Annotated in this window: 77 protein-coding genes and 1 pseudogene (1 of these 78 running past the window's edge); 37 read left to right on the top strand and 41 right to left on the bottom strand. The window is 58.9% G+C overall.

Going from position 1 to position 81,786, the window contains the following annotated elements:
• Positions 1-163: 163 nt before the first annotated feature.
• Complete coding sequence (locus tag BT119_RS10350) at positions 164-790, bottom strand: glutathione S-transferase family protein (protein WP_003339874.1); 627 nt, start codon at positions 788-790, stop codon at positions 164-166.
• Positions 791-886: 96 nt separating this feature from the next.
• The gene (locus BT119_RS10345; RefSeq protein ID WP_072365588.1) at positions 887-1,303 is read right to left on the bottom strand and encodes an ester cyclase; all 417 of its coding nucleotides are present in this window, start codon (positions 1,301-1,303) and stop codon (positions 887-889) included.
• Between the two features lie 379 nt (positions 1,304-1,682).
• On the opposite strand from BT119_RS10345, the gene BT119_RS10340 reads away from it, so the two are divergent.
• The 12 genes from BT119_RS10340 to BT119_RS10285 all read left to right on the top strand — a co-directional run bounded on the left by BT119_RS10340 (position 1,683) and on the right by BT119_RS10285 (position 13,732).
• Complete coding sequence (locus tag BT119_RS10340) at positions 1,683-3,104, top strand: sugar porter family MFS transporter (protein WP_032609497.1); 1,422 nt, start codon at positions 1,683-1,685, stop codon at positions 3,102-3,104.
• A 39-nt stretch (positions 3,105-3,143) separates the two neighbouring features.
• Positions 3,144-3,524 (top strand): glyoxalase superfamily protein, encoded by a 381-nt coding sequence (locus BT119_RS10335; RefSeq protein WP_054080705.1) that lies wholly within the window; start codon positions 3,144-3,146, stop codon positions 3,522-3,524.
• A gap of 222 nt (positions 3,525-3,746) precedes the next feature.
• Entirely contained in the window at positions 3,747-5,552 is a 1,806-nt protein-coding gene (atzF, locus tag BT119_RS10330) for an allophanate hydrolase (RefSeq protein ID WP_175550571.1), read from the top strand.
• Positions 5,553-5,567: 15 nt separating this feature from the next.
• On the top strand, positions 5,568-6,677 hold the full coding sequence (locus BT119_RS10325; protein WP_072365584.1) for a BMP family ABC transporter substrate-binding protein: 1,110 nt from the start codon (positions 5,568-5,570) through the stop codon (positions 6,675-6,677).
• Positions 6,678-6,686: 9 nt separating this feature from the next.
• Complete coding sequence (locus BT119_RS10320) at positions 6,687-7,796, top strand: ABC transporter permease (RefSeq protein ID WP_003433510.1); 1,110 nt, start codon at positions 6,687-6,689, stop codon at positions 7,794-7,796.
• Entirely contained in the window at positions 7,789-8,709 is a 921-nt protein-coding gene (locus tag BT119_RS10315; RefSeq protein ID WP_046719875.1) for an ABC transporter permease, read from the top strand. The genes BT119_RS10320 and BT119_RS10315 overlap by 8 nt, the downstream gene beginning before the upstream one ends.
• Before the next feature lie 25 nt (positions 8,710-8,734).
• Positions 8,735-9,751 (top strand): formamidase, encoded by a 1,017-nt coding sequence (locus tag BT119_RS10310; RefSeq protein ID WP_058397440.1) that lies wholly within the window; start codon positions 8,735-8,737, stop codon positions 9,749-9,751.
• A 4-nt stretch (positions 9,752-9,755) separates the two neighbouring features.
• Positions 9,756-10,442: a biuret amidohydrolase gene (locus BT119_RS10305; RefSeq protein WP_003365215.1), complete on the top strand. Its 687-nt coding sequence runs from the start codon at positions 9,756-9,758 to the stop codon at positions 10,440-10,442.
• Positions 10,439-11,980, top strand: coding sequence for an ABC transporter ATP-binding protein (locus BT119_RS10300; RefSeq protein WP_175550568.1), 1,542 nt, complete (start codon positions 10,439-10,441; stop codon positions 11,978-11,980). Before BT119_RS10305 ends, BT119_RS10300 begins: the two co-directional genes overlap by 4 nt.
• On the top strand, positions 11,977-12,654 hold the full coding sequence (locus tag BT119_RS10295; protein WP_003349923.1) for a cysteine hydrolase family protein: 678 nt from the start codon (positions 11,977-11,979) through the stop codon (positions 12,652-12,654). The genes BT119_RS10300 and BT119_RS10295 overlap by 4 nt, the downstream gene beginning before the upstream one ends.
• On the top strand, positions 12,654-13,049 hold the full coding sequence (gene hpxZ, locus BT119_RS10290) for an oxalurate catabolism protein HpxZ (RefSeq protein WP_054080701.1): 396 nt from the start codon (positions 12,654-12,656) through the stop codon (positions 13,047-13,049). The genes BT119_RS10295 and hpxZ overlap by 1 nt, the downstream gene beginning before the upstream one ends.
• Positions 13,046-13,732, top strand: coding sequence for a GntR family transcriptional regulator (locus BT119_RS10285; RefSeq protein WP_003365220.1), 687 nt, complete (start codon positions 13,046-13,048; stop codon positions 13,730-13,732). Before hpxZ ends, BT119_RS10285 begins: the two co-directional genes overlap by 4 nt.
• A 57-nt stretch (positions 13,733-13,789) precedes the next feature.
• On the opposite strand, the gene BT119_RS10280 is transcribed toward BT119_RS10285, so the two are convergent.
• Both BT119_RS10280 and BT119_RS27480 read right to left on the bottom strand, forming a co-directional pair.
• Complete coding sequence (locus tag BT119_RS10280; RefSeq protein WP_072365580.1) at positions 13,790-14,536, bottom strand: ATPase; 747 nt, start codon at positions 14,534-14,536, stop codon at positions 13,790-13,792.
• Positions 14,523-14,792 (bottom strand): hypothetical protein, encoded by a 270-nt coding sequence (locus BT119_RS27480; protein WP_024959552.1) that lies wholly within the window; start codon positions 14,790-14,792, stop codon positions 14,523-14,525. The genes BT119_RS10280 and BT119_RS27480 overlap by 14 nt, the downstream gene beginning before the upstream one ends.
• Before the next feature lie 527 nt (positions 14,793-15,319).
• Between BT119_RS27480 and BT119_RS10270 the strand changes: the two genes are divergently transcribed.
• A complete protein-coding gene (locus tag BT119_RS10270; RefSeq protein WP_058416409.1) occupies positions 15,320-17,566 on the top strand; it encodes a putative bifunctional diguanylate cyclase/phosphodiesterase in 2,247 nt (748 codons plus the stop codon).
• Between the two features lie 51 nt (positions 17,567-17,617).
• On the opposite strand, the gene BT119_RS10265 is transcribed toward BT119_RS10270, so the two are convergent.
• Positions 17,618-18,988 carry a GntT/GntP/DsdX family permease gene (locus BT119_RS10265; RefSeq protein WP_072365578.1) on the bottom strand — a complete coding sequence of 457 codons (1,371 nt, stop codon included), beginning with the start codon at positions 18,986-18,988 and terminating at the stop codon, positions 17,618-17,620.
• Between the two features lie 318 nt (positions 18,989-19,306).
• Between BT119_RS10265 and BT119_RS10260 the strand changes: the two genes are divergently transcribed.
• Positions 19,307-20,563 (top strand): sensor domain-containing diguanylate cyclase, encoded by a 1,257-nt coding sequence (locus tag BT119_RS10260; RefSeq protein ID WP_058416407.1) that lies wholly within the window; start codon positions 19,307-19,309, stop codon positions 20,561-20,563.
• Positions 20,564-20,668: 105 nt separating this feature from the next.
• Here the strand turns inward: BT119_RS10260 and BT119_RS10255 are convergent, their stop codons facing one another.
• Positions 20,669-22,408 (bottom strand): dipeptidase, encoded by a 1,740-nt coding sequence (locus BT119_RS10255; protein ID WP_072365577.1) that lies wholly within the window; start codon positions 22,406-22,408, stop codon positions 20,669-20,671.
• A gap of 131 nt (positions 22,409-22,539) precedes the next feature.
• On the opposite strand from BT119_RS10255, the gene BT119_RS10250 reads away from it, so the two are divergent.
• Complete coding sequence (locus BT119_RS10250) at positions 22,540-23,145, top strand: DUF6508 domain-containing protein (protein WP_054080697.1); 606 nt, start codon at positions 22,540-22,542, stop codon at positions 23,143-23,145.
• 55 nt (positions 23,146-23,200) lie between these two features.
• On the opposite strand, the pseudogene BT119_RS27810 reads toward BT119_RS10250, so the two are convergent.
• A pseudogene (locus BT119_RS27810) lies at positions 23,201-23,638 on the bottom strand (GNAT family N-acetyltransferase).
• 158 nt (positions 23,639-23,796) lie between these two features.
• Here BT119_RS27810 and BT119_RS10240 point away from each other — a divergent pair.
• Positions 23,797-24,006, top strand: coding sequence for a hypervirulence associated TUDOR domain-containing protein (locus tag BT119_RS10240; protein WP_003433541.1), 210 nt, complete (start codon positions 23,797-23,799; stop codon positions 24,004-24,006).
• A gap of 109 nt (positions 24,007-24,115) precedes the next feature.
• On the opposite strand, the gene sodC is transcribed toward BT119_RS10240, so the two are convergent.
• From sodC to BT119_RS10225, 3 genes are all read right to left on the bottom strand, one after another.
• Positions 24,116-24,634: a superoxide dismutase family protein gene (gene sodC, locus BT119_RS10235; RefSeq protein WP_072365573.1), complete on the bottom strand. Its 519-nt coding sequence runs from the start codon at positions 24,632-24,634 to the stop codon at positions 24,116-24,118.
• Positions 24,635-24,877: 243 nt separating this feature from the next.
• Positions 24,878-25,888 (bottom strand): zinc-dependent alcohol dehydrogenase family protein, encoded by a 1,011-nt coding sequence (locus tag BT119_RS10230; RefSeq protein WP_003365244.1) that lies wholly within the window; start codon positions 25,886-25,888, stop codon positions 24,878-24,880.
• 63 nt (positions 25,889-25,951) lie between these two features.
• Positions 25,952-26,260 carry an ArsR/SmtB family transcription factor gene (locus BT119_RS10225; RefSeq protein ID WP_083515795.1) on the bottom strand — a complete coding sequence of 103 codons (309 nt, stop codon included), beginning with the start codon at positions 26,258-26,260 and terminating at the stop codon, positions 25,952-25,954.
• 145 nt (positions 26,261-26,405) lie between these two features.
• On the opposite strand from BT119_RS10225, the gene BT119_RS10220 reads away from it, so the two are divergent.
• Both BT119_RS10220 and BT119_RS10215 read left to right on the top strand, forming a co-directional pair.
• The gene (locus BT119_RS10220; protein ID WP_003433545.1) at positions 26,406-27,194 is read left to right on the top strand and encodes a transporter substrate-binding domain-containing protein; all 789 of its coding nucleotides are present in this window, start codon (positions 26,406-26,408) and stop codon (positions 27,192-27,194) included.
• A 117-nt stretch (positions 27,195-27,311) separates the two neighbouring features.
• Entirely contained in the window at positions 27,312-28,310 is a 999-nt protein-coding gene (locus BT119_RS10215; protein WP_058416404.1) for a hypothetical protein, read from the top strand.
• Between the two features lie 56 nt (positions 28,311-28,366).
• On the opposite strand, the gene BT119_RS10210 is transcribed toward BT119_RS10215, so the two are convergent.
• From BT119_RS10210 to BT119_RS10165, 10 genes are all read right to left on the bottom strand, one after another.
• Complete coding sequence (locus tag BT119_RS10210) at positions 28,367-29,386, bottom strand: branched-chain amino acid aminotransferase (RefSeq protein ID WP_058416403.1); 1,020 nt, start codon at positions 29,384-29,386, stop codon at positions 28,367-28,369.
• A 148-nt stretch (positions 29,387-29,534) separates the two neighbouring features.
• A complete protein-coding gene (locus BT119_RS10205) occupies positions 29,535-30,176 on the bottom strand; it encodes a CatB-related O-acetyltransferase (protein WP_058416402.1) in 642 nt (213 codons plus the stop codon).
• Positions 30,177-30,213: 37 nt separating this feature from the next.
• The gene (locus BT119_RS10200; protein ID WP_058416401.1) at positions 30,214-31,098 is read right to left on the bottom strand and encodes a glycosyltransferase family 2 protein; all 885 of its coding nucleotides are present in this window, start codon (positions 31,096-31,098) and stop codon (positions 30,214-30,216) included.
• A gap of 255 nt (positions 31,099-31,353) precedes the next feature.
• Complete coding sequence (cyoE, locus tag BT119_RS10195; protein ID WP_003314082.1) at positions 31,354-32,241, bottom strand: heme o synthase; 888 nt, start codon at positions 32,239-32,241, stop codon at positions 31,354-31,356.
• Between the two features lie 10 nt (positions 32,242-32,251).
• Complete coding sequence (cyoD, locus tag BT119_RS10190) at positions 32,252-32,584, bottom strand: cytochrome o ubiquinol oxidase subunit IV (RefSeq protein WP_003409003.1); 333 nt, start codon at positions 32,582-32,584, stop codon at positions 32,252-32,254.
• A complete protein-coding gene (locus BT119_RS10185; RefSeq protein WP_042930342.1) occupies positions 32,584-33,216 on the bottom strand; it encodes a cytochrome o ubiquinol oxidase subunit III in 633 nt (210 codons plus the stop codon). Before BT119_RS10185 ends, cyoD begins: the two co-directional genes overlap by 1 nt.
• Before the next feature lie 3 nt (positions 33,217-33,219).
• Complete coding sequence (gene cyoB, locus BT119_RS10180; protein WP_003433558.1) at positions 33,220-35,232, bottom strand: cytochrome o ubiquinol oxidase subunit I; 2,013 nt, start codon at positions 35,230-35,232, stop codon at positions 33,220-33,222.
• A gap of 3 nt (positions 35,233-35,235) precedes the next feature.
• Positions 35,236-36,177 carry a ubiquinol oxidase subunit II gene (gene cyoA, locus BT119_RS10175; RefSeq protein WP_003433560.1) on the bottom strand — a complete coding sequence of 314 codons (942 nt, stop codon included), beginning with the start codon at positions 36,175-36,177 and terminating at the stop codon, positions 35,236-35,238.
• 10 nt (positions 36,178-36,187) lie between these two features.
• Positions 36,188-36,388: a hypothetical protein gene (locus BT119_RS27175; RefSeq protein WP_003314077.1), complete on the bottom strand. Its 201-nt coding sequence runs from the start codon at positions 36,386-36,388 to the stop codon at positions 36,188-36,190.
• Between the two features lie 252 nt (positions 36,389-36,640).
• Complete coding sequence (locus tag BT119_RS10165; protein WP_003365269.1) at positions 36,641-37,150, bottom strand: disulfide bond formation protein B; 510 nt, start codon at positions 37,148-37,150, stop codon at positions 36,641-36,643.
• A gap of 611 nt (positions 37,151-37,761) precedes the next feature.
• Here BT119_RS10165 and BT119_RS10160 point away from each other — a divergent pair.
• From BT119_RS10160 to BT119_RS10150, 3 genes are all read left to right on the top strand, one after another.
• Positions 37,762-38,658, top strand: coding sequence for a chemotaxis protein (locus BT119_RS10160; RefSeq protein WP_003365270.1), 897 nt, complete (start codon positions 37,762-37,764; stop codon positions 38,656-38,658).
• A 65-nt stretch (positions 38,659-38,723) separates the two neighbouring features.
• Complete coding sequence (locus tag BT119_RS10155; RefSeq protein WP_044309171.1) at positions 38,724-39,185, top strand: GNAT family N-acetyltransferase; 462 nt, start codon at positions 38,724-38,726, stop codon at positions 39,183-39,185.
• A gap of 117 nt (positions 39,186-39,302) precedes the next feature.
• Positions 39,303-40,058 (top strand): YkgJ family cysteine cluster protein, encoded by a 756-nt coding sequence (locus tag BT119_RS10150; protein WP_003433568.1) that lies wholly within the window; start codon positions 39,303-39,305, stop codon positions 40,056-40,058.
• A 17-nt stretch (positions 40,059-40,075) separates the two neighbouring features.
• Here BT119_RS10150 and BT119_RS10145 read toward each other — a convergent pair whose 3' ends face one another.
• The 7 genes from BT119_RS10145 to BT119_RS10115 all read right to left on the bottom strand — a co-directional run bounded on the left by BT119_RS10145 (position 40,076) and on the right by BT119_RS10115 (position 46,965).
• A complete protein-coding gene (locus BT119_RS10145; protein ID WP_003365273.1) occupies positions 40,076-40,300 on the bottom strand; it encodes a hypothetical protein in 225 nt (74 codons plus the stop codon).
• Between the two features lie 93 nt (positions 40,301-40,393).
• Entirely contained in the window at positions 40,394-41,392 is a 999-nt protein-coding gene (locus BT119_RS10140; RefSeq protein WP_072365571.1) for a fimbrial protein, read from the bottom strand.
• 1 nt (position 41,393) lies between these two features.
• Complete coding sequence (locus tag BT119_RS10135) at positions 41,394-42,179, bottom strand: fimbrial biogenesis chaperone (protein ID WP_060708969.1); 786 nt, start codon at positions 42,177-42,179, stop codon at positions 41,394-41,396.
• The gene (locus BT119_RS10130) at positions 42,176-44,710 is read right to left on the bottom strand and encodes a fimbria/pilus outer membrane usher protein (protein ID WP_072365570.1); all 2,535 of its coding nucleotides are present in this window, start codon (positions 44,708-44,710) and stop codon (positions 42,176-42,178) included. Before BT119_RS10130 ends, BT119_RS10135 begins: the two co-directional genes overlap by 4 nt.
• A 131-nt stretch (positions 44,711-44,841) precedes the next feature.
• On the bottom strand, positions 44,842-45,594 hold the full coding sequence (locus tag BT119_RS10125) for a fimbrial biogenesis chaperone (RefSeq protein ID WP_072365786.1): 753 nt from the start codon (positions 45,592-45,594) through the stop codon (positions 44,842-44,844).
• A gap of 63 nt (positions 45,595-45,657) precedes the next feature.
• A complete protein-coding gene (locus BT119_RS10120; RefSeq protein ID WP_003365284.1) occupies positions 45,658-46,242 on the bottom strand; it encodes a fimbrial protein in 585 nt (194 codons plus the stop codon).
• Positions 46,243-46,572: 330 nt separating this feature from the next.
• Positions 46,573-46,965 (bottom strand): hypothetical protein, encoded by a 393-nt coding sequence (locus BT119_RS10115; protein ID WP_175550567.1) that lies wholly within the window; start codon positions 46,963-46,965, stop codon positions 46,573-46,575.
• A gap of 280 nt (positions 46,966-47,245) precedes the next feature.
• Here BT119_RS10115 and BT119_RS10110 point away from each other — a divergent pair, with 280 nt between their 5' ends.
• The 5 genes from BT119_RS10110 (at position 47,246) to BT119_RS10090 (ending at position 55,291) form a co-directional block, all read left to right on the top strand.
• Positions 47,246-48,412, top strand: a complete 1,167-nt coding sequence (locus BT119_RS10110) for an efflux RND transporter periplasmic adaptor subunit (protein WP_003433580.1) — start codon at positions 47,246-47,248, stop codon at positions 48,410-48,412.
• Entirely contained in the window at positions 48,409-51,513 is a 3,105-nt protein-coding gene (locus BT119_RS10105) for a multidrug efflux RND transporter permease subunit (RefSeq protein WP_072365568.1), read from the top strand. The genes BT119_RS10110 and BT119_RS10105 overlap by 4 nt, the downstream gene beginning before the upstream one ends.
• A 10-nt stretch (positions 51,514-51,523) precedes the next feature.
• Positions 51,524-52,201: a heavy metal response regulator transcription factor gene (locus BT119_RS10100; protein WP_003314062.1), complete on the top strand. Its 678-nt coding sequence runs from the start codon at positions 51,524-51,526 to the stop codon at positions 52,199-52,201.
• The gene (locus BT119_RS10095) at positions 52,191-53,555 is read left to right on the top strand and encodes a heavy metal sensor histidine kinase (RefSeq protein ID WP_072365566.1); all 1,365 of its coding nucleotides are present in this window, start codon (positions 52,191-52,193) and stop codon (positions 53,553-53,555) included. Before BT119_RS10100 ends, BT119_RS10095 begins: the two co-directional genes overlap by 11 nt.
• A 206-nt stretch (positions 53,556-53,761) precedes the next feature.
• Positions 53,762-55,291: a sensor domain-containing diguanylate cyclase gene (locus tag BT119_RS10090; protein WP_003365292.1), complete on the top strand. Its 1,530-nt coding sequence runs from the start codon at positions 53,762-53,764 to the stop codon at positions 55,289-55,291.
• 70 nt (positions 55,292-55,361) lie between these two features.
• Here BT119_RS10090 and BT119_RS10085 read toward each other — a convergent pair whose 3' ends face one another.
• Positions 55,362-55,841 carry a PA2169 family four-helix-bundle protein gene (locus BT119_RS10085; protein ID WP_002552329.1) on the bottom strand — a complete coding sequence of 160 codons (480 nt, stop codon included), beginning with the start codon at positions 55,839-55,841 and terminating at the stop codon, positions 55,362-55,364.
• Positions 55,842-56,059: 218 nt separating this feature from the next.
• On the opposite strand from BT119_RS10085, the gene BT119_RS10080 reads away from it, so the two are divergent.
• A complete protein-coding gene (locus tag BT119_RS10080; protein ID WP_003341842.1) occupies positions 56,060-56,299 on the top strand; it encodes a DUF3820 family protein in 240 nt (79 codons plus the stop codon).
• A 124-nt stretch (positions 56,300-56,423) separates the two neighbouring features.
• Here BT119_RS10080 and BT119_RS10075 read toward each other — a convergent pair whose 3' ends face one another.
• From BT119_RS10075 to zwf, 3 genes are read right to left on the bottom strand one after another with little or no spacing between them, the layout of a single operon-like run.
• Complete coding sequence (locus tag BT119_RS10075) at positions 56,424-57,098, bottom strand: bifunctional 4-hydroxy-2-oxoglutarate aldolase/2-dehydro-3-deoxy-phosphogluconate aldolase (RefSeq protein WP_003433587.1); 675 nt, start codon at positions 57,096-57,098, stop codon at positions 56,424-56,426.
• A 36-nt stretch (positions 57,099-57,134) separates the two neighbouring features.
• The gene (pgl, locus tag BT119_RS10070; protein WP_003365295.1) at positions 57,135-57,848 is read right to left on the bottom strand and encodes a 6-phosphogluconolactonase; all 714 of its coding nucleotides are present in this window, start codon (positions 57,846-57,848) and stop codon (positions 57,135-57,137) included.
• Positions 57,835-59,304 (bottom strand): glucose-6-phosphate dehydrogenase, encoded by a 1,470-nt coding sequence (gene zwf / locus BT119_RS10065; protein ID WP_003408964.1) that lies wholly within the window; start codon positions 59,302-59,304, stop codon positions 57,835-57,837. The genes pgl and zwf overlap by 14 nt, the downstream gene beginning before the upstream one ends.
• Positions 59,305-59,522: 218 nt before the next feature.
• On the opposite strand from zwf, the gene BT119_RS10060 reads away from it, so the two are divergent.
• A complete protein-coding gene (locus BT119_RS10060) occupies positions 59,523-60,389 on the top strand; it encodes a MurR/RpiR family transcriptional regulator (RefSeq protein WP_002552324.1) in 867 nt (288 codons plus the stop codon).
• A 125-nt stretch (positions 60,390-60,514) separates the two neighbouring features.
• Here the strand turns inward: BT119_RS10060 and BT119_RS10055 are convergent, their stop codons facing one another.
• The 10 genes from BT119_RS10055 to edd form a co-directional block, all read right to left on the bottom strand.
• Entirely contained in the window at positions 60,515-61,390 is an 876-nt protein-coding gene (locus BT119_RS10055; RefSeq protein WP_003433591.1) for a D-hexose-6-phosphate mutarotase, read from the bottom strand.
• Positions 61,391-61,498: 108 nt separating this feature from the next.
• Positions 61,499-62,860, bottom strand: a complete 1,362-nt coding sequence (locus tag BT119_RS10050) for a carbohydrate porin (RefSeq protein ID WP_003408960.1) — start codon at positions 62,858-62,860, stop codon at positions 61,499-61,501.
• Between the two features lie 125 nt (positions 62,861-62,985).
• Complete coding sequence (locus tag BT119_RS10045; protein WP_058397458.1) at positions 62,986-64,155, bottom strand: ABC transporter ATP-binding protein; 1,170 nt, start codon at positions 64,153-64,155, stop codon at positions 62,986-62,988.
• Positions 64,156-64,157: 2 nt separating this feature from the next.
• On the bottom strand, positions 64,158-65,003 hold the full coding sequence (locus tag BT119_RS10040; RefSeq protein WP_003433593.1) for a carbohydrate ABC transporter permease: 846 nt from the start codon (positions 65,001-65,003) through the stop codon (positions 64,158-64,160).
• Positions 64,996-65,904: a carbohydrate ABC transporter permease gene (locus tag BT119_RS10035; RefSeq protein ID WP_003314048.1), complete on the bottom strand. Its 909-nt coding sequence runs from the start codon at positions 65,902-65,904 to the stop codon at positions 64,996-64,998. Before BT119_RS10035 ends, BT119_RS10040 begins: the two co-directional genes overlap by 8 nt.
• A gap of 104 nt (positions 65,905-66,008) precedes the next feature.
• Entirely contained in the window at positions 66,009-67,295 is a 1,287-nt protein-coding gene (locus tag BT119_RS10030) for an ABC transporter substrate-binding protein (protein ID WP_003365304.1), read from the bottom strand.
• 169 nt (positions 67,296-67,464) lie between these two features.
• On the bottom strand, positions 67,465-68,871 hold the full coding sequence (locus BT119_RS10025; protein ID WP_072365782.1) for an ATP-binding protein: 1,407 nt from the start codon (positions 68,869-68,871) through the stop codon (positions 67,465-67,467).
• Between the two features lie 61 nt (positions 68,872-68,932).
• On the bottom strand, positions 68,933-69,670 hold the full coding sequence (locus BT119_RS10020; RefSeq protein WP_003365308.1) for a response regulator: 738 nt from the start codon (positions 69,668-69,670) through the stop codon (positions 68,933-68,935).
• A 50-nt stretch (positions 69,671-69,720) separates the two neighbouring features.
• Entirely contained in the window at positions 69,721-70,686 is a 966-nt protein-coding gene (locus tag BT119_RS10015) for a glucokinase (RefSeq protein WP_010431705.1), read from the bottom strand.
• The gene (gene edd / locus BT119_RS10010) at positions 70,683-72,509 is read right to left on the bottom strand and encodes a phosphogluconate dehydratase (RefSeq protein ID WP_003365314.1); all 1,827 of its coding nucleotides are present in this window, start codon (positions 72,507-72,509) and stop codon (positions 70,683-70,685) included. Before edd ends, BT119_RS10015 begins: the two co-directional genes overlap by 4 nt.
• A gap of 219 nt (positions 72,510-72,728) precedes the next feature.
• Between edd and gap the strand changes: the two genes are divergently transcribed.
• The 9 genes from gap to gcvP all read left to right on the top strand — a co-directional run.
• Positions 72,729-73,730: a type I glyceraldehyde-3-phosphate dehydrogenase gene (gap, locus tag BT119_RS10005; protein WP_003433596.1), complete on the top strand. Its 1,002-nt coding sequence runs from the start codon at positions 72,729-72,731 to the stop codon at positions 73,728-73,730.
• A gap of 173 nt (positions 73,731-73,903) precedes the next feature.
• Positions 73,904-74,302 (top strand): YbaN family protein, encoded by a 399-nt coding sequence (locus BT119_RS10000; RefSeq protein WP_050557974.1) that lies wholly within the window; start codon positions 73,904-73,906, stop codon positions 74,300-74,302.
• 98 nt (positions 74,303-74,400) lie between these two features.
• Entirely contained in the window at positions 74,401-74,757 is a 357-nt protein-coding gene (locus BT119_RS09995) for a DUF5064 family protein (RefSeq protein WP_003433598.1), read from the top strand.
• A 189-nt stretch (positions 74,758-74,946) separates the two neighbouring features.
• Positions 74,947-76,455 carry a sigma-54-dependent transcriptional regulator gene (locus BT119_RS09990; RefSeq protein WP_003433599.1) on the top strand — a complete coding sequence of 503 codons (1,509 nt, stop codon included), beginning with the start codon at positions 74,947-74,949 and terminating at the stop codon, positions 76,453-76,455.
• A gap of 170 nt (positions 76,456-76,625) precedes the next feature.
• Positions 76,626-78,356: a PAS domain-containing sensor histidine kinase gene (locus BT119_RS09985; protein ID WP_003433600.1), complete on the top strand. Its 1,731-nt coding sequence runs from the start codon at positions 76,626-76,628 to the stop codon at positions 78,354-78,356.
• The gene (locus BT119_RS09980) at positions 78,341-78,730 is read left to right on the top strand and encodes a response regulator (protein ID WP_003365327.1); all 390 of its coding nucleotides are present in this window, start codon (positions 78,341-78,343) and stop codon (positions 78,728-78,730) included. Before BT119_RS09985 ends, BT119_RS09980 begins: the two co-directional genes overlap by 16 nt.
• 9 nt (positions 78,731-78,739) lie before the next feature.
• Positions 78,740-80,869, top strand: coding sequence for a putative bifunctional diguanylate cyclase/phosphodiesterase (locus BT119_RS09975; RefSeq protein ID WP_003433601.1), 2,130 nt, complete (start codon positions 78,740-78,742; stop codon positions 80,867-80,869).
• Positions 80,870-81,197: 328 nt separating this feature from the next.
• Complete coding sequence (gcvH, locus tag BT119_RS09970; RefSeq protein WP_003365331.1) at positions 81,198-81,581, top strand: glycine cleavage system protein GcvH; 384 nt, start codon at positions 81,198-81,200, stop codon at positions 81,579-81,581.
• Between the two features lie 10 nt (positions 81,582-81,591).
• Positions 81,592-81,786, top strand: the beginning of a protein-coding gene (gene gcvP / locus BT119_RS09965) for an aminomethyl-transferring glycine dehydrogenase (protein ID WP_072365564.1). 2,670 nt of this gene lie beyond the right edge of the window; 195 of the gene's 2,865 nt are visible here — the first part of the coding sequence; it begins with the start codon at positions 81,592-81,594; its stop codon lies beyond the right edge, outside the window.

The raw sequence follows: 81,786 nt of genomic DNA, 5'->3' as shown, positions 1-81,786 counted from the left end.
GGAACGATCATCGCAACTATCGTGCGACGCTCTGCGTCGTATGCCTTTCTGGACGCTCCGCGTCCTCTTGCGACGCAGAGCGTCGAGAACTGCATCTACAGGCTGAAGCGTGAGGAACGATCAGCCCGAGTATCGTGCGGTGCAAGCGCTTCAGGCACGGCGATTACTTGGCAAAGGAATATTCCCCGCCCTGCTCCAAAGCCTTGCGGTACGCAGGTCTGCCCTGCAGCCTTTCAACCCACGCGGTCACGTTCGGGTACGGCTGCAGCATTCCCTGAGCCTTGGCAAACTCGCCGATAAAGCTCATCTGAATGTCCGCACCACTCAGCTCATCGCCAAGCAGATACGGCGTCAGACCCAGGGCTTCGTTCAGATAGCCCAGGTAGTTGGCCAGCTCCGACTGGATACGCGGATGCAATGGCGCACCCGCGTCACCCAGGCGCCCGACGTACAGGTTGAGCATCAGCGGCAGAATCGCCGAGCCTTCAGCGAAGTGCAGCCATTGCACGTACTCGTCGTAGGTAGCGCTGGCCGGGTCCGGCTGCAGACGACCGTCGCCATGACGGCGAATCAGGTAGTCGACAATGGCACCGGACTCGATGACGACATGCGGGCCATCTTCGATGACAGGTGATTTGCCCAGCGGATGTACGGCCTTGAGCTCGGGTGGCGCAAGGTTGGTTTTCGGGTCGCGCTGATAACGTTTGATTTCGTAGGGCAGGTCGAGCTCTTCGAGCAGCCACAGAATACGCTGCGAACGTGAGTTGTTCAGGTGATGGACAGTGATCATGTGAGGCTCCGCCGGGTGAGAGTGTCTAAAAAAGACTGCGCTACTACCCCGTAGTGCCCTGAAATGATTTTACTTCGATGAACGTAACGAATTCATTCAGGTGCTTCTGTCACTCGAGGCGCCCGCCGCTTCGCCACGAAGCTCGCGCTCCACTGCCGCTTTATCAATGACCGACCAGACGCCGATGATCTTGCCGTCAACAAAGGTATAGAACACGTTTTCGCTGAAGGTAATGCGTTGGCCACGCGCCTCCAGCCCGAGAAAACGCCCTTGCGGCGAGCAGTTGAAGAGCAGACGGGCGGCAATCTGTGGCGCTTCGACCACCAGCAGGTCGATATTGAAACGCAGGTCGGGAATGATCCTGACGTCGTTTTCCAGCATCGCCCGGTAACCGGCCAGACTGATCCGCTCGCCGTTGTAGTGCACACCGTCGTAGACGAAATTGTCCAGGTCCTGCCAGCGACGCTCGTTGAGACAGGCGATGTAGGCACGGTACTGCTCGGCCAGGTTCATGTTGCGCCCTCTTTTTCAAAAGATACCGACGCAGCCTCGTTGAAAAGGCCGCACACCTCTGCTGTCTTACTGTAGCGCTTATGCGCGGCGCAGAGAGTGAGTAATGACAGCAGCGCATGTGCCAGATAAAAACTGCTTTGAAATCAATGAAAAGCATTTTTTACCAGTCAAAGAAACTGAATTTCATTGACAGCGAAAGGGGAAACAGGGGCGTTTATGACAAGGAAAAGTTAATCGTTTCAGCAGCCTCAAGCTCAAGGCTTTCGCCAGGAAAACAATCCTGAGCAGGTTTGTAGGGAACTAGCACGGCCGACACCGCCCTAAGCGTGACATCCATGTACTGGCGCAACGCTGGTTTCAAGCCAAGGACTTCAGATTCATGTCTTCAAGTAGCACCTCAGCAGCGGCGGGCCAGCAAGGCCGGCAACGCGCTTCATCGAATCGACTCATCTTTATCTCTGTGCTTGTGGCGACCATGGGCGCACTGGCGTTCGGGTATGACACTGGCATCATCGCTGGTGCCCTGCCGTTCATGACACTGCCCGCCGATCAGGGCGGGCTGGGTCTGGATGCTTACAGCGAAGGGATGGTCACCGCGTCACTGATTGTCGGCGCCGCGTTCGGCTCGCTTGCCAGTGGTTATATCTCCGACCGCTTCGGACGCCGCCTCACCTTACGCCTGCTGTCAGTGCTCTTTATTGCGGGCGCACTGGGCACTGCTATTGCGCCGTCCATTCCGTTCATGATCGCAGCGCGCTTCCTGCTGGGTATCGCAGTGGGCGGCGGCTCTGCAACAGTGCCGGTGTTCATCGCCGAGATCGCAGGTCCGTCACGGCGTGCGCGGCTGGTCAGCCGTAACGAACTGATGATCGTCAGCGGCCAGCTGCTCGCCTATGTGCTGAGTGCGGTCATGGCGGCCTTGCTGCATACGCCGGGGATCTGGCGTTACATGTTGGCCGTCGCCATGGTGCCAGGGGTGTTGCTGCTGGTTGGTACGTTCTTCGTACCTGCGTCGCCGCGCTGGCTGGCCTCCAAAGGCCGTTTCGACGAAGCGCAGGACGTGCTGGAGCAACTGCGCCCCAGCAAACAGGACGCGCAGCGTGAAGTCGACGAGATGAAGGCGCAGGACGAAGAAGCTCGCCATCGCCCGAAAGCAAGAGAATTGCTGCGTCAGCGCTGGGTCATCAAGTTGTTGCTGATCGGTGTAGGGCTGGGCTTCACCGCGCAGTTCACGGGGGTGAACGCGTTTATGTACTACACGCCGATCATTCTCAAGAACACCGGGATGGGCACTAACGCTGCGTTGACCGCGACGATCGGCAACGGTGTGGTATCAGTCATCGCGACCTTGCTGGGCATCTGGGCCATCGGCCGCTACGGGCGCCGGCATTTGCTGATGACCGGTCTGGTCATCGTCATTCTGATGCAGGCAGCGCTCGGTTGCGTGTTGCAGTTCATGCCGCAGAACATGACCCAGAGCTACACCGCCCTCGCCTGCATTCTGGTGTTTCTGCTGTTCATGCAGATGTGCATCTCGCCGGTTTACTGGCTGCTGATGTCAGAACTGTTCCCCATGCAGGTACGCGGCTTGCTGACCGGCACGGCGGTATCGATGCAGTGGCTGTTCAACGCATCGGTAGCGTTCACATTCCCGATTGCGGTCGATACCATCGGCAACCCGACGTTCTTCATCTTCGCCGCCATCAACATTGGCTCGTTGATTTTCGTGTTCCTGTGCCTGCCGGAAACCAAGGGCAAGTCACTGGAGCAAATCGAAAAACATTTGAAGAAAGAGCTGTAATGGGCGCCTGTCCACTGAACCTCAACTAAAGGAATAGCGATGCCCACGACCGAGCCAGCCACCGTGACCTTCACCAGTGCCATCCCGATCCTGCGGATATTCGATGAACGCAAGGCGCGTGAGTTTTACATCGACTTTCTCGGTTTCAGCATTGAATTCGAGCACCGCTTCGAAGCGGATCTGCCGTTGTATCTGGGCATCAGCCGTAATGGGCTGAACCTGCACCTTTCCGAACATCACGGTGATGCCTGTCCAGGTGCGGCGGTGTTCATCCCGACGCAGAACATCGAGCAATTGCGCGATGAACTGATCGGCAAGCAGTATGGCTACGCCCGCCCGGACATCGTCCAGCAAGGCTGGGGAAAGACGCTGGAAGTCTGCGACCCGTTCGGTAACCGGCTCAGGTTCTGCGAGAGCTGAGAAACCTGCATTGATGTCAGCCGCGCGGCGCTACATTCGCCCTGCGGCTGACATGACCTATCTTTGTGCACGCAGACACATTCAAGCGCAAACATGACGCATGAGTGCAGCGCAACGCCCCGCCAATAGCCAGTGACCCTACCGTAAATCGCCCTCCGGCTGACCTTGGCCCGTAACGTGCAAACGCGTCAGTTCATCTTGTATACATGAATGAACACCACTATGACCGCACTCGATATCCCTGAACTTCAGTCGGCGCTCCGCTCGGGCGAAACCACGCTGACGACACTGGTGCAGAACCTGACCGCGCACCTTGATGCGGATGACCGGGCAGAGGTCTGGATTCATCGCGTCCCGCTGGCACAGCTTGTCGAGCGGGCACAGGCGCTGGAGAGTATCGCCGAACAACTGGGCGATGCGCTGTATGACCGGTTGCCGCTGTTCGGCGTGCCCTTTGCGGTCAAGGACAATTTCGACGTAGCGCAGATGCCGACCACGGCTGCCTGCCCGGCGTACGCCTACGTGCCCGAGGACAGTGCTCACGTTGTGCAACTGCTGCTCGACAGCGGCGCGATCCTGATGGGCAAGACCAATCTTGATCAATTCGCCACTGGCCTGGTGGGCGTCCGTTCACCCTACGGCGCAGTGCGCAATGCGCATGATCCGGCCTACGTCAGCGGCGGTTCGAGTTCCGGCTCGGCAGTGGCGGTAGCGCGTGGCTACGTCAGTTTTGCACTGGGCACGGACACCGCAGGTTCAGGCCGCGTGCCAGCCGGCTTCAACGGCATCGTCGGCCTCAAGCCCAGCCTTGGTCTGTTCAGCAGCCGCGGGGTCGTACCTGCCTGCCGCACGCTGGACTGCCCATCCATCTTTGCCAACGATGTGATGCAAGCCTGGCAGGTGGCGCAGGTCATTGCAGCTTACGACCCGCTGGATGCGTCCAGTGCGGCCGTGCAGGCATTGCCGGTACAGCGCAGGGGTCGGCGTGTCGCCGTCGCGCGGCACTGCGAGTTTTTCGGTGACGAGCAGGCAAAGGCGGCTTACCTCAAAACGCTGGAAGCCCTGCAAAACGACCCGCTGGTGACGGTCAGCGCTATCGAGTTCGACGTGTTCGCCGAGGCGGCTGCCCTGCTGTACCAGGGCCCGTGGGTGGCGGAACGCCGCGCTGCCATCGGCGAATTCTTCGCCAGCAACGCGGCCGACATTCATCCCGTGGTGCGCGGCATTGTGCAGAGCGCGGATTCATTCGACGCCGTGGACACGTTCAACGCCCGCTATCGCCTGGCAGAACTGACCCGCGCTGCGCAGCAGTTGCTGACCGACATCGACGTGCTGGTGGTGCCGACCGCGCCGTGCATGCCGACCATCGAAGCGGTGCTCGGCAATCCGGTCGAGCTCAACTCGCAGCTTGGCTATTACACCAACTTCGTCAACCTGATGAACATGTGCGCCATCGCCATCCCGGCAGATCGTCGCGCGGACGGACTGCCTGCGGGCATCACGCTGATTGGCCCGGCCGGTGCCGATCAGCGCCTGGCGGAGATTGCCGCTGCCTGGCAGCCGCTGTTCGGCCAGGCTGACCAGCGTGACGCCGTGGCGATGGCTCCCCTGCCCTATAACAGCCCGACCGTGCAGGTTGCAGTGGTCGGTGCACACCTCGTTGGCCAGCCACTCAACTGGCAATTGCTCGAAGGTGGCGCGCGCCTGCTGCGCACCACAACCACCAGCGCGGATTACCGCCTGTATGCGCTGGCAGCAACGACACCGCCGAAACCGGGACTGGTGCGCGTCGCTGAACAGGGCGCGAGCATCGAGATAGAAGTCTGGGAAATGCCGCTGAGCCAGTTCGGCGCCTTCGTCGCGGCCATTCCCGCACCACTGGGCATCGGCTCGCTGCAATTGGCCGACGGCCAGTGGGTCAAGGGTTTCATCTGTGAGCCTGGCGGCCTTGAAGGCGCGTTGGACATCACCGATTACAAAGGCTGGCGCGCCTACCGCGCCGCGCACACATCTTCCATCGCTCAATGACCCGAGGTAGCACACATGTCGAATGTTGATCGTCGCAGTTTCATCAAGTTGGCGGGCATTATCGGCCTGAGCGCAGCGCTGCCTTTCGGTCGCGCCTACTCAGCCGATGCGCCGCTGGTAGTGGGTTTTATCTACGTCGGCGCTCGCGACGACTTTGGTTACAACCAGGCCCACGCTCAGGCAGCGGCCATCATCAAGATGCTGCCCAACGTCAAAGTGATCGAGGAAGAAAACGTTCCGGAAACCGTGGCCGTACAGAAGACCATGGAAGCCATGATCCGTCAGGACGGCGCCACATTGATTTTCCCGACCTCGTTCGGCTATTTCGAACCGCACGTGGTCAAGGTCGCCAAAAAGTACCCGGACGTCCGTTTCGCGCACTGCGGCGGTCTCTGGCAGAAAGGTCGCGACCCGATGAACGCGGGTAGCTTTTTCGGGTACATCGACGAAGCGCAATACCTCAACGGCGTGATCGCCGGGCACATGAGCAAGAGCAAAAAGCTCGGTTTCGTCGCCGCCAAACCTGTGCCGCAAGTGCTGCGCAACCTGAACGCGTTCGCCATGGGAGCCCGCTCGGTCGACCCGAGCATCGTCACCACGGTGATCTTCACCGGTGACTGGTCGCTGCCGGTCAAGGAAGCAGAAGCTGCCAACGGCCTGATCGACCAGGGTTGTGACGTGCTGACCTGCCATGTCGACGGGCCCAAGGTGATTGTCGAGACAGCTGAAAAACGCGGTGTGATGACCTGTGGCTATCACGCCAGCCAGGCTGCGCTGGCGCCCAAGGGCTACCTGACCGGTGCCGAATGGAACTGGGAGACGCCTTATCGTGCTCACGTCGCGGCAGCCCAGAGCGGCGCGCCGATGATCAACTTCCTGCGCGGCGGGCTGAAGGAAGGCTTCGTCAAAACGTCCGCCTACGGGCCTGCGGTAACAGCCGACGCCAAACAGAAAGCGGATGCCATCAAGGCGCAGATGATGGCCGGTCAGTTCGTGATTTTCAAAGGCCCGCTCAAGGATAACAAGGGCAACGTGGTGATTGCCGATGGTGTTGCACAAGGCCAGACCGACATTGCGCTGGAGAGCATGAATTACCTGGTCGAAGGCGTGCTTGGCCAGATCTGAGGAACGTTCATGAGTTCATCGATAAGTCTGCGCCGTCTGGCCAGCGCGCTGTTGCCAGGGTTGCCTACAGTGCTGGCGGTGTTTTCCTCGTGCGTGCTGTTCGGGCTGTTTCTGGCGGTTCAGGGCAAGCCTGCCTGGCAGGCGCTGCACTTGGTCGGCGAAGGCGCGTTCGGCTCGTGGTTCGCCCTGGAAAACACCTTGCAACGCGCCGCGCCGCTAATGCTGACCGCGCTGTGCGTCGCCCTGCCCGCGCGAGCCGGGCTGATCATCATCGGCGGTGAAGGTGCGCTGGTACTGGGCGGCCTGGCTGCCGCCGTGACACCCTTGTGGCTCAGCCATCTGCCAGCCGGTTTGATGCTTGCCTGCATGGCCGTCGCGGCAATGACCGTGGGCGCACTGTGGATCGGTCTGAGTGGCTGGATGCGCCAGCGTCGCGGGGTCAATGAAACGATCAGCAGCCTGCTGCTTTCGTACATCGCCCTGGCACTGTTCCGGCAGTTGGTGGAAGGCCCGCTGCGCGACCCGGCAAGCCTGAACAAGCCTTCGACGCCGCCGCTGGACGATGCCTACATGATCGGCACGATCAGCGACAGTTTCGAGGTGCACTGGGGACTGGTGGCGGGCGTCGTCGCCTGCCTGCTGGCGTATGTGCTGGTGCGCCACAGCGTCAAGGGGTTTGCCCTCGCCGTGGTCGGCGGCAACGTGCGTACCGCGCTGATGATCGGCTTGCCCGTGGACCGGCTGATCATGCTCAGTTGCCTGCTGGGCGGTGCGGCGGCGGGTCTGGCCGGCATGTTCGAGGTCACCGCAGTGCAAGGCAGCGCCAACGCCGCGCTGATCGCAGGCTATGGCACCAGCGGCATCCTCGTGGCTTTCGCCGCTCGCCATCATCCGCTGGCAATTATCGTCTGCGCCATCCTGCTTGGCGGGCTGGAGGCCAGTGGCGGACTGCTGCAACGACGACTCGGTCTGCCAGACGCCACCACGCTGATTCTTGAAGGTCTGCTGTTCACCAATCTGCTGCTCTGGGAAGCCCTGGGTGGGCGTATCGCCGCCTGGAAGATCAGGCTGACGGCGTCACCCGCGTCACTCGACAAGGGAGCACTGCAACATGGCTGATATCGACCTGACTACCTTTCTCCTCGCCCTGCTGGCCGGCGCTATCCGCGTCGGCACACCTTTTCTGTTCGTCAGCCTGGGCGAATGCCTGACCGAGAAGAGCGGCCGGATCAACCTGGGACTGGAGGGCATTCTGGTGGCTGGCGCCATGTCCGGATATGCCATCGCGTGCCTGAGCGGATCGGCATGGCTGGGGGTGGGCGCGGCTGCAGGGGTCGGCATTCTGCTGGGCCTGCTGCATGGGCTGGCGTGCTCGTTGCCAAGGGTCAACGACATCGCGTTCGGCATCGCGCTGATTCTGCTCGGCACCGGCCTGGCGTTCTTTCTCGGCAAAGCCTTTATCCAGCCACAGGCGCCCATGCTGCCTTCACTGGCGCTGGGAGCCTGGAGCAGCGAAGAACGCGTGCGCTCGGCGCTGAACATCAATGTGCTGTTCTTCGTCGGTGCAGCCCTGGCGTTCGTTCTGCACTGGGGGCTGCGCACCACGCGCTGGGGGCTGATGCTGCGTCTGGTCGGCGACCACGCTGAAACCGCTCAGGCGCTGGGCTATCGACCGCTCAAGGTACGCATTGTGGCCACTGCGGTGGGTGGTGGGCTGGCCGGTATCGGCGGTGCCTATCTGTCGCTCTACTACCCCGGCAGCTGGAACGAAGGGCTGTCCAGCGGTCAGGGACTGATGGCCGTGGCGCTGGTGATCTTTGCCCGCTGGCGCCCGTTGGCGTGTCTGTGGGCGTCGTTGCTGTTCGGCGCTGCCGGTGCCATCGGCCCGGCCCTGCAAGCGGTCGGTATCAGCACCGGCTACTACCTGTTTGCCGCAGCACCTTATGCGCTGACGCTGGTGGTGATGTACGCCACCTGCCGCCGTGGTCGCACTCTGAATGGCGCGCCGGGCGAACTCAGCCTGACGCGATGAACTGATCTTTTCGAGGAGACATTGCATGGCCAGTGGTCTTGGTGGTTTGAACAAGTCGCCCAAGGGCGTGGTGATCGGCCTGGCGCAACTGGCGCTGCCTGATCCGCATACGCGCGAGGCGCTGTGGGCGCAGACGCAGAAAGTGGTCGGCATGGTTGCCAAGGCGCGGCGCAGCAACCCGGGCATGGACCTGATCGTATTTCCCGAATACTCGCTGCACGGCCTGTCGATGAGCACGGCGCCGGAGATCATGTGCAGGCTCGACGGCCCGGAAGTCCTTGCGCTGCGCGAGGCGTGCAAGACGCACCGGATATGGGGCTGCTTCTCGATCATGGAAGCCAACCCGCACGGCAACCCGTTCAACAGCGGCCTGATCGTCGATGACCTCGGGGACATCCGCCTGTACTACCGCAAACTGCACCCGTGGGTGCCGGTCGAACCGTGGGAGCCGGGCGATCTGGGTATTCCGGTCTGCGACGGACCGCGCGGCAGCAAGCTAGCGCTGATCATCTGCCATGACGGCATGTTCCCGGAAATGGCCCGCGAGTGCGCCTACAAGGGCGCCGACATCATGTTGCGCACCGCGGGCTACACCGCACCGATCCGCCACTCGTGGAAGATCACCAATCAGAGCAACGCCTTCACCAACCTGATGCAGACCGCAAGCGTCTGCATGTGCGGCTCCGACGGCACGTTCGACTCCATGGGCGAAGCGATGTTTGTCGACTTCGACGGTACGATCATGGCTGAAGGGGGTGGCCGGGCCGACGAAATCGTCTGCTGCGAACTGCGCCCCGACCTGGTCCGCGAAGCCCGTGTGCACTGGGGCGTGGAGAACAACATCTATCAATTCGGGCATCGCGGCTATGTGGCGGTCAAGGGCGGCGCACGCGACTGCCCCTACACCTACATGCACGACCTGAGCGCAGGCCAGTACCGTCTGCCGTGGGAAAACGATGTCGTGCATACCGATGGCAGCTCGTGCGGGTTCGCGGCCCCCGAGCGCGACTTCAAACCTACCCCCAGCAGTTGGGAGGAGTAATGCCATGAGCGAACGTCATATTGCATCGGCGCCCTACCCATGGCCCTGGAACGGCCAATTGCATGCGCACAACACAGCCTTGATCGTGATCGACATGCAGACCGATTTCTGCGGCGTCGGCGGCTACGTGGACAGCATGGGCTACGACCTGGCCCTGACCCGAGCGCCCATCGAGCCGATCAAGGCGCTGCTCGCGGCGATGCGCCCGCTGGGCTTCACCATCATCCATACCCGCGAAGGCCATCGCCCGGACCTCAGCGACTTGCCCGCCAACAAACGCTGGCGCTCGCAGCGCATCGGTGCGGGAATCGGCGACCCAGGCCCCTGCGGCAAGATTCTGGTACGTGGCGAGCCGGGCTGGGAAATCATCGACGAGCTGGCACCGCTGCCCGGCGAAATCGTGCTCGACAAGCCCGGCAAAGGCTCCTTTTGCGCCACCGATCTGGAACTGATTCTGCGCACTCGTGGCATCGACAATCTGATCCTGACCGGCATCACCACCGACGTCTGCGTGCACACCACCATGCGCGAAGCCAATGACCGTGGCTTCGAGTGCCTGCTGCTGGAAGACTGCTGCGGGGCGACCGACCCTGGCAATCATGCGGCGGCCCTGAGCATGGTCAAAATGCAGGGTGGCGTGTTCGGCGCAGTCGGCCATTCCTCAATGCTTCGCGACCTGTTGGGAGCATGAACATGCGCGCCCCGAGCCTTGAGACGATTGGTGCCAGCAAGCATTTCGGAGCGTTTCGCGCACTCGACGAGGTGTCCTTCAAGGTCCGCGCCGGCACCGTCCACGCCCTGCTCGGCGAGAACGGCGCCGGCAAGAGTACGCTGGTCAAAGGCATCATCGGCTACAGCCCGCTGCAGTCGGGCAGCATTCTCATCGACAACCGCGAACACGAGATTCGCACCCCGCGCGACTCTCATCAGTTGCAGATCGGCATGGTGTATCAGCACTTCACCGTCGCGCCGGGCCTGAGCGTGGCGGAAAACCTGGTGCTGTCGCGTGGCGATCTGCCGTGGCGTATCGACTGGGCCAGCGAGCACCAGCGTCTGGAAGCGTTCATGGCAAAAATGCCTTTTCGGCTGGACATCCATCGTCCGGTCAGCAGCCTGGCGGCCGGCGAAAAGCAGAAACTGGAAATCCTCAAACAGCTGTATCTGGAGCGTCGACTGGTCATTCTCGACGAACCCACCTCGGTGCTCACGCCGCAGGAAGCCGACGAAGTGCTGGGGCTGATGCAGGCGATGGCGCATCGTGGCGAACTGACCGTCTTGATGATCACGCACAAATTTCGCGAAGTCAGCACCTACGCCGATGACGTCACCGTTTTGCGCAAAGGCCGCTGGGTGGGCAGTGCAGCAGTGGCTGACACCACCACACAACAGATGGCAGCGTGGATGATGGGCAACGCACAGGTGCGCGGAGTGAGCACCGAGCGCCCGGTGATGGCGGCTCGTCCGCCGCAGTTGCAGGTGACAGGCCTGGATGTGCCTGGCGACAAAGGCACGCTGGCGGTGAAAAACCTGTCTCTGGCCGTTCACCCGGGTGAGATCGTCGGAGTTGCAGGCATCTCCGGCAACGGTCAGCGCGAACTGACCGAAGCGCTGCTCGGCCAGCGAGCCTTCAGCGCCGGGCAGATAGCGGTCGACGGTCAGCCTTACCACGCGCGGCGTGAACAGATGCAACGCCTGCGCGTGTTCAGCCTGCCCGAAGAGCCCCTGCGCAACGCCTGCATCGGCACGTTCAGCGTGGCTGACAACCTGGCCCTGCGCAATTTCGACCAGCCGCCGCTCTGCCGTCAGGGCTGGCGCCTGGATCGTCGCGCCGCAGGTGTGCAAGCACGCAGCCTGATTGAGCAGTTTCAGGTATCGCCCAACAATCCGAACCGGCCCATCGGCACTTTGTCAGGGGGCAACGTGCAGCGCGCTGTACTGGCCCGAGAGCTGACCCACGACGTCGCGGTACTGATCGTCGCCAACCCGGTATTCGGTCTGGACTTCGCCAGTGTCGCGCTCATTCACCAGCGCCTGATCGACGCTCGCAACAGCAGCACAGCGGTCCTTCTGCTCAGTGAGGACCTCGACGAACTGCTGAGCCTGGCAGACCGCATCGTGGTTATCCACGACGGCGAGCTGGTGTTTGAAACCAGTGCAGCGGACGCTGACCGTACCGAGCTGGGCCGACACATGGCCGGTGCCGAGCATCTCGCGGGGCAACCGGCATGATCAAGGTCAATGCGCGCCCTGACAGCTTCGCCTTCGACACGTCCCGGACCGCTGTGGTGATCATCGACATGCAGCGCGATTTTCTCGAACCCGGCGGCTTTGGTGCCGCACTGGGCAACGACGTCGCACCGTTGCAAGCCATCGTACCGTCCGTGCAACGCCTGCTGACGCTGGCCCGCGATGAAGGCATTGCGGTGATCCATACCCGCGAATCACACCGCCCGGACCTTGCCGATTGCCCGCAAGCCAAACGTGACCATGGCTCGCCGGGCCTGCGCATCGGCGATCCTGGTCCGATGGGACGCATCCTGATTCGCGGCGAACCCGGCAATCAGATTATCGACACCCTGGCGCCGCTCGCTGGCGAGTGGGTCATCGACAAACCCGGCAAAGGTATGTTCTTCGCCACGGATCTGCAGCCGCGGCTGACCGACGCCGGGATCACCCATTTGATCTTTGCAGGCGTCACCACCGAAGTCTGCGTGCAGACCAGCATGCGTGAAGCCAATGACCGGGGTTATCGCTGCCTGCTGATCGAGGAAGCGACCGAAAGCTACTTCCCCGCATTCAAGCGGGCCACGCTGGAGATGATCACCGCACAAGGCGGGATTGTTGGTCGCGTCGCCTCACTGACGGACCTGGAGCAGGCGCTGCAGACAAGGAGTACACATTGATGGACATCAACCTCCCCCACGTGGTCGCTGAAGTGACCCACGCCTTTCACGACTACGAACGCGCCCTGCTGGCCAATGAACTGACCACGCTGGATGCATATTTCTGGGATTCCGAACAGACCGTCCGCTACGGCGTCGCGGAGAACCTGCATGGCGCCGACACGATTGCGCGCTATCGGCGCCAGTGCCAGCCGGTCGGACCGGGCCGCATGCTGCTGCGTACCGTGGTGAGCACCTTCGGTGAAGACTTCGCCACGGTCAGTACCGAGTTTCACGATGGCGTCACCCAGCGCCTCGGTCGGCAGATGCAGACCTGGGCGCGACTGGAGGGCGGCTGGAAAGTCGTTGCTGCACATGTCAGCATTGACCTGAGCAGCCTGGAGCCACGCCCTTGAATTCCCCGAACACCACCAACGCACTGGCAGAAGACGTCTATCGGCGGCTCAAGCAGGAGATTTTCGACTTCTATCTGCTGCCTTATGACCGGTTCACCGAAACCCAGCTGGCCGACCGTTATCAGGTCTCGCGAACACCGGTGCGTGACGCACTCTACCGCCTCCAGCGCGAAGGCTACCTGGACGTCGAGTTCCGACGTGGCTGGTCAGTCAAGCCTCTGGATTTCAACCAGATCGACCAACTCTACGATCTGCGCATCGTGCTGGAGTGCGCGGCGGTCGAGCGCATTTGTGCATCCGCCGAGGTGCATCCGGAACTCACTATTCTGCGCCAGCACTGGTTGGTCGATCGCGACCGCTGGCAGATAGACATGCAAGTGGTCGCCGACCTCGATGAGCAGTTTCACACCCAACTGGTGGCGGCGTCAGGCAACCTGGAAATGGCCCGCATCCATCAGGAAGTGACCGAGCGCATCCGTATTGTGCGCCGCCTGGACTTCTTCAAAAGCGCCCGTATCGAACATACCTACCTCGAACACGCCGCGATCCTCAATGCCCTTCAGGCGCGCAAACGCGACGAAGCATTATTGCTGCTGCGCTCCCATGTAGAGATCAGCAAACTGGAAGTACGCAAACTGACGATTTCCATGCTCAGTGATGCACGACGGCGGTATGAGGCGTGAGCGTCTGTTCGCTTTGCGATCGGTAGCCAGGAGCTCATACTCAAATAAAAAGCACTTCTAGGGTTCCGGATAGATAAGCCGTTCAAGCTCTTCAATAGAGACTTTGCACCACTCCGGGACTTCGTCAACTTTGTATTCGACAATAGAAGCGTCTGTGATTTCTGCTTCGAGCTCTGCAGTATCTCCGGAGTTATCAAACAAGTATGCTCGGTTCGTCGCCTGGATGGCCTCCGGCAGTAACGCCAGGCATCTGTGATAACGAGTACGCACTTTCTCCGGGGTGACATTATGCCCGCCCTCGCCAACACGAATCGCGATCCGGTTGATATTGATACTCGGGTTTTCGGTAGCGACAAAATATAAATAGGTCCGGTATCCCATTGCCTTGGCTTTTTTGATGAACTCCACTTTGGAACGATCTGACATGACCGTCTCAAACGTGAAGCTGGCGGACTGATCAAGCAATTGATGCCTGATGAAGTCAGCAACCACCGAAGCGTGGTAGGACGTGAAGGTGATGCCTTCAATCAATAGCGATTGGGCGGTGATGACGAAATGCTCAGCCTGGCAAGCCAACTGTTCTCTTTCAATGAGGGGGTGGGACGAAAAAAACGTCCGGAAAGCCTGCTGGTCAGCGTCAATCGAAAAGGGAGAAAGATCCAGAAACCCGTTGTCACCCACCTCACGCTCAAGGTCGTCGGCATTGACGTAGATGTAAATCAGGTCAGGATGAAGTATGCGTTTGATGGTGCTTTTGCCTGAACCGTTGGGGCCGGCAAAGACACGTAGCCTAGGTACGGGCACTGGTAGCGGACCCTGGGCCGATCCTGAAAGAGCCCGTCGTTACCTTGCGTCTCGGCTTCGAGGCACAAACGACTTTCTCCGTGCCGTCCGCACATTCGGCGACGATAAATCCTCCTTTGGACAACAACACTGTCTGCCCGGAGGATTTTGCCTTCTCATAAGCCATTCTGGTTGCAATGGACGCTTTAGCCGGGATCTGGGCTTCCAGCTCCTGAATAGCTTCTTCAGACAGTATATTTTCTGGAGATCTGGGCATGAATCCTCCTCGTCAGCATGTTCAGTGCGAACCTCAATGGCCAGATCATAGCCCGAAAGCGCTTTTTTCGACACCGACGGATACTCATCAGTGTTACCAATCATGGCGCGGGCGAACTGACATATACAAAGCCGTAAGTCAGAACAAAGTGAATTGGGGCGCATCAACCAGCCCACCCGGACATCGACTCTCCCATGCAACCTTTTGAAACCCGCCCTGTCGTAACCATTAGTGCGTAATAGCACTTAGGCATCAGCAAGAACTCACTGTATTAAACATGAGCCGTAACAGCAGGTGCGATCCGCAGCTGACTGAGGGGCACGTTATCCAGTAGGTCACTCGTCGCTTCGACCAAACGTCTTTTAGCAACATCAAGTCTGTACGTGGTGCTGGCTGAAAAAAATCAGCTGAACCCGTCAGACGATCTCTTAGCGCAACTGGAAGAGGTCCACGGAACGCGTCCACGGCTTATGCGCTGCCGAACAGGATCCGGACTATACATGCATGCCATTCAGGAATAGCGATCGATGAACCCTCAGGGCTATGAGCACGACCACGTCATACCAAAGAATATTGAAGATGTTGCCAAGGTATTGCAGGCCGCTGCTCATTCCGCCTCGTGCAACGCCGCTCTGCTGATGGTATCCAGCGCTACAGGCTGGGAGCAGTTGGTCAGCGTTGGTCAAAGCCAGACCAAGGCGGACGAAGCATGGTTAAGGATGATCTCATCGTATGGAGACGTGGTGCTGGTCGGTCATGACAGCCCGGCGAAGGCAATCGAAGCGAATGGCTCAGGGCCTACCCTGATCTACGTCGCGATTCGTGGCTTCAGGCATGAGTTGCTGGGCGCGATGTTGTTGAGCAACAGCGACGACGCAACAGTGCTGAGCGCAGCGCAACGTTATGCGCTGCAGGCCCAGGCTGTTCATATTCGTACTTACCTGCAACCGGGACGTGATCCCGAAGCCAATAACCCGCTGGTCACCTCGTTCGAACGCCTGCGCTTGCTTGAATCGGTTGTCATCAACGCCAATGACGCGATTCTTATCACCGAAGCGGAACCCATCGATCTGCCCGGCCCGCGTATCGTCTATTGCAACCCTGCGTTTCTGGCAATAACCGGTTTCACGGAAGACGAAGTCATAGGTCGCACGCCACGGATTCTGCAGTGTGAGGACACCAGTCGGGCAACGCTGGACGTTATTCGCGAGGCACTCAGTCACTGGCGACCGGTTGAAGTCGAACTGCTCAACACCCGCAAGGATGGCAGCCAGTTCTGGGTCGAGCTGAGCATTGTGCCGGTGGCCAACGAAAAAGGCTGGTTCACTCATTGGGTATCTGTGCAGCGCGATATCACCGAGCGCAAGGAGTCCCAGCAACTGGCTCAGCGAGCTCGGCTGGAGTGGGAGGAAAAGCTTGCGTTACAGAGCCGGCTGGAGGAACGCGAGCGTATTTCCGAAGAGCTGACCTATATCGCTTTTCACGATGAGCTGACCTCACTGTTCAACCGCGCTTACCTGATGAACGAATTGACCACGGCCTTTGTAACCCGTGACTCTCGTTACGAACGGGCAACGGTACTCTTTCTGGACCTGGACGGCTTCAAGGTGGTCAACGACAGCATGGGGCACCTGGCCGGTGACAAGTTGCTCAAGGCGGTCGCGAACCGATTGCAGACCTGCGTTCGCTCGAATGACGTTTTGGCGCGAATCGGCGGCGACGAATTTGCAATCCTGCTGATGGGCAAGGATCAGCCGGAGACTGCCGTAAAAATGGCTGAACGTATCGTCAGTCAATTGCACACGGCAATACAGATCGAAGGCCAGGACATTTTCATCTCGTGCAGCATCGGCATTGTCACCGCAGGTGAAAGCCATACCAAGCCCGAAGAGTTGCTGCGTGACGCCGATGTCGCCATGTATTCCGCAAAAAAACAGGGCAGAGGACGCTGGAACATTTTCAACGCCTCGATGCGCGAGGCGGCCATCGACACGCTGGTGATTCAGAATGCATTGCGCCAGGCACTGGAAAACAAGGATTTCCTGGTTTTTTATCAGCCGATCTACAGCGGCGACTGTGAGCATCTGGTGGGAGCCGAAGCCCTGGTCAGATGGAACCACGCCACCATGGGCATCATTTCCCCCGATGCGTTTATCCCGATTGCCGAAGACCTCGGGATCATTCATGAGTTGGGGGCCTGGGTGATGCATCAGGCCTGTAGCGAAGTGCAGGCCTGGCGCAAGCAGTTCCCTCACCTGGACCTGAGGCTCAATGTCAATGTGTCCGGAAAAGAGTTGAGCCATCCCGGGTTCGTCGATCAGGTGACACGGATCATCGCCTCCACCGGCCTGCCTGCGGGCCAGCTGCAGATCGAGGTCACCGAATCGGTGTTTCTCTATCAGCCTGACGCGATCGCGGAGATTCTCCGACAGATCAGGCAGCTCGGCGTGAGAGTAGCGCTGGATGACTTCGGTACGGGTTACAGCTCGCTCGGCTACATCGACCGTTACCCGATCGATGCCGTGAAGATCGATCGCTCCTTCGTGTCCCGAATGATGACGTATGAGCGCAGCGAAGCCATTGTCAGCAGCATCCTGTCGCTGGGCCGAGCACTGGACCTGGATATCACGGCGGAAGGTGTGGAGACAGCGGAACAATACAACCTGCTACGCAAAATGGGCTGCCCTTACTTTCAGGGTTATCTGTTGAACAGGCCGATGCGTTCAGAGGCACTGTTGCATATCATCAAGTCCGCAGCCGAATGCACTGCCTGATTTACGCCGACGTTGATGGGCCGGAATGATTCCCGGCCCTCCCGCAGGGCTTCACGTCAGCCAGTGCCACAGCAGCAATGTCCCGATCAGCCCGACCACCGAAACGATGGTCTGCAACACCGACCAGACCCAAATGGTTTGCTTGAGTTGCAGGCCGAAGTATTCGCGGACCATCCAGAAGCCTGCATCGTTGACGTGGCAGAAGAACACCGAGCCGGCACCGATCACCAGCGCCACCAGTGAGGCCTGCACCGGCGCAAGCCCGGCCATCATCGGCGCGAGTATGCCTGCGGTCGTGGTGGTCGCCACGGTCGCGGAACCAGTGGCCTGACGCAGTGCCACGGCAATCAGCCAGGCGAGCAGCAGATAAGGCATGTGCGCACCTTCCGCCACTTTGCTGATGGTCTGGCTGACTCCCGCATCCAGCAACGTCTGCTTGAGGCCGCCACCCGCGCCGATGGTCAGCAACAGTACCGCGATGGGCGCGAGGCTTTTGCGCAATGTACCGCCGACGTGTTCACGGGAAAGCCCGTTGGCCCAGCCCAGACAAACAGTTGCCGCCAGCACCGCGATACCCAGCGCTACCAGCGGCTCACCGAGAAACTTCAAGGTCAGCGCGATGTTGCTTTCAGGCTCCAGGGCGATCTTGGCAAAGGTGCTGCCGAGCATGAGGATCACCGGCAAAAGGATGATCAGCAGCGAGATGCCGAACCCTGGCTGGCGACTGGTTTCAGGCTTGGCACTGAACAATTCACCGAGCTCGGCTGGCTCTGCAACGTGCATGCGTCCGGACAGCCAGTTGCCGTACAAGGGACCAGCGAGAATCACCGCCGGCACGGCAATGCACAACCCCAACAGCATGGTCAGCCCCAGATCGGCATGCAACGCGCTGACCGCAATCAACGGGCCGGGATGCGGGGGCATCAAAGCGTGCAAGGTGGTCATACCCGCCAGTGCCGGAATCGCGATTTTCAGCAGCGGCTGACCGGACTGACGCGCCATGACGAAGATGATCGGCACCATCAGCACCAGACCGACTTCAAAGAACAGCGGCAAGCCGATGACCATCGCCACCAGCGCCATTATCCAGGGCAACATGCGGCCCTTGCCCAGCCTGAGCAAGGTGGAGGCAATACGATCCGCCGCCCCCGACTCGGCCATCAACGCGCCAAGCATTGCCCCCAGCGCGATGATGATTCCGGCCTCGCCAAGAATGCTGCCCGCGCCTTTACTAAAGGCTTTTGCAACAGCCTCGGCTGGCAAACCCGCGCCGATACCGGCGATGAACGTGCCGACGAGGATGGAGAGAAAAGGTGGCAACCGGGTAGCGCTGATCAGCAAGATGATCGTGGCAATGGCAATCAGGCAGCAGATAATCAGACGGGTGTCGTGAAACACCCAGGCAGCAGACAACAAATCCAACGCAGACCTCCTGGCATTCGTTTTTTCAGGACGCATTTCAGCGCGCACCCCGAGAGAGTCAGAAACAATTAGTTTCAATTGACCGAACGATACCGGAATGCGACATCACGTCGCAGTTAATATTTGCCAAACCGCTCAGATACTTGGGCGCTGCACGGGGAGTCATGCGCGCGTTTTTTCCTGGAGGTATAGTGCCCGTGCAACCAGTGCTCGGTGCCTGCGGTCCAACTCACTGCACCCATTGTCCAACCGGCATTGCGTCACACATTATCTGATCAGAGCCGCGATCAATTAACGGATCACTCGACAGGAAATCAGATGACCTCATCCAGTCAGCGTCTTGCCTTGCTTGAAGCAGTTGTCGAACAGTCATTCAATGCCGTATTGATCACCGACGCCAATCTGGCCAATGGCGGCCCCTTCATTGTGTACGTCAATCCGGCATTCTGCTCCATGACCGGCTACACGGCCGAGGCATTGATCGGTGCCTCGCCACGGATCCTGCAAGGCCCGGACACCGATCCTCAAGTGATCGAGCGGATGCGCGAATGCCTGAGTGAAAGCCTTTTTTTCGAAGGGTCGACAGTCAATTACCGCGCGGACGGAAGTCCTTACATCGTCGAATGGAAAATTTCTCCCGTGCGCGACGATGCAGGTTCGGTGTGCAACTTTGTCTCTGTGCAGCAGAACATCAGCCCGCGCATCCGGGCCGAGCGTGAGCAACACCTGCTGGCGCAGGCACTGAACGCTGCGCTTGATCCGATTATCATCACCGACTGCAATTCCACCATCGTGTTTGCCAATGAGGCTTTTCAGCAGATCACTGGCTACAGCAGCAGCGAAATCCTCGGCGAAAACCCGCGGATACTGAGCTCTGGAAAACACGATGAGGCGTTCTATGCGCAATTCAAGGAAGCGCTGAAGAGTGGCGCCCCGCTTCGCACGACCTTCATCAACAAGCGCAAGGATGGCTCGCTGTTCTATGCGGAACACAGCATTTCTCCGCTGTGTAACCTGGAGGGCGCAATCACCCACTACGTCAGCATCAGCCAGGATGTGACCACACGCCTGGGCCGTGAGCAAAAGTTGCTGGAGATTGCTCACAGCGATCCGCTGACCGGGCTGGATAACCGTCGCTCAGCCGAGCATACGCTTGAGCGACAGATACCTGCGGTGAGTATGTCGGGCAAGCCGTTCAGTCTGATCATCTGCGATATCGATCATTTCAAGGCGGTCAATGACCGGTACGGCCATCCTGCCGGCGACAGCGTAATCACCAGCGTTGCGGCCATCCTCAAACAGCGTATCCGCCTGTTGGACGTCGCCGCCCGATGGGGAGGAGAAGAGTTTCTGATCCTGGTGCCCGACAGCTCGTTGAAACAGGCGGCCGAACTCGCGGAGCGCATTCGCAAGAGCGTTGAAAGCCTGGTGATTCCGGAAACAGGGTCGGTGACCATTTCTCTGGGCGTTGCAGAACTGAGCACCGGGGAAACGGCCGCCAGCCTCATTCAGCGCGCAGACCAGGCGCTCTATCAGGCCAAGCGCCTGGGCCGCAACCGTGTGGAATGCGCTTAGGCAAGGACCCGGCTTTCTTCGTCATCCGCGTCGTTCGCCCACGCATCGGAGTGAACACCGCTCATCGAAACCGGGCCTGTCATTACAACAGGCCCGGACATCGTGTCAGAGCTTCGGCAACTGTCCGATACGCCCCATCATCTCGGTGACGATCTGCAGATCCAGCAAGAACTGTCCGGTGGTCTTGAACTCGTTATCCGTATGGCCGGTGTATTTGACTTCGGGTCTTGCCAGACCGAACTGCACACCGTTGGGTAATGAATGGACCGACGTAGCGCCAGCCGACGTGCCAAAGGTGTGCTCCATGCCGAGATTTTCACTGGCAACAGCCAGCAGCGCCTTGACCCACTCACCCTCGGGATTGCGATACATCGGCTCGGCGATGGAATAGTCAAACACTGGCTTGATAGAAGTTTTTGTACTCCAGGCCGCAAGCTTTTCAGCGATTTCGGATTTAAGGACCTGCGGGGACTTGCCCTTCGGCACACGCAGATTGACCGCCAGTTTGAACGCCTTTTCATCCATTGCTACGTAAGTCAGGGATGCGGTCAGAGGCCCCATGAAGTCGTCGGAGAACCCGACGCCCAACTTGCTGCCCAGATAATCGAGCCCCCAGTTGTCAGCGGCATAGCGGGCAGCGTCGGTGATCTGGTTCTGTTTGAGCGCAACCTTGCCCCGCAGACTGTTGATGAAGTCCAGCATCCTCGCGACCGGATTGACGCCGGACTGGGGTGCCGACGAGTGTGCGGATACACCGGTGACCGTCAGCTTGACGTCTTTGCCGTCGACGCGGGCATCGACCTCGAAGTCGCCGCCATTACTTTTCACGTACTCGGCACCGGCCTGTTGCAGGCTGGCAGCCAGCTCGGCAGGCTTGTCGGTCACCAGAGTGGCCACCGACTTCGATGGAATCTGATTGGTGGCCATGCCCCCGGTCATTGAAACGATCTCGGCGCCCTCGCCCTCGGCCTGGCGTCGAGCAAAGCTGGCCATGACCGTGCCGTAGCCTTTTTCTGCGATCACGACGGGATAACCGCCATCCAGCGCCAGGTTGTAGGCGGGCGTCGGGTTACGCTCAAAATAGTACGGGATGGCGTCGCCGGCCGTTTCTTCCGTGGTATCGATCAGCAACTTGAAGTTTCTGGCCAGCGGCAGCTTTTCTTCCTTGATGACTTTCATGGCATAAAGCGCCACCACGATACCGTTCTTATCGTCCTCGGTGCCGCGTCCATACATGCGATCACCGATCAACGTCACCTTGAACGGGTCCAGACGAGTGCCGTCAGGCAAGACCCAGTTGTCCAGCGTGACCGGCACAACATCGGCATGCACATGAATGCCCACCACTTCGTCACCGGCCCCGTCGAGCGACACTTCATACACACGGTTATCGACGTTACGGAACTTCAGATTGAAGCCCTCGGCCAGGCGCTTGATCGTGTCGGCGATCTTTATGAACGCCGGGTTTTCATGCTGGGCAACGCCGTCGACACGAACAGTGGGAATCGCCACCAGCTCGCGCAGGGTTTCAGTAGCCGCGCTGCCATACTTCATGCGGGTATACAGACCAAGCAGACGATGAATATCGTTCTGTTGCGATGCGGAAAGTTGCTTGTTGTCGAGAAAGGCGCTGATGGCCGGGCCAAAATCGGCAGTTTTCACCACATCAGCGCTGGCGAGATTGTTCAGAAACTGCCTGAAATCCTTTACCGATGTCTCACTGAATGTCTGGAGAATGACAGCGCTCTGTTGTGCAGTGACAGTGGCATTTGCCAGACTGGCGAACGACGAGAGACTGGCCAGTATCAAGGTGGAGGCAGCCAGTTTTTTGAGTAACAGGTTCATTATTGAAGGCATTCCTTGGCAGGCAACGTGCGGATTTTCTGATCGTTTGATCAGGAAGCGTTTCAACTTACACCAAGAGCAGTGATGCGAGAATCCCCTTCTAAAACGAAGCGATGCACTGGAGTGCTCATATGATCAAGCTGCTGATGCGCCTGAAAGCGCGCTTCGACCGAAAGTCCAAGGGGCAGCAACCTGATCGGTTACCGCCTGCGCAGCCTGCCGATCAGCAGGAATCCATGTCACGCGTGCGGGAAAATCTGGCTTGGCTGCCAGTCTATAAAGAGCCGGAACCACTGCGTTTTACGCCAAGACAGGTCAGGACATTTCTGCCACATCCCTCAAGCGAGACACGTTTGCCTGATGAACCTTCGCCGGGGCCCGACGATATTGACCAGCTGCTCTCCTACCTGCCACTGCTGTACCCAGACGGCGTGGCGATCAAGACTTATATCGTCAAGGAAAACACCTATTGGCCAGACTACTTTCCGGTAGTTGAAGCGTTTTATCACGCGGTGGCCAAAGACTGCTGGTGTGATATTGATTACCTTAATCATGGCGCGGCGGACATGCTCAATGACGACAGCTATATGGCCCAGGCAAACCTCGCTGATATACAAACCTTGCTGACCTACTGCATCAGAGGCGAGCGTTTTTGCGATGGCCACAATGGTGCGATGATCGAAAAAGGCTACGTGCTGAAGATCTTACGCAGGCTGGCAGTGTTGCGCGAGGATTGAAGTTCGTGACAATCAGTCAGAGTGTCGGGCCATAACAGTGCATACCTGACGTCTTTCACATGCGCTCCTGTGCACCGAACGATTTCAATAGCGTATGTCGGCTCCAGGGGCCACAGTAGCGTGGAAGACATGCGATCGGCACGTAACCGCAACGCGCGTACCATCTGGCGACATCGTCATCCAGCGTTTCGATCAGAGCGTCAGTACAGCCCCGCTCGATGGCCAACGCTTCAAGCCTGTTCAGGGTCTGCGCCCCGAGCCCTTTTCCGCGCGACCCGGCATCGATTCAGAGGTAACTCACAAACAGCCGCTGGAACTCGGTTCGGCCTGTGGCGCCGCCAATCAATAGATCGTTCTCCATGATCATGCAGGCGATCGGATCAGCCACTCCCCCTTTCGCTTCGGACAATGCGCGGCCATGTTGCAAGACGCCGTCAACAACAGCGCGGGTTTGATCATTGTCAATCTGTGAGCCTGTAAGCCACTTCCTCATGTAATCAATTCCCTCATAACGGATCGCAGGTACATGAGCATGAGCAAGATAAAGGCCAGGCACACGATCAACCGCAGTGAATTCTTCCCGCGCCGGACACTCCGAACAATACCGAGCGAATGCTGCAGATCATTCGCTCCCCACTTGAGGAAGTCTGAATGACCACCGCATTCAAAGTTGGCGACGCCGTACACTGGAACTCCGAGGCGGGCCAGGTGCATGGCAAAGTCACTAAAGTACATGTGAAGGACGTTGAGTTCATGGGCAAACATCGGCCTGCTTCAAAGGACGATCCGCAGTACGAAGTGAAGAGCGACAAGACCGGCCATTCGGCGATGCATCATGGGGATGCGCTCAAGCACGCGTGATTGCTCCGCGCCGCGTTGTGGAGAGAACGGTGTAGCGCACGTCTCACTTACGCGAGAAAGCTTTACCGATTGGCGCGCCTGCACCCGAAACGGATGCAGGCACGGTCCGTCAGATCACGCCACAGGCAGCACGATCACCGCCACCGCCCAGAGGTGCGGGGTGGTCGGAATGGTTGTCGCCGCCGGCGTGAACCATCAGCGCGTGGCCTTTGACTTCCGAGAGTTTCTTCAGGCGTGGGGCAAGCACCGGGTAAGTCGCAGTGCCGTCAGCAGCCACGTACAGCGCAGGCAGATCGCCTAGATGGCCACCGGCGTAAGGACCCAGATGCTTGCCGGTCTTGGCCGGGTCGAAGTGACCGCCAGCCGCGAGGGCTGCGACCTTCTTGCCGTCCTTGGTGCCCGCTTCGCAACTGCCGTTTTCATGCACATGAAAACCGTGGATGCCCGCAGGCAGCTCTTTCAGATTCGGAGTGAACAGCAAGCCGTATTGCGTTTCGCTCACCGTAACGCTGCCGACAGGTTTGGGGGCGCCATCAGCGCTGACCAGATTGATCGGAACGTCCAGCGATGCAGCCTGAACACCAAAGGAGAAAACGCCAAGCAGACCTAGCAAAAGATGAGGTTTCATAATTTCAATGCGTCCCTGATCTGATAATCGAATTGAACGTGGCGCCAGACAGCACTGATGCTGCACAGCACGAACGTCTTTCATGCCACAGAGGTGTGACCACAGACCGGCGAACTTGATGCGAGGAAATGAGCGGGGAGTACTTGGGAAAGTAATGCAAAACATCACAACTGGCCTGCCGACACCAGGGTCGGCAGGCCAGCGCTGTTCACCTGTGCTCAGTTAACAGCACAGTGTTGCGGATCAGATATCCAGGCAGATCTTGCCGAAATGCTGATTGGTTTCCTGGTAACGGAACGCTTCGACGATGTCGGTCATCGGGAAGGAACGGTCCATGACTGGACGCATGCCATTGGCATCGATGGCCCGGATCATGTCCTGTTGCTGGGTGCGACTGCCGACCAGAACGCCCTGCATGCGCAGCTGTTTGACCAGCGCCGGGACGAACTCCAGTTGGCCGGCAACACCGCTCAGAATACCGATGACCGAGATATGGCCAGCGACCCGGGCCGCGTTCATGGAGTGCTGCAGTGTCGAGGGGCCGCCCACGTCGATGATGTGATCCACGCCACGGCCGCCGGTCAGCTTGCGCGCCGTCTCGCCCCAATTGCTGTCCTTGCGGTAGTTGATCAGGTGATCGGCGCCCATGGCTTGCAGACGCTCCAGCTTTTCATCACTCGACGACGTGGCGATAACGGTCGCACCGACCATCTTGGCGAACTGCAACGCGAAAATCGATACACCACCAGTGCCCTGCACCAGAACGGTATCGCCGGCTTTCAGCGCGTCATCGACCATCAGCGCACGCCATGCGGTCAGACCGGCGGTGGTCAGCGTGGACGCTTCAGCATGGCTGTAGCCCTTTGGCGCAAGGGTGAACGAGGTGGCACGGGCAGTCACCTGCTCGCGGGCATAACCGTCGACGCCATCACCCGGCACCGTGACAAAACCTTCGACCAGCGGCTCGCCGCTGATCCATTCCGGGAAGAACGTGCTGACCACTGAGTCGCCAACCGCGAACTCGCTGACGCCCTCGCCCACTGCAGTGACTACACCTGCACCATCGGCCATGGGAATGCGTTTTTCCGTCGGTGCCCACATGCCGGTAACGACCGCGAAGTCGTGATAGTTGAGCGAGTTGGCATGCAGACGCACAGTGATCTCACCGGCTTTCGGTGCCAGTACTTCGCTTTCGCCCACGCTGACCTGATCGTAGCCGCCGCCAGCCTGCACGTAGATGGTTGTATTGCTCATGGTCAATCTCCTATCAATTCAACATTACGCAAAATGACGAAATGTATAAATAACGCTCAAAGCCTAGAGTTCTTTCTTGAGCCTGTCGGCAAACCGGTCTATGGCCTGCTCGTCACGGCGAAAATAAGTCCACTTGCCGATCCTCGTTGCCTGAACCAGCCCGGCACGTTGCAGGATGGCCAGATGCGCAGACGCGGTAGAAGCCGACAGGTTGGCCTTGGCCTGAATGTGCGACACACATACGCCTATCGCCGGATCACCGTGGTCCTGGGGAGGGAAATGGGCTTGCGGGTTTTTCAGCCACTCCATGATCAACATGCGAGTGTCATTGCCGACCGCTTTGATTTGCTCAAGAATCATGGAGCACAACATTACGCTTTTTTACGAAATGTTCAACCCCTGATTTCCCTCCCCCGGCCAACGGCATGTTTTGATTACAGCTTCACAGCGGCCTGACAAATGAAGCAATCTGTCGGCTCCAATAAAACCGACTGCACCGCTGAGAGCATCCAGACTCATGATGAATCTTAAATACAGCGCACTGACCGCCCTGCTGCTGGGCATCACAGGCATGGCTCAGGCTCAGGACTACACCTCGCATCTGGACAAGGTGCTGCAAGCTGGCCAGTTGGCTGTCTGCACCACTGGCGACTACAAGCCCTACACCCTGCTGCGCGAAGACGGTGAGTACGAAGGCATCGATATCACCATGGCCCGTTCACTGGCCAAGAGCCTGGGGGTGAAGGTGCAGTGGGTGCCCACGACCTGGAAAAATCTGATGCCGGACATGGTGGCCGGTAAATGCGACATCGGTATGGGTGGCATCTCTGTGAGTCTGGAACGCCAGAAAAAAGCGTTTTTCAGCAACACACTGGACGTCGATGGCAAAATCCCGCTGGTACGCTGTGCCGATCAGGCGCTGTATCAGACGGTCGAGCAGATCAACCAGCCCTCTGTGCGTTTGATCGAACCCGCCGGTGGCACCAATGAAGCCTTCGCTCGCGCTCATCTGCCAAAGGCGTCCTTGGCATTTCACGACAACAAGACCATCTTCCAGGAGCTGCTGGACAAGAAAGCTGACGTGATGATCACCGATGCTTCCGAAGCGCTCTACCAGCAGAAACGCATGCCCGGCCTGTGCGCGGTCAATCCGACCCGCTACATGCAATACGGCGAAAAGGCCTACCTGTTGCCACGTGACGATGTCACCTGGAAAGGCTACGTGGATCAGTGGCTGCATCTGAGCAAGGCCACCGGCGAGTATCAGCAGGCGCTGGGAGAATGGCTGGCAGTGCCCGCCGAGTGAGTGTGAAGTGGTTTTGCCGGGCACTGCCTTCGACGTCCTGCTGTGCAATGGTTGCAAGGCGTGTCCGGGTGAAATAGCGTGTTACGGCAACTCTCACTGGAAGGCAGCCAAACGAGCATGAAGCCCAGCAAACCCATCACCCGTGCGTACTGTGTGGAACTGCAGCAGGAGCTGTCGATCGCCGCGGCGCGACGCGAATACTTCTCTCAGGAACCGCCACGCGCACGGTTCGAGTTTCTCTGCTCGACCGAGGCGTGCAGGGCAATGGGCGCGAAGGTCACCGGGGTTCGCTATGACGTGAAACCACAGGACAACCCGACCTTCGTCGCCGCGCACTTTCGCGCCAACCCGCATTACGACCATCACCCGGGCTGCGAATGGGTGGATGAGCGCGCAGAGGCAGAGGAAGAACCGAACGAGCCGGTCGAAGAAACCGATGTACAGACACGCCTGCGCAAGGCCAAACGCAAGCTGGACGATTACATCGATATCTTCGACCCGGTCATCAAGGTGCCGACCAAGGAAACGTCCGGCCCGGAAAAGCCCGATGCTGGCGCTCAGCGCCCTGCTGCAACGCTTCCAGTCACAGAAGCTGCCAAGGCACCGATTGCTCGCTACAGCGAAACGCGCACCAACAATCTGGAGCGGCTGGTGGACAGCTATCGGCAGGCCAAGGCCGAGCTGTCACTGGAAGACTTCAAGCTATTGAAGCTGAAAATTCCGGGCCAGGGCGAAGTGTCGCTGCGCTCATATTTTCGCCATATCAAATACGCGCAATCAGGCGATAACGGCCGGGTGCTGTTCGGCGGCGGCCTGATCGAGCAGCGGTACGGGCTGGGCTTCAAGTTCAGGTTCTTCGACCGTCTTGACGGCAAACTGGTGACGCTCTACGTGTCGCCCGCGCAGATGCAGGCCTATCGCTCCAGCCGTTACATCAGTGAGCTGCTGAGCCACGCGGATGACGTGAAGTTTTTCACGGTGTATGCGCTGGGAACGGTCACTCAGAGCCCTTCGGGCAAAAGCTATGGCCTGGAGGTCGACGACTTGCGACATTTGGCGATTGTGCTGGGGCCGGCTAAAGAACCGGTTGAGCAAGGAAAAACACCTGAAGCCTGAACGTGTGGTCGGTGGTCGTTCCAGCGTTCGACGCTGGAACGATCCGGGTCAGCTCATCAGACCTTGACGATCCAGCCGGCTGGCGCCTCGATGTCACCGGACTGAACGCCGGTCAGCTCCTTGTACAGACGCTGAGTGACAGGGCCGACTTCGGTCTGGCTGTAGAACACGTGCAGGTTGTCCTTGTAGGAAATCCCACCGATCGGAGTAATGACCGCAGCCGTACCGCATGCGCCTGCTTCCTTGAACTCGCCGATCTGATCGATGAACACATCGCCCTCTTCGACCGTCAGGCCCAAACGGGATTTCGCCAGTTCGATCAACGAAAGTCGGGTGATACCCGGCAACACTGATGGCGACTTGGGCGTCAGGAACACATCGTCCTTGGTGATGGCAAAGAAGTTGGCTGAACCTACTTCCTCGATCTTGGAGTGGGTCTGTGGATCGAGATAGATGCAATCTGCAAAGCTGTGCTTCTTGGCTTCGGAACCGGGCATCAGGCTGGCAGCGTAGTTACCGCCGACCTTGGCCGCACCTGTGCCGTTGGGCGCAGCACGGTCGTAGCCGGAGATGACGAAATTGTTCGGCTTCAGGCCGCCCTTGAAATAGGCGCCCACCGGAATGCAGAAGATCGAGAAGATGAACTCAGGCGCCGTACGCACGCCGATGTTGTCACCCACACCGATGACGAACGGGCGCAGGTACAACGCGCCGCCGGAACCGTAAGGCGGGATGAAGCGTTCGTTGGCCTTGACCACCTGTTTGCAGGCGTCGATGAATACATCGGTCGGGATGTGGGGCATCAACAGACGGGAGCAGCTGCGCTGCATGCGCTGGGCGTTCTGATCGGGACGGAACAGATTGATCGAGCCATCCTTGCAGCGGTAGGCCTTGAGGCCTTCGAAGCACTGCTGACCATAATGCAGCGCGGTCGACCCTTCGCTGATATGCAGCGTGTTGTCCTCGGTCAGTGAGCCCTGATCCCAGGCACCGTCGCGCCAATGAGAAAGGTAGCGCTTGTCAGTCTTGATGTAATCAAAACCCAGAGTGTCCCAGTTGATGCTTTCTTGACTCATAACGCCCTCTATCATTTTAGCGACTGCCTGGTCGAGTCAGGCCAATGCCTTATTCTGCCAGATCATTCGGGCCATGAGGCTCGAAATAAATGCAAACCGACATGGCATTTCTGAAGCAGCTCCGAACGCACAGGCGCTTTTCGTCCAGTCAGTTGCCCACTGGCCGTGATGTGGCCTGGCGCCGGCGAACATATGAGAGAAAGGCTTCCATATCACCGCTGCACAAGGTCCGTGCCACAGATTTGACCTCCTCCATGGGCCAGTCCCACCAGGCCGTTTGCAGCAGCAGTTGACGAACATCCTCTTCAAAGCGCCAACGGATGAATTTGCACGGATTGCCACCGACAACCGAATAGGGGGCCACATCGCGCACAACCATCGCGCCGGCACCGACGACTGCACCGTGACCTATCGTGACGCCCGATACGATGAGCGCGTTGGCGCAGATCCAGCAGTCACTGCCAATGGTGACATCACCCTTGCTGGGGGAGTAATCCTTGATATCTGCCAATTGCTCGACCATGGCGGGAAATGGATAGGTCGTGATCCAGTCTGTGCGGTGCTCACCCCCCAGCAGAATCCTCACTCCTTTGGCAATCGAAGTGTAGGACCCTACACGCAGCACGGAATCATCACCAAACTCGACGATATCCGGCGTGCCATATGTGCCTACACCCACTTCAGCTCGCGGGTATTGCAGTCTGATCTTCTCCGCAAGCCTCTCCAGTTTGTCAAGTTTGCGTAGCTGCTTGCGTATTTTTCTATTTTTTAACAGCTCGATGATTTTCATATCTTCAATCACATATGTTTTGACCAGCAGGCAGCGCCTACCGATAGCTCAACAACAAACGCTTGCAGCGCCGCAAGGTCGTTCTGTTGATCTGCCTCCACGGAATGGACAACAGCAGACTCCAGGCATATCGCTTGTCCGCGACCGCGGCGTATTTCAAGGCCTTGTTGATGGCCTGAGTGCGACCGCTCTGGTATTCGCGATGGTCCCGATAAGGCTCGATGCTTTTCAAGTCAGCCTCAAGCAACACCTTGTACTTGCGTGAAAGGTTGTTCGAGTGACGTCGGTAGCGCGTAACGATCTCGGGGAGCACATGAATTTCATAGCCCAGATGGGCTATTTTCAATGTCGCCTGAAAATCCTGAACCTTTATCTGCGGGTCATAGCCGTTCGCACCCTTGATGGCCTTCATGCGGTACAGAGCGACCGGCGCGCCGACGACCACTGCGCCGCGCAATATGTCATCAAACGTCAGCCTCTCGATGTAATCGCGCGACTGACGTTTGATTTCATTGCCGTCACCATCCATGTAGCTGATCAATGCGCCGACACAGCCTACTGCGGGGTGATTGTCCAGATACTCGGCACGGATCCGCACCGATGAGGGAAGCATGATGTCATCCAGGTCCGGCGTGGAGAGGTAAACGCCCTTGGCATACCGCAGACCGTGGTTAAGGGCAGCACTGACACCCTGATTGGCCTGACGGTAAAGCTGGAAAGGATAGCGTTGCTGCAGGGACTCGAGCATCGCAATGCTGTTGTCGGTCGAGCCATCATCAACAACGATGACCTCGAAATTTCCGTAGTCCTGAGCAAAGATGCTCTGAATCGCAGCCTCAAGAAATCGCTCGGCGTTGTAGCAAGGGGCAACGATGGAAACCAAGGGGCTGGACGTGGGGTTCTGACTTTCTGAAGACATCATGGGTAGCAGCCATAATCATGATCAGCCCTGGCGGGCTCGGAAACCGGATATCTGTAACAGGTCGCTTGAAAACGGCACATCATGCGGCAAGCGCTCCTGATTTTCCATGAAAGGTCAAAAACGCCCTGCAAGCAGGCGTTTACAGGCACTTCAACACTGCCGACACGCCCTGTGTTTCATCCAGTGTAGTTCGGCACTCGAAAAAAAACCCCGTTCTTCGCAGAACGGGGTTTTCATAACGCGTATCAGGAGGAATCAGAAGGCGTAAGTCACCAGCAATTCTTTTGTCACCTGAAAGTCGACCGACATCATCACGCTCAACGCAGTAATGGTGAAGATCGAAAACACGAACAACTTGCGAGCCCAGACAGTATCGTCAACGGCCTTGTAGCCCTTCCAGGCCATGTACAACCAGTACATGCCCATACCCGCTGCGACAGCCAGGTAATTGAGACCCGCATAGCCACCGACGGTCAGCATCAGGGTCGCTACGAGGAACGCCAGGATGTAGAGCATGATGTGGCGCTTGGTAACCAGAATGCCGCGCTTGACCGGCAGAACCGGGATCTTCGCAGCACGGTAATCATTGAAGCGGAAGATGGCGATCGCATACGAATGCGGCATCTGCCACAGGCTGAACATCACCAGTAGCGTCAGGGCCGCAAAGTCGAAGCTGTTGCTCACTGCGCAGTAGCCAATCACCGGCGGCATGGCCCCCGAGAGACTGCCCACCAGCGTGCCGTGAACGGATCTGCGTTTCAGGTACAGGCTGTAAAGGCCGACGTAAATCACGAACCCGATCACTGCAAACAGTGCGGCCAACGGATTGGCCTCGGTGTACAGCAGGCCAACGCCTGCAATACCGAGCAAGGTTGCGTAGAGCAGCGCCAGTTTCAGTGAAACCAGGCCCTGCACCAGAACCCGGTTACGGGTTCTTTCCATTCGCTGATCGATATCGCGATCGATGCAGTTATTGAACACACAACCGGACGCAACGACCAGGGAAGTACCGATGACAGCAGCGAGGAACACGCCGAAATCGATATTTCCCTTGGAAGCCAGAAAAAAGCCACCTGCCACCGAAAGCACGTTACCGAAAATGATCCCCGGCTTGGTGATTTGGATAAAGTGCTTCAGTGACATCTGGTATTCCTCAATGCGCCATCATTTCGCGGTGGACGCTGAAAATGATCCACAGCGACAAGCCGACCAGCAGGACGATAACCATCGTGGTAAAGGCGAAGGCCATCACGTTGTTACGCTGCACGCTCGTGAAGTCCAGATGCAGGAAGTAATGCAGGTGCACCAGGATCTGGATGATCGCGAAGACCAGAACGATTGCGATCGTCATGTCCTTCGGCAGTGAAGGTGACATCACCAGGGCAAACGGAATGGCGGTCAGGATGATCGACAGTACGAAACCGATGACGTACGACTTCACTGAGCCGTGACTATTGTCTTCAGCGGAGTGATGCGAATTTGACATTACAAAGCTCCCATCAGATAGACAACGGTGAACACGCCGATCCAGACAACGTCCAGGAAGTGCCAGAACAGGCTCAGGCAGCTCAGGCGCGTCTTGTTGGTGTTGGTCAGGCCCCTTTTCTGGACCTGGAACATCATGATCGCCATCCAGATCAGACCGCTGGTCACGTGAGCACCATGCAGGCCTACCAAGGCGAAGAACGCTGACAGGAAGCCACTGCGGCTCGGACCGTAGCCCTCTTCGATCAGGTGATGGAACTCATAGATTTCCATGCCGATGAAGGCAGCACCGCACAGGAAGGTCAGTGCCAGCCAGCCCAGTACCTGGCTTTTATTGCCCTTGTACAGTGCCAGCATGGCGAAGCCGTAAGTGATACTACTGACCAACAGGAACGCGGTTTCCACAGCCACGAATGGCAGCAGGAAGATGTCCTGGCCCGATGGGCCGCCCGCGACACTGTTGACCATCACGGCGTATACCGCGAAGAACGAGGCGAACAACACGCAGTCGGTCATCAGGTACAGCCAGAAGCCGTAGACCGTCATGCCACCGCTGTCGTGGTGATCGTCATGCCCATGATCATGGTCGTGACCGTGATCGTGGGCTCCGGAGTTGATTGCAATATTTGACATTGTTTAAACCTGTTCCAGCGAGGACTTGACAGGAGTGTATGCACCGTTGGCCGCCAGGACCTTGTGATGCTCACCTTCAATACGCGCTACATCTTCAGCAGGCACCATGTAGCCCTGGTCGTCACGGACAGCGTGAGCAACGAAGACTGCAATGGTCGCAACCAGGCTTGCGCCTACCAGCCACCAGATGTGCCAGATGAATGCAAAGCCGAAGACCGTCAGCAACATACCCATGTACAGGCCGGTCGGCGTGTTGTTAGGCATGTGGATCGCCGAGTAGCGGGCAGGAACCTTGTAAGCGGTGCCGGCACGTTTTGCGTCGGTGAACGCGTCAATGTCGTCAGCTTTTGGCAGCTCGGCAAAGTTGTAGAACGGTGGAGGCGAAGACGTGGACCATTCCAGGGTATGGCCATTCCATGGGTCACCGGTCAAATCGCGGTTGTTGTCGCGGTCACGGATACTCACGAACAGCTGGATCAGCTGCGAAGCGATACCCATCGCGATCAGCACGGCACCGAACAGCGCGACGTCCAGGTAGATGTTCCACTCTGGCATGTCGGTAGCGTTCAGACGACGGGTCATGCCCAGGAAGCCCAGCGCGTACAGCGGCATGAATGCGACGAAGAAGCCGACGATCCAGAACCAGAACGCAGCCTTGCCCCACTTCTCGTTCAGGGTGAAACCGAACGCTTTAGGGAACCAGAACGCGAAGCCGGCGATGTAACCGAATACCGCACCGCCGATGATAACGTTGTGGAAGTGAGCGATCACGAACAGGCTGTTGTGCAGCACGAAGTCAGCACCCGGGATCGCCAGCAGAACGCCGGTCATGCCGCCGATCGAGAAGGTGACCATGAAACCCAGGGTCCAGAGTACCGGCGGAGTGAAGCGCAGACGCCCCTGATACATCGTGAACAGCCAGTTGAACAGCTTCACACCCGTCGGGATCGCGATCAGCATCGTCGCCAGACCGAAGAAGGCGTTGACGTTGGCACCCGCACCCATGGTGAAGAAGTGGTGCAGCCAGACCATGAAGCCCAGGATACAGATCGCACCGGAGGCGAAGATCATCGACTTGTGGCCGAACAGACGCTTGCCGGAGAACGTCGAGATGACTTCCGAGAACACGCCGAAGGCCGGCAGGATCAGGATGTACACCTCAGGGTGACCCCACGCCCAGAACAGGTTCACGTACATCATGGGGTTACCGCCCATTTCGTTCGTGAAAATGTGGAAGTCCAGGTAGCGGTCAAGGGTCAGGAACGCCAGGGTAGCGGTCAGGATCGGGAACGAAGCCACGATCAGGATGTTTGCCCAGGTGCAGGTCCAGGTGAAGATCGGCATGTCCATCAGTTTCATGCCAGGGGTACGCATCTTCAGAACGGTCACGAGGAAGTTGACCCCCGTCAGCGTCGTACCTAACCCGGATAACTGTAGCGCCCAGATGTAGTAGTCAACCCCTACGCCTGGACTGTATTGCAACCCGGAGAGAGGCGGATACGCGACCCAGCCGGTCTTGGCGAACTCACCGACACCCAGGGAGATGTTGATCAGCAGCATACCTGCGACCAGCAGCCAGAAGCTCAGGGAGTTCAGGAACGGGAACGCCACGTCGCGAGCGCCGATCTGCAGAGGCAGAACGATGTTCATCAGACCCGTGAAGAACGGCATCGCCATGAAGATGATCATGATCACACCGTGAGCGGTGAAGATCTGGTCATAGTGTTCAGGCGGAAGGAACCCTTCGGAACCGTTCTGGGCCATCGCCAGTTGGGTACGCATCATGATGGCGTCGGCAAAACCGCGCAGCAGCATGACCATGGCAACGACGATGTACATCACGCCGATTTTCTTGTGGTCGACAGAGGTCAGCCATTCAGACCACAAGTACGTCCACTTGCGGAAATAGGTGATCAACCCGACAACCGCAATGCCGCCGAGCGCGATCATGGCAAGTGTCACCATGACTATGGGCTCGTGGAACGGCACCGCTTCCAGACTTAATTTGCCAAACATCGTTTACTCCTCTGCCCCAGCAGCTGAATTTTTGCCTTTTTCCGCACCAGCGTCACCGGCCACTTCCTTCTCACCAGCAACAACCTTCTTGCCTGGATTCATACCTTCATACTTGTCGATGACGATCTGGAACAGGTTCGGGGTGACCGAGGAAAAGAGTTCGACAGGGTTGCGTTCGCTCGGCTTGATCAACTCGGCGTATTCGGCCGTGCCAAGCTTTTTAGGTGAGCTCTTGACTTCGCTGACCCAGCTGTCGAAATCAGCCTGGCTGGTAGCGATGGCCTTGAACTTCATGCCGGTAAAGCCTGCGCCACTGTAGTTGGCCGAAATACCGTTGAATTCGTGATTCTCGTTGGCAATGAGATGCAGCTTGGTGTGCATGCCCGCCATCGCGTAGATCTGACCACCCAGACCCGGGATGAAGAACGAGTTCATCACACTGTCGGAGGTCACCTGGAAGTTGATCGGAGTCTTGGCAGGGAACACGATCTTGTTGACCGTGGCGATGCCGTAGTCCGGATAGACGAATACCCATTTCCAGTCAACCGAGATCGCCTGGATGGTGACCGGCTTGACGTCCGAATCAAGCGGACGGTAAGGGTCCAGCGAGTGAGTCGAAACGTAAGTGATGTACCCCAGGAAGACCAGCAACAGCATGGGTACGCCCCAGACTGCGATTTCGATCTTGGTGGAGTGAGACCAGTCCGGCGTGTACTTGGCGGCCTTGTTCGACGCGCGATACTTCCAGGCGAAGATCAGGGTCATCAGGATGACCGGGATCACGACAATCAGCATCAGCAACGTTGCGATTACGATCAGGTTCCGCTGCTCGATACCCACCTGCCCTTTTGGATCGAGCAGAGGTACGCCATCGCATCCACTGAGCAAAAGCATACAGAAAAGGGCCAAGAAGCCAAAAAACCTGGGGTACCTTTTTTTACTCATTTCACGACCTCTAAAAGCAGCTTGCGCGGTGCAGTTGGGTTTCGACCGCCAACACTTCGCCCTGCCAGTGCCGGCTAATTTTTTTGAATTGAACAAGGGCCGCCAGTACGCACAGCGGCGTATCGACAAGTCCGGGTTTAGCTATGGATTCTTGTTTTTTGAGTTGTTGGAACTGCCCAAAACTTCGGGCAGACGCTTTCGACGCGGCCATTATACGCCCTCAGAGGCAAGCGTTGCGCTGCCTGTTCAGAGTGCACAGGGGACGCTCCAAGCCTCAAAATGCTGATCGTTCGGCCAAGCTGAACGACAAGTGACGGGGATTGTAGATACGTAAATTTTTAATGACTATGCCTAATTTTGTAACAGTTATTCTCTATATGCGTAACAATCGTCTTGCAAACGCCTCATTTCACTCGAAAAAAGCCCCGTATTCACGGGGCTTTTTTTGCGAAAGCCCCTGTAGTTAGTAAGGTTTTCGGCGATTGCGAATGATGCACGCCGGTACCAGAACTGCGGTCAGGACAAACGCCGTCAGCGCCCATTGCGCGAGTGACAATCCGAGAACCGGCGGATATGGCGTCGTGCAGAAACCGCTGACCTGAAATCCTGTAGGGAACAGTGTAGCCAATGGCAGGCCATCGACAATTGGCTGCAGCACGTCGATACCGCAGCTGTCGGACGGATGGGCGAGGATCCAGACATGCCGGCCGGCCGCGGCAATGCCGCCAAGGGCGCTGAGGGTAACCAGGGTTTCAAACGCCGTGACGCTGCGACGCCCGGGCATGGCCGCGCCGATGAACGCAAAAATGGCAATGAACAACAGCGCGTAACGCTGCAGGATGCACAACGGGCAAGGCGCTTCGCCCAGGACGATCTGCATGTACAGGGCGCCGCCGATCAGGGCCAGGCAGATAATCCCTAGCAAAACCAGAAAGCGCTTTTCGCGTCTCAGGTACAACGTGTTGTCGCTCATTCACATACCTTACTGAACTGATGAAAGGGTTGGTCAACGCCATGCAGCGTGCGTCAGCAACCTGAACGGGGGTGGACGGCCTGGCTGAGCCGAGGCGTGCGCGATGATCATCTGTCTGATCCGGCAACTCAAGCATTGGCCAGCCATACGGACGCATTTGCCAGCCGGATGGTCTGCGCGTCAGCAGATCCACGACCGACAGGACGTTTTTGCGGGAGCCGGAAGCAATGCCCTTCTATATATAGAAGGGTGCGTCAGTTTGTCGCAGTTCTTCTTCTATATATAGCTGCGGTATTTTGTCGCAGGGTGCCTTTTTGGCAAAGCACTACCGCGTGCGAACCCGCGACGCAGGTTGTCGGAATGCAGAGAGCGACAATCTGCCGCCCTCCTCCGGTTTGACGCAACCGAAGCCAGACTGCCACTATCGGGACGTGGGCAGTCAGTTTGTCGGGCCCGCCGCGGTGTAGTGCAACGACTTCCAATGGCAAGCGAACGGCGTGCTCGGCTGTCGGTTAAAAATCCTCAAGCCAGCCCGTCTCAGGTCGATAACCTGTCATAGAAAGTTGTTTGCCGCTACCAGGCGACGAAACACCTACAGCCAGAAGGTTCATATGTCCAAGAACGTCCGAGCAGATTCACTTTCGCTGCTCCTCTTCACGTTGCGCAGCGGCAAGCTGATGGCGATCAACCTGCTCAAGGTCAGCGAGATTATCCCCTGCCCTCCCCTGACCCATCTTCCCGAATCGCACCCGCACGTCAAAGGCATCGCGACGTTACGTGGCTCGTCACTGTCGGTTATCGATCTGAGTCGTGCGATCGGCGAGCGTCCGCTGGCCGATCCCGACGGTGGCTGCCTGATCGTCACGGATGTCAGTCGCTCGAAGCAGGGCCTGCACGTTCAGGCCGTCAGCAAGATTGTGCATTGCCTGACCACCGATATCCGTCCGCCGCCCTACGGGTCGAGCAGCAAGTCGTTCATCACCGGGGTCACTCAGGTCGACGGCGTGCTGGTGCAGGTGCTGGACATCGAAAAGGTGATCCACGGCATCGCCCCTGCGCAGATCGTCGTGCAATCGACGGAGCTGGCCAAAGAGGATGCGGAACTGCTGAGCAAGGCGCGGATTCTGGTCGTCGATGACAGCCAGGTTGCTCTGCAGCAGTCGATCATTACCTTGCGTAATCTCGGCATCGAATGCCACACGGCGCGCAGTGCCAAAGAAGCTATCGATGTTCTGCTCGACCTGCAGGGCACTGCACGGCAGATCAACGTGGTGGTTTCCGATATCGAGATGTCGGAAATGGACGGCTACGCCCTCACCCGCACACTCCGGGATACGCCGGACTTCAGTGACCTGTACATTCTGCTGCACACCTCGCTCGATAGCGCGATGAACAGCGAGAAGTCCCAGGTCGCCGGGGCCAATGCCGTGTTGACCAAGTTTTCGTCACCCGAGTTGACCAAATGCCTGATCGAGGCCGCACGTACGGTGGTCGCCCAAGGGCTCTGATCCCTGAGCGCACAGCGACACAACGTCCGAACCTGACCGACGCATCCGCCGCTCATTACTGGCTGATGCGTCGGGATCTCGCAGTGCCAGTATCATTCGCAGCCTGGCCGCATGGCATCCAGCCACACCCCTTCACCATTGAGCGAGCCCCAGAGGTTCATCGCCTGCTGACCCTGGGTTACGGCAGCGCGGCAGGCTGCGTTGCGGATTATCCGGACTGGCTGGCCGCCTTCGAACACGATCCGGAATGCGACCCGTCGCTGTGCTTTCTGGCCATGCGTGATGCAACGGTAGTCGGTGTGATCGTGTGCTGGACCAGCGCATTCATCAGGGACTTGGTCGTGCACCCTGGTGTGCGACACAGCGGGATCGGCCACGCCCTGCTCAATCACCTGTTCGTCCATCTGCGTACGCGCAACGAAGCATCTGTCGACCTTCACGTCATGGAAAACAACCTGGCGGCGCGGCGTCTTTATGAGAAATCCGCAATGGCCTATCTCAAGCGTTTCGACATCCCTGCAGCCTGAACGCGCTGTTGACCCGCCCGGCGACTGGCGCACAACTTGCTTCCGGAGAGGTATCAAGCAGGTGAGTGACCAATTGTTGTCGCCCACCACATACCTCTTCGACGGATCATCGAGATAATGGACACCAAGTTTTCCTGCGTGGGTTGTGGCGGCTGTTGCACCGACCATCACGTACCGCTGACGCTCGGCGAAGCCACGCAGTGGGCAGCAGATGGCGGCAACGTCATCGTTCTGACCGAGGCATTTTTGAGCAATGGCTACGGGGTCTCCGAGACCCAGCTGACCCATGCCAGCCGTCGCTCGACCGAGGTGAGCAGTGGCAGCACGACAGCCTTTGTGGCGATCACCTTCGCGGCCTACAACGTGGGGCGCTGCCGGAATCTTGACGAGAAGAACCTGTGCCGCATCTACGAGCGCCGGCCGCTGGTGTGCCGAATCTATCCGATGGAGATCAACCCGCACATTCCGTTACGCCCGGACAGCAAAGGTTGCCCGCCAGAGTCCTGGGAGCAGGGTCCCGACCTGATCGTCAACGACAGGCTGGTCGATACACAACTGATAGACCTGATCGAACGGTCGCGTCAGGCCGACCGGGATGAGATAGAGACCAAACAGCTGATTTGCCAGAAGCTCGGCATCCGTACCACCGCCCTCAAGGGCAACGGTTTCGTCGCCTACCTGCCGGACATGGGCGCGTTTGCCGCTGCCATCGAAGAAGTCGCAAATCCTGCGCAGGATGAGCGAGCCCAGGGCTCGAAGTGGGAGTTTCACGTGGCCGGCCAGCACGTCCTGGACACCCTGCAACAGGAAGGTGCCGAAGTGACTGACCGGCAGCCGGTTTCCTACCTGTTCATCCCGTTGCAGGCTGCCTGACAGGATCAATCAGGCAATCAGCGCTTGCCCATCGACCTGCGGGTGCCGGCCGGCGCTGCGCCCGGGGTCTTGTGGTGGCCGTGCTTGTTGGTTTTCTGATGCCACGCCGGCTCCTTTTTGGCCTGGGCAAACTCCGAAGGCTTGAACGGAAAGCTGAAAGGCGCAATGACAGCCTTCTTTTCAGTGTCTGCGGCGGAGTCGGCGGCGGCGTCTTGAACAGGGGGTTGTTCAGGAGTGGTCATGGTGTCACCAGAAAGTCGAATTGGCCGGGCAAATGCCCGCGGCCGCGCAGCATACATCAATCGCCGCACAACCGCCCGAGCCTCCTGTCGCCGTCATTTGTAGAACAGATCGACCATCACTTCGGCATTGAACGGTCCGGGCCGTGGCGTGCTGGTGTTCCATAGCAGTTCGGCATTGAAGTCCGCCCTGGCAGTGTTGGTTTCGCCCAGCAATTCCGCCAGATGGAAGGGTTCGTTGTAGCGTAACGGCTGACCATTGACTGCGCTGGTCATCCGGATCCCCAACGAATCATTTCCGACAGGGATCAGCAGCTCGCCAGACAGAGTGCCTGTCACCGGCCTGAAACGCGCGTCGATGCTGAAGGGCGAATCGCAGCTGCGACTGGTCAGCAGGGAGAATGTCTGGGTGGCAGTCACTTTGCCAATGGCCACTTGGTGTATCGCAACATCGCCAAATTCCACGGTTTCCGGGAGCACTTGGAGATCGGCATCGCAGGCCACGAACCTCAGCCCCCGCAGGTTATTGATCACATAACTGAGGCTGCGCCCTGACAGCCGACTCGGGTCTGTCGCGCCGCCCAGCTGAAAAAACCGGTAATCGAGCAGGTCACTGGCCACGCCGGAGGACGGTGTAGCGCCGAACTTCTGGATGAACACCGAAAACGTCAGGCTGAAGCGCACCTTAGGGCAGTTGTCGAGCGTGCTCTCACCCTCACGACACATCGGCAGGTAGCTCCCGGTACTGATCCGTCCACCGCCTTGCAGGTGATCGATGCCCTGCAGCGTCATCCCGGCGCGAATCCCCTGACCGATCGAACGATTGTCCGGATTCAGGTAGATAAAAATCTCCTCCGCGCCGGACTGCCAGCCCTCTCTCGCGCATTCGACCTGAACAGTCAGAGGTTCGGAACGCCATACCACTTCCCCGTCAGGACTCGACTCCGGGATTGCCACCGAACTGCTCAGATCATCGTGAATTTCGGTTTCGCCCGTCCCTTGAGTGGTACAGATCAGCGCGAAAGTGGAAGCCGGATGCAGTAACAGCACCACGGCAAGGGATCGCAGCCAGCCTCCGGCAGAGAGATGTTTCATATCAGCATTCGTCCTGAATGGAATTGTTTTTCGGCAGCCCGGCCGTAGTGGCTGTCTGCCCGGTGAGCTGTGCGCAATGGGTCCGTCGGCCGCCGTAGTCGGTCAGCGCCTGGTATGAAAAACGATGTGTGGCAGAGGGCTCGACACTTGCGGGCACAGCCATGGCAACCTGGGCGCCCGGCGCCAGCAGCAGATGATCGCCGAGCTGCACACCGTCGATATGCAGCGCTTGCAGAGCGGCGTGATAGGGCGTCGGGTTACTGACCGTCAGCAACAAGACGTGCGACGGGTCATGAGTCAGTGTCCACAGCAGCCGCGCGGGGGTGTCGGCCGGATCACCGTCAAGGCCGGGGGGCCGGTAGAACACGTTGATGCGTTGGCGCACGGCAATGTTCAACTGCCCCACGCCGTCCTGGCGTCGAGGCACCTCAAGCACATACAGATGCAGCAGAGACTCGTGCTCCTGCGGCATGCCCGAGCCCTGATACAGCACGCGCAAGGTCTGCCTGCCGCCCACCGCCAGGCGTGCAAGCGGTGGCGTGACCACGAATGGCAGCGCTTTGCGAAGCTCACCCGGGGTGTCGTCATCGTCCGCGGCGTCGCTGAGCCAGGCCTGCAAAAGCGCCTCGGACTTGCCGCGATTGCGCACTTCGAGCGTGACTTCGCGATACTGCCCGTTGAAAACCAGCCGTGTTCCACTCAGCGAAACAGCGCCGTGCGCCGCCAGGTCGCTTGTCAAAAGCACAGCCGTCAGCAGCGCCTTGCATGAGCCAGCGAAAGCGCTCATCGGCATATCACCCTGATCCGCTCGTAGGCTCGCGACGGGTCTCTGGGCGGTAGCGAGAATGTTGCCTGACAACGTTGATCGGACCAGCGCACCCACAGGCTGCCGGCGTCCTGCTCGCTGAGCACCAGCGCCTGACTGCCGGGATCGACCACTGCCAGCGCCCTGCCCTGCTCATCTTCGACACTGGCGCCCAGCGGCACCTTGCTGCCATCGGTGCGCACCAGTTCGAACTGCACCCGACGGCCCACATTGGCCTTGAAGCGCACCACCGGGATCGCGCCCCTGCGCGGCACGATCTGGGTGATGGCGTTTTCCAGATCGACATCAGCGCCCAGCTGCCGGGTATCCAGGCTGACCCAGTTGGTGCGGTAAGCCTGCGCATAAGGCAGAACCGCATAGCCGTTGCCGGCGGTCTCGACGTTACTGAACGACTTCAAGCGGGCGCCACCGACATCGGGCACCTGAACCAGTGCAAAGGTTTCCCCCAAGGCCTGCCCCAGGTTAACGCCACCGGCATGCGCTACCAGCGAACCAGCGGCGGACAGGCTGAATGCATCGTAATCCTGACCCTGGCTATAACCGGCCTCGAAACGGCCGAATGCCGTGCTGGTGCTGACCTTGCCTGCGCCGAAACTGCCGGAGGTACTGTCACGTCCAGCCTGTACCGAATAGAACGTGTCGCGATCGCCGGGCACCTGGCCGTTAAGACCGGTCTGCGCGTTGTACTCGCCGCGGCTGTCGCGCACCGCGTTGAAAGACAATCGCGACGAGCCGGGGCTGGATCCAAGCGGCAGGGTCACGCTCAGAGCAATACGATTGTCGGTGCTCGCGTCACCGCTTCGCCCGAAATCCTCGTTGCGTTCGACGGACAGGCTGTAATTGAGCGAACGCCAGGCTGCGTTATAGGACAGGTAAAGTTGCCGGGTCTTGCCGGGCAGGTTCCAGTAGCGCTGCTCTGAAGCAGTCAGGCTCAGCGACGCCGACTGGCCGGGTACTATCTGAGTGATGCTGAGTTCGAGTCGATCCCGCGCCAGACCAGAGGGCAGTACCAGCCGCTGCGGGCCGATATCGCTGACGTGCTGGTTCAAGGTCCGGTATTGCTCGGTCGAATACCGGTAACCGGCCACTGCCAGCGTGGTGTCGGTGACGTCCAGCGTGTTGGCATAACGCACACGCAGGCTCTGACCACTGCGCGCCTGCTGATCCACCTTGCTGATCGATCGGGTGAGGTCCATCGACACCGCGCCCAGCCCGGTGTTTACTCCCGTACCTATATTCCAGGCCTGATAATCCTCGGCCAGTTGCAGCCCGGCAAACCCGGTGATCCGTTCGGAAAGCCCGTAGATCAGGGCTGCGCTGGCAAACGCCGGAGAGGCCTGCTGGTCGTCGTTGTTGTCGACCTGCCCGCTGGCCAGGCTGTAGCGCAACGAGCCTGCGGGAACCATGATCGGCAGCGACGCGTAGGCCTGAGTGAAGGTTCGCACACGCCCGTCTGCTTCGATGACAGACACCGACAAATCGCCATTCGAGCCACTGGGATAAATATCGGCAATCTCGAAAGGCCCGGGCGACACACTGCCGCTGTAAAGCAGAAAGCCGTTCTGGCGAACTTCCACGGTCGCATTGGTTTCGGCAATCCCGCGGATGACCGGTGCATAGGCCCGCTCGCTGTCAGACAACATGCCGTCGTCAGAGACCAGCGCCGCGCCCCTGAAGCGGACACTGTCGAAGACCTGCGAATCGGTAAACGTCTCGCCCAGCGTGAGCTGGCTTTTCAGGGCGGTGATGTCGCGCTGTGCGAACGTACGATTGCTGCGATAACGCCAGGGTCTGTCACTGCCACCCACCAGAGAGGACTCGTTGCGCAAACGCCAGGCACCAACGTTCAGCCCGTTTCGCAGCCCCACGTAGTACTGATCCGTTTCCAGGCCCTTGTTACGCCGACGGCTGCCATTGAAGTTGTAATTGATAAAGCCTGCGGTCTCGCCCTGATCCCAAAGCTCCGGCGACACATAACCGCGGGCACCGCGTGACATCACCGCTTGCGGCACACTGATCGTCAGTCGCAACGCACCGGGCTGATAGTCGACGCGGGCAAATTCGACACGCGCAGGCAGGTCGAAACAGGCCTGGGCAGACACCTCACCTGACGGCAGACGACTCAAGTCCAGACCAAAGCTCTGTAGCATCTCGAGCGACAGGCAGGGCTCGATCAGGCCTGACAGCGGATTTTTCAAAAAGCGGATATCCCGCCTGCCGCTCAACTTGCGATTGACGTAGATATCAACCCGGTAAGTACCGGGCAGTACGCTATTGGAGCGCAGAAACTCCTGAAGGTCAGCCGGCTGATCGCTTCCCTGGATAAAAGCCGTATTGAATCTGCCTGCGCCGCTGCCACCCGAAGAGGCGGCCGACGCGCTGACCGCAACCATCAACGCCAATCCGAAACCGATACCCCGCGCACAGCGTCGGGGGTGAGGGAGCGCGCACTGGGCAATGACTCCCTTGTTAACTTCTTTGCGCCATTCCATAGCGGTCTTCACTCTACTTCGGCTGTCGCGCGCGTCGCGCAATCCTTTTACACAGACGCAGGTCTGCCGGGCGGTCTTGTCGCTGAGGCCCGACGGTTTGAACAGTGAACGCTGACAGTGGATGCGCCAGCTTATCGGGGCGACGCCTTGCCGGCGTTAACCGGTTGTTTATGGGTAAGGGCTGCCTGATAAGGCACTTGTCCGCCGTAGTCATTGAGACTGACGAAACTCAACAGCAACGGCGCACTTGCCGATGTGTGCTGTAACGGAATACGCAGACGCTGATGCGGCGCCAGCATCTGACTGTCCAGACGGGCAAGTTCGGTGTCATGCTGGCGTATGGAAACCCTCAGCATGGAGACATGATAGGGGCCGGGATTTTCGACCTGTACACCGGTGTCATCGACCCACTGCCAGTTCAGTTTTTCCGGAGCCTGCTGTGGATCACCCTGCAAACCATCAGGCCGGAAGAAGACTTTGATGCGCTGACGTACCGCGATCTGCAGTGTGTTTTCAGCTGCGGCCTGGGGAATTTCCTGAACATTGAGCCATAACACCGATTCACGATCGGTGGGCATGTCGGCACCGGAATGAATGATCCGCAATAGCTGCCTGCCACCCCCGGCCATACGCGCAAGTGCGGGTGTGACAATGAACGGCAGGTTCGGCAGACTTTCGTGAGTGCTGACCGCCGCCACATGCGGTTCAAGCCAGGACTGCAGGAGAATCTCTCCCCCGCCACTGTTGTGAACACCCAGACTGACCTCTTTATCAGTGCCCTGGTAAATGACTCGCGTCGTATTCAATACAATGCCCGCCTGAACGGTGGATGCGCAGAACACCAACGCAACAAGCATCGTGTAGCGAAAAAAATCGGAAAACATGCTGGCGTTCGCCTTGAATTCGGTAGAGGACAGAGCGAGCACTGCCCGCCCCGCCCGACACGATTACTCGTAATCCATCACGAACGGCAGGAAGCCGTCGGCATTACCCGGATTGGTGGGCGTGCCGTTAAGCACATACACCGCGCCAAAATTGATTTCAGCGGTGGCACCGTTGGCGCCATCCTTGATCAGCGTGGTGTCGACGGTTTCGTCACCACTCAGATCCATCAGCACACTGGACGCATTGAGCAGGCCGATACCGACGCCATCTGCCGCACCGGTGGTGCGCAGGAGTTTCGCGTCGTTGTTGTCCAGGCCACTGCCGTTACGGGCAATAAGGCGCATCTTCACCATGTTGTACTGGTCTGCACCGGCACTGCAGTTGACCAGCAGCTGGATGGGGGCAGCCGTCTCGAATCGGCTTTCGCTCGATACACCGATATCGGAGAAGGACACGTTGCCCAGGTCGATATTGATTTCGCCAGGGTTGGTCCCCGCACTGACACCCGTGCCCGGCCCCACATCGCAGGAGATATTGGTCAGTGTTCCGTTAAAGACCATTGTGCCGTTGTTCGCAGCACTGGCGGTACCTGCCATGCCAACGCCCATTACGCCCAGAACTGCCAATGTAAGAGAACGCTTTTTCATGCTAACGACCTTCCTTGTGTTATTTCGTGTGTGCCCGCTATCGGACGGTGAGCACTATAGAGCCAAGTCTATTTCAATGCTGTCAGCCCGGTAACTTTCACCCCGCAGACAACACAACACGACACGCAGGACAGGTCTGTAGGAATAATTATAAGTCGTGCCCGGCACACTGATAAAAACCCTTTTCCACACAGAAGCGCGTCTTTACTCAGTTACAGACTAGCGACGCCTTGACGGTGGCCGAGGTTATGTATCGTTCAAACCTGGCGGGCACTGGACTGCCACTTGAAAACGTGACAGTCCGGACGAGAAAACACAACAGGCAGCTAGTTACTGATAGCTCAACGTAACGACGGCAGCGCGCCCCTGCAGGGCTTCTCCGTCGATAACCACGGCGGCAGGCAATACCTGATACTGCGTCACGAAGGGCATTGCCTGCTCACCACAGACATTGCGTTCGGTGCTCACATGAATAATGACCCCGGGTGCAACTTCCAGCGTTCTCGACTGATTACCGGGCACCGTTATCTCTGTACTGGAAACCCTGCAACTGCTGTTGACGATACTGCCACGCAACGTTATTGCACCGTCCTTTGCCCATGACACAGCGGGAGTAGCCAGCCACAGCGTCGACATGATTGCGACCCACAAGTTTTTATCAAGGGACCGTAACGTCCACATCACTTTTCCGTTCGTTTTCTGACGGCTCATGGCGTACTCCATTCATTGACTCATACGATAAGTTAAGTTGATGAGAGAATGACCTGCCAGAAACCTACTTAGGAAAATGTAGGAAAACTCCTAGGACTTAATAAACATCTGGACAACTATCTCTTCAACATAGATATCGTCCAATTCCGACTTTTCTTGACTGCACGCCACACCCGCTGGAGGCTTTCTGACAAACCTGACAGCTGAAAGTCATTCTGTTGACCGGGTTTGCAGGCTATAAGGAAGCTGTAAAAAATATCTCTCCCGTACTGACATTTGGCGTTTTCTTCATATGCGCAGAAAGACCCTGACCGTCACCGCTGTCGTTCTGGTGATCGCCTGTGTGGCGATTGCCGGCTGGAAACTGACACGCCCGGCCACGCTTCCCAAAAATGCCGCTGCCGCTGTGCCGGTCAAAGTGATCACGGTCAGTCTTGAAGACGTGCCGCGCTTCGTCACAGGGATCGGATCGGTGCTGTCGCTGCAAAGCGTCGTGATCCGCCCCCAGGTGGATGGGGTGCTGACGCGCGTGCTGGTCAAGGAAGGTCAGCAGGTCAAGGCCGGAGACCTGTTGGCAACGCTGGATGACCGCTCTATCAGGGCTGCGCTGGAACAGGCGCGTGCCCAGTTGGCGCAGAGCAAGGCGCAGCTGGACGTAGCGCAATTGGACCTCAAGCGCTATCGCCAGCTCACCCAGGAAAATGGTATCTCGCGACAGACGTTCGATCAGCAACAGGCACTGGTCAGGCAGCTCGAAGCCACGGCAAAAGGCAACGAAGCGAGCATCAACGCCTCACAGGTGCAACTGTCCTACACTCAGATTCGCTCGCCGGTAACGGGACGGGTCGGCATTCGCAATGTCGATGAAGGCAACTTCCTGCGCGTCAGTGATGCTGCCGGACTGTTTTCAGTGACCCAGATCGACCCGATTGCCGTGGAGTTTTCCCTGCCACAGCAGATGTTGCCGACCCTGCAGGGGCTGATTGCCGAGCGCGACGCTGCGACCGTCAAGGCGTATCAGGGCGACGGCGCGGCCAACGGCCTGCTGCTGGGTGAAGGCACGCTTTCATTGATCGACAATCAGGTGTCGGCAAGCACCGGTACGATCCGCGCCAAGGCTCAATTCAAAAACCCCGGCGAGCAACTCTGGCCAGGGCAACTGGTGACCGTGAAGATCCAGACCGGTATCGAACTCAACTCGCTGAAAGTGCCGCCACAAGTGGTGCAGCGCGGCGTTGACCTGCACTTTGTCTATCGGCTCACTGCCGATAACAAGGTGGAAGTCGTACCCGTCAAAGTGCTCTATCAGGACAGCGAGCAGACGCTGATCAGCGGGCCGCGTGCTGGCGATGTACTGATCAGCGACGGCCAGTCGCGGCTACGCCCGGGAGCAACGGTCGAAGTGATCAGCACGCCTGCTGCGGATGTCGCCAGCGCGCAAGTGGAGCCCGCACGATGAACGGCCGTGGTTCGGTATCGGCGTGGTGCATCGACCATCCAGTGGCCACCTTGTTGTTGACCTTCGCATTGGTACTGCTGGGGGTCATTGCCTTTCCGCGTCTGCCGATCGCGCCGTTGCCGGAAGCGGAATTCCCGACCATCCAGGTCACCGCGCAACTGCCCGGCGCCAGCCCCGAGACCATGGCGTCTTCGGTTGCCACGCCACTGGAGGTGCAGTTCAGTGCGATACCGGGCATGACCCAGATGACTTCCAGCAGCGCACTGGGCTCCACCAACCTTACGTTGCAGTTCACCCTCAACAAAAGCATCGACACTGCGGCCCAGGAAGTCCAGGCCGCCATCAATACCGCCGCCGGACGCCTGCCGGCCGATCTGCCCAGTCTGCCAACCTGGCGCAAGGTCAACCCGGCCGACAGCCCGGTGCTGATCCTCAGCGTGAGTTCCAGTCTGATCCCCGGCACCGAATTGAGCGACGTCACCGAAACCATTCTGGCGCGCCAGCTCAGCCAGATCGAAGGGGTGGGCCAGGTATACATCACCGGTCAGCAGCGTCCGGCGATTCGTGTCCAGGCCGCCCCCGAGAAACTCGCCGCGCTGGGGCTGACCCTGGCGGACATTCGCCAGGCGGTGCAACAGACCAGCCTGAACCTGGCCAAGGGTGCCCTGTACGGCAAGGACAGTATTTCGACCCTGTCTTCCAACGACCAGTTGTTCAAGCCGCAGGACTACGCGCAACTGATTGTTTCCTACAAAAACGGCGCGCCCGTCCAGCTCAAGGATGTGGCTCGGGTCGTCGCGGGCTCGGAAAACGCCTACGTCAAGGCGTGGTCCGGCGATCAGCAAGGCGTCAACATCGCCATCTTCCGCCAGCCGGGCGCCAACATTGTCGACACCGTGGACCGTATCCAGCGTGAATTGCCACGCTTGCAGGAAATGCTCCCGGCCAGCGTCGATGTATCGGTACTCAACGACCGGACCCGCACCATCCGTGCCTCGCTGCATGAAGTGGAACTGACCCTGCTGATCGCGGTGCTGCTGGTGCTCGCGGTCATGGCGCTGTTCCTGCGCCAACTGTCAGCCACCCTGATCGTCAGTGCGGTACTCGGGGTCTCGCTGATTGCCAGCTTTGCGATGATGTACCTGTTCGGCTTCAGCCTGAACAACCTGACACTGGTGGCCATCGTGGTCGCGGTCGGTTTCGTGGTGGACGACGCCATCGTGGTGGTCGAGAACATCCACCGTCACCTCGAAGCCGGCCAAGGCATGCGCGAGGCGGCGATAAAGGGCTCCGGAGAAATCGGCTTTACCGTGGTGTCGATCAGTTTCTCGCTGGTGGCGGCGTTCATTCCGCTATTGTTCATGGGCGGTGTGGTCGGGCGACTGTTCAAGGAATTCGCACTGACCGCAACCGCGACCATTCTTATTTCGGTGGTCGTCTCCCTGACCCTCGCGCCGACCCTGGCCGCCCTGTTCATGCGCGCGCCCACCCATCACCCGCATCAGAAACCGGGGTTTGGTGAACGCCTGCTCGCCTCCTACGAGCGCGGCCTGCGCAAGGCCCTGGCCCATCAACGGCTGATGCTTGGCATATTCGGCCTGACCCTGGCGCTGGCGGTGGTCGGTTACATCCTCATACCCAAAGGCTTCTTTCCGGTCCAGGACACCGCGTTTGCACTCGGGACCACCGAGGCGGCTGCTGACATCTCCTACCCGGACATGGTGGAAAAACACCTGGAGCTGGCAAAGATCGTCGGCGCGGATCCTGCGGTGCTGGCGTTCTCGCATTCGGTTGGTGTTTCAGGCAGCAACCAGACCATCGCCAACGGCCGCTTCTGGATCTCGCTCAAGCCACGCTCCGAACGCGATGTGTCGGTCAGTGAATTCATCGACCGCCTGCGCCCCAAACTGGCCAAGGTCCCGGGCATCGTTCTGTATCTGCGCGCCGGGCAGGACATCAACCTCAGCTCCGGCCCGAGCCGCAGTCAGTACCAGTACGTGCTCAAGAGCAACGACGGCGAATTGCTCAACACCTGGACGCAACGGCTGACTGAAAAACTGCGCAGCAACCCTGCATTTCGCGACATGTCCAACGACTTGCAACTGGGCGGCAGCGTCACGCACATCGACATCGACCGCAGTGCTGCCGCGCGATTCGGCCTGACCACGGCCGATGTCGACCAGGCTCTGTACGACGCATTCGGCCAGCGGCAGATCAGCGAGTATCAGACTGAAGTCAACCAGTACAAGGTGATCCTTGAACTGGACGCCCAACAACGCGGCAAGGCCGAAAGCCTGGCGTACTTCTATCTGCGCTCGCCGCTGACCAGCGAAATGGTGCCGCTGTCGGCGCTGGCCAACGTCAGTGCGCCGCGCATGGGACCGTTATCGATCAGCCATGACGGGATGTTCCCCGCGGCGAACCTGTCGTTCAACCTGGCACCCGGGGTCGCCCTGGGCGATGCCGTGAGCATGCTCGATCAGGCCAAGAACGAAATCGGCATGCCCGCCTCGATCATCGGCAGCTTCCAGGGCGCGGCCCAGGCGTTCCAGAGTTCGCTGGCCAACCAGCCCTGGCTGATCCTTGCGGCGCTGGTGGCGGTGTACATCATTCTGGGCGTGCTCTATGAAAGCTTCGTGCATCCGCTGACCATCATCTCCACCCTGCCCTCGGCAGGCATCGGCGCACTGTTGCTGCTGTGGATGATGGGGCAGGACTTCTCGATCATGGCCCTGATCGGCGTGGTGTTGCTGATTGGTATCGTCAAAAAGAACGGTATTCTGCTGGTGGACTTTGCCCTGCAGGCCCAGCGCGAGCAGGGCCTCACGCCGCACGAGGCCATTTATGAGGCCTGCATCACCCGCTTCCGACCGATTATCATGACCACCCTCGCCGCCCTGCTCGGCGCACTGCCGCTGATGCTCGGTTTCGGCGTCGGTGCCGAGTTGCGGCAGCCGCTGGGTATAGCCGTGGTTGGCGGCCTGCTGGTGAGCCAGATGCTCACGTTGTTCACCACGCCGGTCATTTATCTGCAACTGGAGCGGCTGTTTCATCGACGCCAACCGGCGCCCGCCGCACCGACGCTGGCCCTGCAAAAGTGAGAGTTGCCCGATGCGCGTGCTGATTATCGAAGACGAAGAGAAAACCGCCGACTACCTGCGTCGCGGTCTGACCGAACAGGGCTATGCCGTGGACGTGGCGCGCGACGGGATCGAAGGCCTGCACCTGGCGCTGGAGAATGACCATGCGATCGTCATTCTCGACGTGATGCTGCCGGGCCTGGATGGTTTTGGGGTGTTGCGTGCGCTGCGTGCGCGCAAACAGACGCCCGTGATCATGCTGACCGCGCGCGAGCAGGTCGACGACCGTATTCGCGGCCTGCGCGAAGGCGCGGATGATTACCTGGGCAAGCCATTTTCCTTTCTGGAACTGGTCGCCCGCCTGCAGGCCCTGACGCGGCGCAGCGGTGGCCACGAGCCGGTGCAGATCACCATCGCCGACCTGTGGATAGACCTGATCAGCCGCAAGGCGACCCGCGCCGGCCTGCGCCTGGACCTGACCGCCAAGGAGTTTTCGCTGCTCAGTGTGCTGGCCCGACGTCAGGGTGACATCCTTTCCAAGACATCCATCGCCGAGATGGTCTGGGACATCAACTTCGACAGCGATACCAATGTGGTCGAAGTCGCGATCAAGCGCTTGCGGGCCAAGCTCGATGGCCCTCACGAGCACAAGCTGCTGCACACCATTCGCGGCATGGGCTATGTGCTGGAGAACCGCAGTGCGGGTTGATTCGATTGCCCTGCGCCTGAGCGGGCTGTTCGCGCTGGTGGCACTGGTGGTGTTCCTGCTGATCGGCTGGGCCTTGTACCTGCAGGTGGACAAAAGCCTCGATTTGCTGCCCCGTGCAGAGGTGGATGCGCGCTACAGCGTGCTGGAATCGGCGGTCAATCGTTTCGGCAACCCGGAACACTGGCGCAAGATCAAGGCCAAGCTCACCTTGCTCAGTGAAGAGGACAAACGCCTGCGCTTCTGGGTGGTGAGTGACAATCCGCTCTATGAGTTCGGCAATCCCGGTGCGGACATTCGTCGTTTTGCACAGGGGCCGCTGGGCATGCACGACCTGAAGCTGGCGGACCATCCGTTTTCGTTCAAAGTGCTGGTCAGCGAGTTTCCCGCCAAGGAACAGCGTCCGGCCCTGCGCTTTCTGACTGCCATCGACACCGAGACGTTCTGGCACACGCAGCACTCGCTGCTGGTCGCCTTGATCAGCCTGGCCACGCTGGGCATTCTGCTCGCGTCGGCGCTGGGCTACTGGGTCGCGCGGATTGGCCTGCGACCGCTGACCAGCCTTTCGCAGGAAGTCCAGAAGCTCGCCCCGCCAAGGCTGTCCGGACGCTTGCAGTTGTCGCCGCTGCCACCGGAACTCGAGCAATTCGTCGCCTCGTTCAACTCCACGCTGGAACGCGTCGAGCAAGCCTACTCGAGGCTGGAGTCGTTCAATGCCGATGTGGCACACGAGCTTCGTTCACCGCTGACCAACCTGATCGGTCAGACCCAGGTGGCGCTGACCCGTGGCCGCTCTGCCGAGCATTATTTCGAGGTGTTGCAGTCGAACCTCGAAGAGCTGGAGCGCCTGCGCTCGATCATCAACGACATGCTGTTTCTGGCCAGCGCCGATCAGGGCACCAAGGTCAAGGCACAGATCTGCACCTCACTGGCTGAAGAAGTCGCGACGACGCTGGATTATCTGGACTTCATTCTGGAAGACGCGCACGTGCAAGTCCGTGTCCACGGCGACGCCAGCGCACCCATTGAAAAACCCCACTTGCGCCGCGCGCTGATCAATCTGTTGCATAACGCCGTTCAGCACACTGGCGCTGGTGAAGTGATTGAAGTCAACATCGAATCCCGCGATGCCCATGTCACTGTCAGCGTGACCAATCCGGGCGTACAAATCGCTCAGGAACATTTACCCAGACTGTTCGAGCGCTTTTATCGGGTGGATGCCTCACGCAGTAACAGCGGCGCCAATCACGGCCTGGGGCTGGCCATCGTCAAGGCGATTGCCTTGATGCATGGCGGCACCGTGTTCGTGAACAGCGACAAGGGCGCCAATACCTTCGGCATCCAGTTGCCCCGTTGACACCTGAAAATACTGACTACACTGACCGTTTTCACGGTCCTCAGTGTGCGTCTGTTCGCAGCGTTTTAAATACAGTTGCTTTATTCACATTCCCTTCATATGGGGCTATAAGGAGCGTGTTATACACGCGTCAATAAGTTCCCCACCTAACTGATAATTTTATTAACCGATTATCAAGAATCATTCGTCTGCAGGTAGAACAACCGATGATGGTGTTTGCGTTTTCTCGGCAAGCCCGGCTCAAATGGACCCGTCCGGAGCTGATATTGATTTTCGGCAGCTCGGTTTCAATGCTCGCCATTCTGGCGATTGTCGCGTCTCTACTGGCCCAGGAGCGCGACGACGCAGCACAGACAGCAGCACGCGCAGCGTCCAATATCGTGCGTTTGATCGATGCCGACGTCATGCGTAATGCAGAACTTTACGACTCTTCACTGCAAGGCATGATCAGCGCGTGGCAGCGTCCGGACCTTCAGCAACTGTCACCTGAACTGCGCCAACTTGTTCTGTTCGATCGCGCCACTGCCGCCTCTTACAAGGGCGACCTGGTATTGCTCGATAACCGCGGCGAAATAGTGGCTGATTCTTTGTCTGTCACCCCTCGACACGACAACTTCGCTGACCGCGCCTATTTCAAGGACCATGCAACAGACCGCTCTTTGACGCTACACGTCAGTGCACCGTACAAGACTCGCTGGGGCTACAAGGACTGGTGCATCAGCTTCAGCCGCCGCCTATCAGGGCCCAACGGCGAGTTCATGGGCATCGTGAGCGCAGAGATGCGTCTGGTGTATTTCAAGCACCTGTTCATGAGCCAGAATCTGGGCCGTGACAGCAGCATCAACCTGATCAATACCTCAGGCATTCTGATCGTTCGCTACCCGGAAATGGAAGGTCAGGAGTTGATCGGCAAGGATTACAGCCACAGCCCCAACTTTCAGCGCATCCTTCAGGAAGGCGATGGCAGCTTTGCCGCGATGTCGACGCAGTTGAATGCTCGTCGGCTGTATACCTTCTCCCGAGTCGGCAACTTGCCGCTGATCGTGGTGATCGGGCAATCCGAAGATGAGGTGTATGCCGTCTGGCGACGCAATGCCTGGCTGGTCGGCTCCGCGACCAGCATATTGTGTCTGGGCATTTTGTGGCTGACCTGGCTGCTGTGTCGCGAGCTGAGAAGGCGCCACCGTGCCGAAGATGCACTGGCCAGCCTGGCCGCGACAGATGGTCTGACCGGGCTTGATAATCGCCGCCAGCTTGACGAAGCCATGGAAGTCGAATGGGCGCGAGCGCAACGCTCTGGCAAGCAGCTGTCATTGCTGATGATCGATGTAGATCATTTCAAGGCATTCAATGAGCGTCATGGCCATCAGGGCGGGGACGAGGCGCTGCGTCTGATTGCGCAGACCATCTCATACTGCATCCGTCGTCCGGGCGACCGCGTGGCACGCTATGGCGGCGAAGAGTTCGTAGTTGTGTTGCCGGAAACAGACTTGCCGGGGGCCATGCTGATCGCGGAAAAAATCCGCAAGGCTGCGGAGGCACTTCCGCTGTTCATGAATGCCGAGTATCCCATCACGGTCAGTATCGGGGTCGCTTCGGAGGTCGTCCGTCAGGGAGACAAGCTGGAAGCATTTTTCGGGGTGGCCGACAAGGCGCTGTATCAGGCCAAGGACAATGGGCGCAACCGGGTCGAGTACCGCAGTTCGGTTGCCAGAAAGGTGACAGACCCGGTCTGACCAGCTGCGTTCGGGCATAAAAAAACGCCAGACTGGCTGGCGTTTTTTCGGTTACCGCTGACGCATCGGATTACGATGCGGCGTGGGCTGCACGTGCTGCGTCACGCAGTGCTTTTACTTTGTCGTGGTTGGCCAGAACGCCAGCCTGCTGCTTTTCAATCAGCGCGATAACGTTAGGCGAAACGTTCTTGGCACGGGCTTTTTCCAGCGCTTCGCGGTAAGCCTTCTTGGCAACATCTTCGCCTTTTTCAACTTCTTCCAGCACGGCCTTGTCGTCGTCGGAAGTAACCATCGACTTCAGGTTGACCCATGCGCGGTGCAGTGCGCCAGATACGCTAGAAGAATCTTCAGGCTTGCCGCCCAGTGCGGTCACTTCAGCTTGCAGTTCACGAACGGCTGCAGCGACTTCGGTAGAGCGGTTTGCGAGGAACGATTTCACCTGGGCGCTTTTCGCGTGTTCTGCGCTGGTACGGAAACCTTCTTCACCGTCTTTGCTGGTTTCGATCAGGTCATTCAGGATAGAGATCGTTTCTTTGTTGATATCAGTCATTTGATAATTTCCTAATGGCAGGTTGATACGAAAGTGTTCGATGTATAGGTAATTGCAGACACCGTGCCAGTTTTTGATACGAAAATAACTATTTAAAATCAATGACTTACGAAATTTTCACAATTGGCCGTTCGTGACTTCTGCATGATCTGTCGTTTGGCCTGCATGCAGAATGCACGTATCGTACTGGCTGAAAGAGAAATACAGGCGTATCGCGGATGAATCCGGAAAAACTCAAGCTGCTGGTGACACAGGAAATGCCGTTCGGCAAATACAAGGGTCGGTTGATCGCTGATTTACCGGGGCATTATCTGAACTGGTTCGCCCGGGAAGGCTTTCCCAAAGGAGAGTTGGGAGGTCTGTTGGCGCTGATGCAGGAAATCGATCACAACGGCCTTGGCGCGCTATTGGACCCGTTGCGCACACGTCCACGCCAGTCGTTCAAGGACAAGGGATAAACAAAGAGACGGTCCGGGGAGAAAAAAACGGTGCTCCGGACCAGGGAGCACCGAAAAGCCATACAACCAACAACAACTTCCTTGTCGGAATCAGCAGTAAGGGCTGACTCCGAAATCCTGAAAATCAGTCAAACAGTGCCATTGCCTGCGCAGTCGCTTCCTGGATACGCCCCCAGTCGCCATTCTTGACCCATGCGTTATCGATCATCCAGGTGCCGCCCACGCACATGACGTTGGGCAGGGCCATGTAGCTCTTGAGGTTATGTTCGTTGACACCGCCTGTGGGGCAGAAACGCACCTCGTTGAACGGCCCGCCCAAGGCCTTGATCGCTGCCACGCCACCACTGATCTCAGCCGGGAACAGCTTGAAGCGGCGATAGCCCATGGCATAGCCGATCATGATTTCCGAGGCGCTGCTGACACCCGGCAACAGCGGCAAAGGGCTGTCGACCGCGGCTTGCAGCAGGTCTTGCGTGCTGCCGGGAGTGACGATGAACTGCGAACCGGCCGCTTCAGCGTCAGCCAGCATCTTGCGGTCCAGGATGGTCCCGGCGCCCACACACAGCTCGGGGCGCTGTTCACGCAGGATACGAATGGCGCTCAGACCGAACGCCGAGCGCAGGGTCACCTCCAGTGCAGTCATGCCGCCAGCGGCCAGTGCATCGGCCAGCGGCAGTACGTCCTGGTCACGGGCGATGGTAATCACCGGCAGAATCTTCGCCTTGGCGCAGAGTTCGTCGATCTGGGCAATCTTGTTCGCCATGCTGGTCAGCGACTGATTATTTTCATTCTGTGTCATGGCGACGGTTCCTTTGTTTGTGGGGCTTATCGGGGCTTATGGGCACCAGTAAATCTCGAGAGACGGGTTGAGAAAGGCACGCACCGGCATCTCGGCGAGGTCGTCGCCTGCCAGCGCGGTGCGCAGAGTGTCGAGTTTGGCCTGACCGGACACCGACAGAATCGGTGAACGCGCCGACGCCAGCAGGCGGCGGGTCAGGGTCAGGCGCTGGTGCGGCACGCTCGGTGCGAGCATGGGCAGGCAGCGGCGCTCACCTTGCAGGTCAAGGGCTTCGCTCAGATTCGGGCTGTTGGGGAACAGCGACGCGGTATGCCCATCGTCGCCCATGCCCAGAATCAGTACATCAATGGGTGGCAGCTCGGCCAGTGCCTGATCGGCAGCCTGAGCGGCTTCCTCGACACTGCTCGCCACGCTGTACAGGCCGAGAAACTTCGCCTTCGCCACAGGCCCCTGCAACAAGTGGCGGTGCAACAGGCCGGCATTGCTGTCGGCATGTTCGGTCGGCACGAAGCGCTCGTCCGCCAGACTGATGACGACCTTCGACCACTCCAGCGGCTGTGCCGCCAGACGCTGGAAGAAGGCGACCGGGCTGCGTCCACCGGACACCACCAGCGTCGCCAGACCGTTCTCGCTGATCGCCTGCTTGAGGCGTTCGGCGACAGTTTCAGCCAGTGCATCGGCCAGTTGCTGCGCTGTGTCGAAATCGTGTGCTACCAGCCCTGCTGGCAGCTTGAGGTCACATGTCGCCATACCAGGATCTCCCGTCGCGAGTAATCAGGGCAATGGAGCTCATCGGCCCCCAGGTTCCGGCCGGGTAAGGCTTGGGCGCATCGCCCGCCTTCTTCCAGCCAGCGATCAACTGATCACACCATTGCCAGGCGTACTCGATCTCATCTTTGCGGACAAACAGGTTCTGATTGCCACGCATGACTTCCAGCAACAACCGCTCATAAGCGTCGGGGACACGAGCGCTGCGGTAGGTGTCGGAAAAATTCAGTTGCAAGGGACCGCTGCGCAGCTGCATGCCCTTGTCCAGGCCCTGATCCTTGGTCATCACCTGCAAGGAAATGCCTTCGTCAGGCTGCAGGCGGATGATCAGGCGGTTGCTGATCTGCAAACGCTGTTCAGGCGCGAAGATGTAGTGCGGCGGTTCTTTGAAATGGATCACGATCTGCGACAGCTTCTGCGGCATGCGTTTGCCGGTGCGCAGATAGAACGGCGTACCCGACCAGCGCCAGTTGCGGATATCGGCACGCAACGCGACGAAGGTTTCGGTATCGCTCTGGGTATTGGAGTTTTCTTCCTCCAGATAGCCAGGCACCGCCTTGCCTTCGCTATAGCCGGAGGTGTACTGGCCGCGCACCACCTGGGTGGCCAGACGCTCAGGGGTAAACGGGGCCAGTGCCTTGAGCACCTTGACCTTCTCGTCCCGGATACTGTCGGCGGACAGGTCGCTTGGCGGGTCCATGGCAATCAGGCAGAGCAGCTGCAGCAGGTGGTTCTGGATCATGTCACGCAGCTGGCCAGCCTGATCGAAGTAGCCCCAACGGCCCTCGATGCCGACCTTCTCGGCCACCGTGATCTCCACGTGCGAAATATGGTTCTGGTTCCACTGGGTTTCGAACAGGCTGTTGGCGAAGCGCAGAGCGATGAGGTTCTGTACCGTGTCCTTGCCCAGATAGTGGTCGATACGATAAACGCGGTTTTCCGGGAAAAACTGCGCAACAGCGTCATTGACCCGGCGCGAAGAGGCCAGGTCGTGACCGATGGGTTTTTCCAGCACGGCACGCGTGCGCTCAGCGAGGTTGACCGACGCAAGGTTCTCGCAGATGGCACCGTAGACCGAGGCGGGTGTGGCGAAATAGGCGATCAGGGTTTCGGCATTGCCGACGCGCTCGGCGAGTGCGACGTAATCCTCGGCCTTGAGAAAGTCGACATGCAGGTAGCTGAGGCGCGCCAGAAAGCGGCCCAGGTTGTCCGGCTCCAGTTCCGTCTCGGGAATGAAGCGACGCATGGATTTTTCGATGTACGCCAGATGCGACTCTTCGTCACCCGGTTCACGCGCCAGGGCAAGAATTTTTGTGTCTTCATGCAGCAGTCCAGCGCGATCAAGCTGATAAAGAGCCGGGAACAGCTTGCGTACCGCCAGGTCCCCCAAGGCACCAAACAGGGCAAATGTGCACGGTTCAACCGTAATCAAGGGCATAATGTTGGTTCTTTTATCAAGTTAGGCTACAAATACCTTTTTTAAAGGCGTTACTCAAGGCCATATGTAGTAATAACCACAACATTCTGCCTGAAAGCATATTCCAGTGGTGATCAACACAGGCCCTCAGTACGATAGGCCACCTTTGCTACAGGCTAAAGGGCTAATAAAAGCCCAAGGCAAAACCGTTGGTAAATCAGCCCCGACAAGGACTTTGAATGGACCGCGTAAGAAACCTCCTGGAGCAAATCCAGGGTCGACTCGACGAGCTGAACAAGGCCGAACGCAAAGTGGCCGAGGTCATCCTGCTCAATCCGCAGATGGCAACGCGGCTGAGCATTGCAGCGCTTGCCCAGGCCGCCAAGGTCAGCGAGCCGACGGTCAATCGCTTCTGCCGTTCGTTCAGTGTCAGCGGCTATCCGGAATTGAAGCTGCAACTGGCCCAGAGCCTGGCCAGCGGCGCGGCTTATGTCAGCCGTGCGGTGGAAGCGGATGATAATCCGGAGGCCTATACCCAGAAGATTTTCGGCAGTGCCATCGCGTCACTGGACAGCGCCTGCCAGCAGTTGGACCCAGCCTTGATCAGCAAGTCTGTGGACATGCTCATCCAGGCGCGGCAGATCCATTTTTTCGGGCTGGGTGCCTCGGCGCCGGTGGCCCTGGATGCGCAGCATAAATTCTTCCGCTTCAATCTGGCGGTGACGGCGCATGCCGATGTGCTGATGCAGCGGATGATTGCGTCAGTGGCGCATACCGGCGAGTTGTTCGTGATCATTTCGTATACGGGCCGTACTCGTGAGTTGGTGGAAGTGGCGCGTATCGCGCGGGCCAATGGCGCGTCGGTGCTGGGGCTGACTGCAGCCGGTTCGCCGCTGGCTCAGGCCAGTACGGTGAGTCTGAATATTCCTCTGCCGGAAGACACGGATATTTATATGCCGATGACGTCGCGGATCATTCAGTTGACTGTGCTCGATGTGTTGGCCACGGGTATGACGTTGCGTCGCGGTGTCGACTTTCAGCCGCATTTGCGCAAGATCAAGGAAAGCCTGAATGACAGCCGTTATCCGATCGAGGATCAGGGCTGACTGGGTGTCGTTGACTATCGTTCCAACGCTCCGCGTAGGAATGCCTTTCGTGACGCTCTGCGTCACACAGCGGTTCTGTGATCCTCAGGTGGATCCTTGCTGAGCGCGAGTGAAGACGACGCAACTCACCCTGCCAGGCTGGCTTGCAGTTTGAGCTGCACCTGCTCTCCGGGCCGCAGGCTGAAGGTGTCGCCGGAGCCTGAGGCGGCTTCGACACGGACGAAGCCTGTGGTTTCGCTGCCGCATACGCCGAGAAGCGGTCTGCTGCCGGGGTGCCAGACGACGGTGTTGGTGCTGTCGCCGGTGTCGATGTTAAGCCTGCGCTGCCAGATCGGGTCCTGGAGCTGTAGGGCGCCGGCGTGTTCGAATACGCGCTGGCAGGCGCCTGCCACGCGCAGTTCGCCGTGTTGCTGACACGCCTGTCGGCTGAGTTCGTCATAGCCCTGTGCACCGTCGAGCCCCTCCAGCGCGACTTCAGCCACATCACCGATCCGCCAGTACGCGTGCAGCGCATGGCTGAAGTGACACGGCTCGCTGTCCTCGTGACGCGTGCTCAGACGCAGTTCCATGCCCTGCCCCAGTTCAGCATGCAGATCGACCTGCCAGTCCCACAGTTGCAAGCGCCAGTGCAGGCTCACGCCTTCTTCGCACTCACTGCTGTCGATCAGCTTCCAGTCCAGCAAACGCCCCCAGCCGTGTGCCGGCCAGCCGCTCTCGCCGGGATGCCGGCCATACCAAGGCCAGCAGACTGGCACGCCTCCACGAATGGCGCCCACCTGTGGCCACTGAGCGGCACACCAGAGCCAGGGTTTCTGGCCCTGCGGCTGAAAATGCAGCAGTTGCGCGCCCTGACGACTGAACACGGCCTGACATTGCGGGTGGTCGATGACCAACACATCGCGCAGTTGATGGCGCTCCCACTCGAAAGTCGGTCTGGCACGTCGGGATCGGAAGAAGCGCTGCAATGGATGTTCAGGCAGTTGCGCGTCGTGAGTGGTCATCGCCAATCGCGTCCCTGAAAAATAAAAGGATCAAGCCAAAAAAAACGGGCAGCCAGGCTGCCCGCAAAGCACACACGACCCTTGATCGCGTTACGCGTCAGTCAATAATCAGAACTTCGACTGGATCTTGATGCCCGCTACCAGCGCATCGTCAACCTGATCTACGCCACCAGGATGCTTGATGTACTGCAGGTTGGGACGCACGGTCAGCCAGTTGGTGACATGGAAGCCGTAGTAGATTTCAGAGTTGTACTCAGTGCTCTGGACCGGCAGGTAGCCAGGGTTGTCATAGTCATTGATACCGCTGATCTGGTTGGCCAGACGCACGCGATCCTGCACATCGTCGTTGACGTGGATACGGGCAATACCGATACCGATGTCATCTTTCGGACGCGAGTTGAACGGACCTTTGTACGTGAAACCGATCTGCTGGTAGTTGTCGACGAAGTTGGTCGCCTTGTCATGCACGGTGGCGTTGGCAAAAATGCTGAGGCCGCGCGAAGCATCGCCGTCATGCGTGGTCAGTTGTTGCTGAGCCACGACCCACCAGCCATGCTTGCTGCTGTGCGATTTGAACGCTGCGCCAGTCAGCGCTTGCGGCTGACCATTCACGTCTTCATAGACGTCGTTGGCGTTTGGCGTGCTCTTGTAGTAACCGACACGGTACTCACCGGGCAACGAGTTGAAGGATGGAGTCCAGACCAGTTCGACCGGCAGAATCATGCCTTCGGTGCCACTGCCACTGAGCTTGAAGCCGTTGCCTGTTTCCAGGTTGGACGGGTTCTGCTCGTACACACCCACCTGGGCATAGACTTCAGGCGTGATGTTGTACTTGATGCGCAACGCCCATTGGCTGATTGGCCAGTTGTACCAGGTGCTTACGTAGTTACCGACCTGCGAGCCGCAGAATGACAGGTTCTGGAAGTCGCACGGGAAGCTGTTGAAGTCTTCGCCCGGACCGAAACGGCCGGCCTTGACGTCCAGCGCGCCGTCGAAGTACTTCTGCTTGATCCACATCTGCGTCAGACGCCAGGTCTGACCACGGCCCCAGACTTCCTGGGAGGAGCTGAGTGTACCGGCGCGAGGATCGCCGATACGGTCATTGGAGATGTTGCGACCGCTACGTTCGGTGATTGCCAGCTTGAACTCTGCGTCCTGCCAGCCGAGAACTTTCTGCAAATCGACTTTCATGCCCAGCGCGAACTGGTCGCTGTAACGGCCGGTGGTGTCGTCGTTGTAGCCGCCCTTGAGGTTGCTGGCCATCTCGGAAACGTATTCCAGCGAGAAGTCATAACCCTTGTCCAGCAACTCGGTGCGCTTGCCACCCCAGTCACCCGTCATCCAGGGTGAATCTGCGGCAAACGGCTCGGCGGCGTGAACGCTGCCTGCCAGACCCATCGCACCCAACGCCGACAGCTTGCATACCAACTGGAGCCGGGAAAGCGATTTACCTTTGTTGATCTTCTTCATCCCATCAATCCTCGTTTTATTGTTATTAGCTTTGGTAGACGTGTTACTTCATTCACTGCCCTGTGTTCGCTGGTCGGCCGTGCGTTTTGGCAGCAGACGGCCAGCCAGCGATGCTCGTTGCTGAATCAATTTATCACTTGCGGCTCGACCGGTGACACATTGTTTTCCCGTTCAGCCGCCAGTCGCGCTCCCAGCACCCCGAGACGCTCGCCGCTCTGGGCATCGAAAATCAGCACCCTGGCAGGATCGAATTGCAGGGTAAGGCTCTCGCCTACCTGCGGTGCGACATCCGGGGCGAGGCGACAGCAAACCTTGCTCTGGTTGAGCGTGACGAACACCAGCGTATCCGGACCGGTCGGCTCGGTCACCTGGACCTCGGCACGAATGGTCGGCAGCCCGGTCGATTCAGCGCCGGCCAGCATAATCTGTTCGGGGCGAATACCAAGAATGATTTCTCGATCTTCAAGGCCTGCATCGGACACGCCCACCGGCAGCTCGCAACGGGCCTGACCACTGTCGAGCGCAGCGATCAACTGGCCATCCTTGCGTTGCAGGCGCAGCGGGATAAAGTTCATCGGCGGCGAACCGATGAAACTGGCGACGAACAGGTTGGCCGGATCGGTGTAGATCTGCTTGGGCGTGCCGAACTGCTGGACGATACCGTCCTTCATCACCGCCACCTTGTCACCCAGCGTCATGGCCTCGATCTGATCGTGGGTCACATAAACGGTGGTGGTCTTGAGGCGTTGATGCATCAACTTCATTTCGGTGCGCATCTCGACGCGCAACTTGGCGTCGAGGTTGGAGAGTGGCTCGTCGAACAGGTAGATCTTCGGTCGACGCGCCAGGGCACGGCCCATCGCGACACGCTGCTGCTGACCACCGGACATCTGGCCCGGCTTGCGATTGAGCAAGTGCTCGATCTGCAACAGTTTGGCAACGCGCGCCACTTCAGCGTCGATGTCGGCTTGCGGCATCTTGCGGATCTTCAGCCCGAACGCGATGTTTTCACGCACGCTCATGGTCGGATACAGGGCGTAGGACTGAAAGACCATGGCAATGTCGCGGTCCTTGGGGCTGGTGCCGCTGACGTCCTGGCCGTCGATCAGGATCTCACCGCCACTGATGCTTTCCAGACCGGCAATGCAGTTCATCAGCGTGGATTTACCACAGCCCGATGGACCGACCAGAATCAGGAACTCGCCATCCTTGATCGACAGGTCGATGTTCTTGAGTGTGTCCGGCAGATTGCTGCCGTAGGTCTTGTTGACGTTGCGTAATTCGAGAGTCGCCATGATTACCCCTTGACCGCGCCGGCCGTAAGCCCACGCAGGAAATACTTGCCAGCCAGTACGTAGACCAGCAGTGTCGGCAGGCCGGCAATCATCGCCGCCGCCATGTCAACGTTGTATTCCTTGGCACCTGTGCTGGTGTTGACCAGATTGTTCAGAGCCACAGTGATCGGCTGAGAATCGCCGCTGGAGAACACAACGCCGAACAGGAAATCGTTCCAGATCTGGGTGAACTGCCAGATCAGGCAGACCATCACGATAGGCGTGGACATCGGCAGAATGATGCGCCCGAAGATGGTGAAGAAACCGGCACCGTCCAATCGTGCAGCCTTGACCAGTGCATCGGGAATGCTGACGTAGTAATTACGGAAGAATAGCGTGGTAAATGCCAGCCCGTAGACCACGTGAACAAACACCAGCCCGGTGGTCGTGTTGGCCAGCCCCATCTTGCCCAGTGTGAAGGATGCCGGCAGCAGGACGGTCTGAAACGGCAGAAAGCAACCGAACAACAACAGACCGAAGAACAGCTGCGAGCCCTTGAAGCGCCACATCGACAGCACATAGCCATTGAGCGCGCCGATTGCGGTGGAGATGATCACGGCCGGAACAGTGATTTTTATCGAGTTCCAGAAATAACCATCGACCAGGTCCCAGGCTTTTATCCAGCCGATTGCAGTCACTACGCTTGGCCAGCTCAACAGGTTGCCGGTGCCGATGTCTTCGGGTGTCTTGAAGCTGGTGAACAGCATCACCACCAACGGCACCAGATAAATCAGACAGGCCAGCATCAGCACGGCGTAAATCAGAACACGACTGAAGCTGATGCCCGGTTTGCCAACATGACTAGTCATGGCGTTTGGTCCTCAGCTCGGAATACAGATACGGCACCAGAATCGCCAGGATCGCGCCGAGCATCAGAATCGCACTGGCAGAACCCATGCCCATCTGGCCGCGGCTAAAGGTGAACGAATACATGAACATCGCCGGCAGGTCGGATGAGTAACCGGGGCCACCGGCGGTCATCGCGGCTACCAGGTCGAAACTCTTGATCGCAATGTGCGCGAGAATCATCACGGCACTGAAGAACACCGGACGCAGGCTTGGCAGCACGACGCGCCAGTAGATCATCGGCAAACTCGCGCCATCCATCTGGGCCGCGCGAATGATCGACTGATCGACGCCACGCAGACCTGCCAGAAACAACGCCATGACGAAGCCGGAGGACTGCCATACCGCGGCGATGACCAGGCAGTACACCACGCGGTCCTGGTCAATCAGCCAGTCGAAACGGAAACCTTCCCAGCCCCAGTCGCGCAACATCTTGTCCAGGCCCAGGCCTGGGTTGAGCAGCCACTTCCAGGCAGTACCGGTGACGATCATCGACAGCGCCATCGGGTACAGGTAGATAGTACGAATCATGCCCTCGCGACGAATCCGCTGGTCCAGCAGGACGGCCAGCAGGACCCCGATCACCAGGCTGATTGCAATGAACATCCCGCCAAAGACCGCAAGGTTCTTGCTTGCCACCCACCAGCGATCGTTGTCCATGAGACGCGCGTATTGCGCCAGACCGACCCATTTATAGGAAGGCAGGAACGTCGAGTTGGTGAACGACAGTGCGAATGTCCAGAGGATATAGCCATAGAAACCCACCAGCACGATGAACATGCTGGGGGCCAGCACCAGTTTTGGTAGCCAGCGTTGCAGCGCATCCATTGGCGAGGCTTTGCTGTTCGCAGCGACAGAGCTCATCGGGAGTATCCCATGCGGTGTATCGAATCCAGGCCGCAGCCGCAGGTGAAATCAACCAGGGATTTCAACACTGCGGACGACGGTTAAAGGCGGTTCAGAACGAATTACTTGGCAGACTTGATCGCAGCGCCCAGCTTTTTGGCTGTTTCGGCCGGATCAGCTTTCGGGTCATTGATGTAGTTGGTCACCACATCGAAGAACGCGCCCTGCACTGCCAGCGTAGTTGCCATGTTGTGCGCCATGCTTGGCTGCAGACCACCGGTTTTCGAATCAGCCAGGAAGTCCTTCGCAGCGGTTTGCGCACACGAGTCGAAACCGTATTTGCTCATGTCGGACAGCATGTCTTCACGAACCGGGATCGAACCCTTGTTGATGCTGAAGACCTTCTGGAAGTCCTCGCCCATGGCGACCTTGGCCAGATCCTGCTGTGCGGCAGTCGTGCCCTTGTCTTTCTGCTTGAACACCGCCAGCGAGTCGATGTTGTAGGTAAAGGCTTTTTCGGTGCCCGGGAAGGCTACGCACTGGTAATCCTTGCCTGCGACCTTTTTGGCTGCGGTCCATTCACTCTTGGCCCAGTCGCCCATGATCTGCATGCCGGCCTTGCCATTGATAACCTTGCCAGCTTCCAGGTTCCAGTCCTGGCCCTTGCCATCGGCATCCATGTAGGTCGCGACTTTCTTGAGTTCGGTGAGCGACTTGACCATTTCTGGGCCGGTCAACGCGCCGTTGTCCAGATCGACCAGAGCTTTCTTGTAGCCATCAGCCCCCATCACCGAGAGCACGACAGCTTCAAAGACGGTGCTGTCCTGCCAAGGCTGGCCACCGTGGGCAAGTGGGATGAAGCCGGCTTTTTTCAGCTTGTCGCCTGCCGCGTAAAACTCTTCGAGCGTTGTAGGCGCCTTGTCGATACCGGCTTTCTTGAAGACTTCAGGGTTGATCCACAGCCAGTTGACGCGGTGAATGTTCACCGGTACTGCTACGTAATCACCGTCGTACTTCACGGTGTCGGAGACTTTCTTGTCCAGCAGGGAGTCCCACTTCTCGGACTTGGCGACCTCTTTCAGCGCATCGGTATCGAGCAGGCCGGTAGAGGCCCATTCCTGAATATCCGGGCCTTTGATCTGGGCCACACCGGGAGGATTTCCGGCAACCGCACGGCTCTTGAGCACGGTCATGGCCGTGGAGCCGCCGCCGCCTGCAACGGCGCCGTCCTTCCAGGTAAAGCCGTCCTTTTCAACCTGAGCTTTCAGAACATCGACTGCAGCCTTTTCGCCACCCGACGTCCACCAGTGCACGACTTCTACGGTGCCTTTGGATTCAGCGGCGTTAGCGCTCAGAGGGAACAACGAAGCGAGAGAGATGACAACAGCGAGACGTGACATGGAATTCATCGAATTGACCTTTCTTGTTGTTATGCATGAGCAAGTCTGGTGCTTGCGCTTCGTGGGAGTCTAACCAAGCCTGACGCGCCGACAGTAACGAAGGGACGCGTGATTGTCACAGGATGGTGACAATTGAAATCCCGGTGCAATCGCTAGCCAAAAGCCACTGTGCAGCGCGTCATTCCACAGTTCTCGGCAGGTACAACGTTACCCGCAACCCTCCGTCACGCAGGTTCTGCAGGCTGACTTCGCCGCCATGACTGTGGGCAATGTTGCGAGCGATGCCCAGGCCGAGACCGTAGCCCTGCTGCTGATTGCCTGCCAGACGGAAATGCGGTTCGAAAACGTGTTCGAGACGCTGCTCGGGAACGCCAGGACCTTCGTCATCGACATGCAGTACGAACGCCTGGGCATCGTCTTCGACTTTCAGATGCGCGCGATCACCGTATTTGAGCGCGTTATCGATCAGGTTGCCGATGCAGCGCTTGAGCGCCAGCGGTTTGCCTGAATAGACAGCCTGAGCCTCACCCTGCTGCGTGACCCGCCCATTGCCGTCAGCAAGCAGCCAGGGTTCGACCAGACATTCAAGCAGCGCGTTGAGGTCTACCGGCTCGATGTTTTCATGAATATCAGTGTCCTTGACGCACTGCAGCGCGCCTTTGACCAGCAGCTCCAGTTCATCCAGATCACGACTGAATTTGCGTTGCAGTTGCTCATCCTCGAGCAGCTCGACCCGCAAGCGCAAACGGGTGATGGGCGTACGCAAATCATGGGAAATGGCACTGAACAACTGCCCCCGCTCGGTCAGGTAGCGACTGATCCGTGTGCGCATGGCATTGAACGCCCGGCTGACCTCGATGACTTCGCTGCCGCCGCCCTCGACCACAGGTTCGACGTCCGCGCCCAGCGACATGTCCCGTGCGGCCCGCGCCAGACGCTTGAGCGGGCGGCTCTGCCAGTGCACCAGCAAGCCGATGAACAACAGCAGAAATGCGCTGGTCAGGACAATGAACGAGACCTGCTGAAGAGGCAGCTCCTGCTCCTCCAGCGAGGTGTAGGGTTCGGGCAGCAGCGAGGCAATGTAGAACCACTCGCCCGGCGCCATTTCGATTTGCGTGACCAGCACCGGCGGGTTCACCGGCTCGAGTGTCAGCGCGTAATGCGCCCACGAACGCGGCAGCTCGTCGAGCTTCAGGCCGCTGTTGAAGATCCGCAGTTCTTCGGGCCGCGCGAACCATACGGTGATGTCCGGACCATTGCCCAGTCGCTGGCGCAGCACCTCGCCCACCACGTCCAGCACCGCCTGCTTGCGAGGGGTGGGCTGCATGATCTGCATGTCCAGCGGGTGATCGTTGAGTGACACCACGAACCGTGTGCCACCCATACTGCGTAACTGGTCGAGCACCATGGGCCGGTAAGCCAGCGGCAATGAGCGAAAGTAGCTGACACTGGCCGCCATCGAGTACGCCAGACTGCGCGCACTGGTCACCAGGCCTTCCATCTGCGTGGCACGCAACTGTGACAGCCAGATCACGCTGGACAGCGCCTGCGCCAAAAAAACTGCCAGCAAGGTCAGCAGCAACATGCGCCCCAGCAACGAGCGCGGCAGCGGCAGGCCGGTTCTCTTCGTGCCTGCCCCTGTCGGTTTAATAACCGTTGCCCGCTTGCGAGTTGACGTTTGCGGCCAGCAGGTAACCACTGCCGCGAATAGTGCGGATCAGACGCGGTGACTTGCCGGTGTCGCGCAGACGCTGACGCAGGCGACTGACCGCCATGTCGACGATGCGCTCCAGCGGCATCAACTCACGCCCACGTGTGGCATTGCCGATGGTGTCGCGGTCGAGAATCTGCTGGGGGTTGTCGAGAAACAGTTTGAGCAGTGCGAAGTCGGCGCCGGACAGAATCACCTCTTCGCCGTCATTGTGAAACAGCCGGTGGCTGACCATATCGAGTCGCCACTCATCAAACAGGATCACGTCGCCACCCGGACGCTCCTGACCGAACTGGGCACGTCGCAACAGCGCCTTGATGCGGGCCTGAAGCTCGCGCGGGCTGAACGGCTTGCCAAGGTAATCATCGGCCCCCAGTTCCAGACCGATGACCCGGTCGGCTTCGTCCGAGCTGGCGGTCAACATGATGATCGGCACATGCGGCTGACGCGGGTGCTGGCGGATCCAGCGACACAGACTGAAACCGTCTTCATCGGGCAGCATGACGTCCAGGATCAGCAGATCGCTTGGTTCGTCATTGAACGCTCGACGGAAATCCGCGCCATCGCCCACTGTGCGCACCTGAAAACCGGCGCGGCTCAGGTAGGTGTCCAGCAACTCGCGAATTTCCTGATCGTCATCCACCAACAGGATCGATTTACTGACTGAGCTCAAGTTGAAGCGTCCTTGTCTGGCTGTTAATTTTTGTTGTTATGTCATATCGCTCAGATCTGCGCACCAAACGCCTGCTGCAGGGCCACGCCTGAACCCATGAGGCCCGGGTATTCGGCCGTGACCAGCCACACCGGCAGGCCATTGAAATAGTCGCTCATGACGCCCTTCTCGGCCATGGCGCGCTTGAACCCGCTGTTGATGAAGAACTCAGTGAAGCGCGGCACCACGCCGCCGACGATATAAACCCCGCCGAGGCTGCCCAGGGCCAGCACATGGTTGCCGACCACTCTGCCGAGAAACACGCAGAATTGTTCCAGCACTGCCGCAGCTACCGGGTCGCCCGAGAGCGCAGCGGTAGTGATCGCCGCAGGCGATTTAAGCACCGGTTCGATGTCGTCCAGCGCGCAGCTGACCTGATACAGCAACAGCAAGCCCGCACCGCTGAGCACGACTTCGGCGCTGACATGTTCATGCTCGGCCATCAGCCGCGTCCACAGCAGCGCCTCACGCGCGGTGCCGATGGGCAGGTCGGCATGACCGCCCTCGCCCGGCAACGCCATCCAGCGACTGCCTTCGAGTTTGATCAGCGTACCGACGCCCAGCCCGGTCCCCGGCCCCACCACCACGCGCGGCCGATCAGGCTTGCCGACACCGTGGCAGACCGTCAGGTATTCATCATCCTTGAGCCGGGTCATGCCCAGCGCCATGGCGGTGAAATCGTTGATCAGCAGCAGTTCATCGACCTGCAGGTCGGCGCAGAACGCCTTGCGGCTCAATTGCCAGTGGCTGTTGGTGAACTGGAAAAAATCGCCATCGACAGGCCCGGCCACCGCCAGGCACACATGACCGATATCGCCGCGCTGCAGCTCCAGGTCCTGCAGATAGACTTCGATGGCCTTCTCCGGGCCCGCGTAGTCAATGGTCGGGAATACCCGGACAGAATGCAGCGTGTCGTCTTCCCAAATGGCAAAACGTGCATTGGTACCGCCTATATCACCGACCAGGGCCAACTTCACTTAAGCGTCTCCAGACTAGAGGTAAAGGCGCTGGCGCCTTGCTCTGCGGAGCTGAAGGCCATGCGCATGAATCCAAAAAGCTCGCGACCGCAGCCGACACTGTTGTCGATCTGGTTGATGGCCGGTTCTCTGGCGGCCAATTCTGACGCTTCGACCAGCACTTGTAACGTGCCTTTTACACCATCCACGCGAATCACATCGCCATTGCGTACCAGCGCCAATGGGCCACCATCGAACGCCTCCGGGCAGACATGGATCGCCGCCGGGATCTTGCCCGAAGCGCCCGACATGCGTCCATCGGTGACCAGCGCAACCTTGAACCCGCGATCCTGAAGGACACCCAGAAACGGCGTCATCTTGTGCAGCTCGGGCATGCCGTTGCAACGCGGGCCCTGGAAGCGCATCACGGCGACGAAATCGCACTCCAGCTCGCCTGCCTTGAAAGCGTCGGCCAGCTCTTTCTGATCCTGGAACACCTTGGCCGGTGCTTCGACGATCTGATGCTCCGGAGCCACCGCGGACACTTTCATCACGCCGCGCCCCAGGTTGCCTTCCATGACCCGCAGCCCACCTTCCGGCGAGAACGGACGGGCCACCGGGCGCAGGATATTTTCATCGAGGCTTTCGAGCGGCCCTTCACGCCAGACGAGTTTGCCGTCCTCCAGGAACGGCTCCTTGGTGTAACGGCTGAGTCCATAACCGGCCACGGTATTGACGTTTTCGTGCAGCAGACCGGCAGCCAGCAGCTCGCGGATCAGGAACGACATGCCGCCTGCCGCCTGGAAGTGGTTGATATCGGCTTTGCCGTTGGGGTAGACGTGACTCAGGGTTGGCACCACTTCAGACAGATCGGCCATGTCCTGCCAGGTCAGTTGAATGCCAGCAGCCTGAGCAATGGCCGGCATGTGCAGCGTATGGTTGGTCGAGCCACCTGTCGCGTGCAGCGCAACGATGGAATTGACCAGCGAGCGCTCGTCGACGATTTCGCCGATCGGCATGAAGCTGCCACTCTGTTTGGTCAGACGCGTCACCTGGCGGGCCGCCTCTGCGGTCAGCGCATCACGCAATGGCGTGTAGGGATTGACGAACGAAGCACCAGGAAGGTGCATGCCCATGACTTCCATCAGCAACTGGTTGGTATTGGCGGTGCCGTAGAAGGTGCAGGTTCCCGGACCGTGATACGACTTCATTTCCGAGTCGAGCAGCTCTTCGCGGGTGGCCTTGCCTTCCGCATAACGCTGCCTTACGTCGGCTTTTTCCTTGTTGGAGATGCCTGAGACCATCGGTCCGCCGGGCACGAAAATGGTCGGCAGATGACCGAATCGCAATGCGCCCATCATCAGACCCGGCACGATCTTGTCGCAGATGCCCAGCATCATGGCGGCGTCGAACATGTTGTGTGACAAGGCAATCGCCGTGGACATGGCAATCACTTCACGACTGGCAATCGCCAGTTCCATGCCCGGCTCGCCCTGGGTGACGCCATCGCACATGGCTGGTACACCGCCGGCAAACTGACCGACCGAACCAATGTCACGTAATGCCTGTTTGATCTGGGCTGGAAAGTGTTCGTAGGGCTGATGCGCCGAGAGCATCTCGTTGTAGGAAGAGACGATTGCCACGTTGGCGGCGTTCATCAGACGCAGGCTTTGCTTGTCTTCCGGTCCGCAAGCGGCGACGCCGTGGGCAAAGTTGGCGCATTGGAGCTTGCCGCGCATCGGGCCATCGCTCGCTGCGCCGCGAATCAATTGAAGGTAGCGCTGACGGGTATCGCGACTGCGGGCGATGAGACGCTCGGTTACTTCAAGGACGCGGGGATGCATGTGATGAACTCCAGGCTAACGTCTAAGGTCACCCGTAAAGACGGCTCCGGTTTTCGAGCAGTGACTGTCAGGGAGCAAAACCCTGATCTCGATCAACTGGGAGTGCCTTTCAGGCTTGTAGTTGTAGATAAAACAAAATATTGCCACTAAAAAGGCTTGTTTTCTATTTCTATGAGAATAATCTTGTAATTCCAACAACAAATTCAGAAGGACGGCTGTATGACTCTTCGTATTGCAATCAACGGTTTTGGCCGAATCGGCCGCAACGTCCTACGCGCACTGTATACCCAAGGCTACCGTCAGGACCTGCAGGTCGTCGCCATCAACGATCTTGGCGACAGCGAAATGAACGCACACCTGCTGCGCTTCGACACTGTACACGGCCCTTTCAGCGGCACGGTCGAGTGTGACAAGGACAGCCTGACCGTCAATGGTGACCGTATTTCGGTCAGTGCCATCCGCAATCCGGCCGAGCTGCCGTGGAAAGCGCAGGACATCGACGTGGTGTTCGAATGCACCGGTCTGTTCACCAGCCGCGACAAGGCTGCCGCGCACCTCACCGCCGGTGCACGCAAGGTGATTATCTCCGCGCCAGCCAGCGGTGCCGATGCCACCATCGTCTATGGGGTCAACCACGACACGCTGCGCCAGTCGCACCAGATCATCTCCAGCGCCTCGTGCACCACCAACTGCCTGGCCCCGGTCGCTCAAGTGCTGCATCGCGAGCTGGGTATCGAAAACGGCCTGATGACCACCATTCATGCCTACACCAACGACCAGAACCTGATCGATGTCTACCACACCGATCCGTACCGCGCCCGCTCGGCGACGCAGTCGATGATCCCGAGCAAGACCGGCGCTGCCGAAGCGGTGGGCCTGGTACTGCCGGAGCTGGCAGGCAAACTCACCGGCATGGCGGTACGCGTACCGGTCATCAACGTTTCGCTGGTCGACCTGACCGTGACCCTGAAGCGTGAAACCACGGTCGATGAAGTCAACGCGCTGCTGAAAGAAGCCAGTCAGCATTCCAAAGTGCTCGGTTACAACGCCCTGCCGCTGGTCTCCCACGACTTCAACCACAACCCGCTGTCGTCGATCTTCGATGCCAACCACACCAAGGTCAGCGGCAAGCTGCTCAAGGTACTGTCGTGGTACGACAACGAATGGGCGTTCTCCAATCGCATGCTCGACAACTGCCTGGCACTGCATAACGCGCAGTAACGGCGCAGCCGCGCTGAAGCATGTGCAGCGAGAGGTGTCCGGGTCATGGACGCTCGCGACCATGCTCAGCGCATGTCAGATCGATGCACTGCGGGTGGTGAAACTGTGCAGGCATGAAAAAGCGCCCGGTGCTGTTAAGCTGACCGGGCTCCCCGAACCTGCCTGTAGAGACCATGACGTACAAACCACCCGGCTCAAGACTTTCACGCCTTTTATACGGCATCCTCGCCTATACCGCGTTGGGCATAGGCATCGTTGCGATCTTCGTTCCCGGCCTGCCAACCACCGAGTTCATTCTGCTGGCCGCCTGGGCGGCAACACGCAGTTCGCCGCGGCTGAACGCCTGGCTGGAAAACCACCGCGTGTTCGGGCCGATACTGTACAACTGGCGTAATGGCCGACTGGTCGCGCGCAAGGCCAAGATCAGCGCCACCATCAGCATGCTCGTCTGTGCCGTGGTGATGCTGAGCCTGATCGGCCATGCCTGGTGGCTGTACCTGGCACTCTCGGGGATGGCGCTGGGCAATCTATGGATCTGGTCGAGGCCGGAACCGGACAAGATCGATCGTTAAGCGCAGGCATGAAGCGAGCGGTACTCTGCGCAAGGCTGAACCGTCCGCTCGCGAGGGGTGTCTGACTGAGCACACTCACCACTTGATGGAGTCACTTCATGTACGAGCCAGGCCATCTGCACCTCACCCACGTGGCGCTTCAACCGTCGGATATCAGCTATGACATCCACTTGCGCTACAACGTGGAGGAAGATCCCAAGCAAGGCACGTCCATGCACTTCACCATGCAGGGCGCAATCAACGGCAAGTCGTTCGAAGAGCAATTCCAGCTGCCCCGTGACCTCGCCTTCAACTTCGCCCACGACGCGAGTCGCATCGCAATAAGGCATGGCTTGCCCAACTCGGCCGCACTGCCCATCGCCCAGCACAAGGACTACGACCGAATGTTCGCGGACATTCGCGACAAACTCCACGCCAAGTCAGGTGACCCGGTGAAGCCGGAGCATCTGGAGTAAGCCAGCGCTGTCGAGGCCCGTAGAACGCCAGCGGGCAGTAGCGGGAGGAATCAGGCACGGAAAACACCATCGTGCCCACGCTGGAGCGTGAGCAGCGATAGGTGTGTGCAAGTCCACAAGCGGATTTCACCAAACCTGCCGCCACAAGGCATACTTGCCGCCCTCTCATTCGCGAACCGTCATCGCCCCATGCGCATCCATGTCAGCTTCATCGACCGCGTCGGTATCACCCAGGAAGTGCTGGCGATTCTGGGTGGACGCAATCTGAATCTGGACGCAGTGGAGATGGTGCCGCCCAATGTGTACATCGATGCGCCGACGCTCAGCCATCAGATGCTCGAAGAGCTCAAGGACGCGCTGTTTCGGGTCAGAGGTGTGGAAGCGATCACTGTGGTCGATATCCTTCCGGGGCAGCGTCGCCACCTGCAACTGGACGCGTTGCTCGCCGCCATGACTGACCCGGTGCTGGCTCTGGACAGCGCCGGGCACGTGCTGCTGGCCAACCCGGCACTCATCGCGCTGATTGGCCGGGAGCCCGCGGGTGAATCCATCGGTGAGCTGTTCAGCGACCCCAGTCTGCATGTCGCGTTGCTGGAAAACGGCTTTCGTCTGCCGCTGCGCGAGATCAACCTGAACGGTGAAGCCCTGCTGCTGGACGCCACGCCGATTACCGAAGCCGGCGCGCTGATTACCCTGTACCTGCCCAGCCGAATCGGCGAACGCCTGTCGGCCTTGCACCATGATCACGCCGAAGGTTTCGACGCCTTGCTTGGCGACTCAGCCGCCATTCGCACCCTCAAGGCACGGGCGCAACGGGTGGCGGCGCTGGATGCACCGCTGCTGATTCAGGGTGAAACCGGCACCGGCAAAGAGTTGGTTGCCCGCGCCTGTCACGCCAGCAGCGCCCGCCACGGCGAGCCGTTCCTGGCTCTGAACTGCGCAGCGCTGCCGGAAAACCTCGCTGAAAGCGAACTGTTCGGCTATGCCCCGGGGGCCTTTACCGGGGCCCAGCGTGGCGGTAAACCGGGGCTGATGGAACTGGCCAACCAAGGCACCGTATTCCTCGATGAAATCGGCGAAATGTCACCCTATCTGCAAGCCAAATTGCTGCGTTTTCTCAACGATGGCAGCTTCCGCCGCGTCGGTGGTGATCGGGAAGTAAGGGTCAATGTGCGCATTCTCAGCGCCACCCACCGCGATCTGGAAAAAATGGTCAGCGAAGGCTCCTTCCGTGAAGACCTGTTCTACCGCCTCAACGTCCTCAATCTGGAGGTTCCGCCGTTGCGCGAGCGCGGTCAGGACATTCTGTTACTGGCCCGATACTTCATGGAACAGGCGTGCGCACAGATTCAGCGTCCGGTCTGCAGGCTCGCACCCGGCACCTACCCTGCCCTGCTCGGCAACCGCTGGCCAGGCAACGTGCGGCAATTGCAAAACGTGATTTTTCGCGCGGCCGCCATCTGCGAACACACTCAAGTGGATATAGGCGACCTGGATATCGCTGGCACCGCCGTGGCGCGTCAGAACGACAGCTCGATCGACAGTCTCGAACATGCCGTCGAAACCTTTGAGCGGAATCTGCTGGAAAAGCTTTATGCGGACTACCCTTCCACCCGCCAACTGGCCAATCGCCTGCATACCTCGCACACCGCAATCGCTCATCGCCTGCGAAAATATGGAATTCCCGACAAGCGTTAGTCGATTAGCGTCATTTATCGAAAATATATTCCGAGAAGTTTCATTTAATAACTAATCTGCCGATAACGATCTGGTATTGTCCATGAACCTCTTATCATCCATTTGAATGGATGTCCGTAGTGTGATTACGGCCGTAATGGCATAAAGGTCAGGTAGTACCGGGAAGTCATATGCCAACCTCGCCAGTGGACCGCCCGCTCGTCGATGCTCAGTCTCGCGCTGAAAAAATCGTCGAATCCCGCCGCCAGAAAATCCTCCTCAAGACTGGTGCACTGCAGGATGCCATTTTCAACAGCGCCTATTTCTCCAGCATCGCAACAGACGAACACGGCGTTATCCAGATATTCAATGTCGGCGCCGAACGCATGCTCGGTTATCACTCCGAGGACGTTGTCGACAAAATCACACCTGCCGACATCTCCGACCCCGCCGAGCTCATCATCCGCGCAGCAGCCCTCAGCCATGAACTCAACACGCCCATCACACCGGGCTTCGAGGCTCTGGTGTTCAAGGCTTCGCGTGGCATCGAAGACATCTACGAACTCACCTACATCCGCAAGGATGGCAGCCGCCTGTCGGCCATGGTCTCGGTCACATCGCTGCGCGACAGCGCCGAAACCATCATCGGTTATCTGCTGATCGGCACCGACAACACTGCGCGCAAACAGGAAGAAGAAGCTCAGGCATTACTGGATCAGCGCTTGCGGGACCAACAGTTCTATACCCGCTCGCTGATCGAATCGAACATCGATGCGCTGATGATGACCGACCCGCAAGGCATCATTTCCGACGTCAACAAGCAGATGATGGCGCTGACCGGGCGCACCCGCGACGAATTGATCGGTGCGCCCTGCAAAAACTTCTTCACCGACCCGGCGAGTGCCGATGCCGCGATCAAGCGCGTGCTCAGCGAGCACAAGGTCAGTGACTACGAACTTACCGTGCGGGCCTATGACGGCACTGAAACCGTGGTGTCCTACAACGCTGCCACCTTTCACGACCGTGACCGCAAGCTCAAGGGTGTCTTCGCCGCAGCCCGCGACGTGACCGAGCGCAAGCGTTTCGAGCGAACACTGGAAGAAAAGAATATCGAGCTGGAACACGCCAGCCACATGAAGTCCGAGTTTCTTGCCACCATGTCGCACGAACTGCGCACGCCGCTGAACGCCGTGATCGGTTTTTCCGAGGCACTCAGGGACGGCATGGTCGGCGACATGACCGATGCCCAGCGACGCTACATAGGCGATATCTTCAATAGCGGCCAGCATCTGTTGTCACTGATCAATGACATTCTCGACCTGTCCAAGGTCGAGGCCGGCATGATGACGCTGGAGCTCGAATCGGTGGATCTGGACGAACTGCTCGGCAACAGCCTGCTGATCGTTCGCGAGCAAGCGGCACTGCAACATATCCAGCTGAAGCTGGAAACAGAGGCCGACTTCGGCGTGCTTGAGCTCGACCGGCGCAAGACCAAACAGATCGTCTACAACCTGCTGGCCAACGCCGTGAAATTCAGCGAGCCCGGTGGCTGGGTGACACTGGCGGTGCGTCTGGTGCCGCTTGCTCAGGCAGGCCTTATCGACGGTGACTGGCCGACATACGGATTTGCGCTTCCCTCCAGCGACTGTGAGCAGTTTCTGGAACTGAGTGTCAGCGACACCGGAATCGGCATCGCCCAAAGCGACATGAACACGCTGTTCAAGGCGTTCAGCCAGATCGACAGCGGCCTGGCACGCAAATTCGAAGGCACCGGACTGGGCCTGGCGATGGTCAAGCAGCTCGCCGAACTTCACGGCGGCTGCGTCGCAGTGGCCAGCGTGAAAGACCTCGGCGCACGCTTCGTTGTGTGGCTGCCCATCCGCTCACCTGAATCAGCGGAGGCACGATGGCCCAGATCCTGATCATTGAAGACAACGCGGCGAATATGCGTCTGGCAGAGCTGTTGCTGACCAGCGCCGGGCACGCTGTGCTGTCGGCCGTCGATGCCGAAAGCGGCCTGAAACTGGCTCGCGAGCGCCAGCCCGACCTGATCCTGATGGACATCCATCTGCCGGAAATGGACGGCCTGACCGCCACGTCGCTATTGAAGAAAGACGCCGGCACAGCCGCGATCCCGGTGATCGCACTGACCGCGATGGCCATGAAGGAAGACAAGGAGAAGATCCGCCTGGCGGGCTGCAACGCTTATGTTATCAAGCCGTTGCGCTACAAGGAGTTGTACCGGGTCATCGACACCCTGCTGGAAAAAAATCTGCCTCAACAGTCCATTACCTGAGCATTCGATATGACCCAGAGCGCCGCGACCATCCTGATTATCGATGACGACGTCCATGTCCGGGACCTGCTGGAGGTGCTCTTGCAGAACCAGGGTTATCGGACACTGACGGCGGAATCAGGCGAGCTGGCGCTGGCCATGGTCAAACAACAGGCACCCGACCTGATCCTGCTCGATATCATGATGCCGGGCATGGACGGCTATGAAGTCGCCACCCAGCTCAAGGCCGAAAAGGGCACCGCCAATATACCGATCATCATGCTCTCGGCTCTCGACGAGCAGAGTGCCCGCCTTTCGGGACTGGAGGCCGGGGCCGAGGAATACCTCAACAAGCCTGTGGACAGCGCCGAACTGTGGCTGCGTGTGCGTAATCTGCTGCGCCTCAAGTCCTTTGGCGACTACCTGAAAAGCCACAGCCTGATCCTCGAAGACCAATTGCAGCAGCGCACCATCGATCTCGAGCGCTTTCGCACGGTGATGGACGCTTCCGAAGACGCGATTTTCCTGATCAACCGCAACACCATGAGCCTGATCGAATTCAACCGCCGCGCCTGCCAGTTGCTCGGCTACACCGCTGAGGAACTGTCACACAAGACGCCTGCCGAACTGGGCGAAACGTCCATGGAGCAGCTTGAGGTCGTGTACGACCAGATCATTGCCGGCAAAGGCCCCAGCGAGCCACTGGAAACCCAGATTCGCGACAAAAGTGGCCGGGATGTCGAGGTCGAAATCCATCGCCAGGCGTACCGCACCGGCGAGGACTGGGTCATCGTCGGCATCGTGCGCGACATCACCCGGCGCAAGGAAAGCGACCAACGCCTGCTGACCATGGCCCACTACGACACGCTGACCGGCCTGCCCAACCGGGACCTGTTTTTTACCAGCCTGCAAATGGGCATGACCCAGGCGGCCATCAGTCGCTGGAAGCTGGCGGCCCTGACGGTCAATATCGACGGTTTCAAGAACATCAACGAAACCTGGGGGCATGTGCTGGGCGATGAGGTGCTGCTGGAAGTCAGCCGCCGACTGTCGAACTGCCTGAATGCCAGCGACACCCTTGGCCGCGTGGACGGCGATCAGTTCGCCCTGATTCTGATGCTTCGTCCCGGCCAGGCGGATACCCGGCAAACGCTCGAGCGCATCCGCAACGCATTGCGAGCGCCCTTCCACATAGAAGGCCAGAGCCTGGTCATGACCGCCAGCATCGGTATTGCGCTGTACCCGGAGGACGGCGAAGACTCACGCGAGCTGATCAGACACGCCTACACCGCCATGAACAGCGCCCGAAAAATCGGCCCGGACAACTACCGGTTCTATACGCCGCAGATGAACGCCGATGTTTCGGCACGCCTGGACCTTGAGGCTGCCCTGCGCGAAGCCGTGCGTAATCAGTCCTTCGAAATCGTCTACCAACCCAAGCTGGACCTCAACAACGACCGCATATGCGGGCTTGAGGCGCTGTTGCGCTGGCCACGCCCAGGCCACCCGGGCGTTTCGCCCGCTGTATTCGTTCCTGTACTGGAAAGCCTCGGCCTGATCGGTGAAGTCGGCAACTGGGTGGTCGACAGCGTCTGCGCGCAGATCGCGCGCTGGCAACGCTCCGGGCTGGGCTTGTTTCAGGTAGCGGTCAACATTTCGGGGCAACAGATTTCCAGCAGCAGCCTGGTTGCCGACATTCGTCAGGCCCTCGAAAAACACAATGTTGCGCCGCAGTGGCTTGAGGTCGAACTGACAGAAAGTTCGCTGATGGAAAATACCACGCACACCATCGCCACCCTGGGAGCGCTGCGGGCCAATCGCGTGAGTATTTCCATCGATGACTTCGGCACCGGCTATTCAAGCCTGGCGTACCTGCGCCGCTTTCCTATCGACAAGCTTAAAATCGACATCGCATTCATTCGTGAAGTGACCAGCAATCCACAGGACGCGGCCATTGCCAGAGCCATCATCGAGCTGGCTCACAGCCTCGACCTGCAGGTGATCGCCGAGGGTGTGGAAACCCCGGAACAACTGGCGTTCCTGAGGGAAAACCACTGCGATCAAATCCAGGGTTATCTGATCAGCAAGCCGCTGCCGCTTGAAGAGCTCGAAACATTTTTGTGCTCACCGGAAAAGAAAGCTGCGTCAGGTAAAGGGTGACGCGCGACGGATGCGTCCAGCCTGCTTGATAACGATGACCACTGCGGGATGGATGCACTCACTGCAACCCACTCGTAACGAAAACGCTCCACTGTAACGATTTCACTCCAAAACACCTCATTCCGTGCGTATCAAGGCCTTGATCAGTCAGGTATTTTCAAATACCTGACGACTGTAGCGTTTTCGCTACACCCAAGATCTAAAGGCTCAGTTAAAAAACATACAACCCTTTGATTTAATTAAAAAAACAAAACATGGCCGCTAAATTGCTAAGTCATAGCTCATATTGTTCGCGTGCTGCGCGAGCCCTGTTCTCCTAGGAGTTTGTATGAGCGATTTGCGATTCACCGTTGACCATGAATGGCTGCGTGCCGAAACCGACGGCAGCGTGACGGTCGGCATTACGCCCTATGCGCAGGAATCGCTGGGCGACGTAGTCTTCGTGCAGCTCCCGGAATTACAGGCCTACACTCAACACGCTGAAGTGTCAGTGGTGGAATCGGTGAAAGCGGCCAGCAGCATCAACATGCCGCTGGACGGTGAAGTCGTCGAGGTCAATTCCGCCCTCGACGCCACACCGGAGCTGGTCAATGAAGATGCCCTGGGTGCGGGCTGGTTCTTCCGCTTCGTTCCACAAGATGCCAACGCCATTAACGGCCTGTTGGATCAGGACGCCTACGACCGCCTGATCAAAGCCAACGCCGAAGCCTGAGGAGCACGCCATGACTGACCGTATTGAACTGAGCACTGCCAACGAATTCATCGCCCGTCACATTGGCCCCCGGGCGGCCGACGAGCAGGCCATGCTGCAAACACTGGGTTTCGATTCAATTGATGCGCTGAGCGAAAGCGTCATTCCGGAAAGCATCAAGGGCACCAGCGTTTTGAACCTGCCTGCCGGGCAGAGCGAAGCTGAT

Origin of the sequence: Pseudomonas sp. NFACC10-1 (genome assembly GCF_900119195.1) — a bacterium.
Taxonomy (GTDB): domain Bacteria; phylum Pseudomonadota; class Gammaproteobacteria; order Pseudomonadales; family Pseudomonadaceae; genus Aquipseudomonas; species Aquipseudomonas cerasi.
This window is presented reverse-complemented; position numbering and strand designations above follow the sequence as displayed.

What these genes read in the sequence shown, in the direction of transcription:
- BT119_RS10350 (WP_003339874.1), bottom strand. Translation starts at nt 790, where the DNA reads ATGATCACTGTCCATCACCTGAACAACTCACGTTCGCAGCGTATTCTG.
- BT119_RS10345 (WP_072365588.1), bottom strand. Translation starts at nt 1,303, where the DNA reads ATGAACCTGGCCGAGCAGTACCGTGCCTACATCGCCTGTCTCAACGAG.
- BT119_RS10340 (WP_032609497.1), top strand. Translation starts at nt 1,683, where the DNA reads ATGTCTTCAAGTAGCACCTCAGCAGCGGCGGGCCAGCAAGGCCGGCAA.
- BT119_RS10335 (WP_054080705.1), top strand. Translation starts at nt 3,144, where the DNA reads ATGCCCACGACCGAGCCAGCCACCGTGACCTTCACCAGTGCCATCCCG.
- atzF (WP_175550571.1), top strand. Translation starts at nt 3,747, where the DNA reads ATGACCGCACTCGATATCCCTGAACTTCAGTCGGCGCTCCGCTCGGGC.
- BT119_RS10325 (WP_072365584.1), top strand. Translation starts at nt 5,568, where the DNA reads ATGTCGAATGTTGATCGTCGCAGTTTCATCAAGTTGGCGGGCATTATC.
- BT119_RS10320 (WP_003433510.1), top strand. Translation starts at nt 6,687, where the DNA reads ATGAGTTCATCGATAAGTCTGCGCCGTCTGGCCAGCGCGCTGTTGCCA.
- BT119_RS10315 (WP_046719875.1), top strand. Translation starts at nt 7,789, where the DNA reads ATGGCTGATATCGACCTGACTACCTTTCTCCTCGCCCTGCTGGCCGGC.
- BT119_RS10310 (WP_058397440.1), top strand. Translation starts at nt 8,735, where the DNA reads ATGGCCAGTGGTCTTGGTGGTTTGAACAAGTCGCCCAAGGGCGTGGTG.
- BT119_RS10305 (WP_003365215.1), top strand. Translation starts at nt 9,756, where the DNA reads ATGAGCGAACGTCATATTGCATCGGCGCCCTACCCATGGCCCTGGAAC.
- BT119_RS10300 (WP_175550568.1), top strand. Translation starts at nt 10,439, where the DNA reads ATGAACATGCGCGCCCCGAGCCTTGAGACGATTGGTGCCAGCAAGCAT.
- BT119_RS10295 (WP_003349923.1), top strand. Translation starts at nt 11,977, where the DNA reads ATGATCAAGGTCAATGCGCGCCCTGACAGCTTCGCCTTCGACACGTCC.
- hpxZ (WP_054080701.1), top strand. Translation starts at nt 12,654, where the DNA reads ATGGACATCAACCTCCCCCACGTGGTCGCTGAAGTGACCCACGCCTTT.
- BT119_RS27480 (WP_024959552.1), bottom strand. Translation starts at nt 14,792, where the DNA reads ATGCCCAGATCTCCAGAAAATATACTGTCTGAAGAAGCTATTCAGGAG.
- BT119_RS10270 (WP_058416409.1), top strand. Translation starts at nt 15,320, where the DNA reads ATGAACCCTCAGGGCTATGAGCACGACCACGTCATACCAAAGAATATT.
- BT119_RS10260 (WP_058416407.1), top strand. Translation starts at nt 19,307, where the DNA reads ATGACCTCATCCAGTCAGCGTCTTGCCTTGCTTGAAGCAGTTGTCGAA.
- BT119_RS10255 (WP_072365577.1), bottom strand. Translation starts at nt 22,408, where the DNA reads ATGAACCTGTTACTCAAAAAACTGGCTGCCTCCACCTTGATACTGGCC.
- BT119_RS10250 (WP_054080697.1), top strand. Translation starts at nt 22,540, where the DNA reads ATGATCAAGCTGCTGATGCGCCTGAAAGCGCGCTTCGACCGAAAGTCC.
- BT119_RS10240 (WP_003433541.1), top strand. Translation starts at nt 23,797, where the DNA reads ATGACCACCGCATTCAAAGTTGGCGACGCCGTACACTGGAACTCCGAG.
- sodC (WP_072365573.1), bottom strand. Translation starts at nt 24,634, where the DNA reads ATGAAACCTCATCTTTTGCTAGGTCTGCTTGGCGTTTTCTCCTTTGGT.
- BT119_RS10230 (WP_003365244.1), bottom strand. Translation starts at nt 25,888, where the DNA reads ATGAGCAATACAACCATCTACGTGCAGGCTGGCGGCGGCTACGATCAG.
- BT119_RS10225 (WP_083515795.1), bottom strand. Translation starts at nt 26,260, where the DNA reads ATGTTGTGCTCCATGATTCTTGAGCAAATCAAAGCGGTCGGCAATGAC.
- BT119_RS10220 (WP_003433545.1), top strand. Translation starts at nt 26,406, where the DNA reads ATGATGAATCTTAAATACAGCGCACTGACCGCCCTGCTGCTGGGCATC.
- BT119_RS10215 (WP_058416404.1), top strand. Translation starts at nt 27,312, where the DNA reads ATGAAGCCCAGCAAACCCATCACCCGTGCGTACTGTGTGGAACTGCAG.
- BT119_RS10210 (WP_058416403.1), bottom strand. Translation starts at nt 29,386, where the DNA reads ATGAGTCAAGAAAGCATCAACTGGGACACTCTGGGTTTTGATTACATC.
- BT119_RS10205 (WP_058416402.1), bottom strand. Translation starts at nt 30,176, where the DNA reads ATGAAAATCATCGAGCTGTTAAAAAATAGAAAAATACGCAAGCAGCTA.
- BT119_RS10200 (WP_058416401.1), bottom strand. Translation starts at nt 31,098, where the DNA reads ATGATGTCTTCAGAAAGTCAGAACCCCACGTCCAGCCCCTTGGTTTCC.
- cyoE (WP_003314082.1), bottom strand. Translation starts at nt 32,241, where the DNA reads ATGTCACTGAAGCACTTTATCCAAATCACCAAGCCGGGGATCATTTTC.
- cyoD (WP_003409003.1), bottom strand. Translation starts at nt 32,584, where the DNA reads ATGTCAAATTCGCATCACTCCGCTGAAGACAATAGTCACGGCTCAGTG.
- BT119_RS10185 (WP_042930342.1), bottom strand. Translation starts at nt 33,216, where the DNA reads ATGTCAAATATTGCAATCAACTCCGGAGCCCACGATCACGGTCACGAC.
- cyoB (WP_003433558.1), bottom strand. Translation starts at nt 35,232, where the DNA reads ATGTTTGGCAAATTAAGTCTGGAAGCGGTGCCGTTCCACGAGCCCATA.
- cyoA (WP_003433560.1), bottom strand. Translation starts at nt 36,177, where the DNA reads ATGAGTAAAAAAAGGTACCCCAGGTTTTTTGGCTTCTTGGCCCTTTTC.
- BT119_RS27175 (WP_003314077.1), bottom strand. Translation starts at nt 36,388, where the DNA reads ATGGCCGCGTCGAAAGCGTCTGCCCGAAGTTTTGGGCAGTTCCAACAA.
- BT119_RS10165 (WP_003365269.1), bottom strand. Translation starts at nt 37,150, where the DNA reads ATGAGCGACAACACGTTGTACCTGAGACGCGAAAAGCGCTTTCTGGTT.
- BT119_RS10160 (WP_003365270.1), top strand. Translation starts at nt 37,762, where the DNA reads ATGTCCAAGAACGTCCGAGCAGATTCACTTTCGCTGCTCCTCTTCACG.
- BT119_RS10155 (WP_044309171.1), top strand. Translation starts at nt 38,724, where the DNA reads ATGCGTCGGGATCTCGCAGTGCCAGTATCATTCGCAGCCTGGCCGCAT.
- BT119_RS10150 (WP_003433568.1), top strand. Translation starts at nt 39,303, where the DNA reads ATGGACACCAAGTTTTCCTGCGTGGGTTGTGGCGGCTGTTGCACCGAC.
- BT119_RS10145 (WP_003365273.1), bottom strand. Translation starts at nt 40,300, where the DNA reads ATGACCACTCCTGAACAACCCCCTGTTCAAGACGCCGCCGCCGACTCC.
- BT119_RS10140 (WP_072365571.1), bottom strand. Translation starts at nt 41,392, where the DNA reads ATGAAACATCTCTCTGCCGGAGGCTGGCTGCGATCCCTTGCCGTGGTG.
- BT119_RS10135 (WP_060708969.1), bottom strand. Translation starts at nt 42,179, where the DNA reads ATGAGCGCTTTCGCTGGCTCATGCAAGGCGCTGCTGACGGCTGTGCTT.
- BT119_RS10130 (WP_072365570.1), bottom strand. Translation starts at nt 44,710, where the DNA reads ATGGAATGGCGCAAAGAAGTTAACAAGGGAGTCATTGCCCAGTGCGCG.
- BT119_RS10125 (WP_072365786.1), bottom strand. Translation starts at nt 45,594, where the DNA reads ATGTTTTCCGATTTTTTTCGCTACACGATGCTTGTTGCGTTGGTGTTC.
- BT119_RS10120 (WP_003365284.1), bottom strand. Translation starts at nt 46,242, where the DNA reads ATGAAAAAGCGTTCTCTTACATTGGCAGTTCTGGGCGTAATGGGCGTT.
- BT119_RS10115 (WP_175550567.1), bottom strand. Translation starts at nt 46,965, where the DNA reads ATGGAGTACGCCATGAGCCGTCAGAAAACGAACGGAAAAGTGATGTGG.
- BT119_RS10110 (WP_003433580.1), top strand. Translation starts at nt 47,246, where the DNA reads ATGCGCAGAAAGACCCTGACCGTCACCGCTGTCGTTCTGGTGATCGCC.
- BT119_RS10105 (WP_072365568.1), top strand. Translation starts at nt 48,409, where the DNA reads ATGAACGGCCGTGGTTCGGTATCGGCGTGGTGCATCGACCATCCAGTG.
- BT119_RS10100 (WP_003314062.1), top strand. Translation starts at nt 51,524, where the DNA reads ATGCGCGTGCTGATTATCGAAGACGAAGAGAAAACCGCCGACTACCTG.
- BT119_RS10090 (WP_003365292.1), top strand. Translation starts at nt 53,762, where the DNA reads ATGATGGTGTTTGCGTTTTCTCGGCAAGCCCGGCTCAAATGGACCCGT.
- BT119_RS10085 (WP_002552329.1), bottom strand. Translation starts at nt 55,841, where the DNA reads ATGACTGATATCAACAAAGAAACGATCTCTATCCTGAATGACCTGATC.
- BT119_RS10080 (WP_003341842.1), top strand. Translation starts at nt 56,060, where the DNA reads ATGAATCCGGAAAAACTCAAGCTGCTGGTGACACAGGAAATGCCGTTC.
- BT119_RS10075 (WP_003433587.1), bottom strand. Translation starts at nt 57,098, where the DNA reads ATGACACAGAATGAAAATAATCAGTCGCTGACCAGCATGGCGAACAAG.
- pgl (WP_003365295.1), bottom strand. Translation starts at nt 57,848, where the DNA reads ATGGCGACATGTGACCTCAAGCTGCCAGCAGGGCTGGTAGCACACGAT.
- zwf (WP_003408964.1), bottom strand. Translation starts at nt 59,304, where the DNA reads ATGCCCTTGATTACGGTTGAACCGTGCACATTTGCCCTGTTTGGTGCC.
- BT119_RS10060 (WP_002552324.1), top strand. Translation starts at nt 59,523, where the DNA reads ATGGACCGCGTAAGAAACCTCCTGGAGCAAATCCAGGGTCGACTCGAC.
- BT119_RS10055 (WP_003433591.1), bottom strand. Translation starts at nt 61,390, where the DNA reads ATGACCACTCACGACGCGCAACTGCCTGAACATCCATTGCAGCGCTTC.
- BT119_RS10050 (WP_003408960.1), bottom strand. Translation starts at nt 62,860, where the DNA reads ATGAAGAAGATCAACAAAGGTAAATCGCTTTCCCGGCTCCAGTTGGTA.
- BT119_RS10045 (WP_058397458.1), bottom strand. Translation starts at nt 64,155, where the DNA reads ATGGCGACTCTCGAATTACGCAACGTCAACAAGACCTACGGCAGCAAT.
- BT119_RS10040 (WP_003433593.1), bottom strand. Translation starts at nt 65,003, where the DNA reads ATGACTAGTCATGTTGGCAAACCGGGCATCAGCTTCAGTCGTGTTCTG.
- BT119_RS10035 (WP_003314048.1), bottom strand. Translation starts at nt 65,904, where the DNA reads ATGAGCTCTGTCGCTGCGAACAGCAAAGCCTCGCCAATGGATGCGCTG.
- BT119_RS10030 (WP_003365304.1), bottom strand. Translation starts at nt 67,295, where the DNA reads ATGAATTCCATGTCACGTCTCGCTGTTGTCATCTCTCTCGCTTCGTTG.
- BT119_RS10025 (WP_072365782.1), bottom strand. Translation starts at nt 68,871, where the DNA reads ATGTTGCTGCTGACCTTGCTGGCAGTTTTTTTGGCGCAGGCGCTGTCC.
- edd (WP_003365314.1), bottom strand. Translation starts at nt 72,509, where the DNA reads ATGCATCCCCGCGTCCTTGAAGTAACCGAGCGTCTCATCGCCCGCAGT.
- gap (WP_003433596.1), top strand. Translation starts at nt 72,729, where the DNA reads ATGACTCTTCGTATTGCAATCAACGGTTTTGGCCGAATCGGCCGCAAC.
- BT119_RS10000 (WP_050557974.1), top strand. Translation starts at nt 73,904, where the DNA reads ATGACGTACAAACCACCCGGCTCAAGACTTTCACGCCTTTTATACGGC.
- BT119_RS09995 (WP_003433598.1), top strand. Translation starts at nt 74,401, where the DNA reads ATGTACGAGCCAGGCCATCTGCACCTCACCCACGTGGCGCTTCAACCG.
- BT119_RS09990 (WP_003433599.1), top strand. Translation starts at nt 74,947, where the DNA reads ATGCGCATCCATGTCAGCTTCATCGACCGCGTCGGTATCACCCAGGAA.
- BT119_RS09985 (WP_003433600.1), top strand. Translation starts at nt 76,626, where the DNA reads ATGCCAACCTCGCCAGTGGACCGCCCGCTCGTCGATGCTCAGTCTCGC.
- BT119_RS09980 (WP_003365327.1), top strand. Translation starts at nt 78,341, where the DNA reads ATGGCCCAGATCCTGATCATTGAAGACAACGCGGCGAATATGCGTCTG.
- BT119_RS09975 (WP_003433601.1), top strand. Translation starts at nt 78,740, where the DNA reads ATGACCCAGAGCGCCGCGACCATCCTGATTATCGATGACGACGTCCAT.
- gcvH (WP_003365331.1), top strand. Translation starts at nt 81,198, where the DNA reads ATGAGCGATTTGCGATTCACCGTTGACCATGAATGGCTGCGTGCCGAA.